General features: G+C 72.6%; 103 protein-coding genes and 3 tRNA genes (1 of these 106 only partly in view). 53 read left to right on the top strand and 53 right to left on the bottom strand.

The features are described from left to right. From AC0693_RS07715 to AC0693_RS07705, 3 genes are all read left to right on the top strand, one after another. Positions 1 to 736: the 3' portion of a hypothetical protein gene (locus tag AC0693_RS07715; protein WP_478801219.1), read on the top strand. It extends 560 nt beyond the left edge of the window; only the last 736 of its 1,296 coding nucleotides appear in the window; its start codon lies beyond the left edge, outside the window; its stop codon occupies positions 734 to 736. 322 nt (positions 737 to 1,058) lie between these two features. Beyond that, complete coding sequence (locus tag AC0693_RS07710) at positions 1,059 to 1,577, top strand: DUF4383 domain-containing protein (protein WP_469319477.1); 519 nt, start codon at positions 1,059 to 1,061, stop codon at positions 1,575 to 1,577. 56 nt (positions 1,578 to 1,633) lie between these two features. Further along, the gene (locus tag AC0693_RS07705) at positions 1,634 to 1,855 is read left to right on the top strand and encodes an FmdB family zinc ribbon protein (RefSeq protein WP_356410230.1); all 222 of its coding nucleotides are present in this window, start codon (positions 1,634 to 1,636) and stop codon (positions 1,853 to 1,855) included. Between the two features lie 73 nt (positions 1,856 to 1,928). On the opposite strand, the gene AC0693_RS07700 is transcribed toward AC0693_RS07705, so the two are convergent. The 4 genes from AC0693_RS07700 to AC0693_RS07685 are packed head-to-tail and all read right to left on the bottom strand — an operon-like array spanning position 1,929 to position 7,278. Further along, the gene (locus tag AC0693_RS07700; RefSeq protein ID WP_468463350.1) at positions 1,929 to 2,591 is read right to left on the bottom strand and encodes an O-methyltransferase; all 663 of its coding nucleotides are present in this window, start codon (positions 2,589 to 2,591) and stop codon (positions 1,929 to 1,931) included. Beyond that, positions 2,588 to 3,409 carry an HAD family hydrolase gene (locus tag AC0693_RS07695; RefSeq protein WP_356410224.1) on the bottom strand — a complete coding sequence of 274 codons (822 nt, stop codon included), beginning with the start codon at positions 3,407 to 3,409 and terminating at the stop codon, positions 2,588 to 2,590. The genes AC0693_RS07700 and AC0693_RS07695 overlap by 4 nt, the downstream gene beginning before the upstream one ends. After that, entirely contained in the window at positions 3,406 to 6,057 is a 2,652-nt protein-coding gene (locus AC0693_RS07690) for a phosphoribosyltransferase (RefSeq protein ID WP_478801218.1), read from the bottom strand. The genes AC0693_RS07695 and AC0693_RS07690 overlap by 4 nt, the downstream gene beginning before the upstream one ends. 57 nt (positions 6,058 to 6,114) lie before the next feature. Then, entirely contained in the window at positions 6,115 to 7,278 is a 1,164-nt protein-coding gene (locus AC0693_RS07685; RefSeq protein WP_356410218.1) for an HpcH/HpaI aldolase/citrate lyase family protein, read from the bottom strand. Positions 7,279 to 7,484: 206 nt separating this feature from the next. Between AC0693_RS07685 and AC0693_RS07680 the strand changes: the two genes are divergently transcribed. Further along, a complete protein-coding gene (locus tag AC0693_RS07680) occupies positions 7,485 to 8,252 on the top strand; it encodes a TerD family protein (RefSeq protein WP_356410301.1) in 768 nt (255 codons plus the stop codon). 16 nt (positions 8,253 to 8,268) lie between these two features. Here AC0693_RS07680 and AC0693_RS07675 read toward each other — a convergent pair whose 3' ends face one another. The 6 genes from AC0693_RS07675 to AC0693_RS07650 all read right to left on the bottom strand — a co-directional run bounded on the left by AC0693_RS07675 (position 8,269) and on the right by AC0693_RS07650 (position 12,727). Next, positions 8,269 to 9,006 carry a TerD family protein gene (locus tag AC0693_RS07675; RefSeq protein ID WP_468463562.1) on the bottom strand — a complete coding sequence of 246 codons (738 nt, stop codon included), beginning with the start codon at positions 9,004 to 9,006 and terminating at the stop codon, positions 8,269 to 8,271. Positions 9,007 to 9,107: 101 nt separating this feature from the next. Beyond that, a complete protein-coding gene (locus AC0693_RS07670; RefSeq protein ID WP_478801217.1) occupies positions 9,108 to 10,238 on the bottom strand; it encodes a DUF475 domain-containing protein in 1,131 nt (376 codons plus the stop codon). A gap of 25 nt (positions 10,239 to 10,263) precedes the next feature. Continuing rightward, on the bottom strand, positions 10,264 to 10,839 hold the full coding sequence (locus AC0693_RS07665; RefSeq protein WP_356410212.1) for a TerD family protein: 576 nt from the start codon (positions 10,837 to 10,839) through the stop codon (positions 10,264 to 10,266). Between the two features lie 140 nt (positions 10,840 to 10,979). Beyond that, positions 10,980 to 11,555 carry a TerD family protein gene (locus AC0693_RS07660; protein WP_356410209.1) on the bottom strand — a complete coding sequence of 192 codons (576 nt, stop codon included), beginning with the start codon at positions 11,553 to 11,555 and terminating at the stop codon, positions 10,980 to 10,982. A 141-nt stretch (positions 11,556 to 11,696) separates the two neighbouring features. After that, positions 11,697 to 12,155, bottom strand: coding sequence for a peroxiredoxin (locus AC0693_RS07655; RefSeq protein ID WP_356410206.1), 459 nt, complete (start codon positions 12,153 to 12,155; stop codon positions 11,697 to 11,699). A 140-nt stretch (positions 12,156 to 12,295) separates the two neighbouring features. Further along, a complete protein-coding gene (locus AC0693_RS07650; RefSeq protein ID WP_356410295.1) occupies positions 12,296 to 12,727 on the bottom strand; it encodes a DUF3052 domain-containing protein in 432 nt (143 codons plus the stop codon). A gap of 432 nt (positions 12,728 to 13,159) precedes the next feature. On the opposite strand from AC0693_RS07650, the gene aceE reads away from it, so the two are divergent. Next, entirely contained in the window at positions 13,160 to 15,892 is a 2,733-nt protein-coding gene (gene aceE / locus AC0693_RS07645; protein ID WP_356410203.1) for a pyruvate dehydrogenase (acetyl-transferring), homodimeric type, read from the top strand. Between the two features lie 80 nt (positions 15,893 to 15,972). Further along, complete coding sequence (locus AC0693_RS07640) at positions 15,973 to 16,788, top strand: potassium channel family protein (protein WP_356410200.1); 816 nt, start codon at positions 15,973 to 15,975, stop codon at positions 16,786 to 16,788. Here the strand turns inward: AC0693_RS07640 and AC0693_RS07635 are convergent. Then, positions 16,769 to 17,149, bottom strand: coding sequence for a peptidase inhibitor family I36 protein (locus tag AC0693_RS07635; protein ID WP_478801216.1), 381 nt, complete (start codon positions 17,147 to 17,149; stop codon positions 16,769 to 16,771). The two genes, AC0693_RS07640 and AC0693_RS07635, sit on opposite strands and share 20 nt — an antisense overlap. A gap of 239 nt (positions 17,150 to 17,388) precedes the next feature. Further along, entirely contained in the window at positions 17,389 to 18,993 is a 1,605-nt protein-coding gene (locus tag AC0693_RS07630) for an MFS transporter (RefSeq protein ID WP_478741208.1), read from the bottom strand. Positions 18,994 to 19,120: 127 nt separating this feature from the next. Here AC0693_RS07630 and AC0693_RS07625 point away from each other — a divergent pair, with 127 nt between their 5' ends. The 3 genes from AC0693_RS07625 to AC0693_RS07615 all read left to right on the top strand — a co-directional run bounded on the left by AC0693_RS07625 (position 19,121) and on the right by AC0693_RS07615 (position 22,113). Then, positions 19,121 to 19,807: a TetR family transcriptional regulator gene (locus AC0693_RS07625; protein WP_478801215.1), complete on the top strand. Its 687-nt coding sequence runs from the start codon at positions 19,121 to 19,123 to the stop codon at positions 19,805 to 19,807. Between the two features lie 225 nt (positions 19,808 to 20,032). After that, positions 20,033 to 21,172 carry an alpha/beta hydrolase gene (locus tag AC0693_RS07620; RefSeq protein ID WP_469319475.1) on the top strand — a complete coding sequence of 380 codons (1,140 nt, stop codon included), beginning with the start codon at positions 20,033 to 20,035 and terminating at the stop codon, positions 21,170 to 21,172. A gap of 74 nt (positions 21,173 to 21,246) precedes the next feature. Continuing rightward, positions 21,247 to 22,113 (top strand): DUF4429 domain-containing protein, encoded by an 867-nt coding sequence (locus AC0693_RS07615; RefSeq protein WP_469319460.1) that lies wholly within the window; start codon positions 21,247 to 21,249, stop codon positions 22,111 to 22,113. Between the two features lie 203 nt (positions 22,114 to 22,316). On the opposite strand, the gene AC0693_RS07610 is transcribed toward AC0693_RS07615, so the two are convergent. Then, on the bottom strand, positions 22,317 to 23,342 hold the full coding sequence (locus tag AC0693_RS07610) for an aldo/keto reductase (protein WP_356410185.1): 1,026 nt from the start codon (positions 23,340 to 23,342) through the stop codon (positions 22,317 to 22,319). Then, positions 23,339 to 23,779 (bottom strand): MerR family transcriptional regulator, encoded by a 441-nt coding sequence (locus AC0693_RS07605; RefSeq protein ID WP_469319458.1) that lies wholly within the window; start codon positions 23,777 to 23,779, stop codon positions 23,339 to 23,341. Before AC0693_RS07605 ends, AC0693_RS07610 begins: the two co-directional genes overlap by 4 nt. A 69-nt stretch (positions 23,780 to 23,848) precedes the next feature. Between AC0693_RS07605 and AC0693_RS07600 the strand changes: the two genes are divergently transcribed. Both AC0693_RS07600 and AC0693_RS07595 read left to right on the top strand, forming a co-directional pair. Further along, on the top strand, positions 23,849 to 24,670 hold the full coding sequence (locus AC0693_RS07600) for a serine hydrolase domain-containing protein (protein WP_478801361.1): 822 nt from the start codon (positions 23,849 to 23,851) through the stop codon (positions 24,668 to 24,670). A 179-nt stretch (positions 24,671 to 24,849) separates the two neighbouring features. Then, positions 24,850 to 25,989, top strand: a complete 1,140-nt coding sequence (locus AC0693_RS07595) for a peptidoglycan recognition protein family protein (RefSeq protein ID WP_478801214.1) — start codon at positions 24,850 to 24,852, stop codon at positions 25,987 to 25,989. Positions 25,990 to 26,023: 34 nt separating this feature from the next. Here AC0693_RS07595 and AC0693_RS07590 read toward each other — a convergent pair whose 3' ends face one another. Then, positions 26,024 to 26,752: a pirin family protein gene (locus AC0693_RS07590; RefSeq protein ID WP_478801213.1), complete on the bottom strand. Its 729-nt coding sequence runs from the start codon at positions 26,750 to 26,752 to the stop codon at positions 26,024 to 26,026. A gap of 95 nt (positions 26,753 to 26,847) precedes the next feature. On the opposite strand from AC0693_RS07590, the gene AC0693_RS07585 reads away from it, so the two are divergent. The 5 genes from AC0693_RS07585 to fabF all read left to right on the top strand — a co-directional run bounded on the left by AC0693_RS07585 (position 26,848) and on the right by fabF (position 31,758). Beyond that, on the top strand, positions 26,848 to 28,074 hold the full coding sequence (locus AC0693_RS07585) for a PucR family transcriptional regulator (protein ID WP_478801212.1): 1,227 nt from the start codon (positions 26,848 to 26,850) through the stop codon (positions 28,072 to 28,074). An 89-nt stretch (positions 28,075 to 28,163) separates the two neighbouring features. Beyond that, complete coding sequence (locus tag AC0693_RS07580) at positions 28,164 to 29,081, top strand: ACP S-malonyltransferase (RefSeq protein WP_356410174.1); 918 nt, start codon at positions 28,164 to 28,166, stop codon at positions 29,079 to 29,081. 19 nt (positions 29,082 to 29,100) lie between these two features. After that, positions 29,101 to 30,105, top strand: a complete 1,005-nt coding sequence (locus tag AC0693_RS07575; protein ID WP_356410171.1) for a ketoacyl-ACP synthase III — start codon at positions 29,101 to 29,103, stop codon at positions 30,103 to 30,105. 59 nt (positions 30,106 to 30,164) lie between these two features. Further along, entirely contained in the window at positions 30,165 to 30,413 is a 249-nt protein-coding gene (locus AC0693_RS07570; RefSeq protein ID WP_150519766.1) for an acyl carrier protein, read from the top strand. Between the two features lie 79 nt (positions 30,414 to 30,492). Then, entirely contained in the window at positions 30,493 to 31,758 is a 1,266-nt protein-coding gene (gene fabF, locus AC0693_RS07565) for a beta-ketoacyl-ACP synthase II (protein ID WP_356410168.1), read from the top strand. Positions 31,759 to 31,818: 60 nt separating this feature from the next. On the opposite strand, the gene AC0693_RS07560 is transcribed toward fabF, so the two are convergent. Beyond that, complete coding sequence (locus AC0693_RS07560; protein ID WP_356410165.1) at positions 31,819 to 32,313, bottom strand: DUF3145 domain-containing protein; 495 nt, start codon at positions 32,311 to 32,313, stop codon at positions 31,819 to 31,821. A gap of 250 nt (positions 32,314 to 32,563) precedes the next feature. On the opposite strand from AC0693_RS07560, the gene AC0693_RS07555 reads away from it, so the two are divergent. Continuing rightward, a complete protein-coding gene (locus tag AC0693_RS07555; RefSeq protein WP_356410162.1) occupies positions 32,564 to 33,460 on the top strand; it encodes an SGNH/GDSL hydrolase family protein in 897 nt (298 codons plus the stop codon). Positions 33,461 to 33,593: 133 nt separating this feature from the next. Here AC0693_RS07555 and AC0693_RS07550 read toward each other — a convergent pair whose 3' ends face one another. Continuing rightward, positions 33,594 to 36,008 carry a beta-glucosidase gene (locus AC0693_RS07550; RefSeq protein ID WP_478801360.1) on the bottom strand — a complete coding sequence of 805 codons (2,415 nt, stop codon included), beginning with the start codon at positions 36,006 to 36,008 and terminating at the stop codon, positions 33,594 to 33,596. A 249-nt stretch (positions 36,009 to 36,257) separates the two neighbouring features. On the opposite strand from AC0693_RS07550, the gene AC0693_RS07545 reads away from it, so the two are divergent. Then, a complete protein-coding gene (locus AC0693_RS07545) occupies positions 36,258 to 36,839 on the top strand; it encodes a TetR/AcrR family transcriptional regulator (RefSeq protein ID WP_468463343.1) in 582 nt (193 codons plus the stop codon). Positions 36,840 to 36,868: 29 nt separating this feature from the next. Here the strand turns inward: AC0693_RS07545 and AC0693_RS07540 are convergent, their stop codons facing one another. The 3 genes from AC0693_RS07540 to AC0693_RS07530 all read right to left on the bottom strand — a co-directional run bounded on the left by AC0693_RS07540 (position 36,869) and on the right by AC0693_RS07530 (position 39,311). Next, positions 36,869 to 37,723 carry an EI24 domain-containing protein gene (locus AC0693_RS07540; RefSeq protein WP_469319453.1) on the bottom strand — a complete coding sequence of 285 codons (855 nt, stop codon included), beginning with the start codon at positions 37,721 to 37,723 and terminating at the stop codon, positions 36,869 to 36,871. A gap of 77 nt (positions 37,724 to 37,800) precedes the next feature. Continuing rightward, complete coding sequence (locus AC0693_RS07535; RefSeq protein WP_356410155.1) at positions 37,801 to 38,223, bottom strand: organic hydroperoxide resistance protein; 423 nt, start codon at positions 38,221 to 38,223, stop codon at positions 37,801 to 37,803. A 65-nt stretch (positions 38,224 to 38,288) separates the two neighbouring features. After that, positions 38,289 to 39,311 (bottom strand): NADP-dependent oxidoreductase, encoded by a 1,023-nt coding sequence (locus AC0693_RS07530; RefSeq protein ID WP_356410152.1) that lies wholly within the window; start codon positions 39,309 to 39,311, stop codon positions 38,289 to 38,291. A 92-nt stretch (positions 39,312 to 39,403) separates the two neighbouring features. On the opposite strand from AC0693_RS07530, the gene AC0693_RS07525 reads away from it, so the two are divergent. Further along, on the top strand, positions 39,404 to 39,826 hold the full coding sequence (locus AC0693_RS07525; RefSeq protein ID WP_356410149.1) for a MarR family winged helix-turn-helix transcriptional regulator: 423 nt from the start codon (positions 39,404 to 39,406) through the stop codon (positions 39,824 to 39,826). A gap of 24 nt (positions 39,827 to 39,850) precedes the next feature. Here AC0693_RS07525 and AC0693_RS07520 read toward each other — a convergent pair whose 3' ends face one another. Next, on the bottom strand, positions 39,851 to 40,645 hold the full coding sequence (locus AC0693_RS07520; protein WP_478801211.1) for an SCO2400 family protein: 795 nt from the start codon (positions 40,643 to 40,645) through the stop codon (positions 39,851 to 39,853). Positions 40,646 to 40,723: 78 nt separating this feature from the next. Between AC0693_RS07520 and AC0693_RS07515 the strand changes: the two genes are divergently transcribed. Further along, positions 40,724 to 41,353, top strand: a complete 630-nt coding sequence (locus AC0693_RS07515) for a hypothetical protein (RefSeq protein ID WP_478801210.1) — start codon at positions 40,724 to 40,726, stop codon at positions 41,351 to 41,353. Here AC0693_RS07515 and AC0693_RS07510 read toward each other — a convergent pair. Then, positions 41,346 to 42,068, bottom strand: coding sequence for an esterase/lipase family protein (locus tag AC0693_RS07510; RefSeq protein ID WP_478801209.1), 723 nt, complete (start codon positions 42,066 to 42,068; stop codon positions 41,346 to 41,348). The two genes, AC0693_RS07515 and AC0693_RS07510, sit on opposite strands and share 8 nt — an antisense overlap. A 223-nt stretch (positions 42,069 to 42,291) precedes the next feature. Between AC0693_RS07510 and AC0693_RS07505 the strand changes: the two genes are divergently transcribed. Further along, on the top strand, positions 42,292 to 43,329 hold the full coding sequence (locus AC0693_RS07505; protein WP_356410138.1) for a rod shape-determining protein: 1,038 nt from the start codon (positions 42,292 to 42,294) through the stop codon (positions 43,327 to 43,329). Continuing rightward, complete coding sequence (locus tag AC0693_RS07500) at positions 43,326 to 44,954, top strand: GAF domain-containing protein (RefSeq protein ID WP_478801208.1); 1,629 nt, start codon at positions 43,326 to 43,328, stop codon at positions 44,952 to 44,954. The genes AC0693_RS07505 and AC0693_RS07500 overlap by 4 nt, the downstream gene beginning before the upstream one ends. A gap of 11 nt (positions 44,955 to 44,965) precedes the next feature. Here AC0693_RS07500 and AC0693_RS07495 read toward each other — a convergent pair whose 3' ends face one another. After that, on the bottom strand, positions 44,966 to 45,397 hold the full coding sequence (locus AC0693_RS07495; protein ID WP_468463339.1) for an Lrp/AsnC family transcriptional regulator: 432 nt from the start codon (positions 45,395 to 45,397) through the stop codon (positions 44,966 to 44,968). A gap of 69 nt (positions 45,398 to 45,466) precedes the next feature. Here AC0693_RS07495 and AC0693_RS07490 point away from each other — a divergent pair, with 69 nt between their 5' ends. From AC0693_RS07490 to AC0693_RS07480, 3 genes are read left to right on the top strand one after another with little or no spacing between them, the layout of a single operon-like run. Beyond that, positions 45,467 to 46,300: a LysE family transporter gene (locus AC0693_RS07490; protein WP_478801207.1), complete on the top strand. Its 834-nt coding sequence runs from the start codon at positions 45,467 to 45,469 to the stop codon at positions 46,298 to 46,300. 37 nt (positions 46,301 to 46,337) lie between these two features. Continuing rightward, positions 46,338 to 47,678 carry a carboxyl transferase domain-containing protein gene (locus AC0693_RS07485; RefSeq protein ID WP_478801206.1) on the top strand — a complete coding sequence of 447 codons (1,341 nt, stop codon included), beginning with the start codon at positions 46,338 to 46,340 and terminating at the stop codon, positions 47,676 to 47,678. A gap of 56 nt (positions 47,679 to 47,734) precedes the next feature. After that, positions 47,735 to 48,082 (top strand): hypothetical protein, encoded by a 348-nt coding sequence (locus AC0693_RS07480; RefSeq protein ID WP_478801205.1) that lies wholly within the window; start codon positions 47,735 to 47,737, stop codon positions 48,080 to 48,082. 37 nt (positions 48,083 to 48,119) lie between these two features. On the opposite strand, the gene AC0693_RS07475 is transcribed toward AC0693_RS07480, so the two are convergent. Then, positions 48,120 to 49,343 carry an MFS transporter gene (locus AC0693_RS07475; RefSeq protein ID WP_478801359.1) on the bottom strand — a complete coding sequence of 408 codons (1,224 nt, stop codon included), beginning with the start codon at positions 49,341 to 49,343 and terminating at the stop codon, positions 48,120 to 48,122. Positions 49,344 to 49,666: 323 nt separating this feature from the next. On the opposite strand from AC0693_RS07475, the gene AC0693_RS07470 reads away from it, so the two are divergent. The 3 genes from AC0693_RS07470 (at position 49,667) to AC0693_RS07460 (ending at position 52,000) form a co-directional block, all read left to right on the top strand. Then, entirely contained in the window at positions 49,667 to 50,851 is a 1,185-nt protein-coding gene (locus AC0693_RS07470; protein ID WP_469335872.1) for a carboxylate-amine ligase, read from the top strand. Between the two features lie 169 nt (positions 50,852 to 51,020). Further along, positions 51,021 to 51,488: a CBS domain-containing protein gene (locus AC0693_RS07465; RefSeq protein WP_468463334.1), complete on the top strand. Its 468-nt coding sequence runs from the start codon at positions 51,021 to 51,023 to the stop codon at positions 51,486 to 51,488. A 95-nt stretch (positions 51,489 to 51,583) separates the two neighbouring features. After that, positions 51,584 to 52,000 carry a GNAT family N-acetyltransferase gene (locus tag AC0693_RS07460; RefSeq protein WP_478801204.1) on the top strand — a complete coding sequence of 139 codons (417 nt, stop codon included), beginning with the start codon at positions 51,584 to 51,586 and terminating at the stop codon, positions 51,998 to 52,000. A gap of 59 nt (positions 52,001 to 52,059) precedes the next feature. Here AC0693_RS07460 and AC0693_RS07455 read toward each other — a convergent pair. The 3 genes from AC0693_RS07455 to AC0693_RS07445 all read right to left on the bottom strand — a co-directional run bounded on the left by AC0693_RS07455 (position 52,060) and on the right by AC0693_RS07445 (position 52,464). Then, a tRNA-Ile gene (locus AC0693_RS07455) sits at positions 52,060 to 52,133 on the bottom strand. A 180-nt stretch (positions 52,134 to 52,313) separates the two neighbouring features. Then, positions 52,314 to 52,386: transfer RNA gene (locus AC0693_RS07450), tRNA-Asn, on the bottom strand. Positions 52,387 to 52,391: 5 nt separating this feature from the next. Then, positions 52,392 to 52,464, bottom strand: a tRNA-Asn gene (locus AC0693_RS07445). Between the two features lie 154 nt (positions 52,465 to 52,618). Between AC0693_RS07445 and AC0693_RS07440 the strand changes: the two genes are divergently transcribed. The 4 genes from AC0693_RS07440 (at position 52,619) to AC0693_RS07425 (ending at position 58,302) form a co-directional block, all read left to right on the top strand. Then, positions 52,619 to 52,915 carry a YtxH domain-containing protein gene (locus AC0693_RS07440; RefSeq protein WP_356410115.1) on the top strand — a complete coding sequence of 99 codons (297 nt, stop codon included), beginning with the start codon at positions 52,619 to 52,621 and terminating at the stop codon, positions 52,913 to 52,915. Between the two features lie 100 nt (positions 52,916 to 53,015). Then, positions 53,016 to 54,488: an FGGY family carbohydrate kinase gene (locus tag AC0693_RS07435; protein ID WP_356410112.1), complete on the top strand. Its 1,473-nt coding sequence runs from the start codon at positions 53,016 to 53,018 to the stop codon at positions 54,486 to 54,488. A gap of 152 nt (positions 54,489 to 54,640) precedes the next feature. Then, positions 54,641 to 56,374: an ABC transporter ATP-binding protein gene (locus AC0693_RS07430; RefSeq protein ID WP_478741193.1), complete on the top strand. Its 1,734-nt coding sequence runs from the start codon at positions 54,641 to 54,643 to the stop codon at positions 56,372 to 56,374. Beyond that, positions 56,371 to 58,302: an ABC transporter ATP-binding protein gene (locus tag AC0693_RS07425; RefSeq protein WP_478801203.1), complete on the top strand. Its 1,932-nt coding sequence runs from the start codon at positions 56,371 to 56,373 to the stop codon at positions 58,300 to 58,302. The genes AC0693_RS07430 and AC0693_RS07425 overlap by 4 nt, the downstream gene beginning before the upstream one ends. 125 nt (positions 58,303 to 58,427) lie before the next feature. Here the strand turns inward: AC0693_RS07425 and AC0693_RS07420 are convergent, their stop codons facing one another. The 3 genes from AC0693_RS07420 to AC0693_RS07410 form a co-directional block, all read right to left on the bottom strand. Next, positions 58,428 to 59,480 carry an RNA polymerase sigma factor gene (locus tag AC0693_RS07420; protein WP_469319471.1) on the bottom strand — a complete coding sequence of 351 codons (1,053 nt, stop codon included), beginning with the start codon at positions 59,478 to 59,480 and terminating at the stop codon, positions 58,428 to 58,430. A 242-nt stretch (positions 59,481 to 59,722) separates the two neighbouring features. Then, positions 59,723 to 61,972: a molybdopterin oxidoreductase family protein gene (locus AC0693_RS07415; protein ID WP_478801358.1), complete on the bottom strand. Its 2,250-nt coding sequence runs from the start codon at positions 61,970 to 61,972 to the stop codon at positions 59,723 to 59,725. A gap of 346 nt (positions 61,973 to 62,318) precedes the next feature. Then, positions 62,319 to 62,933: a SanA/YdcF family protein gene (locus tag AC0693_RS07410; protein WP_478801357.1), complete on the bottom strand. Its 615-nt coding sequence runs from the start codon at positions 62,931 to 62,933 to the stop codon at positions 62,319 to 62,321. 421 nt (positions 62,934 to 63,354) lie between these two features. On the opposite strand from AC0693_RS07410, the gene AC0693_RS07405 reads away from it, so the two are divergent. The 4 genes from AC0693_RS07405 to dnaG all read left to right on the top strand — a co-directional run bounded on the left by AC0693_RS07405 (position 63,355) and on the right by dnaG (position 68,941). Then, positions 63,355 to 64,116: a sirohydrochlorin chelatase gene (locus tag AC0693_RS07405; protein ID WP_478801202.1), complete on the top strand. Its 762-nt coding sequence runs from the start codon at positions 63,355 to 63,357 to the stop codon at positions 64,114 to 64,116. A 113-nt stretch (positions 64,117 to 64,229) separates the two neighbouring features. Further along, positions 64,230 to 65,555: a deoxyguanosinetriphosphate triphosphohydrolase gene (locus tag AC0693_RS07400; protein ID WP_468463330.1), complete on the top strand. Its 1,326-nt coding sequence runs from the start codon at positions 64,230 to 64,232 to the stop codon at positions 65,553 to 65,555. A gap of 93 nt (positions 65,556 to 65,648) precedes the next feature. Beyond that, positions 65,649 to 66,929 carry an NAD(P)/FAD-dependent oxidoreductase gene (locus tag AC0693_RS07395; RefSeq protein WP_469319439.1) on the top strand — a complete coding sequence of 427 codons (1,281 nt, stop codon included), beginning with the start codon at positions 65,649 to 65,651 and terminating at the stop codon, positions 66,927 to 66,929. 83 nt (positions 66,930 to 67,012) lie between these two features. Continuing rightward, complete coding sequence (gene dnaG / locus AC0693_RS07390) at positions 67,013 to 68,941, top strand: DNA primase (RefSeq protein WP_478801201.1); 1,929 nt, start codon at positions 67,013 to 67,015, stop codon at positions 68,939 to 68,941. Positions 68,942 to 68,956: 15 nt separating this feature from the next. Here dnaG and AC0693_RS07385 read toward each other — a convergent pair whose 3' ends face one another. Continuing rightward, positions 68,957 to 69,460: a gamma-glutamylcyclotransferase family protein gene (locus AC0693_RS07385; RefSeq protein WP_478741190.1), complete on the bottom strand. Its 504-nt coding sequence runs from the start codon at positions 69,458 to 69,460 to the stop codon at positions 68,957 to 68,959. A 332-nt stretch (positions 69,461 to 69,792) separates the two neighbouring features. Here AC0693_RS07385 and AC0693_RS07380 point away from each other — a divergent pair, with 332 nt between their 5' ends. Together AC0693_RS07380 and AC0693_RS07375 are read left to right on the top strand one after the other, a co-directional pair. Continuing rightward, positions 69,793 to 70,335: a hypothetical protein gene (locus AC0693_RS07380; RefSeq protein ID WP_469335890.1), complete on the top strand. Its 543-nt coding sequence runs from the start codon at positions 69,793 to 69,795 to the stop codon at positions 70,333 to 70,335. A 392-nt stretch (positions 70,336 to 70,727) separates the two neighbouring features. Then, positions 70,728 to 71,333 (top strand): class F sortase, encoded by a 606-nt coding sequence (locus AC0693_RS07375; RefSeq protein ID WP_478801356.1) that lies wholly within the window; start codon positions 70,728 to 70,730, stop codon positions 71,331 to 71,333. On the opposite strand, the gene AC0693_RS07370 is transcribed toward AC0693_RS07375, so the two are convergent. After that, positions 71,305 to 72,084, bottom strand: a complete 780-nt coding sequence (locus AC0693_RS07370) for a sulfite exporter TauE/SafE family protein (protein ID WP_469335894.1) — start codon at positions 72,082 to 72,084, stop codon at positions 71,305 to 71,307. The genes AC0693_RS07375 and AC0693_RS07370 overlap by 29 nt on opposite strands. A gap of 238 nt (positions 72,085 to 72,322) precedes the next feature. Between AC0693_RS07370 and AC0693_RS07365 the strand changes: the two genes are divergently transcribed. Genes AC0693_RS07365 through nirD form a run of 3 tightly spaced genes read left to right on the top strand, consistent with a single transcriptional unit; the run spans position 72,323 to position 76,466 of the window. Next, a complete protein-coding gene (locus tag AC0693_RS07365; RefSeq protein WP_469319433.1) occupies positions 72,323 to 73,576 on the top strand; it encodes an NAD(P)/FAD-dependent oxidoreductase in 1,254 nt (417 codons plus the stop codon). A 2-nt stretch (positions 73,577 to 73,578) separates the two neighbouring features. After that, the gene (gene nirB, locus AC0693_RS07360; protein WP_478801200.1) at positions 73,579 to 76,119 is read left to right on the top strand and encodes a nitrite reductase large subunit NirB; all 2,541 of its coding nucleotides are present in this window, start codon (positions 73,579 to 73,581) and stop codon (positions 76,117 to 76,119) included. Further along, entirely contained in the window at positions 76,116 to 76,466 is a 351-nt protein-coding gene (nirD, locus tag AC0693_RS07355; RefSeq protein WP_478801199.1) for a nitrite reductase small subunit NirD, read from the top strand. The genes nirB and nirD overlap by 4 nt, the downstream gene beginning before the upstream one ends. Here nirD and AC0693_RS07350 read toward each other — a convergent pair. From AC0693_RS07350 to dusB, 4 genes are all read right to left on the bottom strand, one after another. Then, on the bottom strand, positions 76,463 to 76,879 hold the full coding sequence (locus tag AC0693_RS07350; protein WP_469319431.1) for a VOC family protein: 417 nt from the start codon (positions 76,877 to 76,879) through the stop codon (positions 76,463 to 76,465). The genes nirD and AC0693_RS07350 overlap by 4 nt on opposite strands. 169 nt (positions 76,880 to 77,048) lie before the next feature. Then, the gene (locus AC0693_RS07345) at positions 77,049 to 78,047 is read right to left on the bottom strand and encodes an ArsR/SmtB family transcription factor (RefSeq protein WP_469335896.1); all 999 of its coding nucleotides are present in this window, start codon (positions 78,045 to 78,047) and stop codon (positions 77,049 to 77,051) included. 464 nt (positions 78,048 to 78,511) lie between these two features. Further along, positions 78,512 to 81,223, bottom strand: coding sequence for a pyruvate, phosphate dikinase (ppdK, locus tag AC0693_RS07340; RefSeq protein WP_356410067.1), 2,712 nt, complete (start codon positions 81,221 to 81,223; stop codon positions 78,512 to 78,514). 376 nt (positions 81,224 to 81,599) lie between these two features. Next, positions 81,600 to 82,742: a tRNA dihydrouridine synthase DusB gene (dusB, locus tag AC0693_RS07335; RefSeq protein WP_468463323.1), complete on the bottom strand. Its 1,143-nt coding sequence runs from the start codon at positions 82,740 to 82,742 to the stop codon at positions 81,600 to 81,602. Positions 82,743 to 82,806: 64 nt separating this feature from the next. Here dusB and AC0693_RS07330 point away from each other — a divergent pair, with 64 nt between their 5' ends. The 4 genes from AC0693_RS07330 (at position 82,807) to AC0693_RS07315 (ending at position 86,908) form a co-directional block, all read left to right on the top strand. Beyond that, on the top strand, positions 82,807 to 84,240 hold the full coding sequence (locus AC0693_RS07330; protein ID WP_469319428.1) for an MFS transporter: 1,434 nt from the start codon (positions 82,807 to 82,809) through the stop codon (positions 84,238 to 84,240). Between the two features lie 146 nt (positions 84,241 to 84,386). Then, entirely contained in the window at positions 84,387 to 85,415 is a 1,029-nt protein-coding gene (locus tag AC0693_RS07325; RefSeq protein WP_478801198.1) for an aldo/keto reductase, read from the top strand. 21 nt (positions 85,416 to 85,436) lie between these two features. Next, positions 85,437 to 86,030 (top strand): TetR/AcrR family transcriptional regulator, encoded by a 594-nt coding sequence (locus AC0693_RS07320; RefSeq protein ID WP_356410055.1) that lies wholly within the window; start codon positions 85,437 to 85,439, stop codon positions 86,028 to 86,030. Between the two features lie 245 nt (positions 86,031 to 86,275). Continuing rightward, positions 86,276 to 86,908 carry a VC0807 family protein gene (locus AC0693_RS07315; RefSeq protein WP_478801197.1) on the top strand — a complete coding sequence of 211 codons (633 nt, stop codon included), beginning with the start codon at positions 86,276 to 86,278 and terminating at the stop codon, positions 86,906 to 86,908. Positions 86,909 to 86,987: 79 nt separating this feature from the next. Here AC0693_RS07315 and AC0693_RS07310 read toward each other — a convergent pair whose 3' ends face one another. Further along, a complete protein-coding gene (locus AC0693_RS07310) occupies positions 86,988 to 88,370 on the bottom strand; it encodes a glycine--tRNA ligase (protein WP_356410049.1) in 1,383 nt (460 codons plus the stop codon). Positions 88,371 to 88,524: 154 nt separating this feature from the next. On the opposite strand from AC0693_RS07310, the gene AC0693_RS07305 reads away from it, so the two are divergent. The 4 genes from AC0693_RS07305 (at position 88,525) to AC0693_RS07290 (ending at position 91,683) form a co-directional block, all read left to right on the top strand. Next, positions 88,525 to 89,487, top strand: coding sequence for a metal ABC transporter substrate-binding protein (locus AC0693_RS07305; protein ID WP_469320939.1), 963 nt, complete (start codon positions 88,525 to 88,527; stop codon positions 89,485 to 89,487). Between the two features lie 32 nt (positions 89,488 to 89,519). Further along, on the top strand, positions 89,520 to 90,314 hold the full coding sequence (locus tag AC0693_RS07300; RefSeq protein ID WP_356410043.1) for a metal ABC transporter ATP-binding protein: 795 nt from the start codon (positions 89,520 to 89,522) through the stop codon (positions 90,312 to 90,314). After that, positions 90,314 to 91,183 carry a metal ABC transporter permease gene (locus AC0693_RS07295; protein WP_478741185.1) on the top strand — a complete coding sequence of 290 codons (870 nt, stop codon included), beginning with the start codon at positions 90,314 to 90,316 and terminating at the stop codon, positions 91,181 to 91,183. Before AC0693_RS07300 ends, AC0693_RS07295 begins: the two co-directional genes overlap by 1 nt. A gap of 71 nt (positions 91,184 to 91,254) precedes the next feature. Then, positions 91,255 to 91,683, top strand: coding sequence for a Fur family transcriptional regulator (locus AC0693_RS07290; RefSeq protein ID WP_323183433.1), 429 nt, complete (start codon positions 91,255 to 91,257; stop codon positions 91,681 to 91,683). Positions 91,684 to 91,714: 31 nt separating this feature from the next. Here AC0693_RS07290 and AC0693_RS07285 read toward each other — a convergent pair whose 3' ends face one another. The 5 genes from AC0693_RS07285 to leuA all read right to left on the bottom strand — a co-directional run bounded on the left by AC0693_RS07285 (position 91,715) and on the right by leuA (position 99,065). After that, positions 91,715 to 92,542 carry an isoprenyl transferase gene (locus AC0693_RS07285; RefSeq protein ID WP_356410037.1) on the bottom strand — a complete coding sequence of 276 codons (828 nt, stop codon included), beginning with the start codon at positions 92,540 to 92,542 and terminating at the stop codon, positions 91,715 to 91,717. 11 nt (positions 92,543 to 92,553) lie between these two features. After that, positions 92,554 to 93,300, bottom strand: coding sequence for a DNA repair protein RecO (recO, locus tag AC0693_RS07280; RefSeq protein ID WP_356410034.1), 747 nt, complete (start codon positions 93,298 to 93,300; stop codon positions 92,554 to 92,556). A gap of 92 nt (positions 93,301 to 93,392) precedes the next feature. Beyond that, positions 93,393 to 94,814, bottom strand: coding sequence for a nucleobase:cation symporter-2 family protein (locus AC0693_RS07275; RefSeq protein ID WP_478801196.1), 1,422 nt, complete (start codon positions 94,812 to 94,814; stop codon positions 93,393 to 93,395). Between the two features lie 1,435 nt (positions 94,815 to 96,249). Continuing rightward, on the bottom strand, positions 96,250 to 96,954 hold the full coding sequence (locus AC0693_RS07270) for a TerB family tellurite resistance protein (RefSeq protein WP_356410749.1): 705 nt from the start codon (positions 96,952 to 96,954) through the stop codon (positions 96,250 to 96,252). A 338-nt stretch (positions 96,955 to 97,292) separates the two neighbouring features. Continuing rightward, on the bottom strand, positions 97,293 to 99,065 hold the full coding sequence (leuA, locus tag AC0693_RS07265; protein ID WP_356410746.1) for a 2-isopropylmalate synthase: 1,773 nt from the start codon (positions 99,063 to 99,065) through the stop codon (positions 97,293 to 97,295). A 363-nt stretch (positions 99,066 to 99,428) separates the two neighbouring features. On the opposite strand from leuA, the gene AC0693_RS07260 reads away from it, so the two are divergent. The 3 genes from AC0693_RS07260 (at position 99,429) to AC0693_RS07250 (ending at position 101,686) form a co-directional block, all read left to right on the top strand. Beyond that, positions 99,429 to 100,505, top strand: a complete 1,077-nt coding sequence (locus AC0693_RS07260; protein WP_469335904.1) for a M4 family metallopeptidase — start codon at positions 99,429 to 99,431, stop codon at positions 100,503 to 100,505. An 18-nt stretch (positions 100,506 to 100,523) separates the two neighbouring features. After that, entirely contained in the window at positions 100,524 to 100,793 is a 270-nt protein-coding gene (locus AC0693_RS07255) for a protealysin inhibitor emfourin (protein ID WP_478801195.1), read from the top strand. Positions 100,794 to 101,005: 212 nt separating this feature from the next. Beyond that, complete coding sequence (locus tag AC0693_RS07250; protein ID WP_356410737.1) at positions 101,006 to 101,686, top strand: class I SAM-dependent methyltransferase; 681 nt, start codon at positions 101,006 to 101,008, stop codon at positions 101,684 to 101,686. A 58-nt stretch (positions 101,687 to 101,744) separates the two neighbouring features. Here the strand turns inward: AC0693_RS07250 and era are convergent, their stop codons facing one another. From era to AC0693_RS07235, 3 genes are all read right to left on the bottom strand, one after another. Next, on the bottom strand, positions 101,745 to 102,695 hold the full coding sequence (gene era, locus AC0693_RS07245; RefSeq protein ID WP_468463316.1) for a GTPase Era: 951 nt from the start codon (positions 102,693 to 102,695) through the stop codon (positions 101,745 to 101,747). Between the two features lie 112 nt (positions 102,696 to 102,807). Further along, positions 102,808 to 103,935 carry a beta-xylosidase gene (locus AC0693_RS07240; RefSeq protein ID WP_478801194.1) on the bottom strand — a complete coding sequence of 376 codons (1,128 nt, stop codon included), beginning with the start codon at positions 103,933 to 103,935 and terminating at the stop codon, positions 102,808 to 102,810. Positions 103,936 to 103,995: 60 nt separating this feature from the next. Then, on the bottom strand, positions 103,996 to 105,042 hold the full coding sequence (locus AC0693_RS07235) for a GlxA family transcriptional regulator (RefSeq protein ID WP_478801193.1): 1,047 nt from the start codon (positions 105,040 to 105,042) through the stop codon (positions 103,996 to 103,998). A 70-nt stretch (positions 105,043 to 105,112) separates the two neighbouring features. On the opposite strand from AC0693_RS07235, the gene AC0693_RS07230 reads away from it, so the two are divergent. Then, positions 105,113 to 106,444, top strand: coding sequence for an MFS transporter (locus AC0693_RS07230; protein ID WP_478801192.1), 1,332 nt, complete (start codon positions 105,113 to 105,115; stop codon positions 106,442 to 106,444). A 22-nt stretch (positions 106,445 to 106,466) separates the two neighbouring features. Here the strand turns inward: AC0693_RS07230 and AC0693_RS07225 are convergent, their stop codons facing one another. The 8 genes from AC0693_RS07225 to AC0693_RS07190 all read right to left on the bottom strand — a co-directional run bounded on the left by AC0693_RS07225 (position 106,467) and on the right by AC0693_RS07190 (position 112,981). Further along, positions 106,467 to 106,838 (bottom strand): cytidine deaminase, encoded by a 372-nt coding sequence (locus tag AC0693_RS07225; protein WP_356410722.1) that lies wholly within the window; start codon positions 106,836 to 106,838, stop codon positions 106,467 to 106,469. A gap of 210 nt (positions 106,839 to 107,048) precedes the next feature. Continuing rightward, a complete protein-coding gene (locus AC0693_RS07220; protein ID WP_469318561.1) occupies positions 107,049 to 107,402 on the bottom strand; it encodes an MmcQ/YjbR family DNA-binding protein in 354 nt (117 codons plus the stop codon). Then, entirely contained in the window at positions 107,399 to 108,703 is a 1,305-nt protein-coding gene (locus AC0693_RS07215) for a hemolysin family protein (RefSeq protein WP_468463310.1), read from the bottom strand. The genes AC0693_RS07220 and AC0693_RS07215 overlap by 4 nt, the downstream gene beginning before the upstream one ends. Continuing rightward, positions 108,700 to 109,197, bottom strand: a complete 498-nt coding sequence (gene ybeY, locus AC0693_RS07210; protein WP_356410713.1) for an rRNA maturation RNase YbeY — start codon at positions 109,195 to 109,197, stop codon at positions 108,700 to 108,702. Before ybeY ends, AC0693_RS07215 begins: the two co-directional genes overlap by 4 nt. 12 nt (positions 109,198 to 109,209) lie before the next feature. Next, positions 109,210 to 110,238, bottom strand: a complete 1,029-nt coding sequence (locus AC0693_RS07205) for a PhoH family protein (RefSeq protein ID WP_356410710.1) — start codon at positions 110,236 to 110,238, stop codon at positions 109,210 to 109,212. Between the two features lie 149 nt (positions 110,239 to 110,387). Beyond that, positions 110,388 to 111,539 carry a carbohydrate kinase family protein gene (locus AC0693_RS07200; RefSeq protein WP_469318560.1) on the bottom strand — a complete coding sequence of 384 codons (1,152 nt, stop codon included), beginning with the start codon at positions 111,537 to 111,539 and terminating at the stop codon, positions 110,388 to 110,390. A 174-nt stretch (positions 111,540 to 111,713) separates the two neighbouring features. Next, positions 111,714 to 112,619 carry a ribonuclease Z gene (locus AC0693_RS07195; protein ID WP_469318559.1) on the bottom strand — a complete coding sequence of 302 codons (906 nt, stop codon included), beginning with the start codon at positions 112,617 to 112,619 and terminating at the stop codon, positions 111,714 to 111,716. Positions 112,620 to 112,621: 2 nt separating this feature from the next. Then, positions 112,622 to 112,981: a histidine triad nucleotide-binding protein gene (locus AC0693_RS07190; protein ID WP_478801191.1), complete on the bottom strand. Its 360-nt coding sequence runs from the start codon at positions 112,979 to 112,981 to the stop codon at positions 112,622 to 112,624. Positions 112,982 to 113,200 lie beyond the last annotated feature (219 nt).

Genomic DNA, 113,200 nt, shown 5'->3' with positions numbered 1-113,200 from the left:
GGCCGCGCGGCTCGCGGCGCTCGGCCCGGAGCTGACCATGCTCAACCAGGGCGCCGCGCAGCACGGGGTGCCCGCGACGGTGCAGCGCGCCGACCGGATCCTGCGGGACGCGGAGGCGGTGCGGGCGGAGGCGGACCGGCTGCCGGAGCGCGCGGCCGAGATGGACCGCCGCCTGGCGAGCCTGCGGACGCGGGCGCAGGCGCTGCGCAACCGGGCGGACCGGGTGGACCCGGTCCTCAGCGAGCTGCGGCGCCGCTTCAGTGCCGACTGCTGGCAGGACCTGCAGCACGTACCGGAGCAGGCGCTGGCCTCCGTACGACAGGCGGAGGAGCGGCTGGCGGAGGCCGCCGTGGCGCGGCAGGAGCAGCGGTGGGGGGACGCCACCGCGCTGATCACGGTCGTCCGCGAGCTGTTCGATACGGTCGACGGGGCCGTGTCGACCGCCCAGGACCGGCTGACCCGGCTGGAAGCGGTGGCCAAGGATCCGGAGGCCGAGGTCCAGCGGACGCGGTTCGCGATCCGGGACGCGCAACGCCTCGCGATGGAGGGGCGCAGCGTCCCCGATCCGCGGCACGCGCGGCCGCTGGACGAGGCGGTGGCCCGGGTGGAGCGGGCGCTGGCCGGCCTGGAGGGGCGTCATCCGGATTACTGGCACTTCCTCCGGGAGATGGAGGGCATTCGGGCATCGGTGGCCGGGGTCGTCAACGACATGCGGGGGCGGCGCGGCGGCGGCTGAGGGCAAGGGCCCCGTTCGTCCGGGTTGTCCGGTGGTGGGCGCCGGTGGATGCTTGAGGGGCCACGCCGGAACAGAGGAGGGCGCCATGGCTGCCCACGCTTTCCACAGGCCCCGCAGGTCCCGTGTGCCCCATGAGCCTCTCGTCCCCCACGAACCGCCCACATCACCCTCACCGTCCCTCCCCCACGAGCACCATGCGGCCCACGCGGCCTACGGGTGCCACGAGGCCCATGAGTCCTACGCGCCCTACGTCGCCCACGAAGCCGGTGCGGCCCGGGCCACGCAGCCGGCCCTCGTCTCCCTCGATCCGCTGCGGCGCCTCATGCGCCCCGTCAACGCGCGGCTCGACGAGCACCTGCCCACCGACCACAAGCTCAGCAAGGTCTACCGGGTGGGCGCCGGGCTGACCGGGCTGCTGCTCGTCGTCTTCGGGGTCCTCGGCCTCATCGACCGGATCGGGTTCTTCGACACCCGCGGGGACACCGTGCTCGCCCTGAACACCAACGGCACGCTGAGCGTCCTGTCGATCTGCATCGGCGCGCTGCTGCTCCTCGGGATGGTGATCGGCGGCGGTTTCGCCTCGACGCTCAACATCGCGCTGGGGCTGCTCTTCATCGCGAGCGGGTTCGTCAACCTCGCCCTGCTGGACACGGGCCTGAACTTCCTGGCGTTCCGGATCCAGAACGTCCTGTTCAGCTTCGTCGTCGGCGTGATGCTGATGTGGTTCGGGATGTACGGGCGGGTGGGCAGCGCGCTGCCGCACGACAACCCGTACTGGCGCGCACGGCACCCCGAGGCGGCGGCCCGCGAGCAGCGGGCCCTCGTCCGCAGCGGCGGGTAGGCGGCCCAGGGCCCACCAGGCCGACCGGACGGCCCCCGACCGTCTAGCCTGTGCGCATGCCACGTTACGAGTACCGCTGCCGGACCTGCGAGGACGTCTTCGAGGTCAGTCGGCCCATGGCCGAGTCCGCCGCGCCCGCGAGTTGCCCCGCCGGGCACGGCGACACCGTCAAGCTGCTGTCCGCCGTCGCCGTCGGCGGCACCAGCTCCGCCCCCGCGCCCGCCCGAGCGGGCGGCGGGGGCGGAGGCGGCTGCTGCGGCGGCGGAGGCTGCGGCTGACGACGCCGCTGACCGACGCCGCTGACCGACGCCTCCGGGTCCGGCCTCCGCCGGACCCGCCCCGTCAGGCCCGTCAGGCCCGCTTGCGCGACAGCGTCAGGCCGTCCGAGATGGCCAGCATCACGGATTCCATCCGCTTGTCCTGCACCACGTGCTCGTTGAAGGCGCGGACCCCGGCCGCCGAGCCGGTCGCCGACTCGTCCAGCACCGTGCCGTGGAAGAGGGTGTTGTCCGTGACGATCAGAGCGCCCGGCCGCATGCGCGGGACCAGCTCCTCCCAGTAGGCGACCTGGTTCTGCTTGTCGGCGTCGAGGTAGGCCATGTCGATGTGCTCCTCGAAGGGCATCGCGCGCAGCGTGTCCAGGGCGGGCCCGATCCGCAGTTCGACGCGGTCCGCGACACCCGCAGCGGCCCACGCCTCGCGCCCGTACGCCGTCCACTCCTCGGAGACGTCGCAGGCGATCAGCCGTCCGTCCGCGGGCAGTGCCTGCGCCATCGACAACGACGAGAAGCCGGTGAAGGTGCCCACCTCCACGATGTGGCGGGCGCCGGTCAGCCGGACGAGGAAGGCCAGCAGCGGGCCCTGCTCCTCGGCCGACTGCATGCCGGCGGCGTCCGGGAACTTCTCGGCGGTCGTCGCGATCAGTGCGCGCTGGACCTCGTCGAGCGGCGGGTTGTGGGCGAGCATGTACGCGTACAACTCGGCCGTGATCTTGGTGCTGTTGCCTTTGCTCATGCGCTCAGTCTGCCCACCGCGGCGCCCATCCGGCGGAGGATTTCCTCACCCGCCACGACTCCCTTGGCGCCGAGGGCCTGCACGTGGGGTGCGTGCCACTGCGCGTCGGCCAGTTCGCCGTGGCCGGGCCGCCAGCCCTCGTCCGCCGCCTCCAGCAGGTCCGCGTCCAGCAGCGAGTCGCCGGCGGCCAGCGTGTGCGCGGCGCCGGTGCGCCGGGCCACCTCCCGCATCGCCGCGCTCTTGGTCAGCGGGCGCGGGACGGCGTAGATCTTGCGGCCCTGGAGCGAGACGGTCCAGCCGCGCGCCTCGGCCCACTCGGCCAGCGCCTTCAGCCAGGCGTCGGGCACCAGGTCCCGTTCCACCACCAGGTAGGCGAAGAGGTCCTCGGCGACGCGCGCCTTGCGCAGCCACAGCGGGTCGGCGGTGTCCAGCAGGTGCCCGTGCACCTCCTCCAGCGAGGCGCACTCCTGCGCGAGCCGCTTGGCCACCTGGCGCCGCCAGTCCCGGTCGGGCGCGCCGTCGACCAGGAGCTGGCCGCCGTTGGCGCAGATCGCGTAGGGGGCGGGGCGGCCGGGGAAGCGGATCCGCTGGTACTGCTTGCGCGTGCGCGTGGTGGTCGGGACGAACACCACGCGGGAGTCGGCGGTGAGCGCGGCGAGCAACGCGGCCGCCGTCTCCGTCATGAAGGAGAGCGGGCGGCTCTCGTGCACCTCGACGCACAGCAGCCGGGGGGCCACCGGGTCCGGCATGGTCAGCCCGAGGGCCGCCGCCGAGTAGATGAGCGTACGGTCGAGATCACTGGCTACCAGAACGGTCACTTGGCGGACACAGCCTTTCCGTCGGCGCCCGTGGCGCCGCGTGTGAAGCGGGGATGGATGAGTCCTACGCAGGTGTACGGCAGCCCGTCTGCCTCCTCGACCGGCACGCCGCGCTGCTCGGCGAGCAGGCGTACGTGGTCCAGGTCCGCCCCGGCGCCGCGCCGGGCCAGGATCTTCCACGGCACGCGGCGCAGCAGTACGCGGGTGGTCTCGCCGACGCCCGGCTTGACCAGGTTCACGTCGTGGATGCCGTACTCCTCGCTGATCCGTTCCACCGCCGCCCAGCCCTCCCAGGTCGGCGCGCGGTCGGCCGCGAGCAGCTCCTTGACCTCCGCGTCGACGGCTTCCGCCACCTCGTCGAAGCGGGCGGCGACGGTGTCGACGAACTCGACGGAGACGTCGGCGCCGGCCAGCTCGCGGTAGAACTTGGCGCCGTGGAAGTCGTCCGGGCCGACCAGGTCGGCGCGCAGCACGGTCCGCGATATCAGCCCGGAGACGGTGGAGTTGAGGCAGGCCGAGGGGATCAGGAAGTCCTCGCGGGTGCCGTACGTCGACACGCAGCCGCCCGGGTCGGCGAGGACCACGATCTCGGGGTCGAAGCCCGGGCCCCCCGTCTCCTCGCGGTGGGCGTCGAGCGCGGCCTTCAGTTCGCGGGTGATGGCGCCCTTGCCGGTCCAGCCGTCGACGAAGACGACGTCGGCCGGGTCGTGGTGGGCGGCCAGCCAGCGCAGCGCGTTGGCGTCGATGCCCCGGCCGCGCACGATGGACACGGCGTAGTGCGGCAGGTCCAGGCCGTGCCGCAGCTGCGCCCAGCGGCGCATCAGGACCCCGACGGGGGTGCCCGCGCGGGCCAGCGAGACCAGCACGGGACGCGGGGACCGCTCGGCGAGGACGGTCTCGGTGACGGTGCCGACGGCGCGCGCGATCCGGGCGGCGGAGGCGGTCAGGGCGCTGCGGTACAGCTCCTGGTAGTGCGCGCTGGGCTGGTACTCGACGGGCAGGGACTCGGCGTAGTGCGCGCCCCCGGCCTGGATGGCCTCCTCGCGCTCCTCGGTGGGCGCTTCCAGCGCGCGGTCGGAGAGGTCCTGGAGCAGCCAGCCGACGTCCTCGGCCGGGTAGGAGGAGAACGCGGGTCCGCGCAGGGGCTCGGGCATGATCGGCTCCCGCCGGTCGTCGGATACGGGGACGGCTACGGGCGCGGGCACGTAGGACGGTACGACGGCCAGCGCGATCCGCCCGGTGTGCGGGGCGAGCCGGGCGAGCAGGCCGTCGGCGGCGTGCAGGGCCGGGGTGTCGCCGGCCGAGTCCACCACCACGACCACGGTGTCGAAACGGGCACCCTCGCCGCCCGCGCCGACGCGGGCCGAGGGCGCGACGTTGTAGGCGTAGCGCTCGCCGGGCCCGTCGGCGGGGTCGTCGTGGGCGGGGAAGACGAGCCGGGTGCGGATCGCGTAGCCGGGGTCGTCGACCGCCAGGACGGGCGAGCGGGTGGTGGTGGAGAAGCGCACCTCGGCGGCGGCTCCGCTCTCCTCCAGCGCCAGGGCGAGCCGCAGCGGGGCGTACATCAGCTCTTCGTTGCCGAGGACGAGGACCCGCCCGGGGCGCTCGCCCAGGGCGCGGGCGAGCTGCGCCCCGAGGGCGGGCAGGGCCGCCTCCAGCCGGGCGCGGTGGGCGGGCGTGAACCCGTGCCGGCCCCCGTCGGGGACTCCGGCGGGCCAGTCGAGGGGTATGCGTACGGGGGGCGCGGCGGGGGCGGACGCGGGGTGCCTACGGTCCTCCGCGCGCGGGGGCTCGTACGCCCCCGGGGCACCCTCGGCCCCCGCGGCGGCCCGCGCCTCGTACTCCTCCACGAGCCGCGTGCCCCGCTCCAGGACGCCCTCCGGGAGCCGGACGGTGCCGCTCGCCAGGGCGATCAGGTCGACGCGGGCGCCGAGGCCGTCGGCGAAGGCGGTCAGGCGGGCGCGGTCGGCCGGCGAGCGCATGTCCACCAGGGCCACCACGACGTAGTGCTCGCGCGGGTGGCGTGCGTGCAGGTCGCGGATGGTGTTCAGGACGGTGTTGCCCGTGGAGAACTCGTCGTCGACCAGGACCAGCGGGCCGGTCCCCGCCAGCAGCGCCGGGTCCTCCGGCAGCAGCAGGTGCGAGGTGGCGTGCGAGTGGGCCTCCTCGAAGCCCCCGGCGGGCGCGACGCCGGGCACCGGGCGGCGGGTGGAGTGCAGGTAGGGGGCCGCTCCGAGGCCGTCGGCGACGCTGTGGCCGAGCCCGGTCGCGGTCTCGGCGTACCCGAGCACCACGGCGGAGGCGGCCGCCGCCTCGCCGAGCAGCTCGCGCACCCGCAGCCCCAGCCCGTACCCGGCGCCGTGGACCACCGCCGGCGACTGCGGCACGTGCTTGCCGAGCACCCGGGACACCAGCAGGTGCGCCCGCTTGGGGTTGCGGCGCAGGGCCAGCCCGAGCAGCTCGGTCAGCCGCGGCCCGGCAGCCGGGGCATCCGGGCCCGGAGCGTCCGGAGCCGGGCCGTCCGGCCCCGCCGCGGCACCCGCGCCCGCCACGGGGCCCGGCCCCGCCCGGCCCGGCGCCTCCTCCAGGGCGACGCCCAGCCGCTCCGCGACCCACGTTCCCGACCACACCGCTGTTCCCGACCGCACCGCTTCGATCTCCTTGCCCTTCCTCGTCGACGACACCCGGCCCGGACGCACCGGGTGTCAGACCCGGAGTCCGGCGGTGAGGAGGTCGACGAAGCCGACCTCCTCCTTGGCCACACCGAAGACCTCCGCGCGCAGCATGGTGCGCTCGGCCCAGGCCCGGTGGGGCTTCACCTCGTTCATCTTGTTCGTATAAGCCGATCTCATCACTCCACCACCGCCGCGCTCCGGGCGCAGGATGTCCTGGGCGTCGCTGAACTCCTCGTGCGACACCACCGACAGCGCGTGCACGGGGGTGACGTGTGCGGGGTGGATGCAGGTTTTGCCGAGCAGACCGTTCGCCCGGTCGAGTTCGATCTCGCGGAGCAGGCCGTCCAGGTCGTGCTCGATGAGCGCCGTGCGCAGTTCCTCGACCCCCTCCTCCAGGAAGGGGCTGCGGCGCAGCTGGGGCTTGAAGAGGCGCTGCTGGCTGCGGAAGTACTCCCAGACGGGCCCGGTGACGGTGAAGCCGGTGCCGTCGGCCCGGCTGAGGACGTTGACCACGTCGGCGATCACACCGGCGACGATCTGGACGTCGTAGGCCGTCATGTCGGGGGTGCGGCGCAGGCCGTAGGCCGAGCAGAAGTCCGTCACGCCCAGGCGCAGCGCAAGGACGCGGTCGCGGTAGGCGTTGACGGTGCGCGAGATGCCCGCGAGGGCCTCCACGCGGGTTTCGAGGTGGAGCAGGTCGGGGGTTTCCAGGACGGGCATCGCGTAGAAGCGGCGCCCGCCGGCCTCCTCGGCCTGTCCGACGGCGTCGAGGAAGGCGGTTCCGCGACTCTCCGTGAATTTCGGCAGTACGAATCCGGCCAAGCGGCGGGCCGAGGCCCCGAGGCGCCGGACGATGTCGGGGATCTGTTCGGGCTCGCGGATCCGGATGAAGAGCAGCGGGGCTTCCGCGTCGCTCGCGTCGATCTCGGCGAACTGCCGGACGAGGTTCTCCTCGCCGCCCGCGACATCGGCGTCGCTGATGGAATCCTCCAGGCAGAGGACCATGGAGACGACGCCGCGGCCCGCCTGCTTGGCCACGTCGGCCGCGAGGTGGGGGCGGGTGGCGGGGCTGTAGAGGGTCGCGCCGAGCGCCGCCGCGAGCGTACGGGCGGGCGAAGCGGAGGAGAACTCGACGGGCTCCTGGTGGAAGAGGTCCTTGCGGACAGTGGGTGATATGTGCCCGAAATGACGCATGTGCTTCCCCCGTACTGCCTCGGCGGCCCAACTGGCATGGCCGGTAATAGTACGTACGAATGCGTTCCCGGAGTTCCTCGGGCACATGAAGTTCGGGTAACCCTCTTGCACCCTGCACGGGTCCCGCGCGGCCGACAAGGCCCGCGCACGACACTCCGGGGGGCCCGCATTGTCCCGGCCCGCCCCGGGAGGGCAGGATGACCGCCATGACGCACGCGATGCAGAAGGGCTCCAACATCCCGGTGACCGCCGCCGCGGTCCGGGCGGTGCTGCGCTGGACCGGTGGGACCGAGGTGCCGGACGTGGACGCCTCCGCGCTGCTCGTGGGGACGGACGGCCGTGTGCGTTCCGATGAGGACTTCGTCTTCTACAACCAGCCCCGGCACCCCTCCGGGGCGGTCTGGCGCCTGGGCAAGAAGCGGGTCGGCGACGCGGTCACCGACGCCGTCCAGATGGACCTGGTCTCGGTGCCCGGCTGGGTCGACCGGGTGCTGGTGGTCGTCTCGGCCGAGGACGTGCCCTTCGAGCGGGTCGGCGACCTGCGGATCCTGCTCTACGACGCCACGGTCAGCGGCGGCACCGAGCCCCTGGCCTACTTCGACGTGCGGCCCGAGACGGGAGCGGAGACGGCCCTGATGTGCGGGGAGGTCTACCGCCGGGGCGAGGGGTGGAAGTTCCGCGCGCTGGGCGAGGGGTACTCCAACGGGCTCGTCGGGCTGGCCACCGACCACGGGATCTCGGTGGACGACGGCGCCGGCGACGCGGAGGCCGCGGCGGCCGGGCAGGCCGACCGGACGGCGGCGATGCGGCCGCCGGCGCCGGTCACCGCGCCCCCGGCGCCCGTGGTGGCGCCCACCCAGGCCCCGCCCGCCGCGCCGCCCGCCTACGGCTACCCGCAGCACGTGTCCCCCGCACCGGGCGGGGACCCGTCCTTCCGGCTGCCGGTGCAGGGGCCGCAGTTCCTGCGCCGCTGAGCGGCGCCGGGCGCGCTCACGCCTTGGTCTTGTAGCCCCGGCCCCACTGGAGCCCCCAGCCGTACAGCCGGTCCAGCTCGGCCTGGAACCCGTAGACGAACTTGACCTCGCGCCGCACGACGAGTTCGCCCTTGACCTTCTCCAGGGTGACCACCGCGCAGGAGCGCGCCTGCGGGTGGCGCTCCTCCAGCGGGATCTCTATCCGCGGTCCGGTGACCGGGAAGAGGGTCACCATGGCGTGCGTGCGGTCGAAGGCGGGGGTCTGGTCGTAGATGTAGACGAAGAGCAGCAGCCGCTTGATCTCGTCGGCGTGGTCGAGGTTGACGTAGAGCGTCTCGCCGGAGGCCGAACCGAACCGGTCGTCGCCGCTGAGCTTGACGTACGGCGGGTCGTTGATGTCCCCGAGCAGGTTGCCCAGGGGCTGTACGGCCCCCCGCGTACCGTCGGTCAGCTCGTACAGGCAGCCGAGGTCGAGGTCCACGTTGACCACGCCCTGCGTGTGCGCCTGCACCATGTCCGGTTTGAAGAGCTTGAACGGGTGGCGCAGCAGCCCGCCGCCCGTGCCGGAGCGGCCGCCGAAGTCGGAGGTCCGCATCCGCCAGGACAGGTTGACGCGGAGGTTGCCGTGGACCGCCCCCTGTTTGGTGAGCGACACCGTGGGGTGCCGTTTCGTCAGCTCGATCGCGTTGGACGACGCGCTGCCCGACTGGAACTGCGAGGCGCGGGCGCCCCTGAGACCGTCGAAGAAATCGATGAAGCCCATGTCCATCCCCCCTGGGTTCGCACGCGCGGGACGGGGCGGCGTGGGAAACCCCGCGCCGCCCCGCAGTTGAGCGTTCCGCATTACCGCCGCGATCATGCCTGGACGGCGGACTCCTCCAGTGCGGACTCCTGGAGCGCCAGGCGCTTGTTGCGGCGGACCGAGGACCAGAAGGACCAGGCGATCAGCAGCACGCCGACGAGGCCGGTGATGACCTCGTGGATCTCGTACTGGATGGTGACGAGCAGGATGACGGCGAGCGCGCCGATGGCGTAGTGCGCGCCGTGCTCCAGGTAGACGTAGTCGTCGAGGGTGCCCTGGCGGACCAGGTAGACCGTCAGCGAACGCACGTACATGGCACCGATGCCGAGGCCGAGGGCCATGAGCACGATGTCGTTGGTGATCGCGAAGGCGCCGATGACCCCGTCGAAGGAGAACGACGCGTCCAGGACCTCCAGGTAGAGGAACATGAAGAACGCGGCCTTGCCGGCCATGACGACCGCCGAGACGGGGCTGCCGCTCTTCTTGGCGGCTTCCTCCGCCTCGTGCTCGGCCTCTTCCTCCTCTTCGAGCTTGTTCTCGAAGTAGCCGGAGAGACCGCCGACGATCATGTACGTGATCAGGCCGGCGATGCCGGAGATGAGCACGGTCTGCGCCTTGTCCACGTGCGCGCCGCCGTGCTGGTGGGCGCGGGCGGCGAAGGTGAACGACGTGATCAGCAGGGCGATCAGTGCGAGGCAGGCGGACAGCATGTCGATCTTGCCGAGCTTGGCGAGGGGACGCTCGAGCCAGGCGAGCCACTTGATGTCCCGGTCCTCGAAGATGAAGTCGAGGAAGATCATCAGCAGGAACATGCCGCCGAAGGCCGCGATGGCCGGGTGGGCGTCGGTGACCAGCTGCTGGTACTGGTTCTTGTCGGTCATCGCGAGATCGACGGCCTCGATGGGCCCGATCTTGGCAGTGATCGCCACGATCACGACGGGGAAGACCAGACGCATGCCGAACACGGCGATGAGGACGCCGACCGTGAGGAAGATCTTCTGCCAGAAGGCATTCATCTTCTTCAGGATTCCGGCGTTGACCACCGCATTGTCGAAGGACAGCGAGATCTCCAGGATGGACAGGATCGCGACGATCCCGAACGCGGTCCACCCCCCGTAGAGAACCGCCGCGGCCAGGCCGAGCGCGGTAATCGCGAACGACCAGCCGAAGGTTTTCAGAACCACGGGCACCCCATCGTCTTGTACGGCTTTACGAAACGTTGACCCCGAAGTCTAGAGCGATGCCCCGCAGTCCCGACGCGTACCCCTGCCCCACGGCCCTGAACTTCCATTCGGCGCCGTAGCGGTAGACCTCGCCGAAGATCATCGCGGTTTCGCTGGAGGCGTCCTCGGAGAGGTCGTAGCGCGCCAGCTCCTGGCCGTCCGCCTGGTTCACGACGCGGATGAAGGCGTTGGTGACCTGGCCGAAGGACTGGCCGCGGGCGTCGGCGTCGTGGATGGACACCGGGAAGACGATCTTGTCGCAGGACGCCGGGACCTTGGTGAGGTCGATCAGGACCGACTCGTCGTCGCCCTCACCCTCACCGGTGAGGTTGTCCCCCGTGTGTTCGACGGATCCCTCGGGGCTCTTCAGGTTGTTGTAGAAGACGAAGTACTCGTCGCCGAGCACCCGGCCGCCCGCGCACAGCAGCGCGCTGGCGTCGAGGTCGAAGTCCGCGCCGGTGGTCGAGCGCGCGTCCCAGCCCAGACCGATCAGCAGCCGGGTCAGGTTCGGTGCGGCCTTGGAGAGGGAGACATTGCCCCCCTTGGCGAGTGTGACGCCCATGATGTGGTCCTCCCCGGAGATGTGCCGGCGACGGTGCGCCGATGAAGAACATCCGGCGCCGTACACGACTGTGCACGGCGCCGGACGGTGAACTGCTCTCGGCGCCCGGGCGCGGCCCGGGCCGAGGTCGGACGCTCGCGTCAGACGTTGACGCCGAAGTCCTGCGCGATACCGCGCAGGCCCGAGGCGTAGCCCTGGCCGATGGCACGGAACTTCCACTCCGCGCCGTTGCGGTAGAGCTCGCCGAAGACCATGGCGGTCTCGGTCGAGGCGTCCTCGGAGAGGTCGTAGCGGGCCAGCTCGCTGTTGTCGGCCTGGTTCACGACGCGGATGTACGCGTTGCGGACCTGGCCGAAGCTCTGCTGGCGGGCCTCGGCCTCGTAGATCGAGACGGGGAAGACGATCTTCGCGACATCGGCCGGGACGCCGGCGAGGTTGACCTTGATGGCCTCGTCGTCGCCCTCGCCCTCACCGGTGGTGTTGTCACCGGTGTGCTCGACCGAGCCGTCGGGGCTCTTCAGGTTGTTGAAGAACACGAAGTTGGCGTCGCTGGCGACCTTGCCCTGGTCGTTGGTCAGGATCGCGCTGGCGTCGAGGTCGAAGTCGACCCCGGTGGTGGTGCGAGCGTCCCAGCCCAGACCGACGATGACCGCCGTCAGGTTCGGTGCGGCCTTGGTCAGCGAGACGTTGCCGCCCTTGCTGAGGCTGACTCCCACGGGTCCTCCATTGGTTTCGTGTGGGGCGGAGCCCCGTACGTGCGGTTGCTACCGGATCAACGTTTCGATCCTAGTGACGGGTTCCCGCCCGGAACGGGGTTTTCGTACGGAAACGTGCGGTGGGCGCGTGTCGGGCGGCCCTCAGATGCTGTCGAGCGCCTTGATGTACTCGTTCAGGTCACGCGCGTCGGGCAGCCCGTTGACGACGCTCCAGCGCACGATGCCGTCCTTGTCGATGATGAAGGTGCCGCGGACCGCGCAGCCCTTCTCCTCGTCGAAGACGCCGTAGGCGCGGGAGGTCTCGCCGTGCGGCCAGAAGTCGGAGAGCAGCGGGTACTCCAGCCCCTCCTGCTCCCCGAAGACGCGCAGGGTCGGGACGGAGTCGTTGGAGACCGCCAGCAGCTGCACGTCGTCGTTCTGGAAGCGCGGCAGCTGGTCGCGCAGCTCGCACAGCTCGCCCGTGCAGACGCCGGTGAAGGCGAAGGGGTAGAAGAGCAGGACCACGGCCTTCTCGCCGCGGAAATCGGCGAGCCGCACGGTGGCGCCGTGATTGTCCTTCAGTACGAAGTCCGGGGCCTTGGTGCCGACCTCGATCGCCATCTCTCGTATCCCTTCGTTGAGCCGTTCGGGTGGGCCCAGCCTAGGGGAGGGCCCGGCAGGACCGTATGCGCCGGGCCGTGGACGGCAGAAACCCCGCCGGCTGGGGCCGGCGGGGTTCCTCCACTTGTCTGGGCGCGTGGCTAGCGCTTGGACTTGGCGGCCTTGGGGGTCACCAGCTTGCTGGCGGCCCACTCCTTGCCGACGCTGACGCTCTTGGTCTGCGCCAGGCCCGCCGTCTGGGCGGCCTCGCTGATGTCGCTGGCCTCGACGTAACCGGGACGACCGGTCTTGGGGGTCAGCAGCAGGATCAGTGCGCCGTCCTCCACCAAGTTGATGGAGTCGACCAGCGTGTCCGTCAGATCGCCGTCTTCGTCCCGGAACCAGAGCAGCACCGCATCGGCGACGTCGTCGTACTCCTCGTCAACGAGGTCGCTGCCGATGTGATCCTCTACGGCCTCACGGAATTCCTGATCGACGTCGTCGTCGTAGCCGATCTCCTGGACCACCTGTTCGGACTCGAAACCCAGCCTGGAAACCAGACTGGTCTCCGCGTGGTCCGCGGTCGCGCTCACGGGGTGCCTCCTGCTCATGTATCGGTGAATGTCTTCGGCGGCGCGCGTACGCGCAGCATTGGGCGTAGTCCACACGGACGCGGCGGATCGCGCAAGTACCCGGTGGCCGAGACCGTCGAAACGGTGACGATTGCGGCCGTCTCGCCGCAACTTTAAGCCTGCCCGCGCGAACCCCTCGTGATTCATCCCACACCACGGGGCCGCATTCGGCGCGCGAGAGGACTTTCGCACGCGTGCGGGGACGAACGCGCTTACGAACCCGTTGAACGGGGTGGGCGTAAGGTTGCGATTTGGCCGGACCCGCTCCCCGCTCCTTGAGTGTGGCCTGATATTCCAGCGGTTACCCAGCGGTACAGATGACGATTTCGGCCCGGCGGTAGACGATGGGAGCCGGCGACCCAGGCACGACTCCCCCGACAGCGAAGGAACAGCGTGGCTTCCGCATCCGATCGCAACCCGATCATCATTGGCGGCCTGCCGAGTCAGGTCCCGGACTTCGATCCGGAGGAGACTCAGGAGTGGCTCGACTCCCTCGACTCAGCCGTCGACGAGCGGGGCCGCGAGCGTGCCCGCTACCTGATGCTGCGGCTGATCGAGCGGGCCCGCGAGAAGCGCGTGGCCGTGCCCGAGATGCGCAGCTCGGACTACGTCAACACCATCGCGACCAAGGACGAGCCCTTCTTCCCCGGCAACGAGGAGATCGAGCGCAAGGTCCTGAACGCCACCCGCTGGAACGCGGCCGTGATGGTCTCCCGCGCCCAGCGCCCGGGCATCGGGGTCGGCGGCCACATCGCGACCTTCGCCTCCTCCGCCTCCCTCTACGACGTGGGCTTCAACCACTTCTTCCGGGGCAAGGACGAGGGTGACGGCGGCGACCAGATCTTCTTCCAGGGCCACGCCTCCCCGGGCATCTACGCCCGCGCCTACCTCCTGGACCGGCTCTCCGAGCAGCAGCTCGACGCGTTCCGCCAAGAGAAGTCGAAGGCCCCCCACGGTCTCTCCAGCTACCCGCACCCGCGGCTGATGCCGGACTTCTGGGAGTTCCCGACCGTCTCGATGGGCCTCGGCCCCCTCGGCGCGATCTACCAGGCCCGGATGAACCGGTACATGGAGGCGCGCGGGATCGCGGACACCTCCAAGTCCCACGTTTGGGCGTATCTCGGCGACGGCGAGATGGACGAGCCGGAGTCGCTGGGCCAGCTGTCCATCGCCGCCCGCGAGGGCCTGGACAACCTGACCTTCGTCGTGAACTGCAACCTCCAGCGCCTCGACGGCCCGGTCCGCGGCAACGGCAAGATCATCCAGGAGCTGGAGTCGCAGTTCCGGGGCGCCGGGTGGAACGTCATCAAGCTGATCTGGGACCGCTCCTGGGACCCGCTGCTGGCCCAGGACCGCGACGGCATCCTGGTCAACAAGATGAACTCCACGCCGGACGGGCAGTTCCAGACGTACGCGACCGAGTCCGGCGCCTACGTCCGCGAGCACTTCTTCGGCGGGGACCAGCGGCTGCGCGCGATGGTCGAGAACATGTCCGACCAGCAGATCCAGCACCTGGGCCGCGGCGGCCACGACCACAAGAAGGTCTACGCGGCCTACGCGGCGGCCAAGGCGCACAAGGGCCAGCCGACGGTGATCCTCGCCCAAACGGTCAAGGGCTGGACCCTCGGCCCGAACTTCGAGGGCCGCAACGCGACGCACCAGATGAAGAAGCTGACGGTCGACGACCTCAAGCGCTTCCGCGACCGGCTGCACATCCCGATCACGGACGCCCAGCTGGAGGGCGGCGCCCCGCCGTACTACCACCCGGGCCGCAACTCCCCCGAGATCCAGTACATGCACGACCGCCGCAGCGCGCTCGGCGGCTACGTGCCGACCCGCGTGGTGCGCGCCAAGCCGCTGGAGCTGCCGGGCGACGCGGCGTACGCGGCCGCCAAGAAGGGCTCGGGCCAGCAGTCGATCGCCACCACCATGGCCTTCGTCCGCATCCTGAAGGACCTGATGCGGGACAAGGAGATCGGCCGGCGGTTCGTGCTGATCGCGCCCGACGAGTACCGCACCTTCGGCATGGACGCGTTCTTCCCCAGCGCCAAGATCTACAACCCGCTGGGCCAGCAGTACGAGGCGGTCGACCGCGACCTGCTGCTCGCGTACAAGGAGTCCCCGACCGGCCAGATGCTGCACGACGGCATCTCGGAGGCGGGCTGCACGGCCTCGCTGATCGCCGCGGGTTCGGCGTACGCGACGCACGGCGAGCCGTTGATCCCGGTCTACGTCTTCTACTCGATGTTCGGTTTCCAGCGCACCGGCGACCAGTTCTGGCAGATGGCCGACCAGCTCGCGCGCGGTTTCGTGCTCGGCGCGACGGCCGGCCGGACCACCCTCACGGGTGAGGGCCTCCAGCACGCCGACGGTCACTCCCAGCTGCTGGCCTCGACCAACCCGGGCTGCGTCGCCTACGACCCGGCCTACGGGTACGAGATCGCGCACATCGTCCGGGACGGCCTGCGGCGCATGTACGGGCCCGAGGCCGAGGACGTCTTCTACTACCTGACCGTCTACAACGAGCCGATCCAGCACCCGGCCGAACCGGCGGACGTCGACGTGGACGGCATCCTCAAGGGCATCCACCGGGTCTCCCGGGGCACGGACGGCGCCGTCGCGGCGCAGCTCATGGCCTCGGGCGTGGCGGTGCCGTGGGCGCTGGAGGCGCAGCGGATCCTGGCCGCCGAGTGGAACGTCCGGGCGGACGTCTGGTCGGCGACCTCCTGGAACGAGCTGCGCCGCGACGCGGTCGAGGTGGAGACGCACAACCTGCTCCACCCGGAGGAGGAGCAGCGCGTCCCGTACGTGACGCGCAAGCTGTCCGGCGCCGAGGGGCCGTTCGTGGCGGTCTCGGACTGGATGCGGGCGGTCCCGGACCAGATCGCGCGCTGGGTGCCCGGCGCGTACACCTCGCTGGGCGCGGACGGCTTCGGCTTCGCCGACACGCGCGGCGCGGCCCGGCGCTTCTTCCACATCGACGCCCAGTCGGTGGTCCTGGCGACGCTGACCGAGCTGGCCAAGGCGGGGAAGATCGACCGTTCGGTGCTCAAGCAGGCCATCGACCGGTACCAGCTGCTGGACGTCACGGCGGCCGATCCGGGCGCCGCGGGCGGCGACGCGTAGGCGTCGGGCGCTCTTCTTCCGGCGGGGCGCCGGGGACCTCGGTTCCCGGCGCCCCGCCGTCTTTCCCTACGATGCCGGGCATGAAGGTTCAGTCCGCGCAGTCCCGCTGGGAGCGGCGCACCCAGCTCCCCCTGCTCGTGTGCGCCATGGCCTTCGGCGTCGCGTACGCCGTTCCGATCATCGCTCCGGACGCGGACCGGTCGGTGCACGAGGCGTGCCTGCTGACCGAATGGGTGGTCTGGGGCGTCTTCGCCGGGGACTACGCGGTGCGCCTGGCCCTGGCGGCCGACCGGCGGCTGTTCGTGCGGACGCACTGGCTGGACCTGGCGGCGGTGCTGCTGCCGATGATCCAGCCGCTGCGGCTGCTGCGGCTGGTGTCCACGCTGCTGCTGGTGGGGCGGCGGGCCCGGATGGCTCCGCAGGTCCGGCTGACCACCTATGTCGCGGGGGCGGTGGTGGGGCTGCTGATGTTCGGCTCGCTGGCCGTGCTGAGCGTGGAGCGCGACGCCCCGAAGGGGAACATCAAGAACCTCGGGGACGCGGTGTGGTGGTCCTTCACCACGATGACCACCGTGGGCTACGGCGACCACTCCCCCACCACGGGCCTCGGCCGGCTGGTCGCGGTGGGTCTGATGCTGTCCGGGATCGCGCTGCTGGGTGTGGTGACGGCGAACATCGCGGCCTGGTTCATCTCCCGGTTCGACCGCGACGACCAGGCGGACCGGCTCCAGGCCGCGGCGCTGACGGAACTGGCCGAGGAGGTACGGGCCCTGCGCGCCGAGGTCGCCCGGCTCGGCGGGGCGGGGCCGGGCGCGGGGGCCGGCGTACCGGCGGGCGCGGGGGCCGACGTACCGGCGGCCGCGCCCGCCACTGCGGCTATCGCTCCCACACCTTGAACGCCCTCACCTGGTAGGGGGACTGGGGCAGCCAGGTGCCGTCACCGGGGTAGGTCTGGAACTCCCCGGTCTCGGCGCACTCGGCGGACTGGTAGGTGGTCACCGGCCGGCCGGTGCGGTTGGCGAGGGCCTGCGCGGCCTTGCCCGGCGGCAGGGAGACGCAGTCGTTGGTGGTGATCTCGGTCAGTTCGTGGATCTGCTTCGTGCCCTTGAAGTCGGGCTTCGCCCAGAAGCACAGCTGCCCGGTGGCGCAGGCTCCGAGCGGCGGCGGCCCCGCGGCGTGGACGGCGGAGGCGGCGCCGGGCAGCAGGGTGGTGGCGGCCAGGAACACGGCGGCGAGCACGGTGGAACTCGTACGCATGACGGGTCAACTCCTTGTGGTCACAGGGCACTCGTACGGGTGGCCCGGTGGGCCGGCGGTCCGTTGCGAGTGCCGCTGACACCACGCTGACCTGCGAAGACGGTCGGGCGGAAGACCCGGCGGGGCGGTCCATCCGGATAGGCGACAGCCCCGCCGGACGGGTCCGGCGGGGCTGTGGCGCCCCGGAGTTGACGCCTCCGCGGCGGGGCGGCCGAGGGGGCCTGGGCGGTCGGCACGGGTCAGATGTGGGCCGCGCCCGCGCCCGCGGCGGCGTTCTCCCCGCGCCGGGTGAAGCCCGCGACCACCGCGGCGAGCACGGCGACCACGCCGGCGACGACGAAGGCGGTGCTCATGCCTGACACGAAGGTGTCATGGGCGACGGCGCTGATGGCCTTCGCGAGGGGCGCCGGGGCGCCGTCGGGGACGGGGGCGACGCCGACCGTGGCGGCGCTCGTGGCCAGTTCCGCCTGCTCGGGGGTCATCGGCGGCAGCTGCGCCGCGGTCCAGTTGTCCATGAAGGAGGAGGACACCTTGTTGGCCATGACGGCGCCGAGGACGGCGGTGCCGAGGCTGCCGCCGACCTGCATGGCGGCCTGCTGGAGGCCGCCGGCCACGCCGGAGAGTTCCAGCGGGGCGTTGCCGACGATGACCTCGGTGGCGCCGACCATGACGGGCGCGAGGCCCAGGCCCATGAGGGCGAACCAGACGGACATGGTGAGGGTGCCGGTGTGCGGGGTCAGCTGCGACATCCCGAAGCAGGCGGCGGCGGTGGCGACCATGCCCGCGACGAGCGGGAGGCGCGGGCCGACCTTGGTGATGGCGAGACCCGCGAGCGGCGAGCCGACGATCATCATGCCGGTGAGAGGCAGCAGGTGCAGACCGCTGTCGACGGGGCTCATGCCGTGCACGTTCTGCAGGTAGAAGGTGACGAAGAAGAGGCCGCCCATGAAGGCGAAGGCCATCAGGACCATGAGGACGGTGCCCGCGGACAGCGGCACCGAGCGGAACATCCCGAGCGGAATCAGCGGCTCGGCGACCCGGGTCTCCCAGAAGGCGAAGAGCGCGAAGCAGAGCACGGACCCGGCGAGGAAGAGCAGGGTCTTGCTGTCGCCCCAGCCCCATTCGGAGGCCTTGATCAGCGACCAGATCAGGGAGAACATCGCGGCGGACAGCAGCAGGATGCCCAGGACGTCGAAGGAGCGCGGGGCGTTCTCGGCGCGGTGGTCGAGCAGGATGAACAGGCCGAAGCCGAGCGCGACGATGCCGACGGGCACGTTGATGAAGAAGACGGACTGCCAGTTGACGTGCTCGACGAGCAGACCGCCGACGATGGGTCCGGCGGCGGTCGAGGCGCCGATGACCATGCCCCAGATGCCGATGGCCATGTTCAGCTTCTCGGCGGGGAAGGTGGCCCGCAGCAGGCCGAGGGCGGCGGGCATCAGCAGCGCGCCGAAGACGCCCTGCGCGACGCGGAAGCCGATGACCAGCTCGACGCTGGAGGAGAGGCCGATCGCGGCGGAGGACGCGGCGAAGCCGGCGATGCCTATGAGGAAGGTCTGGCGGTGGCCGAAGCGGTCGCCGAGCTTGCCCGCGGTGATCAGGGAGACCGCGAGGGCCAGCAGATAGCCGTTGGTGATCCACTGCACCTCGGCGAGGGTGGCGTGGAGGTCGTCGGTGATGGCGGGGTTGGCGACCGCGACGATCGTGCCGTCGAGGGTGACCATCATGACGCCGATCGCGACGGCGAAGAGGGTCAGCCAGGGATGCCCGCGCAGCCGGGAGGCCGGTCCCGGCGCGCCGTCCTGGTCGGACAGCTGCTTGTCGAGGCTGATCTGACTAGTCATGCGGACAGGCTAGTGACAGCGACTGACACTTCACAAACGGCTTAACACGACGGCAACTGTCAGGTCGGTCACAGGTAGCCTGACCGCCCACCCCGCCCCCGCAGCCCGAAAGAGGACCCCCTCGGTGATGACCGACCAGCGGCCCGGCGCACCGGCGGCACCGCCCGCGCCGCCCGCGCCCCTGCCGGGGGCCCCCGCCGGGCTGCGCGAACGCAAGAAGCGCCGCACCCGGGACGCCCTGTTGCGCTCCTCCCTCGTGCTCTTCACCACGCACGGGTACGAGGAGACGACCGTCGACGAGATCACCGACGCCGTCGAGGTCTCCCAGCGCACCTTCTTCCGCTACTTCGCCAACAAGGAAGAGGTCGCCTTCGCCGTCCAGGACCTGGTGGAGTCCCACTTCGTGGCCGCGCTGGAGGCCCGCCCGGCCGCCGAGGGTCCGCTGGCGGCCATGCGCAACGCCGTGCTCGGCGCCTGGGACACCATCGAGGAGGCGATCGGCGAGGTGGTCCCGGTCGAGCTGCACATGCGGTCCTACCGGCTGATCGAGTCCACGCCCGCGCTGCTCGCCGTCCACCTGCGCCGCTCCACCGAGCTGGAGGAGCGGATCGCCCGGCTGATCGCGGCGCGCGAAGGGCTCGACGTGGACACCGACCCGCGGCCCCGGATCGCGGTGGCGGCGTTCTCCGGGGTGATGCGGGTGACCGGGCGGCTGTGGGGCCGGGGCGAGGACACCAGCGTGGCCGCGATCCGCCGGATGACCGAGGACTACCTCGACCAGATCGGCCCGTCGCTGGCCGCCGACTGGCACTGACCCGCGACCGCCCTGTTCGTACCGGAACGGAACGGTTCGGCGCCTGTAGGTGACGGCCGCGGGGACGGGCCCGTGACGCCCGTCACCCGGCGTGCCGCGGCCGGAAAAGGTCTCCTACGCTATCCCTCAGTGAACCTGTCCGGCCTGCACGGCCCTGCCTCCCCCGCCACCTCCCCCAGCCCCGGCGCGCTGCACGCCGTGCTCGCGCTCCTGGTGGTCTTCGTCATGCTGGCGACCACCGGCTGGACGGCCGTGCACCGGCCGGAGGAAGCCGTCTCGGCCCGCCGGGCGGCCCTCGCCTCCTGGTCCGCGGCCCGGATCGGCGGCCGCCCCGTCCCGTCCGCCGAAGCCCCCATACGCACCGTTGCGCGCTTCTTCTCCGAACTCGACGGACCCGAACGCGACCGGCTGGCCGACAGCTATCCGCTGGTCGTCGGCAACCTCGACGGGGTACCCGCCCGGACGCGCTTCCGGGCCAACCGCCGCGCCCTGGGCCAGGCGGCCCGCACCGAGGCGGTCCGGGCCCAGGACGTGGCGCTCACCCCGGCCGACCGGGACCAGGCCGGCCGGCGGCTGCACCGGCTGGAGTCCCTGGCCGACCCGGCGCGGCAGATCCTCGTCTTCGACCCGACCGGCGACGGCCTGGTCGCCGAGGTCTTCGGCGACCTGGACCGGGCGCGGCGCGTCTCGGTGATCGTCCCCGGCGTCGACACGGACCTGCTCACCTTCGAGCGGTCGCAGCGCCGCTACAGCGCCCCGGTCGGCATGGCCGAATCCCTCTACGAGGCCGAGCGCGCGGCGGCTCCCGACACCAGGACCGCCGTCATCGCCTGGGCCGGCTACGTCTCCCCCACCGGGCTCGGCGTGGACGCGGCCACCGGGCGGCTGGCCGCGCAGGGCGCCGTACGGCTGGCGGCCCTGGCCTCGGCGCTGCCCGGGGACGCGTCCGTGACGCTGTTCTGCCACAGCTACGGGTCGGTGGTGTGCGGGGTCGCCGCCCACGGCCTGCCGCGCCGGGTGACCGACGTGGTGGTCTCGGGCAGTCCCGGCATGCGCGTGGAGAACGCCGCCCAGCTGAACACCTCGGCCCGGGTGTGGGCGATGCGGGACTCAGGGGACTGGATCGCGGACGTACCGCACCTGGAGCTGGGCGGGCTCGGGCACGGGGCCGATCCGGTGTCCCCGGAGTTCGGGGCGCGCCGTCTCTCGGCGGCCGGGGCGAAGAGCCACACCGGCTACTTCGAGCCGGGGACCGGCTCGCTGGAGAACTTCGCGCGCATCGCAACCGGTGCCTACGCTTCCGCTGTCTGCGCGGACGGGGACGACTCCTGCCGACGGGGAATTTCCGGCCCGGAAGAGGACTGACGCACGGAGAGGGCCGGAAAACGACCCTCGCGGTCAGGGGACGCGCAGGCCTGCCGCCCTTTACGATGAGCCGCATGGGTGACGTACTGGCCGGAAACCATGCCGTCTGGGAGTTCGACTCGGACTCGGTGCTCATCCGCTTCGAACGGGGGATGTCCGCACTGCGCATGCCGCGCCTTTGGCATGCGCTGGGGCAGAGACGCATTCCCCACGAGGCGTTGTCCGAGGTGAGCGTGACCGTGACCGCGGGGAAGCGGGAGACGGTGGTGCTGCGTGCCGTGCCGCGGCCCGGGGCCGATCCGCTGATGGAGGCCGCCGCGGGACAGCTGAAGGACATCTGCGATCCGTACCGGCTGGTGCTGCCGGCCGACCGGGCGCCGCTGGCCCTCGCGCTGGCCGACGCGCTGCGCGCCCGGCTCGGGCCGGACCCGGCCGAACCGGCTCCGCGCTTCCTGGTCGAGGCGCCGAAGCCGCCGCTGCACCTCAAGGCGTACGACGGCCGGGCGACCCTCGACGAGAGCGGGGTGGGCCTGCGCTGGTCGCGCACCGGGGCCTCCAGCGCCAAGTGGAAGGCCGGCGACCGGCATTACCCGCTGGCGGAGCTGACCGGGGTCGAATGGCATTCCCCCGAGCGGCCCGGCGGCCACCTGCGGCTCCGCTCGCGCGACGACGGCGAGGAGGTCCCGGCTCCGGAGCACGATCCGGCGGCGGTGGTGTTCGCCACGGGGTACGGCGGGGTGCACGAGTCCCTGCCCTTCGCCGCCGCGGTGCTGGCGGCGGTACGGGGGCGGACTCCGGTGGCCGTGGGGGCGATGGCCGGCGGGGCGGGCGGGGCGCGTGAGCCCGACCGGATGCGGCACCTGGGGGAGCTGCACGGGGCCGGGCTGCTGACCGATGCGGAGTACGCGGCGCTGCGGGATCGTTTCGCCGCCGGGTCGTAGCGGGGCCCCGGCCACCGGGGGCCGTGCCGGACCGCTGCGCGGGGCCCCCGCGCCTGCGGCGCGCACGTCCTCAAAACGCCGGACGGGCTGAAGATGCCCCCGGCCCGGGAGCCGAATGGCGCCCGGGTCGGGGGGTGTCCTCAAACGCCGGACGGGCGGGAGATGCCCCCGGGGCTGGGTGGTGTCACGGCCGGGGGCCGGTGTCAGGCCTCGCGGGCCTTCGACGTGGAGCTCATGTCCGGGTAGCGGTCGCCCGCGACGTGGGCGGCGATCGGGTCCAGGAGGGCGAGGTCGGCCGGGGTCAGGGTGATGCGGGTCGCCGCCGCGTTCTCCGCGAGGCGGCTGCGCTTGCGGGTGCCCGGGATCGGGACGACCGCGAGGCCGTGGACCGCCGAGCGCTGCTGGACCCAGGCCAGCGCGATCTGCGCCGGGGTGGCCCCGTGCGCCGCCGCGACCGCGCGCACCGGCTCCAGCAGCGCGGCGTTGGCCTTCGCGTTGGCGCCGTTGAACCGCGGCTGGTGGCGCCGGAAGTCGCCCTCCGACAGCTCCGCGCCCGCGTCCGCGAACGCCCCGGTCAGGAAGCCGCGCCCGAGCGGGGAGTACGGCACGAAGGCCACGCCCAGCTCAGCCGCCGCGCCCACCGCGCTCTGCTCCACGTCCCGGCTGAACAGGGACCACTCCGACTGGAGCGCGGCGATCGGGTGCACCGCGTACGCCTCGCGCAGCTCGGCGCCCGTGACCTCGCTCAGGCCCAGGTGGCGGACCTTGCCCTCGGCGACCAGTTCCGCCATCGCGCCGACGGACTCCGCGAACGGCACCTGCGGGTCGCGCCGGTGCATGTAGTAGAGGTCGATGACGTCCACCCCGAGCCGCCGCAGGCTGGCCTCGACGGCCTGGCGGACGTACGGCGCGTCGTTGCGCACGCCCCGGTACTGCGGGTCGTCGGTGCGCTCGAAGGCGAACTTCGTGGCCAGCGTGACCTCGTCCCGGTGCGCCGCGAGGAACGGCGCGAGGAACTCCTCGTTGCGCCCCCGCCCGTACGCGTCGGCCGTGTCGAAGAGGGTGACCCCGGCCTCCAGGGCCGCGTCCAGGGTGTCGCGGGCCGCCGCCTCGTCCGTGTCGCCGTAGAACTCGCTGATGCCCATGCAGCCGAGGCCCTGTATGCCGACCAGCGGGCCGCCCTTGCCCAGCTCGACCTGGTCGATCCTGTCCGTGATGGTGTGCGTCATGAGTGTGCCTTCCCCTGTTCCCCGTGCGTGGCCGCGGTGTCCGCGCCGTCCGCGCCGCGCGCGGTCCGCTTCGTCTCCGCGTAAAAACCGATCTTGAAGTCCAGTACCGCCAGCGCGTCCGTCAGTTCGTCGATCCGTGCCCGGACCTCGCGCCGCGTGCGTTCCAGCAGCTCCCGCCGCTCCTCGACGGTGTGCCGGCCCTCGCGCACCAGCTCCGCGTACCGGACCATGTCCGCCACCGACATCCCGGTGGCGCGCAGCTTGCCCACGAAGGCCAGCCAGTCGAGGTCCTTGTCGCTGAAGCGGCGCTGGCCCGAGTGCGAGCGGTCCACGTGCGGCATCAGGCCGATCCGTTCGTACCAGCGCAAGGTGTGCTGGGTCAGACCGGTCCGGGCCTCGACCTCGCTGATCGTGTACCGCGTCTGCGTCAGGCTCATGCCCCCACGCTAAAACCCTTGAGTGCACTCCAAGCAAGTAGGCTCGACCGCATGGAGAGCACGGAGATCATGGAGAGCCTGCGGATCATCGACACCTGGCCGGTACCGACCGCCGCGGCGGCCGTCGTACGCGCCGACGGGACCCTCGCGGGAACCCACGGCCCGGTCGGCCACCGCTTCCCGCTGGCCTCCGTCACCAAGCCCCTCGCCGCGTACGCCGCGCTCGTCGCGTACGAGGAGGGGGCGATCGAGCTGGACGAGCCGGCCGGACCCGAGGGTTCCACCGTGCGCCACCTGCTCGCGCACACCAGCGGACTCGCCTTCGACGAGCACCGCGCGATGGCCCCGCCCGGGGAGCGGCGCCTGTACTCCAACGCCGGTTTCGAGGTGCTCGGCGACCACATCACCAAGGCCACCGGCATCGCCTTCGCCGAGTACCTGCACCAGGCGGTGCTGGAGCCGCTCGGCATGGACGCGACCACCCTGGACGGCTCCCCCGCCAAGGACGGCGTCTCCACGGTCGCCGACCTCTCCCGCTTCGCCGCCGAGCTGATGGCCCCCCGGCTGCTGGACGTCCGCACGGTCGCCGAGGCCACCTCGGTGGCACACCCCGGCCTCAAGGGCGTACTGCCCGGTTACGGTCACCAGTCCCCCAACGACTGGGGCCTGGGCCTGGAGATCCGCGACGGGAAGTCCCCGCACTGGACGGGCGCCACCTCCTCCCCGCGCACCTTCGGGCACTTCGGGCAGGCCGGCACCTTCCTGTGGGTGGACCCGGACGCGCGCGCGGCCTGCGTGGCGCTGACCGACCGGCCCTTCGGGCCGTGGGCGGTGCAGGCGTGGCCGCCCTTCACCGACGGCGTCCTCGCCGCGCTGGCCGGCGGGAAGTGACCGGCAGCGGCCGGAAGCAGCGAGAAACGAAAGCGCGTTCGACCGTGGTGCCGGGCGGGTGACACCGGCGGGGGCTATGCACCCATCCGACCCGATTGCCGGGGCGCACGTCCCGGTCCGGGCCCCCTCACCTCGGTAGATTCCGGTTCCCATCACCGTTGATCATCGGGGAGAACCGGGTGCGCACCCGCAGCATCGTGGTGTCGGCCGCCACCGCCGCCCTCACCACCGGCATCGTCGCCCTGCTCGCCGTCCGGGGGGCGCCGGGCGCGGCGCTGCGCACCCAACCCCTGCGGGTGAACGGTTCCGGTGCCTCCTTCGAGGAGGCGGACACCGCCGGGTTCAGCATGCTCGCCGTCTCCTGGGACGAGCCGGACCGGTCCCTCGACGGGGTGATCCGGGTCCGCACCAGATCCGCGGGGACCGGAGTCTGGTCGCCCTGGACGGTCCTGGGCACGGAGCGGGGCGAGGGCGCGCGCGGGGTCTCCGAGCCGCTGTGGGCCGGGCCCTCCGACGGGGTCGAGGTCCGGGTCGCGGGGCGCGGCGGGCCGCTGCCCGCCGGGCTGCGGCTGGAGCTGGTCGACCCCGGCGCGGACCCGCCGGAGGGGGCGGACCCGGCGGCGGCCGGCGCCGTACCGGCCGCCTACGCGGCGGCCCCCGTCGCCCGCCGCGAGCACGCCGACCGGCCCGAGGTCGTCTCCCGCTCCGCGTGGGGCGCGCGGGAGCAGCCGGGAAACGACCCGGTGTACGGCAAGGACGTCAAGGCCGTCTTCGTGCACCACACCGCGCAGACCAACGCCTACGACTGCACCGACTCGGCGGCCCTGATGCGCGGCCTGCAGACGCTGCACGTGCGCACCAACGGCTGGAAGGACCTCGGCTACAACTTCGTCGTCGACAAGTGTGGCACCGTCTTCGAGGGCCGCCGCGGCGGCGCCGACCGGCCGGTCACCGGCGCCCACACCCTCGGCTTCAACACGGACACGATGGGCGTCGCGGTCATCGGCGAGTACTCCTCCCAGGAGCCCTCCGACGCCGCGATGAGCGCGGTGGCGCGGCTCGCGGCCTGGAAGCTGGGCCGGTACGGGTACGACCCCCGGGGCAGCGTCACCCTGACCTCCGGCCTCGACAACGGGAAGTTCCGCTCCGGGCACCGGGCACGCTTCGAGCGGATCTCCGGGCACCGCGACGCGTTCTCCACGGAGTGCCCGGGCACCGCCCTCTACCGCCGGCTGCCGGAGATCCGCGACCGGGCCGCCGATCCGGGCGGCGGCCCGCTCGACGGGCTGGTCGGCTCCCTCGCCGGCCGCCACGGCTGAGCGGGGCCCCTCAGCGGGATCCGCCCCGCACGCGCTACGGCAGCTCCCACAGGAGCAGTTCCCCCGGGGAGCCGGCGACGATCTCCAGGCCGTGCGCGCCGCTGATCCGCACCGAGTCCCCCGGACCCAGCTCGACCCCGGGCGCGTCCCCGGGCGCCTCCTCCGGCCCGTCCGCCCCGGCCGCCCCGTCGAGCCGCAGGTCCCCGCGCACGACGTGCAGGTACACGCGCGGCGCGGCCGGTACGGGGACCCGCTCGCCCGCGCCGGGCCTGCGCACCCGCAGCACCGCACCGGCCGCGGGGACCTCGTAGGGCGCGTCGTCCGCCACCGCCCGCACGACCTCGTAGGAGGCCTCCGCCGTGGCGGCGGGATGGTCCGACCCGTCGAGTGCGTGCCGCGGGGCCAGCCACATCTGGACGAAACGGAGCGGGACCGGCCCGTCGTTGCGCTCGACGTGACGGACGCCGTCGCCCGCGCTGAGCCGCTGGACGTCCCCGGGCCGCACGACGGTGGAGCGGCCGGTGCTGTCGCGGTGGGTCAGCTCGCCCTCGGTCACCCAGGTGACGATCTCGGTGTGCCGGTGCGCGTGCTCCTCGAAGCCCGCTCCGGGGGCGAGGGATTCCTCGTTGCAGGCCCGGACGGGGCCGAACCCGACGTTGTCCGGATCGTAGGAACTCCCGAAGGAGAAGGCGTGCCGGGTGCTGATCCCGGCCGCTCCGTCCCCGCCCGGGTACCGGTCCGTGGCACGACGTACTTCCATCATGCAGGCCACCGTAGCCGCCCGGCCGGGCACCGCCGGCGGACCTGGCCGCCGACCCGGGACGCCGCGCCGGGGTCGGCATAGGGCAGTCTTGTCACGTGCCCCCACCCGAACGTGAGCAGCTCCCCGCGCATCCTCCGCACCCCGCCCACCAGGTCCACCCGGCCCATCCGCATGCCGCGACCCTGCGCCGGCTGGAGAAGTCCTCCGGACGTCTCGCCGCCAACGCGATCGCCCGCATGGACGAGACGCTGTCCTGGTACCGGGCGATGCCCCCGGAGAACCGCTCCTGGATCGGCCTGGTCGCGCAGGCGGGCATCGCCGCCTTCACCGAGTGGTTCCGCCACCCGGAGACCCCGCAGGCGATCTCCACGGACGTCTTCGGGACGGCTCCGCGCGAGCTGACCCGGGCGATCACCCTGCGCCAGACCGTCGAGATGGTGCGTACGACGATCGAGGTGATGGAGACGGCCATCGAGGAGGTGGCCGCTCCCGGCGACGAGTCGATCCTGCGCGAGGCGCTGCTCGTCTACGCGCGGGAGATCGCGTTCGCGACCGCCCAGGTGTACGCGCAGGCCGCGGAGGCGCGCGGCGCGTGGGACGCCCGGCTGGAGTCCCTCGTGGTCAACGCGGTGCTGTCCGGCGAGGCGGACGAGGGCGCGCTGTCCCGGGCCGCGGCGCTCGGCTGGAGCTCCCCCGACCACGTGTGCGTGGTTCTGGGCACCGCCCCCGACGGCGACAGCGAGCTGACGGTCGAGGCGATCCGGCGGGCCGCCCGGCACCACAAGCTCCAGGTGCTCACCGGGGTGCTCGGTGACCGGCTCGTCGTGATCGCGGGCGGCAGCGACAACCCGATGCAGGTCGCGAAGTCCCTGATCGGGCCGTTCGCGGCGGGCCCGGTGGTGGCCGGTCCGGTGGTCTCGGACCTGCTGAACGCGACGAAGTCGGCGCAGGCGGCGGCGGCCGGGCTGAAAGCGTGCACGGCGTGGCAGGACGCGCCGCGGCCGGTCCTCGCGGATGATCTCCTCCCGGAGCGCGCGATCGCCTCCGACCCCTCCGCGCGCGAGCAGTTGGTGGAGGAGATCTACAGACCGCTCGAGGAGGCCGGTTCGGCTCTGCTGGAGACGCTGAGCGTCTACCTGGAGCAGGCGAGCAGTCTCGAAGGCGCGGCCCGGATGCTGTTCGTGCACCCGAATACGGTGCGGTACCGGCTGCGACGTGTGACCGACGTCACCGGTTGGTTGCCCTCGGACGTGCGCTCCGCGTTCACGCTGCGCATCGCCCTGATCCTGGGGCGTCTGGCCGAGGGCGAACAGCCGTCCTAGACTTTTGTCGGACATCAACAATTACCCCGACGGTTCTTCGTCCCTGTCCCCACGGGCGGCGCAGGCCCGAATCAAGAGAGAGTGTGAGGGTGCTCGTACTCGTCGCTCCCGGCCAAGGCGCTCAGACGCCCGGCTTCCTGACTTCCTGGCTCGACCTCCCCGGCGCCGCTGACCGCGTCGCCGCCTGGTCGGACGCCATCGAGCTCGACCTTGCCCACTACGGCACCAAGGCCGACGCGGACGAGATCCGCGACACCGCCGTGGCCCAGCCGCTGCTGGTGGCGGCGGGTCTGCTGTCGGCCACCGCGCTGGGTTCCCCGGCCGCGTTCGGTGCGGTCGCCGGTCACAGCGTCGGCGAGATCACCGCCGCCGCGTTCGCCGGCGTGCTGAGCGAGGCCGAGGCGCTGTCCTTCGTCCGCACCCGCGGGCTGGGCATGGCGGAGGCCGCCGCGGTCACCGAGACCGGCATGGCCGCCGTGCTCGGCGGCGACCCGGACGTGGTCGTCGCGCACCTGGCCTCGCTGGGCCTGACCCCGGCCAACATCAACGGGGCGGGCCAGATCGTGGCCGCGGGCACCATGGAGCAGATCGACGCCCTGGTGGCCGACAAGCCCGAAGGCACCATGAAGGTCGTCGCCCTCAAGGTCGCGGGCGCCTTCCACACGCACCACATGGCTCCCGCGGTCGTCACCCTGGAGAAGGCCGCGCAGGCCCTCACCCCGGCCGACCCGGCGCTGACGTACGTGTCCAACAAGGACGGACAGATCGTCACCACGGGCGCCGACGTCGTCGCCCGCCTGGTCGGACAGGTCGCCAACCCGGTCCGCTGGGACCTGTGCATGGAGACGTTCGCCGGCCTCGGCGTCACCGGGATCATCGAGCTGTGCCCGGGCGGCACCCTGACGGGGCTGGCCAAGCGCGCCCTCAAGGGCGTACCGACCGTGGCACTGAAGACGCCCGACGATCTCGAAAAGGCCGCCGCGCTCATCGCTGAGCACGCGGCCTGAGAGAAGGAGCCCACACAGCATGTCGAAGATCAAACCTGCACAGGGTTCCCCGTACGCGCGCATCCTCGGTGTCGGCGGCTACCGCCCGACCCGGGTCGTCTCCAACGAGGTGATCCTGGAGACGATCGACTCGTCCGACGAGTGGATCCGCTCGCGCTCCGGCATCGCGACCCGGCACTGGGCCTCGCCGCAGGAGACCGTCGCCGCCATGTCGGTGGAGGCCTCGGGCAAGGCGCTGGCCGACGCCGGCGTCTCGCCGGAGCAGATCGGCGCCGTGATCGTCTCGACGGTTTCGCACTTCAAGCAGACTCCGGCCGTGGCGACCGAGATCGCGCACCGGATCGGCGCGGGCAAGCCCGCCGCGTTCGACATCTCCGCGGGCTGCGCCGGCTTCGGCTACGGCCTGACCCTGGCCAAGGGCCTGGTCGTCGAGGGCTCGGCGCAGTACGTCCTGGTCATCGGTGTCGAGCGGCTCTCCGATCTGACCGACCTGGAGGACCGCGCGACGGCCTTCCTGTTCGGTGACGGAGCGGGCGCCGTGGTCATCGGCCCCTCCGACGAGCCGGCCATCGGCCCCACCGTGTGGGGTTCGGAGGGCGACAAGTCCGACACGATCAAGCAGACCGTGCCGTGGGACGAGTGGCTCGGCAAGGACGGCGGAGAGAAGTTCCCGGCCATTACGCAGGAGGGTCAGGCGGTCTTCCGCTGGGCCGTCTTCGAGATGGCCAAGGTGGCCCAGCAGGCGCTCGACGCGGCCGGGATCACCGCGGAGGACCTGGACGTCTTCATCCCGCACCAGGCGAACATGCGGATCATCGACTCGATGGTGAAGACTCTGAAGCTGCCGGAACACGTCACGGTCGCCCGTGACATCGAGACCACCGGCAACACCTCGGCCGCCTCGATCCCGCTCGCGATGGAGCGGCTCCTGGCGACCGGGGCGGCGAAGAGCGGCGACACCGCGCTCGTCATCGGCTTCGGGGCGGGACTCGTCTACGCAGCAACGGTCGTTACCCTCCCCTAGGGCGCGGGATCGTTCCCGTCCCTCACCACCAGAGTTAGCTACCCAAGAAGGAGCGCCACATGGCCGCCACGCAGGAAGAAATCCTCGAAGGTCTCGCGGAGATCGTCAACGAGATCGCCGGGATCCCGCAGGAGGACGTTCAGCTCGACAAGTCCTTCACCGACGACCTGGACGTCGACTCCCTGTCCATGGTCGAGGTCGTCGTCGCCGCCGAAGAGCGCTTCGAGGTCAAGATCCCGGACGAGGACGTCAAGAACCTCAAGACGGTCGGCGACGCCGCCGACTACATCCTGAAGCACCAGGCCTGAGCCTGACGAGCGTTTGTCGCCACCTGGCGGTGGCGCCGTGACAATTCAGCACCCTCTTACACGTGGAGAAAGAATTCCTGTGAGCCCGACCAATCGCACCGTGGTCGTCACCGGTATCGGCGCAACCACTCCGCTGGGTGGCGACAGCGCTTCGACCTGGGAAGGTCTGCTTGCCGGTCGTTCCGGGGTCAAGCCCCTGGAAGGCGACCGTTTCGCCGAACTCCCGGTCCGCATCGCCGCCACCGCCGCCGTGGACCCGAGCGAGGTCCTGCCCCGCCCGCTCGCCCGCAAGCTGGACCGCTCGGCGCAGTTCGCGCTGATCGCCGGCCGTGAGGCCTGGGCCGACGCGGGCTACACCGGCCCCGCCGGCGAGGACCCCTCCGTCGCCCCCGAGCGCCTCGGCACGGTGATCGCCTCCGGCATCGGCGGCGTCACCACCCTGCTCGACCAGTACGACGTGCTCAAGGAGAAGGGCGTGCGCCGGGTCTCCCCGCACACCGTTCCCATGCTCATGCCGAACGGCCCGGCGGCCAACGTCGGCCTGGAGGTCAACGCCCAGGCGGGTGTGCACACCCCGGTCAGCGCGTGCGCGTCCGGCGCCGAGGCCATCGGCTACGCCGTCGAGATGATCCGTACCGGCCGCGCCGACGTGGTCATCGCGGGCGGCACCGAGGCGGCGATCCACCCGCTGCCGATCGCCGCGTTCGCCAACATGATGGCGATGTCCAAGAACAACGAGAACCCCACGACGGCCTCCCGCCCCTACGACAAGGCCCGCGACGGCTTCGTCCTCGGCGAGGGCGCGGGCGTGGTGGTCCTGGAGTCCGCCGAGCACGCCGCCGCGCGCGGTGCCCGGGTGTACTGCGAGGTGCTGGGCCAGGGTCTGTCCGCGGACAGCCACCACATCGCGCAGCCGGAGCCCACCGGCCGCGGTGTCGCGGCCGCGCTGCGCAACCTGCTGGACAACACCGGCCTGGACCCGGCCGAGCTGGTCCACCTGAACGCGCACGCCACGTCCACCCCGCAGGGTGACACGGCCGAGCTGAAGGCCCTGCGCAAGGTGCTGGGCGACGACCTCGACCACATCGCCATCTCGGCGACCAAGTCGATGACGGGCCACCTGCTGGGCGGCGCGGGCGGGGTCGAGACCGTCGCGACGGTCCTGGCGCTGTACCACCGCATCGCCCCGCCGACGATCAACGTCGACGAGCTGGACGACGACATCACGGCGGACATCGTCCGCGGCGAGCCGCGCAAGCTGCCGGTCGAGGGCCCGATCTCCGCGATCAACAACTCGTTCGGCTTCGGCGGTCACAACGTCTCGCTGGCCTTCCGTTCCGTTTAGTGCCTCACGCCGCAGAAGGCCCACCCGGAGTTCCGGGTGGGCCTTCTGCGTGGGCGGGGCTCAGACGACCTGGTGGAGCCAGCGCACCGGGGCGCCCTCCCCCGCGTAGCGGAAGGGTTCCAGTTCGTCGTCCCAGGGCTTTCCGAGCAGCTTGGCGATCTCCGCCTCCAGGTCGCTCTCGCCGAGGACCGACCGGGCGAGGGCGGCGCGCAGCCGGTCCTCCGGGATGAGGATGTCGCCGTGCATGCCGGTGACGGCATGGAAGATGCCGAGTTCGGGCGTGGAGCTGTAGCGCTCCCCCTCGGCGGTGGCACAGGGCTCGGCCGTCACCTCGAAGCGCAGCAGGTGCCAGCCGCGCAGCGCGGACGCGAGCTTGGCGGCCGTGCCCGGTTCGGCCTGCCAGGAGAACTCGGCTCTCCAGGTGCCCGGCGAGGCGGGCTGCCTGATCCAGTCGAGGTTCACCCGTACTCCGAGTACGCCCGCGACCGCCCATTCCACGTGCGGGCAGAGCGCGCGCGGTGCGGAATGCACGTACAGAACTCCACGTGTCGTCACCGGGACCTCCAGTGTGGGACGAGGTCGGGAATAAACTTCAGAAAACGGACAGTATGTGACGTGATGTAATTTAGCGGAAATGATCTGACATTGTGCCCAGGGACGTGCGGCCGAAACGCCACGGGAAAAAGCTACCGTGCGCCGGGGGTCGCAGGGTGACGTACGGTCGCTCAGAACCCGCTGCACACACAGCTTTCACTCAGCAGGGCGGCCTCCGGGGACGCCGGACGACGAGGGAGGGACCTCACCCATGCGGACCACCACCTCCGCGCACCGACGCGGGCGGAATTCCGCTCTGCGCGCGGGCGCGGCGGCCGTCGTGCTGGCCCTGGCCGGTACGGGCTGCCAGGGCGGCGGTTCGACGGGCGGCGAGCGCGGGGCGCCGGCCGCGCCGCGCTGGAACACCGCTCCCGCCTCGGTCGCGGCCGTCGGGGACTCCATCACCCGCGGGTTCGACGCCTGTTCGGTGCTGGCGGACTGCCCCGAGGTCTCCTGGGCCACCGGGAACGACCCGGAGGTGCGTTCGCTGGCGACCCGGCTGCTGGGCGAGGCGCTGGCCCCGCAGCGCAGCTGGAACTACGCGGTGACCGGCGCCCGGATGGCGGACCTGGGCGCGCAGCTGACGGCGGCCGCCGCGCAGCGCCCCGACCTGGTCACGGTGATGGTGGGCTCGAACGACGCCTGCCGCCCCACCACTTCGTCGATGACCTCGGTCGACGATTTCCGGGAGGGCTTCGAGAAGGCCCTGGCGGGGCTGCGCGAGGCCGCGCCCAGGACCCAGGTGTACGTGTCGAGCGTGCCGGACCTCCAGCGCCTGTGGGAGCAGGGCAAGGGCAGCGCGATGGGCCGGCAGATCTGGAAGCTCGGCATCTGCCAGTCGATGCTGGCGGACGCCGAGTCCGTGACGGCCGGGGCGACGGCGCGGCGCGAGAAGGTGCGGGCGCGCGTGGTGGAGTACAACGAGGTGCTGCGGCAGGTCTGCGCGAAGGACGAGCTGTGCCGCTACGACGGCGGCGCGGTGTTCCAGTACCCCTTCACGACGGCGCAGTTGAGCCGCTGGGACTGGTTCCACCCGGGCAGGGACGGGCAGGCCCGGCTGGCGGAGCTGGCGCACCGGCAGGTGACCTCGCCGCGTCCTCCCCTCTGAGCGCTGCGGCCACCGCGGGGCCGGGCGCCGATGGCGCCGCGGAGGGACCGGGGGCGGGTGTCAGGGCCCGCCCCCGGTCCGGTTCAGGGGTGATTTCCGGCCAGTCGCCGCCGGGCGGCTTCCGGAGCGTGCCTCAGGGGCGGATCTCCAGGGTGGCGGTGAGCCGGGTCGCCGCGTGCGAGCGGCTCGCGCGCACCTCGTACGCCCCGCCCACGCGCCGCCAGGCGCCGGCCTCCTCGTCCCAGATCTCGAAGGCCCGCGGGGGCAGCGCGATCTCGGCCTCCACGCTCTCGCCGGGTCCCGCCTCCAGGCTCGCGAAGCCCGCCAGCCAGCTCGCCGGGCGCTCCACCGGGTCGGCCACGGGGGCCAGGTAGACCTGGACGACCTCGCGGCCGGGGCGGGAGCCGGTGTTGCGGACCCGGACGCGGGCCACCTCGGCGGTGACCTCCAGGGACTCGTAGCTCCAGTCGGTGTAGCCGAGGCCGTGCCCGAAGCAGTACGCGGGGCTCACCCCGGCCTTCTCGTAGGCCCGGTAGCCGATGTGGAGGCCCTCGCGGTACTCCAGCCGCCCGTCGGCCGGGGTCACGTCGGTGACCGGCGCGTCGGCGAACGCGGCGGGCCAGGTGGTGGGCAGCCGACCGCCGGGCTCCCGTTCGCCGAGGAGCACCTCGGCCAGCGCGGCGCCGCCCTCCTGGCCGGGGAACCAGGTCAGCAGGACCGCCGCGACCTCGTCCCGCCAGGGCAGTTCGACCGGGGAGCCGGTGTTGACGACGACCACGGTGTTCGGGTTGACGGCGGCGACGGCGCGCACGAGGTCGTTCTGCCGCCCGGGCAGTTCCAGGTCCTTGCGGTCGAAGCCCTCGGACTCGACGCGCTCGGTGGTGGCGACGACCACGACGGCGGTGTCCGCGGCCCGCGCCGCGGCCACGGCTTCGGCGATCAGCTCGTCGGCGTCGCGCCGCGGCGCGAGGTGGAGCAGCGAGAACATGATCGCCTTGAGCGGCAGCGCGCTGGTGTCGGGGACCTGGTAGGTCAGCGACACCTCGACGGGCTCGCCCGCCGTCAGCACGGCGCGGGCCCGCTCGCTGGGCGCGCCGAAGAAGGCCTCGAAGGGGTCGGCCTCGTCGCCCATGTGCTGGACGCCCTCCCAGACCGTCTCGCCGCCGACCGCGAGGGTGAAGGCACCCAGCCCCCGGGTGCCGAAGGCGTGCTCGCCGCTCTCGCGGGGGACGAAGGTGCCGGTGACCTCGATGGAGGCCATCGTCGCGTAGGTCGCCCCGGCGGGGAGGTCGTCGCCGATCCACTGGACCTGGCCCGTCGGCAGGCTGCCCTCGCCGAGGACCGCCCCGCCGGCGTCGCGGCAGACGGCGCGCAGCTCGAAGCCGGTCTCGGCGGGGGCCAGTTCGTCGCTGGGGTCCGCGCCCACGTGGAAGGTCAGCGCCCCGGGCGGGAGGGCGGCGGTGAGGCCGTCGAGCGGGGAGACGACCCGCTCGGGGAAGACGGTCGCGCTGCCGCCGCCGAGGACCCGGGCGTCGCGGGCGGCGGCGCCGCAGAGGGCGACGGTGGCGCCGCGGCGGGCGTCGAGCGGCAGCGCGGCGTTCTCGTTGCGGACGAGGACGAAGCCGCGGGCGGCCAGCTCGCGGGCCAGCGCCTGGCCGTCGACGGCGGCCGGGACCTCACCGACGGCCGGCGGGGCGCCTTCGAGCAGTCCGACGCGGGCGGCCAGGCGCAGGACGTTGCGCACGGCGTCGTCGACCGCGGCTTCGGGGACCTCCCCGGCGCGTACGGCGTCGGCGAGCGGGGGCCCGTAGACGGTCTGCGGTCCGGGCATGGCCACATCCAGGCCGCCGAGGATGTCCCCGGTGGTGGAGCGGGCGGCCATCCAGTCGGAGACGTTGTAGCCGTCGAAGCCCCACTCCCCGCGCAGGACCTCCTTCACCAGGTGGCGGTGCTCGGTCATGGTCGTGCCGTTGACCTGGTTGTACGCCGTCATGATGCCCCAGGGGCGGGCGTTCTTGACGATGGTCTCGAAGGGCGCCAGGTACAGCTCGCGCAGCGGGCGCGGGGCGATGACGTTGTCGACGGTGAAGCGGTCGGTCTCGGCGTCGTTGCCCACGAAGTGCTTGACGGTGACGGCGACCCCGCCGTCCTGGACGCCCCGGACGTAGCCGGTGCCGATGGCGCCGGTGAGGTACGGGTCCTCGGAGTAGCACTCGAAGTGGCGGCCGCCCAGCGGGGAGCGGTGCAGGTTCACGGTGGGCGCGAGCAGGACGTGGACGCCCTTGCGGCGGGCCTCCTGGGCGAGCAGCCGGCCGGCCCGGCGGGCGAGGGCCGGGTCCCAGGAGGCGGCGAGCGCGGTCGGCGAGGGGAGCGCGATCGACGGGTCGTCGGCGGTCCAGCGGACGCCGCGGACGCCGATCGGGCCGTCGGACATGACCACGGAGCCCAGACCGATCCCGGGGAGGGCGGGCAGCGTCCACATGTCCTGGCCGGCGAGCAGCCGGGCCTTGGTGTCGAGGTCGAGCTTGCCGAGCGCGGCTTCCACCACGTCGTCGCGCGTCCGGTCGGCCTGGGCGTCCCGGGACTGCTCGGACTTCTGGGGCTGCTGGGAATGCTGGGGCTGGGGGCTGAGGGCGTCGCCTGCCACGGCCTGCCTCCTCGTCGGGTGGTGCGGGGTGCGGGTGCCCCCATCGTGGACCCGTTCCCTGGTGAGCGGTAGGGTTCGTGATGTTTTCGTTACTTCGAGGGAATGGCGTACGGTCCTGCTGGCGCAACGGACACGGAGGAAGGCGGCCGGATGGTCAGGGCCAGGAGCGAGGAGCGGCGCGGGGACATCCTGCGCGCCGCGGTCGAGGTGATCGCGGAACGGGGCTACCGGGGCGCGTCCCTGGGCTCGGTCGCTGAACGCGTGGGCCTGACCCAGCAGGGCCTGCTGCACTACTTCCCGACCAAGGAGTCCCTACTGGTCGCCGTGCTGGAGGAACGCGACCGCTGGGACACCGGCGGCGGTTCCCGCGCCTCGGCCGAGCACTGGCGGCTGGACCTGCTGGCCTCGCTGGTGGAGTACAACGCGATGCGCCCCGGGATCGTGCAGACCTTCTCGGCGCTGCTGGGCGAGAGCGTCACCGACGGGCATCCGGCCCGGGAGTTCTTCACCGAGCGCTACGCGCAGGTACGGGCCGAGATGGCGGCGGCGCTGCGCGCCGAGTTCGGCGCGCGCCTGCCGTCGGGGCTGACCCCCGAGGAGGCGGCCCCGCTGCTCACCGCGGTGATGGACGGGCTCCAGTACCAGTGGCTGCTGGCCCCGGACGCGGTGGACATGCCCGCCGCCTTCCGCTCCTTCCTGACGCTGCTGCGGGGGCCCGGCGCGGCGGAGTGAGGCTCAGGGGGCGGGCGCGGGAGGTCCGATCAGCCGTCGGTCCCGCCGGTGGGGCGGCCGTAACCCGCGGGCGGCGGTCCGAAGCCCTGCGTGGGCGCGGGCCACGCAGCGTCGTCGCCCCCGGGAGAGGGAGCGGGAGCGGGCTCCGGGTCCGCGGTGAGGTCCCGGACCATCAGGGTCGCTCCGGCGACCGCGCCGGGCATCAGGAACACCGCCACCAGCGGCACCAGGAAGGACAGCACCAGCGGCACGCCGAAGCCGAGCGCCAGCATCCGCCGCGAGCGCAGCAGGGCGAGCTGTCCGGGCAGCTCCACGCGGCGGCGCATCAGGGCCACGCCGGTCAGCTCCAGGGTGAGGAAGTAGCCGGAGACGCAGAACCCGACGGCGGGGACGACGGTCTGACCGACGACCGGGATGAAGCCGCAGGCGAAGAGCAGGATGCCGTAGAGCAGCACCCGGCCGAGCACCCGCACGCTGTCGCGGGCCGAGATCCACAGCTCCCGCCACAGGGTGAGGCCGGAGTCGGGCAGCTCGCCGCCCTCGCTGCGGTCGACCTGCTCGGAGAGCGACTCGTAGAACGGCTGGCCGATCAGCAGGGTCACCGCGGTGAAGGTGATCACCGCGAGGAACAGGCCGAGGCCGAAGAGCAGGAAGGTCAGGAAGCCGCGGAAGGCGGCCAGCCACGGGGAGGACCAGTCGTCGGCGAAGGGTGTCAGCCAGCCGACGAGGTCGTCGGCGCCGTAGCCGAGCCCGGTCAGCGCGGCGGCGTACAGGACCAGGGACAGCAGTCCCGGCAGCAGGCCGAGGCCGAGCCAGCGTCCGTGCGCCAGTACCCAGCGCTGCCCGGCCAGCAGATAGCGGAATCCCCCCGCGAGATCACTCATCGGGCCAGCTTACGGCGCGGGCCGCACCCCCTCGGAGGGGGTGCGGCCCGCGCTGTGTGCGTCCGTGCGTGCGGAGATCAGACCGCCAGCTCGACGGTGATGTTGCCGCGGGTCGCCTTGGAGTACGGGCAGACCTGGTGGGCCTTCTCGATGAGGTCCTTGGCGGTGGCGGCGTCCACGTTCGGGATGGAGGCCGAGATCTTGACGATGATGCCGAAGCCCTCGTCGTTCTTGCCGATGCCGACCTCGGCGGTGACGGTGGAGCCGGAGATGTCGGCCTTCTCGGTGCGGGCGACGACGCCGAGCGCACCCTGGAAGCAGGCGCTGTAACCGGCGGCGAAGAGCGCCTCCGGGTTGGTGCCGGCGCCGCTGCCGCCCATCTCCTTCGGCGGGTTCACGACGACGTCGAGCTGACCGTCGGTGGTGGCGACGCGGCCGTCACGGCCGTTCTCGGCGGTGGCGACAGCGGTGTAGACGACGTCGGACTGCTGGATCGACATGTAAGGGAATCCTCCTGGTATTTCGCCGCGACTCGCGCCCACGATCGCGGCGGTCTGGGGTGAGCCTAGCGGGTGAAAGAAACGATCATCTTTCCGGTGTTGTCGCCGCGCAGCAGGCCGAGGAACGCGTCGGTGGCGTTCTCGACGCCCTCGATGACGGTCTCGTCGTAGGTCAGCTCGCCGGAGCGCAGCCAGCCGGCCACGTCCTGGACGAACTGCTGCTGCAGGCCGGCGTGGTCGCCGACGAGGATGCCCTGCAGGCGCAGGCGCTTGCCGATGACCAGCGCGAGGTTGCGCGGTCCGGGGGTCGGCTCGGTGGCGTTGTACTGCGCGATCGCGCCGCACAGGGTGGCCCGGCCGTGCACCTTGAGGGAGCTGATGGCGGCTTCGAGGTGGTCGCCGCCGACGTTGTCGAAGTAGACGTCGATGCCCTCGGGGGCGGCCTCCTTCAGCTGCTCGGCGACGGGGCCGTTCTTGTAGTTGAAGGCGGCGTCGAAGCCGTACTTCTCCGTGAGGGTGGTGACCTTCTCGTCCGAACCGGCCGAGCCGATGACCCGGGACGCGCCCTTGATCTTCGCGAACTGGCCGACCAGGCTGCCCACCGCACCGGCGGCGCCGGAGACGAAGACGGAGTCGCCCTCCTTGAAGGAGGCGACCTCGAAGAGGCCCGCGTAGGCGGTCATGCCGGGCATGCCGAGCACGCCCAGGTAGGCGGAGAGCGGGGCGAGCGAGGCGTCCACCTTGACGGCGTGCTTCGCGTCGAACTCCGCGTACTCGCGCCAGCCCAGCCCGTGCAGGACGTGGTCCCCGACCTCGAAGCCCTCGGCGGCGGAGGCGACGACCTCGCCGACCGCGCCGCCGTCCATCGGGGCGTCGAGCTGGAACGGCGGGATGTACGACTTCACGTCGTTCATCCGGCCGCGCATGTACGGGTCCACCGACATGTGGAGGTTGCGGACGAGGATCCGGCCGGGCCCGGGGGTCGCCGACAGCGGTACCTCGCGCAGGGCGAAGTCGGTGGCGACGGGCCAGCCCTGCGGACGGGCGACCAGATGCCACTCGCGGCTGACTGCAGGAATCTCAGACATGAAGCGCTCCCGGGAGAGAAATTACTTAACGACCTGAAACAACCATGCTCCTGGATATTTCATGTTGTCAAGTAAATGGGTACGCTGGTTCCATGCCCAGTCGTCGCACGGACCCCCTGACCCTCGAGGTCGTCGAGCTCATCGGCACCGTCGTGGCCCGCTACCACGAGGAGTACGAGCACGCCGCCGCCAGCCACCAGCTGACCGGCGCCCAAGCGCGCGTCCTCGGTCTCCTGTCCCTCGAACCGATGCCGATGCGCCGGATCGCCCAGAAACTCAAGTGCGAGCCCTCGAACGTGACCGGGATCGTCGACCGGCTGGAGAGCCGCGGCCTGGTGGAACGCCGCCCCGACCCCGCCGACCGGCGGGTCAAGCTCGCCGCCGCCACCGAGGAGGGCCGGCAGACCGCCGACCGCCTGCGCGAGTCGCTCGACTTCGCGCGGGAGCCGCTGGCCGGACTCTCCACGACCGAGCGGACCGCCCTGCGGGACCTGCTCAAGCGGATGCTGGGCTGACCCGGGGGCCCGCCCGGCATCAGCTCAGCACCACCACCAGGGCCAGCACTCGTCCGACGGCGACGGCGACGGGCTCGCCGAGGGCCGCGGCTTCTTGGTGGGCTTCGGCGAATCCGGCCGGCTCTCCGTGGGCTGCGCGGGCCCGGACGGGGCGACGGTCCGGGGCGTGCCGGAGGCGCTCGCCGACGCCCTGACCGAGGCGCTCGCCGAGGGGGACGGGCTCGCGGACCGCGAGGCGCCGGCCGAGGGACTCGCCGAAGCGGATCCGCTGGGCTTCGCCGACGCGCTGGCGGACGGCCGGAGCGCGGCCGCGGTGGACGGGGCCGCGCTCGACAGCGGCTGCTGCGCGCCCGCGCCGTCCTTGAGCATCACGTCGGAGGAGCCCTGCCGGCCGTCGGTGGTGATCCGGGCGATAGCGAAGGTGACGCCGACCGCGAGCACCAGGCCGATGCCCATGGTCAGCGCGGTCCGGCGGCGCCGCCGGTGCACGCGGCGAGCGGCCCCGGGGCGGCGGCTCCCCCGTGCGCCCTCGCCGTGCGGGCCGGAGGGGGCGGGCTCTTCGGCGTGGACGGGACCGTCCGCGTACCCGGGACCTTCCGCGTAGACGGGACCGTCCGCGTAGGGCGGTGCGGCGGGGTGGACGGGCGCGGTCGGGTAGGGATACCCGGGCGCGGCGTCGTACGCCGGCACCCCGGGCGGGGCACCGGGCGGCGGCGCGGCGGGCGCGGGCGCGGTGGTCAGGTACTCGGCCGGGGTTCCGCACCCGGCGCACGCCAGTGCGCCGTTGAGGTGCCTCCGGCAGGCGTGGCAATAGTCCATGGCGCCCGCAGGCTACGTGGTGATCCGCAACATCCGTATCGCGGGGGTGTAAGGATCCTGTGTGCAATTCTGAGGCGCATGGCTGCCGCCCCCGACTCCCGCCCGGCCTCCCGCTTCGGCCCGGAGGCCTTCCAGCTGGTGCTGCTCCGCCGGATGTCCGACTTCCAGCCGGACCTCGCCGACCGGGCACGGATCCGGCTCGGCGCCTCCCTCGCGGAGCAGCGCGAGGCGAACAAGCGGTGGCAGGCGATGGTCCGCTCACCCCGGGCGCGCGGGGCGCTGGCCCGCTACCGCTCGGTGCTGGGCCCGGCCGAGTCGGTGACCCGGCGCACCATCGGCGACCTGGAGTGCGAGGCGCTGCTGTGGCCCGTACCGCTCTGGCCGGACCTGCGCTTCGAGGTGCTGGCCGCGCCGGACGGGGCGGTGTGGAACGAGTGGCTGGTCCGGGCACCCGGGGCGCGGGGGCCCGTACTGGAGACCCTGGACGACCTGCTGCCGTGGTCGGCGACGGTGGACGAGGTGGCGCGGGCCTTCGCGCCGGCCCGCCCGATGGAGGGCACGGCGCCCACCCGGTGGCGGCTGGCGTTCACCGGGCGGGACGGCGCCGGAGCGGCCCGGCCGTGCGTGGCGGAGTTCACCTACGGCCTGCTCCAGCGCACGGAGTACGGGCCGCCCGCAGCTGAGCGCGCGGAGGGGCGCCTCACGTAGCGAGGAAGGCGCGGACCCCGGCCGAGACCCCGTCGTCGCCGAGGAAGTCGTTGTGCTTGAGGCAGCCCGCGTGGGTGTTGAGGGCGCCGGTCAGGGCCACGCTGCCGTCCGGGTTGATGACCTCGTCGCAGGAGGACCAGAAGGTGGCGTACTTCACCGCGCCGGGCGTCTCGTCGCCCTCGGCGAGCTTCTTCTGCACGTAGGAACCGGGGCTCATGTCCCGGCAGGCCTGGTCCCAGATGACGCAGCCCCAGCTGATGTAGGTGCCGTGGTTGGGTCCGGCGAGCGAGATCCAGTGGTCCACGGCGGAGCCGCCGCCGCCGAACTTCACGTACCAGCGGGTGACGAGCGAGCCGAACGAATGGGCCACCACGTCGACCCGGGCGGCGCCGGTCTGGCGGCGGACCTGCTCGACGTACTCCGCGAGGCGGCCCGAGAGCACCTCGTTGACCGACTGGTGGGTGTCGTAGCCCCACGAGAACAGCTCCGCGTCGGCGTACCCGGCGGCGCGCAGGTCCTCGCGCAGGGCGCCCCACACGCCGGGGTCCGCGTTGTACCCGTGGACGAACACCACCGGAGCGTGCGGCTGGGCCCGGACGGCGCCCTGCGCGCCGGCCGGCTCGGCGGCGCGGGCCGGGAGCGGCGCGAGGAGCGCGGGGAAGCAGGCCAGGCAGAGTGTCAGGACGGTCAGGATTCCCTGGCGGGCCGTCAGCATCGGGTGCCCCTTACCTTGTTACGCGCGGGTAGCGCGGAATGTGGGGGCATCGTGTCGCCTGTCGGTACAGAAAACCACCCCCGTGCAGCACCTCCGCGCCCCCTCAGCCCCACCCCGACCGGACCAGCACAACGGGCGATATGCCCGAATTGTCCCGGAAGATACTGATTGAGACCGGTAATCCATCGGTCCCCTTGCATCAGCGCTCTCGGGAGGACCTGCCGTGACCGTCAGTCTTGAGCAGTTGCGCCGCTGCCACGTCGCCGTCGACCTCGGGGCCGCCAGGACCCGCGTCTACGTCAAGGGCGCCGGCCTGGTCGTCGACGAGCCCAGCGTCGCCGCCGTGAACACGCGGACCGGCGCCCTCATCGCCGTCGGCACCTTCGCCGAACGGATGACCGGCCGCACGCCGGACTACATCCGCGTCGTGCGCCCCGTCTCCGGCGGCACCGTCGTCGACATCGAGATGGCCCAGCGGATGCTGCGCCACCTCCTCGGCGAGAAGCTGCGGCGCGCCCTGCGCCGCAAGCCCCGGCTGCGCGCCGCCGCCTGCACCCCGCACGACGCGGACCCGCTGGCCCAGCGCGCGACCGTCGAGACCCTGGTCGGGCTCGGTGCCCGGCGGGTCGAGCTCGTGGACACCCTGATCGCGGCGGCCGTCGGCTGCGGCCTCCCCGTGGAGCAGCCGACCGCGACGATGATCATGGTGTGCGGGGCCGCGGCCACGCAGGTCGCGGTGCTCTCGCTCGGCTCGATCGTCACCGCCCAGCGCATCCCGGTCGGCGGCGAGGCCATCGACCACGCGATCGTCCAGCACCTGCGCCACGCCCACGAACTGATGCTGCCGAGCCAGGCGGTCCGGCCGCTCCAGCTGGCCCTGCACGGCAACGGCATCACCCCCGAGGGCCCCGCCTCCACCCTGATCCACGGCCGGGACGTGGCGACCGGTCTCGCGCGGTCCGTGCACGTGGACACGGCGGCCGTCCGCGACGCCATCCACACCCCGCTGACCGCCGTCCTCGACGGCATCGGCAAGGTGCTCCGGGACTGCCCGCCCGACCTGGTCGCGGACCTGACGGACCGGGGGATCATGATGGTGGGTGGCAGCGCCCGGCTGCCCGGCCTGGACCAGATGCTGCGCGACTCCACCGGAATGCCCGTGCAGATCGCGGAGCGGCCGGACGTGTGCGCCGTACTCGGACTCGGCGCGATGCTCGAAGGGAAGATCACCCCCATGGTTCTGAACCCCTTGGCCGAATGAGCCGGACGAGTCCTGCGGGCCCGGCGGACCGGCCCTCGGCAGACCGGTCCCCGGGCACCGGGGCCGCCGGGGCACCGGAGGAACCCGGGCTGCCGATGCTGCTGGAGGCCGTGCTCAGCGTCGGCTCCGAACTGGAGCTGCACGCCACCCTCCAGCACATCGTCGACTCGGCGTCCGACCTGTGCGCCGCCCGCTACGCGGCGCTCGGCGTCGTCGACCCCGAGCACGGCCGGCTCACCGAGCTGTTCACCGCCGGGATGACCGAGGCGGAACGGAGCGCCATCCCCCGGCTGCCCGACGGCCGCTCGGGCCTGCTGGGCACGCTCATCAGCGATCCCCGCCCGCTCCTGGTCACCGACCTCACCAAGGATCCGCGCGCGGCCGGATTCCCGCCGGGGCACCCGCCGATGCACACCTTCCTCGGCGTCCCCATCCGGGTGCACACCGAGGTCTTCGGCAACCTCTACCTCACCGAGAAGCGCGGCGGCGGCTCCTTCTCGGAGGAGGACCTCGCACTCGTCCGGGTCCTGGCCGCGCAGGCGGGCATAGCGATCGGCAACGCCCGGCTGTACGAGACCGCCCGCCGCCGGGAGCGCTGGATCGAGGGCGCGGCCGCCGTCACCACCACCCTGCTCGCGGGCCGCCCGGCCTCCGACGCCCTGCGGTGCGTGGCCGAACGGGCCCGGATCCTCGCGGACGCGGCGGCCGGAGTGGTGCTCCAGCCGACCCCCGAGGGCGGCATGGAGATCGTGGCCGCCTCCACCGAGGGCGATCCCGGGGACCTGGTCGGCACCGCCATCGCGCCCGGTTCGGCCGTACTGGAGCAGCTGCTGGGCGGCGAGCCCGTCTTCATAGACGATTCGGCGACCGACCCCCGGATGACCACGCACGTCCGGGTGCGGTTCGGGCCGAGCATGATGCTGCCGCTGCAGAGCGGCGGGCAGCTGATCGGCACGCTCGCCCTGCCCCGGCACCGGGGCGGCAAGCCGTACGACGCCGTGGACCGGCTGCTGGCCTCGCAGTTCGCGTCCCAGGCCGCGCTGGCCCTCGTCCTGGCCGACGCGCAGTACGACCGCGAGCAGCTGGCCGTCTACGAGGACCGCGACCGGATCGCCCGGGACCTGCACGACCTGGTGGTCCAGCGGCTGTTCGCGACGGAGATGATGCTGGAGAGCACGCGGCGCCGCTCCTCCACCGCGCCTTCCGGCGACACGGTCGGCGAGGAGCTGAGCCGTGCGGTGGACGAGCTGGACTCGACCATCCAGGAGGTGCGGACCGCCATCTTCGCCCTCCAGCAGCCGCCCACCGACGCGCCGACCACCTTCCGGGGCCGGGTGCTGCGCGAGACCGGCGGCGCGGCGGTCCTCTTCGGCTTCCAGCCGTCGGTGCACTTCACGGGGGCGGTGGACGCGCTGCTCCCGGACCCGGTGGCGGGCGCGCTGCTGGCGGCCCTGCGCGGAGCGCTGGCGGCGGCGCACCGGCGCAGCGAGGTCACGTCGATCGCGGTCGACGTGACGGTGGAGGCGGACGCGGGGCCGGGCACGGTCCGCCTGACGGTGTCGGACGACGGCGTGACGGAGGCGGGCACCCGCGGCACGAACGTGCACTGGGAATCACCGCTCTAGAGGGCCCCACCTCATGGGCGAGTGGCGGCGCGCAACGCGATCCGGGTACTGGACTGGGCGACCCCGGCCTCCCGTTTGAGCCGGCGCAGCAGCGTGTCCAGGGCCGCCGGATCGGCCGCCCTGGCCCGGACGACGTAGTCGTGCGCGCCGGTCACGTGCACCACCTCGGTGATCCCGGGCAGCCGCAGGACCCGCTGCTCGAACTCCTCGTTCGTGGTGTCGGGGCGCAGCGTGACGTCGATGAACACGACGAGGCCGCCCCGGGTGTCGGCCGCCGGGTCCACGACGGTGGTGAAGGCGAGGATCACCCCGTCGCGGCGCATCCGGCGCACCCGGTCGGCGGCGGCGTTGGCACTGAGCCCGACGCGCGCGCCGAGGTCGCGGTACGAGATCCGCGCATCCTGCTGGAGGATGCCGAGGATGTCCCTGTCGAGGCGGTCCATACCGCGATTCTCGCAGCGGGAGCCGATATCGCCGCCCGTCCCGCACCCGGCCCCGCCCATGCTCCCCGCATGAACCCGATGACTCCCGTGCACCACCTCCTGTCCCCCGCCCTCTCCGGAGCGGCGGCCGGCCTGGGCGTGGCGGTGCCGATGGGCGCGATGAGCGTGCTGCTGCTCCAGGAGGCGGTGCGCTCGCGCCGCGCGGCCGTGGCGGGCGCCGCGGGAATCGCGCTGGTCGACTTCGCCTACGCCGCCCTGGCCACCGCCCTCGGCCCCCGCCTCACCGCGTCCCTCGCCCCGGCGGCCCCCTGGATCCGCCTCACCTCCGCCACGATCCTCCTGACCCTCGCCACCCACGGCCTACGCCACCACCCCCGCCCCCCGAAACCCGGCCACCCCGAAGCGGGGGCCACGGGGCCGGGCGCAGCCCGTGCGACCGGCGTAGCCGGGGCGGGGTTCCGGGGCGCAGCGCCCGGTTTCGGGAAGGGGGGCCCCGCAGGGCCCAGCTCCGGCTCCGGATCCGGCACCGCATGCCCGGACCCCGCAGGGCCCGCCGGCGCCACCGCCCCCGGCACCGGCACCGCCACTGCCACTGCCAGCGCCCCCGGCACGGCCCGCAAGGCGTTCATCCGCTACGTCGGGCTCACCGCCGTGAACCCCACCACCGCCCTCTACTTCGTCGCCCTCACCACCGCCCAGGGCACCGCCATCCGCACCGCCCCCGCCGGAGCCGCCTTCGCGGGTGGCGTGCTCCTCGCCTCGCTCCTCTGGCAGCAACTGCTCGCCGCCGTCGGCGCGTTCGCCGGAAGCCGGATCTCCCCCGCCGTCCGGACCTGGACCTTCCGGCTCGGCTACGGCCTGATCGCCGTCTACGCCGTCAAGATCGCCCTCCCCCTCCCCTGACGCCCCCCGACCGCCTACCACCCAGTACGCTGACGCGGTGACGACCCGCCTCTCGGCCCGCGCCGCCATCGCCTCCGTCGCCGACCCCGGCAGTTTCACCGAACTCCCGTCCCCCGAGCGGGAGTCCCGCCCGGACGGCCCGCTCGGCTGGGACGGCTACGACGACTCCCGCGCCCGCGCGGCCACCCGTACCGGCGAGCGGGAGTCCGTCGTCACCGGCACCGCCCGCGTCGGCGGGCGCGAAACCGCCCTGATCTCCTTCGAGTTCGGCTTCCTCGGCGGCTCCCTAGGCGAACGCACCGGCGACCGTCTCGAAGCCGCCTACACCCATGCCCGGACCCACCGCCTCCCCCTCCTCTCCCTGATCGCCACCGGCGGCTCCCGGATGCAGGAGGGCATGCTCGCCCTCACCCAACTCCAGCGCGTGGCGCGCCAGTCCGTCCTGAACCGGGCCGCGGGGCTCCCGCAGATCGCCGTGCTCCGCGACCCGACCACCGGCGGCGGCTGGGCCACCCTCGGCGCGGGCGCGGACGTCGTGCTGGCCCTGCCCGGCGCGCAGGTCGGTTTCGCCGGGTCCCGGGTGCGCCCCGCCGACGCGGACCCGGCGGCCTACACCGCCGAGGGGCAGTTCGCCGCCGGGCACGTGGACGCCGTCGTGCCCGCCGGGGACCTGGCCCGGACCGTCGGCGACTGGCTGCGCCTGCTGGGTGCGCCGCCCCCCGGTCCCGTCGCGCCCCCGGCCGCGCTGGCCGACGTACCGCCTCCGGCGACCGGTTGGGAGGCCGTGCGCCAGGCCCGGCATCCGGACCGGCCGCGCGCCGCCGCGTACCTGGACGCGTACTTCGACCTGCGCCTGCCGCTGTCCGGGGACCGCGCGGGCGGCACCGATCCGGGGATGTTGTGCGGTTTCGGGCTGCGCGCGGGCGGGGCCGTCGCCTACGCCGCCCAGTGCGGCACCGCCACCCGCCCCGCCGGGTACCGCACGGCCGCCCGCGTCATCCGCCTCGCGGACCGGCTCGGCGTGCCGGTGCTGACCCTGATCGACACCCCGGGCGCCGCCAACGACGCGGCGGCCGAACACGCCGGGGCGGGTGCGGCCATCGCGGACACCTTCGCCGCACTGGCGGCGGCCACGGTCCCGGTGACCACCCTGCTGATCGGCGAGGGCGGCTCGGGCGGCGCGCTGGCCCTGGCGGCGCCCGGCAACACCTGGGTCACGCCCGACAGTTACTTCTCCGTCATCGCCCCGGAACTGGCTGCCGCCATCCTCAAGCGCCCCGCCGACCAGGCCGCGGCCACCGCGGACCAGCTCCGCCTGCGCCCCCAGGACCTGGTCGACCTGGGCGTGGCCCGCGGCATCGTCACCCCGAAGCGTTGACGCACCGGCCGCAGCCACCGCCGGAACCGCCCGGCAGCGCCGCCCCAGGAGGCCGCGTGTCACGCACCGCCCACCACGCCGTTTCCCCGGCCGCGCGCCTCCGGCAGGGCTGCCCGCTCACCCTCACCGTCCACGATCTGCGCTTCAGCGCCCGGGCACGCGCCGAGGCCGAGCGGGCGGGCCGCCGCGTCCGGCCGCTGCCCGTCCGCCGCCGGGCCGTGATCCGCCGCCTGCCGCGGCTGATGGGCGACCCCTCGGTCGCCCGCTGGGCCGCCCAGGAGGAACGGCGCGCCCGCGCCCGGCTGCGTACGGCCGTGCGCGCCGCGGTGCGCACACCGGCCGGCGCGGACCACCCCGACGTCCTGCCCGCCCGCCACCGCCGCGCCGCCCTCTGGCTCGCCTGACCGGGCGGGACGGGACACTGCCCGGCGGCTTGCCCCGTCAGGCCTGCGGCGACCTGGCGTCGTAATGGGCGAAGCCGCGCCAGCGCAGGCCCAGCAGCACGAGCACGAGCACGCACGCGAGCCCGCCGCCCGTGATCGCGACCCCCGGCGAGGTGAGCTGGGCGACGGAACCGGTGAGGAAGTCGCCGAGCCGGGGGCCGCCCGCGACGACCACGATGAAGACGCCCTGGAGGCGGCCGCGCATGTCGTCGGGGGTGGCGGCCTGGAGCATCGTCGTCCGGAACACCATCGAGATGGTGTCGGCCCAGCCCGCGAGGCCGAGGAAGAGCAGGCCCAGCCAGAGGTTGCGGGTCAGCCCGAAGACGGCGATGGCCAGGCCCCACGCGGCCACGGAGAGCAGGATGGCCAGCCCGTGCCGCCGGATCCGGCCCTGCCAGCCGGAGAAGAGCCCGCCGAGCAGCGAGCCGACGGCGGGCGCGGCGACGAGCAGTCCGACGGTCTTGGCGTCGCCGCCGTACCAGAGCAGGGCGATGGCCGGGAAGAGCGCCTTGGGCTGGGCGAGCACCATCGCGGCCAGGTCGGAGAAGAAGGTCATCCGGACGTTGGGCCGGGTGCCGAGGAAGCGCAGCCCGTCCAGCACGGAGGCCCGCCCGCCGCCGTCGTCCGTCCGCTCGGGGCGCATGGCGGGCAGCCGCCACATCGCGTAGAGCGCGGCGGAGAAGGCGACGGCGTCGATGAGGTACGCCGCCTGGTAGCCCCACCAGCCGACGATCAGGCCGCCGAGCATCGGGCCCGCCGTGAAGCCGAAGGTGGTGGTCAGCGAGGTGAGCGCGTTGGCGGCCGGCAGCTGCTCCGGGGGCAGCAGCTTGGGGATCATGGCGGAGCGGGCGGGCGAAGTGAGCGCCCCGCAGACCGCCTGCAGGGCGACCACCAGGAAGAGGAACCAGACCCGGTGGAAATCGAGCAGCGCGGCGGTGGCCAGCGCGGCCGACAGGACGGCGGCGGCCGAGGAGCTGTAGAGGCCCAGCTTGCGCCGGTCGAGGGTGTCCGCGATGGCGCCGCCGTAGAGGCCGAAGACGACGAGGGGCACGAGGGAGAAGAGCCCGACGAGCCCGACGTAGAAGCTGGAGCGGGTGATGTCGTAGACCTGGAGCGAGATGGCCAGGGCGGTCATCGCCTGGCCCATCCAGGAGATGGTGCTGCCCGCCCACAGCCGCCGGTAGGGGGCGGAGGTCCGCAAGGGGGTGAGGTCGGCGAATATCCGCCGTCTCGGGCCGCCGGTGGGGCCGTCGGCCGTGCCGTCGGGGGCCGCGTCTTCGGACTGGGTCCGTGGGGTCGTACGAGTCACATCGGATGCTAACCGTCCGCCGCGCCCGGGCTCGATCGAATTCCCGGCCGCGCACCGGCCCGGTGGGCACGCGCCGACCCTCCCGCCCCACCGTCACCCCCCGGCTCCGGGCCCCCGCGCCGAGCCCGCTCCGGCCGCTAACTCGCCACCATCCATGGACAATTGACCGAATCGACGTGCGCTCACCCCTCTCGTTCAGCTCATGATGAAACGACTCGAATGTCCAGGGAGGCGCAGTGATCGAACCTGGCAAGAGCACGAGCACGAGCACGAACGAGAGCACGAGTCCGAGGCCGAGCCCGACCTCGGGCACCCCCGCCCCCACCGTCCCCCTCACGCTCGGTGTCGAGGAGGAGTTCCTCCTCGTCGACGCCCGCACGTTCCGGCTCGTCCCGGCCGCACCTCAGGTCCTCGCCACGGCCGCCGGCGATCCGAACCTGATCCACGCCGAGGGAACCCGCTACCAGGTGGAGATCTCCACCCCGGTCGAGGACTCGGCCGCCGCGCTCCGCGAGGACCTCACCACGCTGCGGCGCAGCCTCGCGAAGGCGGCGCGCGCGCACGGCTGCCGGTTGCTGGCCGGCCCCTCGCCCGTGGTGGCCGTGCCCGGGCCGCTGCACCTGAGCGACGACGATCCGCGCCAGCGCGAGCAGGCCCGCCGCTTCGGCTCGCTCACGCAGACCCTGGTCAGCTGCGGCCGCCACGTCCACGTCGGCACCCTGGACGTCGACACGGCGGTGGCGGTCGCCAACCGGGTCCGGCCCTGGCTGCCCACCCTGATCGCCCTGTCCGCCAACTCGCCCTTCTGGGACGGCCGGGACACCGGGCACGCCAGCTGGCGGGCGATGGCCTGGTCGACCTGGCCCTCGGCCGGGCTGCCCCCGCACTTCGGTTCCACCGCGCACTACCGGCGCTCGGTCCAGGCCCTGCTCAGCTCGGGGGCCGCCCTCGACACCAAGATGGTCTACTGGGACCTCCGGCCGTCCGCGCACTGGCCGACCCTGGAGATCCGGGCCCTCGACATGTCCCCGGACGTCGACGGCGCCGTGCTCCAGGCCGAGCTGGCCCGCGCCCTGGTCGCCACCGCCCTGCGCGAGCTGGCCGAACACCGTCCCGACCCGGTCGTACGGGAGGACGTACTGCGCCTCGCGCGCTGGCGGGCGGCCCACGACGGGCTGGAGGGCTTCGGGCTGGACCCCTATACCGGGGCCGAGGTGCCGGCGGCGGACCTGGCGGAGGCGATGCTGGACCTGATCGCCCCGGAACTGGCGGCGGCGGGCGATCTCGACCACGCGGCCAAGGCCCTGGCCGGACTCCTGCGCGACGGCTCGGGCGCCCAGCGCCAGCGCGCGGCGTACGCCCGCCGGGGCAGCCTGGACGACGTACTGCGGCAGCTGGCCGACGAGACGGAGGACCTCTGACCCCTGTCCCGGGGCCCGGCGCGACCAGCGGGGCCCGGGGCTGGTCCCGGCCCTGGGCGGAGGCCCTGACCAGGGCCGGGACCAGGGGCCTTCGCCACGGCCGGCTTACCCGGCCCGAGGGCGGGTAGGCGCCACCCGCAGGTGCGGCTTTCAGCCAGCGGGAGGACCGATGACCCGGCGAGTGCACGAGGTGATGACCCGGAACCCGGTGACCGTGGAGCAGCTGACCTCCCTGGCGGAGGCGGCGCGCGTGATGCGGGACGCGGGCATCGGGGACGTACTGGTCGTCGGGGACGGGCGGCTGCGCGGGATCCTCACGGACCGCGACATCGTCGTCCGCGCGCTGGCGGAGGGCAGGGATCCCAAGGACACGACCGTGCGGGCGGTGTGCAGCACCGACCCGGTCGTCGTCGGGCCCGACGAGGGCGTGGACCACGCCCTCGACCTCATGCGCCGGCACGCGCTGCGGCGCCTCCCCGTGCAGACCGGCGAGGGCGAACTCGTCGGCATCGTCGCCCTCGGGGACCTGGAGGTCGAACGGGACCCGGGCTCGACCCTGGCCTCCATCTCTGCGGCGGCGCCGGGCACCTGGCGCGGCGAGGCCGGTGCGACGGACACACCCCCCGGCACGCCGTAGCCGTCACGGCGGCAACACTGGTGCGCAACGCACAGGACCACCGGGGCGCCCGCAGGGGTCCTCGGGGGCAGAGACCGGCAAGGAGCCGCACCAGCATGTGGACGTGTGAACAGGTCATCGGCGCCACCCTCGACACCGAGGAGGCGGCCGCCCTCTACCGGGCCTCGACCCTGGCCGAACGACGGCCCGTGGAGGACACCCGGCGCTTCACCCGGATGCTCGCGGGCGCCAACCTCGTCATCGTCGCGCGCGCCGAGGACGGCCGTCTCATCGGCATCTCCCGCTCGATCACGGACGGCGTGTACGCCACCTACCTGAGCGACCTCGCCGTCGACGCGGCGTACCAGGGCCGGGGCGTGGGCCGGGACCTCATCGAGGCCACCCGCCAGGCCGCGCCCGAGGCCGACCTGATCCTGCTCGCGGCCCCGGCGGCCGTGGACTACTACCCGCACGTCGGCTTCACCGCGCACAACTCCGCCTGGACCATGGCCGCTCCGGGCGCCCCTGCCTGACTGCGCCCCGAACACGCCAAAGCCGCAGGTGAGATCGTTTCTTCACCTGCGGCTCGCAGTGGGGCGGGTGGGACTCGAACCCACGGCCGACGGATTATGAGTCCGCTGCTCTAACCGGCTGAGCTACCGCCCCTCGCGGCGCGTCGCGCACATGTGTACGCGCCGTCTGCCGCAGCATAGCCGCTCATACGATCTCCTGCCTCGGATGCCTCGCATGATCGGCTTCGCCTGCCCGCAGAGACCGCGCCGAGGGCTGCCCGGTTCCCGAGCGGGACAAAAAAGAAGAGGACCCACCGGGTCCTCTTCTTCACCGCTCCCCCGACTGGACTCGAACCAGTAACCTGCCGATTAACAGTCGGCTGCTCTGCCAATTGAGCTACAGGGGATCGCGCTCCCCCGACTGGACTCGAACCAGTAACCTGCCGATTAACAGTCGGCTGCTCTGCCAATTGAGCTACAGGGGATTGCTGCGTGCGCCAAACAGCCGACCACCGGTGGTGCCGAGGGGCGCTCGTTCGTTGCGAGACATAGATTAGCGCAAGCAGGGGGGTGCTCCGCCAATCGGTATCGGCAGTGGGCCGGGCGGGCCGGGCACCGACACTTCGAAGGGCGGCAGGTATGCGGTACAAGGTCACGTTCGTGGTGGGACTGGCCCTCGGGTACGTGCTCGGCACCCGCGCGGGGCGCGAGCGCTACGAACAGCTCAGGAAGTCCGCGCGGGAGATCTCGCGGAACCCCGCCGTGCGCAACGCGGCGGAGACGGCCGGGCAGAGCGGACGGCAGTTCGCGGGCAAGGCGTTCGCCGTCGTCAGCGACAAGGTCGGGGACGCGGTCCCGGGCTCGCTGGCCGACCGGGTGCGGTCACTGCGCGGGCGGGGCTCCGCCGAAGACGAGTGGGGCACCACCAACACCTGACCCGCACCACGTGACCGCCGGCACCTGACCGCCGAGACCTGACCCGGCGGCAGGTACCGCGGCGGACGGGGCGGCCCGCCGGTGCGGCAGAATTCACTCCATGGGGATAGTCGCCGGGCTGGACAGCTCTTCCACCTTCACTCGCATCGTCGTCTGCGACACCGACACGGGCGCCGTGCTGCGCCAGGGGTACGCACCCCATCCACAGCACGGCGCCGCCGAACCCGACGGTGCGCATCCCCACGAGACCGACCCGCAGACCTGGCTGCTCTCCCTCGGGGAGGCCGCCGGCGGCGGGCTGCTCGAAGGCGTGCAGGCCATCGGCGTCTCCGCGCAGCAGCACGGGGTGCTCGCGCTGGATGCCCAGGGGGCGCTCGTGCGCCCGGCGCTGGTCGGCAACGACAAGCGCGGCCAGGTCGCCGCCGCCGAGCTGATCGAGGCGCTCGCCGCCGACGGCCGGGGCGGGCGCCAGGCCTGGGCGGAAGCCGTCGGGTCCGTCCCCCAGTCGGCGCAGCCGATCGCCAAGCTGGCCTGGCTCGCGCGCACCGAGCCCGAAGCGGCGCGGCGCGTGGCGGTCCTGATGTCCCCGCACGACTGGCTGGTGTGGCAGTTGTTGGGCCGCCCGGTCCGGCGCACCACCGACCGCGGCGGTGCCTCCGGCACCGGCTGGTGGTCGGCGGCCACCGGTTCCTACCGCCCCGACCTCGTCGAGCTGGCGCTCGGCCACCGCGCGGTGCTGCCCGAGGTGCTCGGCCCGGCCGACGCCGCGGGCACCACCCCGGAGGGGCTGCTGATCTCCGCCGGTACCGGCGAGACCATGGCCGCGGCCCTGGGCCTCGGGCTCGGTCCCGGCGACGCGGTGGTCTCGCTGGGCGCGTCCGGTTCCGTGATGGCCGTGCACCACGAGGCGCTGTCCGAACCGAACGGGCTGATCACCTCGCTGGCCGACGCCGCCGGGATGCACCTGCCGGTGGTGAACACCTCCAACGCGGTACGGGCCCTGCGCGGCACCGCCGACATGCTGGGCACGGACCTGGAGGGCCTCTCCGACCTGGCCCTGAAGTCGACGCCGGGGGCGCACGGGCTGGTCCTCCTCCCCTACCTGGAGGGCGAGCGGACCCCGAACCTGCCGCACGCGGCCGGCACGCTGTCGGGGCTGCGGCGCGACTCGATGAAGCCGGAGCACCTGGCGCGGGCGGCCTTCGAGGGCATGCTGTGCGGGCTGGTGGACGCGCTGGACGTACTGCGCACCCGCGGCGTGGAGATCCGCCGGGTCTTCCTGCTGGGCGCGGCGGCCGGGCTGCCCGCGGTGCAGGCGGCCGCGCCGGGACTGTTCGGTACGCAGATCGTCGTACCGCAGCCCGCGGACTACGCGGCGCTGGGCGCGGCGCGCCAGGCGGCGTGGGCGCTCGGCGTGGCGCAGGGCACGCTCGCCCCGCACACCCCGCCGGTGTGGCCGGCCCCCGCGGCGCAGGTCTTCGAGGCGGGCGAAGACCTGGCGGTGTGGCAGGCGGTGCGCCAGCAGTACGTGGCGACGCGCGAGCAGATCCACCCGGGGGCGTTCCAGGGCTGAGGCGCGGCACGGCCCGCACCGGCCGGGCCCTAGGCCTCGGCGGGGTGCGGGCTACTCCTTTTGAACCGGCTTTGCGAAAAAGAGTGGGGATCACGCCCCCGGTTGGCCGAAGATGGGGTGCCCCCCTCGATCTTGCCGACCGGAGCCTGCGCGTGCTCATACGACTTCTGCGGACCCATCTGGGTCCGTACCGCAAACCCATTGCCCTGCTGGTGCTGCTGCAACTGCTGCAGACCAGCGCGAGCCTGTACCTGCCCACGCTCAACGCCGACATCATCGACAACGGTGTCGTCAACGGCGACACCGGCTACATCCTGTCCTTCGGCGCGCTGATGCTGGGCGTGTCGCTCGTCCAGCTGGTGTGCAACGTCGGCGCCGTCTACTTCGGCGCCCGGACGGCGGCCGCCGTCGGCCGTGACATCCGCGGCGCGGTGTTCGACCGGGTCCAGAGCTTCTCCGCGCGGGAGCTGGGCCACTTCGGCGCGCCCTCGCTGATCACCCGCACGACGAACGACGTCCAGCAGATCCAGATGCTGGTCCTGATGTCCTTCACCCTGATGGTGTCGGCGCCGATCATGTGCGTCGGCGGCATCGCGATGGCGCTGTCCCTCGACGTGAAGCTGTCCGGCGTGCTGGCGGCGGTGGTGCCGGTGCTCGGCGTCGCGGTCGGCGCGATCGTGTGGCGCACGCGTCCCCTGTTCCGCCTGATGCAGACGCGGCTGGACACGGTGAACCGGGTGCTGCGCGAGCAGATCACCGGCAACCGGGTGATCCGCGCCTTCGTCCGCGACCAGTACGAGAAGGACCGCTTCCGGCAGGCCAACACGGACCTGACCGCGGTCTCGCTGGCCTCCGGCAAGCTGCTGGCCCTGATGTTCCCGACGGTCATCCTCGTCGTGAACATCTCCAGCGTCGCCGTCATCTGGTTCGGGGCGATGCGCATCGACAGCGGCCAGATGGAGATCGGTCAGCTGACCGCCTTCCTCGCCTACCTGATGCAGATCGTCATGTCCGTGATGATGGCCACCTTCATGTTCATGATGGTGCCGCGCGCCGAGGTGTGCGCGGAGCGCGTCCAGGAGGTCCTGGACACCGAGACCAGCGTGACGCCGCCCACCGACCCGGTGCGCGAGCTGGCCCGGCACGGGCAGCTGGAGCTGCGCGGGGCCGACTTCCGCTACCCGGGCGCCGAGGCGTCCGTCCTGCGCGGGGTCGACCTGGTGGCCCGGCCCGGCGAGACGACCGCGGTGATCGGCTCCACGGGCAGCGGCAAGTCCACGCTGCTGGGGCTCGTACCGCGGTTGTTCGACGCGACGGGCGGTGAGGTGCTCGTCGACGGCGAGGACGTGCGGCGCCTGGATCCGGCGCTGCTGGCCAAGACGGTCGGCCTGGTGCCGCAGAAGCCGTACCTGTTCTCCGGAACCGTCGCCTCCAACCTGCGCTACGGGCGCCCCGACGCGACCGACGAAGAACTGTGGCAGGCGCTGGAAGTGGCCCAGGCCAAGGGCTTCGTGTCCGAGCTGGAGGGCGGTCTGGAGGCCCCCATCTCCCAGGGCGGAACGAACGTCTCCGGCGGCCAGCGCCAGCGCCTCGCCATCGCCCGCACGCTGGTGCAGCGTCCCGAGATCTACCTCTTCGACGATTCCTTCTCCGCCCTGGACTACGCGACGGACGCGGCGCTGCGCGCGGCGCTCGCCCGCGAGACCGAGGACGCGACCGTGGTCATCGTCGCCCAGCGGGTGTCCACGATCCGCGACGCGGACCGGATCATCGTGCTGGACGAGGGCCAGGTGGTGGGCGAGGGGCGCCACCACGAACTGATGGCCGGCAATGAGACCTACCGGGAGATCGTGCTCTCCCAGCTGACGGAGGCGGAGGCCGCATGAGCGGGCCCGGAGGACGGATGATGATGGGACCGCCGACGACGCGGTCCCTGGACTTCAAGAATTCCGGCAAGCGGCTGCTGGCGCAGCTGACGACGGACCGGGCCCCGCTCTGGGGCATGATCGTCGCGGTCGTCGGCAGCGTCGCCTGCTCGGTGGTCGGTCCGAAGATCCTCGGCCAGGCTACCGACCTGGTGTTCGCCGGGATCGTGGGCCGCAGCATGCCGCGCGGGATCACCAAGGAGCAGGCCCTGGCCGGGCTGCGCGCCAAGGGTGAGGACGGCATGGCCGACATGCTGTCCGGGACCGACTTCACGCCCGGTCACGGCATCGACTTCGGCGGTGTCGGCGTGGTCGCGCTCTGGGCGCTGGCCACCTTCACCGCGGCCGGACTGCTGATGCTGGTGGCGACCCGGCTGGCGAACCGCGTGATGAACGGGACCCTGTACCGGCTGCGCGAGGAGCTGCAGGACAAGCTCTCGCGGCTGCCGCTGTCGTACTTCGACCGGCAGAAGCGCGGCGAGGTGCTCAGCCGGGCGACCAACGACATCGACAACATCGGGCAGACGCTCCAGCAGACGATGGGGCAGCTGCTCAACTCGCTGCTGACGATCATCGGCGTGCTGGCGATGATGTTCTGGATCTCCCCGCTGCTGGCGCTGGTCGCGCTGGTGACGGTACCGATGGCGATCTTCATCGCGGCGCGGATCGGCAAGAAGTCGCAGCCGCAGTTCGTGGCCCAGTGGAAGGTCACCGGCACGCTCAACGCGCACATCGAGGAGATGTACTCGGGGCACACGCTGGTCAAGGTCTTCGGGCGCCAGGAGGAGTCCGCGGCGACCTTCGCCGAGCAGAACGAGGCGCTGTACCGGGCCTCGTTCAAGGCGCAGTTCGTCAGCGGGATCATGCAGCCGGTGATGTTCTTCGTCTCGAACATCAACTACGTGCTGGTCGCGGTCGTCGGCGGGCTCCGGGTCGCCTCGGGCACCCTGTCGATCGGCGACGTCCAGGCCTTCATCCAGTACTCGCGCCAGTTCTCGATGCCGCTGACGCAGCTCGCGTCGATGGCGAACCTGGTGCAGTCGGGCGTGGCCTCGGCCGAGCGGGTCTACGAGCTGCTCGACGCCGAGGAGCAGGAAGCGGACGCGCCGGTCCAGGAGTTCGCGGAGCGGGTCCGCGGCGCCGTCTCGCTGGAGAAGGTGTCCTTCCGCTACGAGCCGGACAAGCCGCTGATCGAGAACCTGTCGCTGTCCGTCGAGCCCGGCCAGACGGTCGCGATCGTCGGCCCGACGGGCGCGGGCAAGACCACGCTGGTCAATCTGCTGATGCGGTTCTACGAGGTCACGGGCGGCCGGATCGCCCTCGACGGGGTGGACATCGCCAAGATGAGCCGCGAGCAGCTGCGCTCCGGCATCGGCATGGTGCTCCAGGACACCTGGCTGTTCGGCGGCACCATCGCGGAGAACATCGCCTACGGCGGCGACGCGTCCCGCGAGGTGACGCGCGCCGAGATCGAGGAGGCCGCGCGGGCCGCGCACGCGGACCGCTTCATCCGCACGCTGCCGGACGGGTACGACACCGTGCTGGACGACGAGGGCGCGGGCGTCAGCGCGGGCGAGAAGCAGCTGATCACGATCGCCCGGGCGTTCCTCTCGGATCCGGTGATCCTGGTGCTGGACGAGGCGACGAGCTCGGTCGACACCCGTACGGAGGTGCTGATCCAGAAGGCGATGGCCCGGCTGGCGGCCGGCCGTACGTCCTTCGTGATCGCGCACCGGCTGTCCACGATCCGCGACGCGGACGTCATCCTGGTGATGGAGAACGGCTCGATCGTGGAACAGGGCACGCACGAGGGGCTGCTGGCGGCCGACGGCGCCTACGCGCGGCTGTACGCGGCGCAGTTCGCGCAGGCGGTGGCCGAGGTCGACTGACCGGGGTCGACTGACCGGGACGGCGGGTCCGGTGGGTCCGGTCGGTCCGGTCGGTCCGGTCGGCACTGCGGATCGTGGGTGGGGGCGTCCTTCGGGGCGCCCCCTTCGGCGTCGTCGGGCGGGTCTCAGTCCAGGTAGCCGCGGAGCTGGTCGGCGAAGGCGTGGTCGCGCAGCTTGCTGAGGGTCTTGGACTCGATCTGGCGGATCCGCTCGCGGGTCACGCCGAAGATCCGCCCGATCTCCTCCAGGGTCCGGGGGCGGCCGTCGGCGAGCCCGTACCGGAGCTGGACGACCCTGCGCTCGCGCTCGCCGAGGGTGGAGAGCACGGCCTCCAGGTGTTCGCGCAGCAGGAAGAACGCGGCGGACTCCACGGGCGAGGCGGCGTCCCCGTCCTCGATCAGGTCACCGAGGGCGACGTCGTCCTCCTCGCCCACGGGGGCGTGCAGCGAGACCGGCTCCTGGGCGAGGCGCAGCACCTCCAGGACCCGTTCGGGCGTCAGCTCCAGGTGGGCGGCGACCTCTTCGGCCGTGGGCTCGTACCCGCGCTCCTGGAGCATGCGGCGCTGCACGCGGACGACCCGGTTGATCAGCTCCACCACGTGGACGGGCACGCGGATGGTGCGGGCCTGGTCGGCCAGCGCGCGGGACATGGCCTGCCGGATCCACCAGGTGGCGTAGGTGGAGAACTTGTACCCGCGGGCGTAGTCGAACTTCTCAACGGCCCGGATGAGCCCGAGGTTCCCCTCCTGCACGAGGTCGAGCATCGTGAGTCCGCGGCCGACGTACCGCTTCGCGACGGAGACGACGAGCCGCAGGTTCGCCTCGATCAGGCGGCGCTTGGCCATCCGGCCCAGGACCACCAGCCGGTCGAGGTCCAGGGCGAGGCGGGTGTCGAGGCCGGTCGCGGTGCCGAGCTTCTCCTCGGCGAACAGGCCCGCCTCGACGGCCCGCGCCAGTTCCACCTCTTCCGCCGCCGTGAGCAGCTGGATCCTGCCGATCTCGCGCAGGTACTGCCGGAACAGGTCGGCGGAGGGCCCGCCCGCGGCGCTGCTGTCGCCGCGCCTGCGCTGCGCCGGCACCAGCAGGGTTTCGACCGCCTCCGGCGCCTCGGGCTCTTCGTCCACGGCCACGACCTCGGGCTCGGGCTCTTCCGCGGCGCCTGCGGCTTCCGCCGCCACGACGGGATCGGTCACGGACAGGGTCTGGGTCTGCACGGGGGCGACCTCCAGGGCTCCGAGGACTCAGGCACCGCCACTCAGTGTGGAGTACGACACATCGCTGCCACGAGGGGCGTGCGAGCACTTTCTGAGTCCGGTGCGTGACCGGATGGTTACCCCCCGGCGAGAACCCCGATGCGGACCGGACGCATGTCCGAGAAGGCCGCCCCCGAGTCCGGGGCGGCGTCCGCCGCCGTGGCGCCTCAGGCCTCCTGCGGTCCCGTCGGCGGGGTGAGGGGTTCCAGGCGGACCGCGCACACCTTGAACTCCGGCATGCGGGAGACGGGGTCCAGGGCCGCCTGGGTGAGGGTGTTGGCGCGGCCTTCGCCGGGCCAGTGGAAGGGCATGAAGACCGTGTCCGCGCGGATGGTGTCCGTGATGCGGGCCGGGACGACCACCCGGCCGCGGCGGGAGACCACGGCCAGGGGACGGCCCTCGCGCGCGCCGACGCGGGCCGCGAGCCGGGGGTGCAGTTCGACGAAGGGGCCGGGGGCGGCGGCGTTCAGTTCGTCCACCCGCCGGGTCTGCGCCCCCGACTGGTACTGGGCCACCACCCGCCCGGTGGTGAGCAGGACCGGGTACTCCGCGTCGGGCACCTCGGCGGCCGGGCGGTGCGAGACGGCGACGAACCGGGCCCGCCCGTCCTCGGTGGCGAACCGGTCGAGGAACAGCCGCGGCGTCCCGGGGTGCGGGGCGGGGGCGGTCCCGGGGAGCCCGGGAGCGGGGGCCGTGCCGGGCGCGGCCGTCGGCCCGGGGGTGGGCGTCGGCCCGGGGGCGGTCCCGGGGGCCCCGGGGGTCCCGGGGGCGGGGGCCGGCACCGGCGCGGCGGCCTTCCCCGGCGCGGGTGCCGAGCCGGGCGCGGGTGCCGCCCCCGGCTCGGGCAGGGGCGCCGGGCAGGGCCAGAAGACGCCCTGTTCCGCTTCGATGCGGGCGTAAGAGATGCCCGAGTAGTCGGCCGGGCCGCCGGCCGAGGCGCGGCGGAGTTCCTCGAAGACCTCTTCGGGGTCGGTGGGGAACCCCTTCTCCAGGCCCAGCCGGCGCGCCAGCCCGTGCAGGACGTGCAGGTCGCTGCGCACCCCCGGCGGCGGGGTGAGGGCCTGGCGGCGCAGCAGGACGCGCCCCTCCAGGTTCGTGGTGGTGCCGCTCTCCTCCGCCCACTGGGTGACCGGCAGGACCACGTCCGCCAGGGCAGCCGTCTCCGACAGGACCACGTCGGCGACGGCCAGGAAGTCCAGCGAGCGGATCCGTTCCTCGATGTGGGCGGCGCGCGGGGCGGAGACCACCGGGTTCGAGCCCATGAGGAGCAGGGCCCGGACATCGGTGCCCAGCGCGTCGAGGAGTTCGTACGCACTGCGCCCCGGGCCGGGCAGGCTGTCCGGGTCGACCCCCCACACGCCGGCGACGTGCGCCCGGGCGGCCGGGTCGGTGAGCTTGCGGTAGCCGGGGAGCTGGTCCGCCTTCTGGCCGTGCTCGCGGCCGCCCTGGCCGTTGCCCTGGCCGGTGAGGCAGCCGTAACCGGAGTACGGGCGGCCCGCGCGCCCCGTCGCGAGGCACAGGTTGATCCACGCGCCGACGGTGTCCGTGCCCTTGGACTGCTGCTCGGGCCCGCGGGCGGTGAGCACCATGGCGGATTCCGGGGCGCAGAACATCCGCACCGCCTCGCGCAGCCGGGGCACCGGCACGCCGGTGAGGCTTTCCACCAGTTCCGGCCAGTGCGCCATGGCGGCGGCCCGGGCTTCGGGCCAGCCGGTGGTGCGGGAGGCGATGAACTCCTCGTCGGTGCGCCCTTCCGCGACCACGAGGTGCAGCAGGCCGAGGGCGAGCGCGAGGTCGGTGCCGGGTCGGGGGGCGAGGTGCAGGTCGGCCTGGTCGGCGGTGCGGGTGCGGCGCGGGTCGATGACGATCAGCGTGCCGCCGTTCTCCTTCAGCTCGGTGAGGTAGCGCAGTGCGGGCGGCATGGTCTCGGCGAGGTTGGAGCCGACGAGGATCACGCATCCGGTGCGCGGGATGTCCTCCAGGGGGAAGGGCAGCCCCCGGTCGAGGCCGAAGGCGCGCTGGTGGGCGGCTGCGGCCGAGGACATGCAGAAGCGGCCGTTGTAGTCGATCTGCGAGGTCCGCAGGGCGACCCGGGCGAACTTGCCGAGCGCGTACGCCTTCTCGTTGGTGAGCCCACCGCCCCCGAACACCCCGACCGCGTCCGGCCCGTGGTCGCGGCCCGTGCGGGCCAGACCCTCGGCGACCGCGTCGAGGGCCTCCTCCCAGGTGGCCGGCTCCAGCTGCCCGGCGTGGGTGCGGATGAGCGGCTGGGTCAGGCGCACCCGGGAGGAGAGCACGGCGGGTGCGGTGCGGCCCTTGCCGCACAGCGCGCCCCGGTTCACGGGGAAGTCCGTACGCTCCTCCACCGCCACCGTCATGCCCCCGCCCTCCGGCCCCGGCCCGGGGCGGAGGTTCATGCCGCACTGCAGGGCGCAGTACGGGCAGTGCGTGGCGACGGCGGGGGCGGTGGCCCCGGCGGCGGCCGTGCCGTCGGCCGCGGTGCCGGAACCGGAGCCGGTGCCGGTGCCGGTACCGGCGGTGCTGCCGGTGCCGGCCGAGGTGGCAGTGGTGGTTGGGGCGACGTCCCGAGGGTGCATACGGCCACCCTGCGCCGGGGCTGTTACGCGGGCCGCCGCTCCCCGTTACGCGCCCGGTACGACGACCTCAGCGCCCGGTCCACCACCCGGTGAGGTGGACCCGTGCGTGCCAAGCGTGCCCTGTGCCAAGCGCGCCCCGTGCCGAGTGTGCCCCGTGCCGAGCGCGTCAGTTAGGCAGGGCGGCCAGGGCGCGCGCCACTCCTTCCTCCTTGGGTCCCAGGAAGCGCGGCTGCGGCTTGAACACCGCGTCCAGCGCGGCCTTGCCCGAGGCGAACACCTCGCGGACGCCGCCGTAGTACCAGGTCACGTCGTGCGCCTGGTCGACGCCCACTCCGTACGACTCGACACCCGCCGCCTCGCACAGCGCCACCGCCCGGCGTATGTGGAAGCCCTGGCTGATCAGCACCGCCCGGTGCACCCCGAAGATCTCCCGGGTCCGCACGCAGGAGTCCCACGTGTCGAAGCCGGCGAAATCGCTCACTATGCGCCCGTCCGGCACCCCGTGGCGCGTGAGGTAGGCGCGCATCGCGTCCGGTTCGTCGTACGCCACGCGGCTGTTGTCGCCCGTCACCAGCACCACCTTGACCCGGCCCGCGCGGTACAGCGCGGCGGCCGCGTCCAGCCGGTTCGCCAGAGACGGGGTCGGCTGCCCGTCCCACAGCCCCGCCCCGAAGACCACCGCCACCTCCGCCGCGGGCGTGTCCGCCGTCGTGCGCAGCCGGTCCCCGGCCGCCGCGTGCGTCCACGCCGAGGGCAGCAGCGCGAGCACGCACCCGAGCATCACCACCCGGACCGCCCGGCGCCGCCCCCGCACCGTCCCCCACCCCGGCCCCCGCAGGGACCGCACCCTCGACGTGAGCCCCGAACCGAGCCTCGCCCTGAACCCCATGACCCATCCCCCCTTGCACCCCTGTACCCGCGCCATCCACACCGTTCGCACGGATTGACGAACCGGAGCGGTCCCGCAGTTCCTTCCGCCCCGCCTTTCACTCGTACGAATGAGCGGGTGAGCAGCCGGAAAACGTCCGTCACGCCCGCGCAACGACACGGCAACCTGCGCCCGCCACCATCGGAGCACGGCGGATCCCGCGCCCACCCGAAACGATTCCTCCCGGGCCGCGGACCGGCCCCGCCCTCCCGGCTTCCCCTCCCCCGGCCCTCCCTCCCCTGGTCCTCCCGCACCGGCCCCACGGAGACCCCGCATGCAGCCCACCCTCGTCGCCGTGGCCCACGGCAGCCGCGACCCCCGCGCCCTGGCCACCGTCTCGGCCCTGCTCGACCGCGTCCGCGAGCTGCGCCCCCGGCTGCGGGTCCGGCTCGGCCACATCGAGCTGAACGAACCCCTGCTGGACACCGCGCTCGCCGCGCTGGATCCGGGCGCGGCCGTGCTCGTACCGCTGCTCCTCGGCCGCGGCCACCACGTCAAGCACGACCTGCCGGCAGCCGCCGCGCGCGCTCCCCACCTGCGCGTGCGCGTCGCGGCCCCGCTCGGCCCGCACCCCCTGCTCGTCGAGGTCCTGCGCGAGCGGCTCCTCGAAGCGGGCTGGACCCCGGGCACCGCCGCCGTCCTCGCCTCCGCCGGATCCCGCGACCCGGACTCGGCCGCCGACACCCGCCGCACCGCCGCCCTGCTCTCCGAACGGCTCGGCGGGGTGCCCGTCGTCGCCGCCTACGCCTCGGCCGCGGCGCCGAGCGTGCCCGAGGCCCTGCGCGCCCTCGCCGCCCGGGGCCACCACCGGGCCGCCGTGGCCTCGTACTTCACCGCACCGGGCCGGTTCGCCGCCCAGTGCGCGGCGGCCGCCCCCGGCGCCGCCGCCGATCCGCTCGGCGCCCACCCGGCGCTCGCCCGGCTCGTCCTCCAGCGCTACGACGCCGCCCTGGCCGCGCGGTCCGCGGATCGCGCGCACCCCGCCCCCGGACACCGGTCCGGCCACCCGGACCAGCGGGAACTCGCCCCCGCGTAGGGCGGCGCCGCTCCGGCGAACGAGCGGTGCCGGCCGCTGCGCCCGTCATCGGAGTTCGTCCGGAGCGGGTTCGGATTGCTCCGATTGTCGGTCGCTCCGGTTAACGTCTGAGCATGGAAGGCATGGACAGCACCGCACCCGTCCCGTCACCCGCGTCGTACGATCCGGACGCGACCGAGCGCTGGGCGACCGAGCCCGACAAACGTCCGGGCCGCACCGCCTTCCAGCGCGACCGCGCCCGGGTGCTGCATTCCGCCGCCCTGCGCCGCCTCGCCGGGAAGACCCAGGTGGTCACCCCCGGCTCCCGTTCCTACGACTGGGACGCCAGCCCCCGCACCCGGCTCACGCACTCCCTCGAATGCGCCCAGGTCGGCCGGGAGCTGGGCTGGGCGCTGGGCTGCGACCCCGACCTCGTCGAGGCCGCCTGCCTCTCGCACGACATGGGCCACCCGCCCTTCGGGCACAACGGCGAGGAAGCGCTCAACGAGTTCGCCAAGGACTGCGGCGGCTTCGAGGGCAACGCCCAGTCGCTGCGCCTGCTGACGCGCCTGGAGCCCAAGCGGTTCGCCCCGCATCCGGACACCGGCGAGCTGGTGAGCGTGGGCCTCAACCTCACCCGGGCCTGCCTCGACGCCGCCACCAAGTACCCGTGGGCGCGCGGCGACCACCCCACCGACCCCGGCTCGGTGAAGTTCGGCGCCTACGAGGACGACCTGCCGGTCTTCGAGTGGCTGCGGCGCGGGGCGCCCGCCGACCGCAAGTGCTTCGAGGCCCAGGTGATGGACTGGGCGGACGACGTGGCGTACTCCGTCCACGACTTCGAGGACGGACTGCACGCGGGCCACCTCGACCCCAACATGCTCTTCGCCGAGCCGGAGCGGGACGAGATCTGGCGGGTCGCCATCGGGCGCTACGTCCCGGCGGACACCGACCCCGGGGAACTGCGCGCCGCCCTCGACCGTTTGATGGAACAGGAGTGGTGGCCGCACGGCTACGACGGCTCCGCGGTCGCCCAGGCCCGCCTCAAGGACGCCACGAGCCAGCTGATCGGCCGCTTCTGCCTGGCCGCGGAAGGCGCCACCCGCGCGGCGTACGGCACCGGCCGCCTCACCCGGTACGCCGCCGAGCTGGTGGTCCCCCGCGAGGCCCGCAACGAGTGCGCCGTCCTCAAGGCGGTCGCGGACCTGTACGTGATGCAGCGCGACGAACAGGAGCGCCTGCGGGCCGACCAGCGCATCGTCCTGGCCGAACTCGCCGAGGCGCTGAGCGCCCGCGCCCCGGAAGGGCTGGACCCCCAGTTCCGGGCGATCTTCGACGCCGCGCCGGACGACAAGGCCCGCAAACGCGCGGTCATCGACCAGATCGCCTGCCTCACGGACGCCGCCGCCCGCTCCCTCCACGCGCGCCTCGCGCTGCCCCCGCGACGCGCCGGGAGGTGAGCCGATCGGGCCACTCCCCCTTCACGCGGCAGGCTCAGTGCGGGACGCTCGCATGTGGTCGCATGTGGCGGAGAGGTTATGAGGAGGCATCAGGTGGTCGACGCACACCGGACGTTTGTCATCGTCGGCGGAGGGCTGGCCGGAGCGAAAGCGGCCGAAACGCTGAGGTCGGAAGGGTTCACCGGCCGGGTCATCCTGATCGGCGACGAGCGCGACCATCCCTATGAACGGCCACCCCTGTCCAAGGGGTACCTCGCGGGCAAGGAGGAGCGCGAGAGCGTCTTCGTGCACGAGCCCTCCTGGTACGCGCGTGCGGACGTCGAACTCCACCTCGGGCAGCCCGCGGTCCAGCTGGACCGCGAGGCGAAGAAGGTGACCCTCGGCGACGGCACCGTGGTGCACTACGACCGGCTGCTGCTGGCCACCGGCTCCGAGCCGCGCCGGCTCGACATCCCGGGCACCGATCTCGCCGGGGTCTACCACCTGCGCCGCCTCGCCCACGCGGAGCGGCTGCGCGGGGTGCTGGCCACGCTGGGCCGGGAGAACGGCCACCTGCTGATCGCCGGGGCGGGCTGGATCGGCCTGGAGGTCGCGGCCGCCGCCCGCGGCTACGGCGCCGAGGTCACCATCGTGGAACCGGAGGCCACCCCGCTGCACGCGGTGCTCGGCCCGGAGCTGGGGCGGGTCTTCGCCGACCTGCACAGCGCGCACGGCGTCCGCTTCCACTTCGGCGGCCGCCTGACCGAGATCAGCGGCCGGGACGGCATGGTGCTGGCCGCGCACACCGACGACGGCGAGGAGCACCCGGCGCACGCGGTGCTCGCCGCGATCGGCGCCGCGCCGCGCACCGCGCTCGCCGAGACCTCCGGGCTCGCCCTGATCGACCGGGAGCACGGGGGCGGCATCGCGGTGGACGCCTCGCTGCGCACCTCCGACCCGGACATCTTCGCCGCGGGCGACGTGGCCGCCGCCCACCATCCGCTGATGGGGACCCGGCTGCGGGTGGAGCACTGGGCGAACGCGCTCAACGGCGGGCCGGCGGCGGCGCGGGCCATGCTGGGCCAGGAGGTCTCGTACGACCGGGTCCCCTACTTCTTCTCCGACCAGTACGACGTGGGCCTGGAGTACTCGGGGTACGCCCCGCCCGGCGCCTACGACCAGGTCGTGATCCGCGGGGACCTGGCCAAGCGGGAGTTCATCGCCTTCTGGCTGGCCGGGGGCCGGGTACTGGCCGGCATGAACGTGAACGTGTGGGACGTCACGGAGCCCATCCAGGCCCTGATCCGCGCCGGGGTGGCGGTGGACCGCGACGCCCTGGCGGACCCGAGCGTTCCGCTGGCCTCGCTGGTCCCCTCCGGGGAGGCCGCCGGGTGACCCGCGGGCCCCGGTCGGAGGGGGCCCGCGGGAAGGGGAGGGCGGCGGGCGGGATTGTCCGAGCCCGGCCGTAGACTTCACGCGTGGCAGGCAGGATCAACGACGACGATGTGAAGGCGGTCCGGGACGCGGTCCCGATCGACGCCGTCGTGTCCGAGTACCTCCAGCTCCGCAACGCGGGCGGCGGCAACCTCAAGGGCCTGTGCCCCTTCCACGACGAGAAGTCCCCCTCCTTCCAGGTCAGCCCGAGCAAGGGGCTCTACCACTGCTTCGGCTGCCAGGCGGGCGGGGACACCCTCGACTTCATCATGAAGATCGACCACCTCTCCTTCTCGGAGGCGGTCGAGCGGCTGGCGGGCACCGCCGGCATCACCCTGCGGTACGAAGAGGGCGGCTACACCCCCGGTCAGAGCGGCCGCGGCGAGCGCATCCGGCTGGTCGAGGCGAACAAGGCCGCGGCCCAGTTCTACGTCGACCAGCTGGACGGCCCCGAGGCGGAGATCGGCCGGAAGTTCCTGGCCTCGCGCGGCTTCGACCAGGCGGCGGCCGCGCACTTCGGCGTGGGCTACAGCCCGGCCGGCTGGGACCACCTCACCCGCTTCCTGCGCGGCAAGGGCTTCACCGACAAGGAACTGATCCTCTCCGGCCTGTCCCAGGACAGCCGCAGCGGGAAGCCCATCGACCGCTTCCGCGGCCGCCTCATGTGGCCCATCCGGGACATCACCGGCGAAGTGGTCGGTTTCGGTGCGCGCAAGCTGCGCGACGACGACAACGGGCCCAAGTACCTGAACACGCCCGAGACCCCCATCTACAAGAAGTCCCAGGTCCTCTACGGCATCGACCTCGCCAAGAAGGAGATCGCGAAGACCTCCAGCGCGGTCGTCGTCGAGGGCTACACCGATGTCATGGCCTGCCACCTGGCCGGGGTCACCACCGCGCTCGCGACCTGCGGCACGGCCTTCGGCGCGGACCACATCAAGATCCTGCGCCGCCTGCTGATGGACAACGCCACCGCCGAGGTGATCTTCACCTTCGACGGTGACGCGGCCGGCCAGAAGGCCGCCCTGCGGGCCTTCGAGGACGACCAGAAGTTCGCCGCCGAAACCTCGATCGCGATCACGCCCGGCGGCATGGACCCCTGCGACCTGCGGCTCGCCGAGGGCGACGCGGCCGTGGCCGCGCTGGTGGCCTCCCGCACCCCCCTGTTCGAGTTCGCGCTGCGGCAGATGGTCGCCCGGCACAACCTGGAGAACCCGGCGGGCCGCGCGGCCGCGCTCGACGAGGCGGCCCCGGTGGTCGCCGCCATCAAGAACATCGCCATCCAGCACGAGTCGGCGGTCCAGCTCGCGGGGATGCTCGGCATCCGCGACGAGCAGTTCGTGGTCAAGCGCGTCTCCCAGGTGGCCCGCTGGGCCCGCGACCGGGGCGGCCGCCCCGGTCCGGGACAGGGCCAGGGCGGTCAGCAGCAGGGCGGCCGGACCCGGCCCGCCCACGAGCAGGGCGCCCCGCAGCCGGCCGCGCACGCCCCCGGCCCCGCGCTGAACCTGCGCAGCCCGGCCCACCGCACCGAGCGCGAACTGCTCAAGCTGGCCCTGCAGCGCCCGGCCCTGGTGTCCCCGGCCTTCGACGCCTACGGGCCCGACGAGTTCACCGCCCCGCCGTACGCGGCGGTCCGCCAGGCCATTCAGGACGCGGGCGGCGCCTCCCAGGACACGGACGACTACCTCGCCCGGGTCCGCGCGGCGGCTCCCAACGACACCGTGCGCGCCCTGGTCACCGAGCTGGCCGTCGAGGCCATCCACGCCAAGACGGTGGACGAGATCTACGCCGGGGTCCAGCTGGTGCAGGTCCGGCTGCGCGCGGTCGACCGCCGGATCCACGACATCCAGGGCACCCTGGCCCGGCTGGGCCCGAACGCCCCGGCCGAGCAGCTCGCGGCCGTCCAGGAAGAGCTGTGGGTGCTCCAGCAGTACGGCCAGCGCCTGCGCAACCGTGGCGCCGAGGGCCTGTGACCCGGTCCTGACCGCCTACCGGCGCAGCCAGTCGCCGTCCGGTATCGGCGTGCCCGACCGGGCCAGGGCCGCGGCCAGTGCCGGGGCGGCCAGATAGACCCAGGCCGGGGTGGTGGTGCCGTCGGGGCGCAGGACGGTGCGGCGGACCCGTTCGTAGAGGTTCAGCGGGCTCGCGGGCCCGTGGTACTCCTCCAGCCGGTCCAGCTCCGCCAGCAGCCTCGCGTACTGCCCCGGCGCCGCGGCCACCAGCTCCCCGGCCGTCCGCGCCCCCGGGCACGGGACGGCGTACGGGTAGCCCGGGCCGTCGTAGAGCAGCGCGTCCGGGAGCAGGGCGGGCTCCTCGCAGCGGGTGCGTCCGCGCAGGAAGGCGTCGTGGTTGACCTCGCCGGGGCGCAGCGTGCCGTAGACGAAGAAGGGCAGTTCCTCGTCCTCGCGCGACGGCGGCGCGGCTCCCCGAGCGGCTTCCCCGCACCCGAGCGGCTGCGACTGCGGCTGTGCTGTCCGGTCGGGCGGTGTCATCGGCGGGCCCCCTCGCATTCAACGGTTCGGCACGGGCGCGCGTTCCCAGGACTTCCACGCGCCCGGACCACCGTACGCACGTCCCCCGACCCGGCGGTCCCCTCCCCCGTATCCATGCCGGCGCGCGTGCCCGGCCGGGCATCGGGGCCGGGCGGTCGCTCGTGCATCACCCGGACGGGGCGGGGGTACCCGGATGGCCGCGGACCCGCCCTGACGTGCCCTGATGGCGGGACACGCCCGAGCACGACCGGAATCTGACATTCCATCAGGAGGCGGCCCGCGCGCACCCGGGCTTACCTCGGATCACGACCCCGCTTCCCAGGAGAGCCCCCATGCGCCGACGCACCGCCCACGTGCTCACCGCCACCGCGCTGACCGCCGTCGCCTTCGCCGGTCCGGTCGCGGGAGCGGTGGCCGCCGCGGACTTCGGCGTGGGGAGCTTCGCGCCCGGGGACTTCGCACCGCTGGAGGTCTGGCCCAAGTCGGCCGTCCCGGGCGCCACCGTCACCGTGAACACCCCCGCCTGCGGACGCGGCGGCCGCGCCGAGGGAGACGCGACGACGGTGGGCGGCGGCCGGTTCACGCTGGCGCCGGGCACCCACGAGGAGGTGGTGGTGGGACAGTTCCGCGTCGCGCGCACCACCGCGCCCGGGACCTACGCGATCGGCGCGACCTGCGCGGACGGCAGGTTCGCCACGGGCGACCTGGTCGTCACCGAGCGCGGCCCGCAGGGCCACGTCCGGACGGGGGTGGGCGGCGGTACGACGACGACCGCCGACCCCACCAAGATCGCGGCGGGAGCGGCAGTCCTGGCCGTGACCGCCGTCGGCGGTACCTGGCTCCTGCGTCGCCGGGCGAGCGGCACGCGGAGCTGACGGACGCCCACCGCGGCCCCCCTGCCGCGGTCCGGCCGGTACCGCCACGCCGTCGCCCGCCCCGCGAGGTCCCCCCCGTTCGCGGGGCCGGGCGACGGCCACCCTCCCCCACCCCAGAGGAACCATCCCGGACCAGAGGAACCACCCGCACCACAGGCAGCAAGGGGGCACGCATGCGCACCTCCGGCCACCACCGTCACCCCACCCCGGGCCCCGGCCCGAGCCCGGGCCCGAGCCCGGGCCCGGGCCCCGGCTCCGATCCCGACCACCCCCCGCATCCCCCGCACCCCCCGAACCCGCACCACCGGCGCCTCGCGCCCCCCGGCGCGGCCCGCGGCGGCGGAACCGGAGCCGGTCGCGGCGGCCTCGTCGCGCTCGCCGCCTGCGTCGGCATCTGGCTGGTCACCAGCGGCTCCGCCGAACCGGTCCATCCGCCCCGGCCCTCCGCCGCGGACTCCCTGACCGCCGAGCCCGTCGACCACGGGGGCGCCGACCCCCTCCCCGGCTCCCCGCCCCGGCGGATCCGGATCCCCGCCATCCAGGTGGACGCCCCACTGACCGGGCTCGGCCTGGAGGCCGACGGCAGCCTGGCGGCCCCGCCGGCCGCCCGGCGCGACCTGGCCGGCTGGTACCGCGACGGCACCACCCCCGGCGCCGTCGGCACCGCGGTCATCGCCGGGCACGTCGACACGGCCACCGGCCCGGCGGTCTTCTACCGGCTGGGCGCGCTGCGCCGCGGGGCGCTGATCGAGGTGACCCGCGCGGACGGACGTACCGCCGTCTTCACCGTGCACGCGGTGGAGGTCTACGACGCCGACCGCTTCCCGGACCGGCTGGTCTACGGGCCCGCGCCGCGCGCCGAACTGCGGGTGATCACCTGCGGCGGCGCCTTCTCGCCGCGCACCGGCTACCAGGGCAACGTGGTGGTCTTCGCCCACCTCACCGGCGTGCGCGCAGCGCCCGCCACGCTCAGCCCCACTGCTCCAGACCCAGCTTGACGACCAGCGCGGACACCACCGTCAGCAGCACGACCCGGACGAACCCGCTGCCCTTCTTCAGCGCCATGCGGGCGCCCGCCATCCCGCCGATCAGGTTGAAGGCGGCCATCAGCGCGGCCAGCTGCCACAGCACCTCCCCCTTGGAGGCGAAGACGGCGAGCGCCCCGGCGTTGGTGCCGACGTTCACGATCTTCGCGGTCGCCGAGGCGGTGACCAGGTCGAGGTGGAGCAGCGCGGTCAGCGCGAGGACGAGGAAGGTGCCGGTGCCGGGTCCGATCAGGCCGTCGTAGAAGCCGATGCCGAGACCGGCCAGCCCGATCGCGGCGACGATGCGACGACGGCTGACGGGGCCGGTGGCGGGGGCCGCGCCGAAGCCGGGGCGGAAGATCACGAACGCGGCGACCAGCAGCAGGACCACCATGATCACCGGACGCATCGTGTCCTTGCTGAACGCTCCCGCGAGCAGGGCCCCGCCCGCGGCACCGGCCATCGCGGCCAGGCCGATGCGGACCGCGATGCCCACGTCGACGGGGGCCTTGCGGGCGTACGTCACCGCCGCGCCCGTGGTGCCGACGATGGCCACCGCCTTGTTGGTCCCGAGGGCGTGCGTCAGCGGTACGTTCGCCGGGAGGCCGAGCATCAGCGCGGGCAGGAGCAGCAGGCCGCCGCCACCGACCACCGCGTCGATCCAGCCCGCGGCGGCCGCGGCCGCGCAGAGCACGATGATCATCGTCGTTGATATGTCAGGCACGGCCCGACCTTATGGATCCGGTGGGTGCAAGAGCCATCGATCCCGGGAAACTTGCGCAAGGTTTGAGCTTGGACCAGCGGAAATCCGGTCCGCCGCCCCCGCGCTCAGGCCCGGCCGCCCCCGCGCACCCGCGCCGTCCGCCGCCTCACGCCCGCTCCCTCCCCGTGCTGAGATGCGTGTTCCGTCAGGGAAACAGCGGCGATGCGGCCGGGAAACAGCGGGCGCGCAGGCTGACGCCATGACCTCGCAACAGCGTGTGGTGGTGATCGGCGGCGGCCTCGCGGGCCTGCGGCTCGCAGCCCGGCTCGGCGGGGACGCGGCGGTGACCGTCCTCGGCGAGGAACCGCACGTCCCCTACAACCGGGTGCTGCTGGCCGAGGTCCTCGCGGGCCGCTACGCCCCCGAAGTGACCGCCCTGCCCGCCCCCGGCCCGGTGCTGCGCCGGGGCGTGCGGGCGGTCCGCGTCGACCGCGCCGACCGGACGGTCCACTGCGACGACGGCGGCGCGCACGGCTACGACGTCCTGGTCCTGGCCACCGGATCCAACCCGGTGCTGCCGCCCCTGCGCGGACTCTTCGAGCCCGACGGCAGGGATCTCCCGGACGGGGTGCACGCCTTCCGCACCATGGACGACTGCCTCGCCCTGGACCGCGCCGTCACCGCCCGCCCCGGCCTGAACGCCGTGGTCATCGGCGGCGGCCTGCTCGGGGTCTCCGCCGCCCGCGCGCTGGCCGAACGCGGCGTGCGGGTGGTGCTCGCCCAGCAGGGCACCCGGCTGATGGAGCGCCAGCTCGACGAGGACGCCTCGGCCCTGCTCCACGCCCACCTCGGTGAACTCGGCGTCGAGATCCACACCGAGTGCCGGGTGCGCGGCCTGACCACCCGGGCCGAGGGCGCCGGCCGTCGGGTCACGGGCGTCGACCTCGCCGTCGGCCTCCACCTGGACGCCGACCTCGTCGTCCTGGCCTGCGGGGTGCGCCCGCGCACCGGCCTGGCCCAGGCCGCCGGGCTCGCCGTGCGCAAGGGCGTCGTGGTCGACGACGCGCTGCGCACGAGCGATCCGCGGATCCACGCCATCGGCGACTGCGCGGAGCACGCGGGCCGCGTGTACGGGCTGGCCGGGCCCGCGCTGGAACAGGCCGACGCCCTCGCCGCCCTCCTCACCGGCGGCGCCCCCGCCGGCTCCGGGAAGCCGGACTACACCGGCACCCGCGCCCTCACCCGCCTCACCCTCTCCTCCGGCCCGCGCCCGCTGGACCTCGCCGCCTTCGGCGAGACCACCCCGCTGCCCGGGGACGACGTGCTCCGGCTCTCGGACGCCACCCGGCGCACCTACCGCAAGGTCGTCGTCCGCGGCGACCGGCTGGTCGGCGGGGTCCTGCTCGGCGAACTCTCCACCGTGGGCGCCCTCGCCCGCAGCTGGGAGGGCGACGAACCCCTGCGCGCGCACGACGACCTCTCCCACCTGCTCACCGACGACGGAGGCTCCTGATCATGGCCGCATCCACGACGCCCACCCCCACCATCGTGCTCATCGGGCACGGGATGGTCGGCCAGCGCTACCTCGAAGCGCTCGCCGAGCGCGGCGCGACGGCCACCCACCGGATCACCGTGCTCTGCGAGGAGCCGCGCCCCGCCTACGACCGGGTCCACCTCACCTCGTTCTTCTCCGGCAGCACCGCCGAGGACCTGTCGCTGACCCCCGACGGCTTCATGGCCGAGCACGGGATCGAGCTGCACCTCGACGACCCGGCCGAGCACATCGACCGGGCGGCGCGCACGGTCACCTCCCGCTCCGGGCAGGTCTTCCCGTACGACGTCCTGGTCCTGGCGACCGGCAGCTACCCCTTCGTGCCGCCCGTCCCCGGCAAGGACGCCCCCGGCTGCTTCGTCTACCGCACCATCGAGGACCTCCTCGCGATCGAGGCGTACGCCGAGGGCCGCACCCACGGCGCGGTCATCGGCGGCGGCCTGCTGGGCCTGGAGGCGGCCGGCGCGCTCCAGGGGCTCGGACTGGCCACCCGGATCGTGGAGTTCGCGCCCCGGCTGATGCCGGCGCAGATCGACGAGGGCGGCGGCGCGGCCCTGCTGCGCACCATCGAATCGATGGGCCTGACCGTGCACACCGGTGTCGGCACCCAGGAGGTGCTCACCGGAGCCGACGGCTCCGTCAGCGGCATGGCGCTCTCCGACGGCTCCTCGGTCGACACCGAGCTCGTCGTCTTCTCCGCCGGGGTCCGCCCCCGCGACCAGCTGGCCCGCGCCGCCGGGCTGGAGGTCGGCGAGCGCGGCGGCATCGCCGTCGACGCGCACTGCCGCACCTCCGACCCGCACGTCTACGCGATCGGCGAATGCGCCCTGGCCACCGACGGCCGGGTCTACGGCCTGGTCGCACCCGGCTACGAGATGGCCGAGACCGCCGCCGAGGACCTGCTGGGCCGCGCCAAGGAGTTCACCGGAGCCGACCTCTCCACCAAGCTCAAGCTCCTCGGCGTGGACGTGGCCTCCTTCGGCGACGCGCACGGCGCCACCCCCGGCTGCCTCGACGTCGTGTACTCCGACTCCCGCTCCGGCATCTACAAGAAGCTCGTCGTCTCCCCCGACGGCGTCCTGCTCGGCGGGGTCCTCGTCGGCGACGCCGACTCCTACGGGCTGCTGCGGCCGCTCACCGGCAGCGTGCCGCCCGCCGCGCCCGAGCAGCTGGTGCTGCCCGCCGGCATCGGGTCCGCGGCCCAGCTCGGACCGGCCTCGCTGCCCGACGACGCGGTCATCTGCTCCTGCCACAACGTCACCAAGAAGGCCATCACCGCCTGCGCGACCCTGCCCGAGGTCAAGAAGTGCACCAAGGCGGGCACCGGCTGCGGCAGCTGCGTCAAGGTGATCGGCCAGCTGCTCCCGGCCCCCGCCGAGACGGGGCTCTGCGCCTGCTTCCCGTACACCCGTGCCGAGCTGTACGAGATCGTCCGCACCCTGCGCGTGACCTCCTACGCCGATCTGCTCGACAGCCACGGCCGGGAGGCGGCGCGCGGCGGCGACGGCTGCGAGGTCTGCAAGCCGACCGTCGGATCGATCATCGCCTCGCTCGCCCCGACGGTGGGCGCGCCCGGTTACGTCCTGGCCGGGGAGCAGGCCGCGCTCCAGGACACCAACGACCACTTCCTCGCGAACCTCCAGCGCAACGGCTCGTACTCGGTCGTCCCCCGCATCCCCGGCGGCGAGATCACCCCCGACAAGCTGATCGTGATCGGTGAGGTGGCCCGCGACTTCGGCCTCTACACGAAGATCACCGGGGGCCAGCGCATCGACCTCTTCGGTGCCCGCGTCGACCAGCTCCCGCACATCTGGGCCCGCCTGGTCGAGGCCGGCTTCGAGTCCGGACACGCCTACGGCAAGGCGCTGCGCACGGTGAAGTCCTGCGTGGGGCAGACCTGGTGCCGCTACGGCGTCCAGGACAGCGTGCGCATGGCCATCGACCTGGAGCTGCGCTACCGGGGCCTGCGCGCCCCCCACAAGCTGAAGTCGGCGGTGTCCGGCTGCGCCCGCGAATGCGCGGAGGCGCAGAGCAAGGACTTCGGGGTGATCGCCACCGCGAGCGGCTGGAACCTGTACGTCGGCGGCAACGGCGGGGCCACCCCGCGCCACGCCGACCTGCTGGCCCAGGACCTGTCCGACGCCGAACTGGTCCGCCTCATCGACCGGTTCCTGATGTTCTACATCCGCACCGCCGACCGGCTGGAGCGCACTTCCGCCTGGCTGGAGCGGCTGGAGGGCGGCCTGGAGCACCTGCGGGACGTGGTCGTCCACGACTCGCTCGGGCTGTGCGGGGAGCTGGAATCGCTGATGGCCGACCACGTGGCGCACTACCGGGACGAATGGGCCGAGACGCTGGAGGACCCCGAGCGGCTGCGGCGGTTCGTGTCCTTCGTCAACGCGCCCGGCGCCCCCGACCCGACCGTGAAGTTCGTCGCGGAACGCGACCAGGTCAAGCCCGACCTGACCTTCTTGACCCTCGAACCCCTGGGAGGCACCCGATGACCGTCGAACTGCAGGTGACCGAAGGCTGGCTGACGGTGTGCGAGTTCACCGCGCTCACCCCGGGGCGCGGGGTCGCGGCCCTGCTGCCGGACGGCACCCAGGCCGCGGTGTTCGTCGACCGCGCAGGGCGTACGTACGCCATCGGCAACCAGGACCCCTTCACCGGGGCGCAGGTGCTCTCGCGTGGGCTGGTGGGGTGCGTGGAGGGCCGGGCGTTCGTGGCGTCGCCGCTGCTCAAGCAGCGCTTCGACCTGGCGACGGGGCGGTGCCTGGACGACGAGGAGGTGGCGGTCCGGACGTATCCGGTACGGACCGCCGCGACCTCGGCTCCGGCAGCGGTCGCCTAGGCGGCGTCCGGGCCCTGGACGGCCGCCGGGTCCATCCACATGATCTCCCAGGTGTGGCCGTCGAGGTCCTCGAAGGCCCGGCCGTACATGAAGCCGTGGTCCTGGGCGGCGCGCGGCTCGGTGCCGCCCGCCCCGAGGGCTCCGTCGACCAGCTCGTCGACGGCGGCGCGGCTCTCGGCGCTCAGACACAGCAGCACCTCGGTGCTGGTGGCCGTGTCGGTCACGGCCTTGTGCGTGAAGTCCTTGAACCGGGCCTCGGTCAGCAGCATCGCGGCGATGGTGTCGCTGATGACCATGCAGGCGCCGTTCTCGTCGCTGAACTGGCCGTTGAAGGTGTAGCCGAGCTTCGTCCAGAACGCCTTGCTGGCGTCCAGGTCCTTGACCGGCAGGTTGACGAAAATCATCGTTGACATCTCGGGCTCGCTTCTCTTCGTGCCGCCGTCCCGCCCCCCGTGGAGCGGTGTCCGGTGCTTGCGAGGGGTAGACCGCGGGTCCCGCGGAAACTCATCGCTCGTGCGGAAAAACTTTTCGCCGTGCGCCGGCGCCGGGCTTCCGGGGACCCCGCAGGGTCCCCGGAAGCCGTCACGAGGCCACCGCGCCGCCCTTCAGGAGGGCGGCGCCGAGCGGGGTCACCGTGTGCAGCACGGCGCTCCCCCGGCGCAGGGTCGTCACCAGGCCCGCCTCCCGCATCACGCACGCGTGCTGGCTCGCCGAGGCCAGCGACACCCCGGCCCGGCGGGCCAGTTCGCTGGTCGTCGCCCCGTCGCCGATCGCCCGCAGGACCACCGAGCGGGTGTGCCCGACCAGCTTGCCCAGGGTCCGCTGGCGCTGCTCCTCCACGGGCCGGGCCGCCTCGCCGCCGGTCTGGGCCGAGGCGAGCTGCGCCGCCGCCGGATAGACCAGGACGGGGGGCAGTTCCGGGTCGTGCAGGGTCACCGCGGTGCGCCGGCAGAAGAACGAGGGCTGCAGGAGCAGCCCGCGTCCGCGCAGCCGGACGTCCCGGTCCACCGGGTAGTCGCACTCCAGCACCGGCGCCCGCCACCGCAGCATCGGCGGCAGCGAGGCGAGCAGCTCGTCCGCGCCGCCGTCCAGCAGCGCGCGGCCCCTGGCCGCCCGTTCGGCCTCGATCTGGGCCTGGATGTGCGTCCAGTACGGCTCCACGGCCGCCCGGTGGTACCCGCGCAGCTCGTCCATGAGCCGCGGCAGGTGCCGGGGCGTGTCGTCGGCGAACTCCCGCAGCCGCGGCGAGGGCGGCGCTCCCCGGCCCAGCACGAGCAGCTCCCGGCGCATCCGCTCGGGCCTGATCCCGCGCAGCGCGTCGAGCCCCGTGTCCCACCCGTACTGACCCTCGACCGGGGTCAGGAAATCGGGGAAATAGCCGCGACTCGGTATGAGCGCACCGAGCAAACGTGTTTCACTATTCAACCTGCTCCGCGTTGTTGTACGCCATTCACCGAACAACCGGACATCACGCCGGTCCCTTAAACGGTGAAAACTGAGAATCGTTTCCCACAACGCATCGGGACGCCCTGCCATCCGTACGCGTGCCAGGTCCACTCCAGTGAAATGGATACGAAGCACCGAACCCCCACCTGTGCAACCGCAATCCCCCCGCCCCATGAGTATGCATGCCGTCACACGACGTCACCACGCCCTTTCGGCCACAGTTGAAACCCCTTTCGGCGGGGGTGTGACAACCGAAATCCTGTACTCCGCCGGGCACACTCCGGCGCGACCGAAACGCTCCGCGAAGGCCGTGGGGGGCTTTGCGGGGCCTGGCGGTCGGTCGCACCGGGAAGCGCCGACGTGTCCGGCAGATTGTCAGCAGGCGGTGGACGGGTGGGGATCCGTCCACCGCCTGCTGACGTAAAGAGTCGTTGAACAATGTGCTTCTTCGCCCGGCGCTTCTTCACCGCGCGCTTCTGCACACACAGGCGCGCCCACCCCAGGGCGTCAGGGAACCCGGGGCAGGCGCGGTCTGTGGGGCGGGTGGGCGCGTACCGCGCGCGGGGAGCGCGCGGTACGGCGGACCCGCCGTGGGTGGGTCAGCGGCTGTCGCTGCCCTTCGACTCGGCGGCGGCACGGCCCGCCTCCAGGCGCGCCACCGGGATCCGGAAGGGCGAGCAGGAGACGTAGTCGAGGCCGACCTCGTGGAAGAAGTGCACCGACTCGGGGTCGCCGCCGTGCTCGCCGCAGACGCCGAGCTTGAGGTCGGGGCGGGTCTCGCGGCCCGCCAGGACCGCGCTGCGGACCAGCGCGCCGACGCCGTCCTTGTCGATGGTCTCGAAGGGGGAGACCCCGAAGATGCCCTTCTCCAGGTAGGCGGTGAAGAAGCTGGCCTCGACGTCGTCGCGGGAGAAGCCCCACACCGTCTGGGTCAGGTCGTTCGTGCCGAAGGAGAAGAACTGCGCCGCCTCGGCGATCTGACCGGCGGTCAGCGCGGCGCGCGGCAGCTCGATCATCGTGCCGATGGTCAGCTTCAGGCTGGTGCCGGTGGCGGCCTCGACCTCGGCGATGACCTGGTCGGCCTCCTCGCGGACGATCTCCAGCTCCTGGACCGTGCCCACCAGCGGGACCATGATCTCGGCGCGCGGGTCGCCCTTGGCGTTCTTGCGCTCGGCGGCGGCCTCGGCGATCGCCCGGACCTGCATGGCGAACAGACCGGGGATGACCAGGCCGAGACGGACACCGCGCAGACCCAGCATCGGGTTCTGCTCGTGCAGCTTGTGCACGGCCTGGAGCAGGCGCAGGTCGTTCTCGTTGTGGTCCTTGCGGGACTCGGCGAGGGCGACGCGCACCGACAGCTCGGTGATGTCGGGCAGGAACTCGTGCAGCGGCGGGTCGAGCAGGCGGACCGTCACGGGGAGCCCGTCCATCGCCTCGAACAGCTCGACGAAGTCCTTCTTCTGGAGCGGCAGGAGGGCACTGAGTGCCTCCTCGCGCTCCTTGTCGGTGTCCGCCAGGATCAGGTGCTCGACCAGCTCGCGGCGCTCACCGAGGAACATGTGCTCCGTGCGGCACAGGCCGATGCCCTGGGCGCCGAAGCGGCGGGCGCGCAGCGCGTCCTCCGCGTTGTCGGCGTTCGCCCGCACCCGCAGCCGGCGGACCCGGTCCGCGTACGCCATGATCCGGTGCACGGCGGAGACCAGTTCGTCGGCGTCGTCGGCGCCCGCGTGCATCCGGCCCTCGAAGTACTCGACGACCGGGGACGGTACGACGGGTACCTCGCCCAGGTACACCTTGCCGGTGGAGCCGTCGACGGAGACGACGTCACCCTCCTCGACGACCGCGCCGGAGGAGGTGGTCATCCGGCGGCGCTTGGTGTCGACCTCAAGCTCCTCCGCGCCGCAGACACAGGTCTTGCCCATGCCGCGGGCGACGACGGCCGCGTGTGAGGTCTTGCCGCCGCGCGAGGTCAGGATGCCCTCGGCGGCGATCATGCCGTCCAGGTCGTCCGGGTTGGTCTCGCGGCGGATCAGGATGACCTTCTCGCCGGAGCGGGACCACTTGACGGCCGTGTAGGAGTCGAAGACGGCCTTGCCGACGGCCGCGCCCGGGGAGGCGGCGATGCCGCGGCCGATCAGCTGCGTGGCGGCCGCCTCGTCGAAGCGCGGGAACATGAGCTGCGCGAGCTGGGCGCCGTTGACCCGCTGGAGGGCCTCGGCCTCGTCGATCAGGCCCTGGTCGACGAGCTGCGTGGCGATCCGGAAGGCCGCGCCCGCGGTGCGCTTGCCGACACGGGTCTGGAGCATCCACAGCTGGCCGCGCTCGATGGTGAACTCGATGTCGCACAGGTCCTTGTAGTGCGTTTCGAGGGTCTCCATGATCTGCATGAGCTGGTCGTACGACGTCTTGTCGATCGACTCCAGATCGGCGAGCGGGACCGTGTTGCGGATGCCCGCGACGACGTCCTCGCCCTGCGCGTTCTGCAGGTAGTCGCCGTAGACGCCCTGGTGGCCGCTGGCGGGGTCGCGGGTGAAGGCGACGCCGGTGCCCGAGTCGGGGCCGAGGTTGCCGAAGACCATGGAGCAGATGTTGACCGCGGTGCCCAGGTCGCTCGGGATGCGCTCCTGGCGGCGGTAGAGCTTGGCGCGGTCGGTGTTCCAGGAGTTGAAGACGGCCTCGACGGCGAGGTCCATCTGCTCGCGGGCGTCCTGCGGGAACTCCCGGCCGGCCTCCTCGGCGACGATCTCCTTGAAGCGCGCGACCAGCTTCTGGAGGTCGGCGGCGTCCAGGTCGGTGTCGACGGTGACCTTCTTGGCGGCCTTGGCCGCGTCGAGGGCGTCCTCGAACAGCTCGCCGTCGACGCCGAGGACCGTCTTGCCGAACATCTGGATGAGCCGGCGGTACGAGTCCCAGGCGAAGCGGTCGTTGCCCGCCTGCGCGGCGAGGCCCTGGACCGACGCGTCGGACAGGCCGATGTTGAGGACCGTGTCCATCATGCCGGGCATGGAGAACTTCGCGCCGGACCGGACGGAGACCAGCAGCGGGTCGTCCGACTGACCGAGCTTCTTGCCCATCTTCGCCTCGAGGGCGTCCAGGTGGGCGCTCACCTCGTCGCGCAGGGCCACGGGGGCGTCGCCGCTCTCCAGGTAGACCTTGCAGGCCTCGGTGGTGATGGTGAAGCCGGGCGGGACGGGGAGGCCCAGGTTCGTCATCTCGGCGAGGTTGGCCCCCTTGCCGCCGAGAAGGTCCTTGAGGTCCCGGTTGCCCTCGGTGAAGTCGTAAACGAACTTCTGATCTTTGTTTTCCGACACGGGTCTCGACTCCTCGAGGACTCGGTGGCTGCCCTGACGGCCAGGAACATACCCAGATCGAAGGCTTATAGGTACGTCCACTTGGCGGTCACATGGCCGTAACCACTCGTGCGCCAGGACATCGAAAGTGACTCGCGGGTAGCTGGAACCTACGAAGAGCCTTCACATCCCGAAGCGAAGAGGGCTCCGGGCGGCGTGTTCGTGCTCGGATGAGCGATCATCGATCCATTTGCGTTCACGTCTTGAACGCTCAAAGGGTGGCACCCAGTGCCACCCTTTGAGAATCTTAGCCGTGATGTTGGCGCTCATCTGAGCGCAACCCCACCCATGCGTGGCGTATCTCACGCCGCCCACAGGGCCCCGGAAGGCCTTTTTCTCAGCCTCCGGACGTGTCCGACTCGGCTTCCTCGCTCACCCCGGCGCAGTCGTAGGGATCCTTCAACCAGCCTTCGGGCAGGACAACCCGGTTGTTTCCGGACGTCCGGCCCCGCGGACCGTCCGCACTGTCCGGCCAGGGCTGGTCCAGGTCCAGCTCGCTCAGATGAGCGTCCAGCTCGGCCAGGGACGAGGAGACGGCCAGCTTCTGCCGCATCTCCGATCCCACCGAGAACCCCTTGGTGTACCAGGCCACGTGCTTACGGAAGTCGATCACCCCGCGCGCCTCGTCGCCGATCCACTCCCCCAGCAGCTGCGCGTGCCGGAGCATGGTGGCCGCGACCTCGCGCAGCGTCGGCTTGTGGAAGTCCTCGGGCCGCCCCTCGAAGGCCGCCACCAGGTCGTTGAACAGCCAGGGCCGCCCCAGGCAGCCGCGCCCGACCACCACGCCGTCGCAGCCGGTCTCGCGGACCATCCGCAGCGCGTCCTCGGCGCACCAGATGTCGCCGTTGCCCAGCACCGGGATCTCCGGCACGTGCTCCTTGAGGCGCGCGATGGCGTCCCAGTCGGCGGTGCCGCCGTAGTGCTGGGCGGTCGTGCGCCCGTGCAGCGCGATGGCGGTGATGCCCTCCTCGACGGCGATGCGGCCCGCGTCGAGGTAGGTGAGGTGGTCGTCGTTGATGCCCTTGCGCATCTTCATCGTCACCGGCAGGTCGCCGGCGCCCGCGACCGCCTCGCGCAGGATCGCGCGCAGCAGGTGCCGCTTGTAGGGGAGGGCCGAGCCGCCGCCCTTGCGGGTCACCTTGGGGACGGGGCAGCCGAAGTTCAGGTCGATGTGGTCGGCGCGGTCCTCTTCGACGATCATGCGGACCGCCTTGCCGACCGTGCCGGGGTCGACTCCGTACAGCTGGATCGAGCGGGGCTTCTCGCTCTCGTCGAAGTGGATCAGCTGCATGGTCTTCTCGTTGCGCTCGACCAGCGCGCGCGTCGTGATCATTTCGCTCACGAACAGCCCCTTCCCGCCGGAGAACTCGCGGCAGAGGGTGCGGAACGGAGCATTCGTGATGCCGGCCATCGGCGCGAGCACCACCGGGGGCTGCACGGTGTGCGGGCCGATCGCAAGGGGCGGAGGGAGCGTGGTCATCCCCCCATTGTCGCAAAGCCGCGCCGCGTCCCGCATATGTTTAGTTAGGCGTACTATCGGCGCCATGCACGACTTGAGCCCCAGGCGCCGCCTCCTGATCCTGGCCATCTGCTGCATGAGCCTGCTGATCGTCAGCCTCGACAACACGGTCCTGAACGTCGCCCTCCCCTCCATGCGCCGCGAGCTGGGCGCCACCGTGGCCGGGATGCAGTGGACGATCGACGCGTACACCCTGGTCCTCGCCTCGCTGCTGATGCTGGCGGGGTCGACCGGTGACCGGATCGGCCGCCGCAAGGTCTTCACGGCGGGCCTCGTCCTCTTCACCCTCGGTTCGCTGCTGTGCTCGGTGGCTCCCGGCCTGTCGTGGCTGATCGCCTTCCGGATGATCCAGGCGGTCGGCGGCTCGATGCTCAACCCGGTCGCGATGTCGATCATCACCAACACCTTCACCGACCCGAAGGAACGCGCCCGCGCCATCGGCGTCTGGGGCGGTGTCGTCGGCATCTCCATGGCCGCGGGCCCGCTGATCGGCGGGCTGCTCGTCGACTCGGTCGGCTGGCGGTCGATCTTCTGGGTCAACCTCCCCGTCGGGATCCTCGCGCTGGTCCTGACCCTGCGCTACGTGCCCGAATCGCGCGCCGAGCGGCCGCGCCGGCCCGATCCGGTGGGCCAGCTCCTCGTCATGGCACTGCTGGGCTCGCTGACCTACGGGATCATCGAGGCGCCCGACGCAGGTTGGACCTCGCCGCTGATCCTGGGCTGCGCGGCGCTCGCGATCGCCTCGCTGGCCGGGCTGCTCGTCTACGAGCCCCGGCGGCCCGAACCGCTGATCGACCCCCGGTTCTTCCGGAGCGCGCCCTTCAGCGGAGCGACCGTGATCGCCGTCAGCGCCTTCGCCGCGCTGTCGGGGTTCCTCTTCCTCAACACGCTGTACCTCCAGGAGGTGCGCGGGCTGAACGCCCTGCACGCCGGGCTCTACATGCTCCCCATGGCCGCGCTGACCTTCCTCTTCGCCCCGCTGTCGGGGCGCCTGGTGGCCGCGCGCGGGCCCCGGCTGCCGCTGCTGGTCGCCGGGGTCACGATGGCCGCGAGCGGGCTGCTGTTCGCCGCCTTCGACGCTCCGGCCTCCACCTCCCTGCTCTTCACCGCCTACGTGCTCTTCGGGCTCGGCTTCGGCATGGTCAACGCGCCGATCACCAACACGGCCGTCTCCGGGATGCCGCGCGCGCAGGCGGGGGTGGCGGCCGCGGTCGCCTCGACCAGCCGGCAGACCGGCGGCACCCTGGGGGTCGCGGTGATCGGCGCGGTCCTGGCGGCCGGGCTGGGCGGACACGGCTACAGCGCCACGGGCTTCGCCGACGCCGCGCGCCCCGCCTGGTGGATCATCACGGCCTGCGGGTTCGCCGTCCTGGTCGTGGGCCTGTTGACCAGCGGCTCATGGGCGCGCGCCACGGCCGTGCGGACCGCCCGGACCCTGGAGAAGGTCCCGGCTTCCTGATCCGGCTTCCTGACGAGTGTCGGCGGTGCGGGACGCGTCCCGGGCCCTGGGTTCGCCCCACACCGCGCCCCTTCGGCATGCCCTCGAACGGGTGATGGCGACTGACAGATATTGAAATCTGTCAGCCGTCATGCCATTCTGCTGACATGACGAACCACGAGCACACCTCCCGCGCACCCCGCACCCTCGGCGCCACCGGGCCCTCCGTCCACCCGCTCGGTCTCGGCTGCATGGGCATGTCCGCCCTGTACGGCGAGGCCGACCGCTCCGAGTCGATCGCCACGATCCACGCCGCCCTGGACGCGGGGGTCACCCTGCTGGACACCGGCGACTTCTACGGGATGGGGCACAACGAGCTCCTGATCAACGAAGCCCTGCGGACCGCCCCCGCAGCCGCTCGCGACCAGGCACTGACCAGCGTGAAGTTCGGCGCCCTGCGCACGGTCGAGGGCGGCTTCACCGGATACGACGGGCGCCCCGCCGCCGTGAAGAACTTCCTGGCGTACTCGCTCCAGCGCCTCGGCCGGGACCACATCGACATCTACCGGATCGCCCGCGTGGACCCGGACGTCCCGATCGAGGAGACGGTCGGCGCCATCGCCGAGGCCGTCCAGGCCGGGCACGTCCGGCACATCGGCCTCTCCGAGGTCGGCGCCGACACCCTGCGCCGGGCCGCCGCGGTCGCGCCGATCTCCGACCTCCAGATCGAGTACTCCCTGATCTCCCGGGGCATCGAGGAGGAGATCCTGCCCACCGCCCGCGAGCTGGGCATCGGCATCACGGCGTACGGCGTGCTCTCCCGCGGCCTGATCAGCGGCCACTTCACCCGGGACCGGGCGCTGGCCCCCGGGGACTTCCGCGGGATGAGCCCCCGCTTCCAGGGGGACAACCTGGAGCGCAATCTCGACCTGGTCGACGCCCTGCGCAAGGTGGCCGACGACAAGGGAGTGAGCGTGGCCCAGACCGCCATCGCCTGGGTGCTCTCGCGCGGCGAGGACATCGTCCCACTGGTGGGCGCGCGCCGCCGGGACCGGCTGGAGGAGGCGCTGGGCGCCCTGGACACCGTCCTGACCCCGGCAGACCTGGCGGCCATCGAGGCGGCCGTCCCCGCGGGAGCGGCGGCGGGCGAGCGGTACCCGGCGGCGCAGATGGCCCACCTCGACAGCGAGCACTGAGCTGCCGGTACGGTCGTAGGCATGCCCCCCGCAGCTGCCGAACCCCTGACGCCCGAGCGCATCCTCGAAACCACCGAGGAAGTGCTGCGCCGCTTCGGCCCCACCAAGGCGACCGTGGTGGACGTGGCGCGCGCCCTCGGAGTCAGCCACGGCAGCGTCTACCGGCACTTCCCCTCGAAGGCCGCGCTGCGCGAGGCGGTCACCAACCGCTGGCTTGCGCGGAACGTGGACATGCTGGAGGAGATCGTCTCGGCTCCCGCCGCAACCGCCCCCTCCAAGCTGGAAGCGTGGCTGGAGGCCCTCTTCGAGGCCAAGCGGCACAAGGCGGGCGACGATCCGGAGCTGTTCGCGACCTACACCGTGCTGCTCGCGGAGAACAGCGGCGTGGTGGACGACCACCTGACCCAGCTGATCGCCCAGCTGACCCGGATCATCGACGAGGGCGTCGCCGCCGGATCACTGGCCGCGCCGGACGTACCGGCAGCCGCCCGCGCCGTCTTCGACGCCACCGGCCGGTTCCACGATCCGCAGTACGCGGCGGAGTGGCTCTCGCCGACCATCCTCACGGAGTTCGAAGCGGTCACCGCGCTCGTCGTCCGGGGCCTGCGCGCCTGACCTCCGGGACCTCCGGGGAGGCGCCGCGACCCGGCACCGCGCCCAGCCGGAACGTACCGATCCGGACAGCTTGGTGATCATTTTGGACGCGCTGCCATTGCCCCCTGCGTGGCATCCTCCTTACGTTCCCTTTACCGCACGTCATCAGGCACGCCTCAGGGGGAACGTTGTCCGCTCAGGAAACACCGGCAGCTCAGGCCGCACCACCCGCCCGTTCGGGTTCGGCCACGGCGATCGGCTGGATCATGACCATCGTCTTCAACGTGGTCGCACCGATCGTCACCTACAACATCCTCACCGGACGGGGCTGGACCGAGTTCGCCGCCCTGCTGCTCAGCAGCGCCTGGCCGGTGGTCGACACCGTCGTCTCGCTCGCATGGCGCCGCCACATCGACGAGTTCGCCGTCGTCACCCTGGTGTTCCTGGTGATCACCGCCCTGGTCACCCTGGTCGGCACCCACTCGGCCCGCGCCCTGCTCGTCAAGGACTCGGCGGTGACCGGGCTGTTCGGCGCACTGTGCATCGCCACGCTGCTGGCGCCCCGGCCGCTGATGTTCTACTTCGGCCGCAAGTTCGGCACCGACGGCACCGCCGAGTCCGTCGGCCACTTCAACAGCCTCTGGCAGTACCCGGACTTCCGCCGGGCGATGAGGCGGATGACCACCGTGTGGGGCGTGGCGTACCTGTTCGAGGCCGCGCTGCGCGTGGTGCTGGTGTACGCGCTGAGCACCGGCACGATGGTGACCGTCAGCCCGATCCTGATCTACGGCGTCCTCGTGGCCCTGATCTTCTGGACGATTCGCTTCTCGAACCGGACCAAGGCCGAGGGCAAGGCCCGGGCCGCCGCGGCGCTCGCCGCCGCCAACGCCACCGCCTGACCCGCGGCACGGACGACGGACAGGGGTGGCCCGGTGCGCTGTGCGCACCGGGCCACCCCTGTCGTGGATCCGGGTCCGACTAGCAGCCCAGCAGACGGCTGCCGAGGTAGGTCTGGATCTGGTCCAGGGAGACGCGCTCCTGCTTCATGGTGTCGCGCTCGCGCACGGTCACCGCGTTGTCGTCCAGGGTGTCGAAGTCGACCGTGACGCAGAACGGCGTACCGATCTCGTCCTGGCGGCGGTAGCGGCGGCCGATGGCGCCCGCGTCGTCGAACTCGATGTTCCAGTTCTTGCGCAGGTCGGCGGCGAGGCCCTTGGCCTTCGGCGACAGGTCGGCGTTGCGCGACAGCGGCAGGACCGCGACCTTGATCGGGGCCAGGCGCGGGTCGAGGCGCATCACGGCGCGCTTCTCCATGACGCCCTTGGCGTTCGGGGCCTCGTCCTCGTTGTACGCGTCGAGCATGAAGGCGAGCATGGCGCGGTTGACACCGGCCGCCGGCTCGATGACGTACGGGGTGTAGCGCTCCTTGGTCTCCTGGTCGAAGTACGTGAGGTCCTGACCGGAGGCCGCCGAGTGCGCCTTGAGGTCGAAGTCGGTGCGGTTGGCCACGCCCTCCAGCTCGGAGAACTCATTGCCACCGAAGTTGAAGCGGTACTCGATGTCGGCGGTGCGCTTCGAGTAGTGGGACAGCTTGTCCTTCGGGTGGTCGTACCAGCGGATGTTCTCCTCGCGCAGACCCAGGTCGCGGTACCAGTTCCACCGCTCCTGCATCCAGTACTCCTGCCACTGCTCGTCCTCGCCCGGCTTGACGAAGAACTCCATCTCCATCTGCTCGAACTCGCGCGTGCGGAAGATGAAGTTGCCGGGCGTGATCTCGTTGCGGAAGGACTTGCCCATCTGGGCGATGCCGAACGGGGGCTTCTTGCGCGAAGTCGTCTGCACCTGGGCGAAGTTGGTGAAGATGCCCTGGGCGGTCTCCGGGCGCAGGTACGCGACGGAACCGGCGTCCTGGGTCGGGCCGAGGTGCGTCTGCAGCATGCCCGAGAACTGCTTGGGCTCGGTGAACTGGCCCTTGTTGCCGCAGTTCGGGCAGTTGATGTCGGCCAGGCCGTTCGCGGGGAGGCGGTTGTGCTTGGCCTCGTACGCCTCTTCCAGGTGGTCGGCGCGGTAGCGCTTGTGACAGGAGGTGCACTCGGTCAGCGGGTCCGAGAAGGTCGCGACGTGGCCCGAGGCCTCCCAGACCTCGCGGGCCAGGATCACGGAGGAGTCGATGCCGACGATGTCCTCACGGCCGGTGACCATCGAACGCCACCACTGGCGCTTGATGTTCTCCTTCAGCTCGACACCCAGCGGGCCGTAGTCCCAGGCAGCCCTGGAGCCGCCGTAGATCTCACTGCACGGGTAGACGAAGCCACGGCGCTTGCTCAGGCTGACGATGGTCTCGATCTTGTCGGCGGCCACGGTGCTCTCTTCATTACGAGGACGAACGGCGAATGCCTCAGGTTACCGGCGCCCGTACCCCCTCCTTCAAATCGGATCCCCTTTGAGCGCCCGGGGCGGCCCCTCCCACCTGGCTTGTTGACAACGGTTTCCATCTTTGATGAAAATGGATGTCATGAACGTACGACGCCTCATACCCACCGCCGCCCTCGCCGCAGCCGTCGCCCTCGCCGCCACGGCGCTGACCGCCTGCTCCGGCGCCTCCGCCGCGGGCTCCGGTGAGGACGGCAAGCTCGACGTGACGGCGTCGTTCTACCCGATGCAGTTCCTCGCCGAGCGGATCGGCAAGGACCACGTGAAGGTCTCCACCCTGACCAAGCCGGGCGTCGAACCGCACGACCTGGAGATCACCCCCCAGCAGACCGCCCGGCTGGGCGAGGCCGACCTGGTCCTCTACCTCAAGTCGCTCCAGCCCGCCGTCGACAAGGCCGTCGCCCAGAGCCCCGCCAAGAACGTCGTCGACGCCGCCACCCTCACCAAGCTCGAAGTCCACGCCGCCTCCGGCCACGACCACGCCGAGGGCGAGGCGGACCACGACCACGGCCACGAAGCCGCCGGCCAGGACCCGCACGTGTGGCTCGACCCGGTCAAGTACGCGGAGATCGCCAAGGGCGTCGGCGCCGCCCTGGCGAAGGCCGACCCCGCCAACGCGGCGGACTACCGGAAGAACACCGACGAGCTCGTCGCCGAACTGGGCAAGCTCGACAGCGAGTTCAAGGACGGTTTGAAGAACACGGCCACCCGGACCTTCATCACCACCCACTCCGCCTTCGGCTACCTCTCCGCGCGCTACGGCCTCGACCAGGAGGGCATCTCCGGCGTCGACCCCGAGTCCGAGCCGACCCCCGCCCGGATGAAGGAACTCCAGGCCGTCGCGAAGAAGGACAATGTGACGACCGTCTTCTTCGAGGCGCTGGCCAGCGACAAGACGGCCAAGACCCTCGCCCGCGACACGGGTCTGAAGACCGATGTCCTCGACCCGCTGGAGGGAATCAGCGACACCTCCCAGGGCGCTGACTACTTCGCGATCATGCGGTCCAACCTGAAGAACCTGCAGAAGGCGCTCGGCAACAAGTAATGGCAGCAGTAGCGGCAACGGAGGCGCGAGCCATGGAGTCCACGGCAACCGCGACAGCGGTGGAGCAGCCCGTCATATCCCTGCGCGGGGCCTCGGCCACGCTCGGCTCGCGCCCCGTGCTGCGCGGGATCGACCTCACCGTCCGGCGCGGTGAGGTCGTCGCCCTGCTCGGTGCCAACGGTTCCGGCAAGTCCACGGCCGTCCGCGCCGTCGTCGGCCAGGTCCCGCTGAGCGCCGGCGCGCTCTCCCTCTTCGGAACGGACTTCAAGCGCTTCCGGCAGTGGTCGCGCATCGGGTACGTCCCTCAGCGCACCACCGCCGCCAGCGGCGTCCCCGCCACCGTCCGCGAGGTCGTCTCCGCCGGGCGCCTGGCCCGTACCCGCTTCGGGCTGCTGCGCAAGGCCGACAAGGCGGCCGTGGAGCGCGCCCTGGCCCTCGTCGACATGGATGGGTACGCCGACGCCTCGGTGAACGCCCTCTCCGGCGGCCAGCACCAGCGCGTCCTCATAGCCCGGGCGCTCGCCGCCGAACCGGAACTGCTGATCATGGACGAGCCCATGGCCGGCATCGACCTCGCCAACCAGGAGGTCCTCGCGCGCGCCCTGCGCCTCCAGGTGGAGGCCGGGACCACCGTCCTGCTCGTCCTGCACGAACTGGGCCCCCTGGAGCCGCTCATCGACCGCGCCGTCGTCCTGCGCGACGGCTGCGTCACGCACGACGGACCGCCCCCCGAGGCCGTGGGCCAGCACGCCCTGCCCGGCCACGACCACGTACACCCCCACGCGGCCCACGACGCCGAACCGATCCGGACGGGACTGCTGAGCTGATGGACCTCCTCGACTACGCCTTCATGCAGCGGGCGCTGATCGCGGCCGCCCTCGTCGGCATCACGGCCCCCGCCATCGGCACCTACCTCGTCCAGCGCCGCCAGGCCGTCATGGGCGACGGGCTCGGGCACGTCGCCATGACCGGTGTCGCGCTCGGCTTCCTGTTCCAGACCAGCCCCGTCTGGATGGCCACCCTGGTCGCCGTCCTCGGCGCCGTCACCATGGAGCTGATCCGCTCGCGCGGCAGGACCAGCGGCGACGTCGCGCTCGCGATGCTCTTCTACGGCGGCCTGGCCGGCGGCGTGCTGATCATCAACATGGCTCCGGGCGGCTCCACCGGCAAGCTGCTGGCCCCGATGTTCGGCTCGATCTCCGCGATCGCGCCCGAGGACATCACCGCCATGGCGGTCCTGTCCGCCCTCGTCCTCGCCGTCACGATCGGCCTGCGCCGCCAGCTCTTCGCCGTCTGCCAGGACGAGGAGTTCGCCCGCGTCACCGGCCTGCCGGTGCGCCTGCTGAACCTGATGATCGCGGTCACCGCTGCGGTCACCGTCACCGTCGCCATGCGCATCGTCGGCCTGCTGCTGGTCAGCGCCATGATGGTGATCCCGGTCGCCGCCGCCCAGCGGATCACCCGCGGTTTCGCTGCCACCCTGGGGCTGGCCATCGCGTTCAGCCTCGTCATCTCGCTGTCCGGCACGGCGGCGACGTACTACATCGACGTCCCCTCGGGCGCGATGATCGTGCTCCTCGCCATCGCCCTGTTCCTGGTCCTCTCGCTGGTCTCCGCTCCGCTCGCCGCCCGCCGGGCGCGGGCCGCCCGGGCCGCCGAACAGGTCTGCACCCAGGACGACGTGAAGGTCCCGTAGCGCGACGGACGGGGCACCCGGGACCGGCGGGCTGGCACAATGGCCGCACGGCCCGATATGAGGAGGACCCGGTGGCGACTGCCCCTGGCGAGATGAATACCGCGCCAGTACGAGGGCGCTCGACCCGGCAGCGGGCGGCCGTCGCGGCGGCGCTGGACGAGGTGGACGAGTTCCGCAGCGCCCAGGAGCTGCACGACATGCTCAAGCACCGCGGCGACTCGGTCGGCCTGACCACCGTCTACCGCACCCTGCAGTCCCTCGCCGACGCGGGCGAGGTCGACGTGCTGCGCACCAGCGACGGCGAATCCGTCTACCGGCGCTGCTCCACCGGCGAGCACCACCACCACCTGGTCTGCCGCAAGTGCGGCAAGGCCGTGGAGGTCGAGGGCCCTGCCGTCGAGAAGTGGGCCGAGTCGATCGCGGCCGAGCACGGCTACGTGAACGTCGCCCACACCGTGGAGATCTTCGGCACCTGCGCGGACTGCGCCGCGGCGGGCTGACCCGCCGCGGTCCGCCGTCCTCGCGTCCGCGTCAGCCCGGCTGCCCCGGGATCTCCGGCTGGTTCGGCAGCGCCCCGCCGAAGCGGCGGTCGCGCTGCGCGTACTCCAGGCAGGCCGCCCAGAGGTTGCGGCGGTCGAAGTCCGGCCACAGCACGTCCTGGAAGACCATCTCGGCATAAGCGCTCTGCCAGAGAAGGTAGTTGGAGGTGCGCTGCTCGCCGCTCGGCCGCAGGAACAGGTCCACGTCCGGCATGTCCGGGTAGTACATGTACTTCGCGAAGGTCTTCTCGTTGACCTTCGACGGGTCGAGACGGCCCGCCGCCACGTCGCGGGCGATCGCCTGCGCCGCGTCCGCGATCTCCGCCCGGCCGCCGTAGTTGACACAGAAGTACAGCGTCATCGCATCGTTGTCGACGGTCTGCTCCTGCGCGACCTGGAGCTCCTGGACGACCGACTTCCACATCTTCGGCATGCGGCCGACCCAGCGGATGCGGATGCCCAGCTCGTTCATCTCGTCGCGGCGCCGGCGGATGACGTCCCGGTTGAAGTTCATCAGGAAGCGCACCTCGTCGGGCGACCGCTTCCAGTTCTCCGTCGAGAAGGCGTACAGGGAGAGGTTCTTGACGCCCATCTCCAGGCAGCCCTTGAGGACGTCGAGGACCACGCCCTCGCCGACCTTGTGCCCCTCGGTGCGCGGCAGACCGCGCTCCTTGGCCCAGCGGCCGTTGCCGTCCATGACGACCGCGACGTGGTTCGGAACCAGCTCACCGGGGATCTTCGGCGGGCGCGCACCGGACGGGTGCGGCTCCGGAAGCTTGTAGTCCCTGCGGCTGCGCCCCAGGATCCCGCGTCGTGCCATGTGTCCCGCTCCTATTTCTCGACGTATCGCAGGGAGCGTAGCCCGCGCTCCAGATGCCAGTGCAAGTAGGCGGAGACCAGTCCGCTCCCCTCGCGGACGTGGCGCGCCTCGCAGGCGTCCGCGTGGACCCAGTCGCCGGTGAGCAGCGCGCTCAGCAGTGCGATGGCCTCCGACGAGGGTACGACGCTGCCGGGCACCCGGCAGTCCCCGCAGACGACTCCGCCCGTCGCGACCGAGAAGTGCCGGTTGGGGCCGTGGATGCCGCACTTCGCGCAGTCCGTGAAGCTGGGGGCGTAGCCGTTGACGGCGAGGGAGCGCAGCAGGAAGGCGTCGAGGATCAGGTTCGGCGCGTGCTCGCCGCGCGAGAGGGTGCGCAGGGCGCCGACGAGCAGCAGGTACTGCTGGACGGCGGGCTCGCCCTCCTGGTCGGTGAACCGCTCGGCGGTCTCCAGCATCGCGGTGCCCGCGGTGTAGCGGGCGTAGTCCACGACGATGCCGTTGCCGTAGGGGGCGATGATCTCGGTCTGGGTGCACAGCGGCAGGGTGCGGCTGACGAGATCGCTGCCGCGGGCGAAGAACTGCACGTCGGCGTGGGAGAAGGGTTCCAGCCCGGCGCCGAACTTCGACTTGGTCCGCCGCACGCCGCGGGCCACGGCCCGGACCCGGCCGTGGCCACGGGTCAGGAGCGTGATGATGCGGTCCGCCTCACCCAGCTTCTGGGTGCGCAGCACGATGCCGTCGTCGCGGAACAGACTCATGGTTTCCATTGTCCCGTACGCCACCGACAGCCCGGGGACACCGGCGCCCCGGACCGGTCGGGGGCCCGGTCCGGGGACGTTCCTCAGACGGATCAGACGCTCGGCGCCGGGGCGCTCGCCTCGTCCACGGGCCCGGCGGCGGGGACGGGCGCCGCGGCGTGCGGGTCGCCCTGCGGCAGGCCGTTGAAGAGCAGGTTGAGCAGGATGGCGGCCGTGGCGCCGAGGGTGACGCCGCTGTTGAGGAGCGAGGCGGTGTCCACGCTCATGTGCTTCTCGAAGAACGCCGGGACGGTGGCCGGGAAGAGGGCGAAGGCGAGGGAGACGCCGACGATCAGCGCGTTCTTCTCCTCCTTGAGGTCCACCTTGCCCAGGGTCTGGATGCCCGCCAGGGCGACCATGGCGAACATCACGGTGGCCGCGCCGCCGAGGACGCCCGGCGGGATCGCCGCGACGAGCGCGGCGGCCTTCGGCAGCAGCCCCAGGACGATCATGATCACGCCCGCGGAGACCACCACGAACCGGCTCTTGACCTTGGTGACCCGGACCAGGCCCACGTTCTCGGCGAAGGCGACGTAGGGGAAGGAGTTCAGCAGGCCGCCGATCGCGGTGGCCGCGCCGTCCGCCCGCAGCGCACGGGCCACGGTCTCGCTGTCGATGTCCTTGCCGACGATCTCGCCGATGGCGTAGGTGTCACCGGTCGTCTCGACCATGGTGATCAGCATGAGGAGGATCGGGAACCACTCGAACTTCGGGGCCCCGAAGTGGAAGGGGGTGGTGACCCCGACCCAGTGGGAGGAGGTGACGGCGTCGAACTTCGCGTCGCCGAGGGCGAAGGCGACGAGCGTGCCGCCCACCAGGCCGAGCAGCACGGCGATGCTGGACAGGAAGGCCCCGCCCAGCCGCATCACGACCAGGACGAAGAGCATCGTGCCGGCGGCGTAGGCCAGCTGCGCGGGGTCACCGCCGTCTCCGACGAGCGGCGCGCCGCCGACGACGTCCTTGAGGGCGACCGGCAGCAGGACGATGCCGAGGATCGTGATCACCGTGCCGGTGACGACGGGCGGGAAGAGCGCCATCACGACCTTGAACACCCGGGCGGGCATCCACGCGAAGGCGAAGGTGGCGATGCCCGCGGTGATGACGGCGCCGTAGATCACCAGCAGGGCGGCCGTGCCGCCGCCCGCGCCCAGCCCGATGGCGATCATCGGGGAGACGGCGGTGAAGGTGACGCCCTGGACGATCGGCAGCCGGGCGCCGATCCGGCCGATGCCCCAGGCCTGGATGATCGAGGCGATGCCGCAGGTGAAGAGATCCGCGTTGATCAGGTAGACGAGCTGCTCGGGGGTGAGTCCCAGCGCGCTGCCGACGAGGATCGGGACGATCACCGCGCCGGCGTAGAAGGCGAGTACGTGCTGGAAGCCGTACAGCGCGAGCTTGGGAAGGGGGAGCACCTCGTCGACCGGGTGCGTGTTCTGCTCTCCGTCGACGGAGAGCCGGACGGCGACACGTGCCATCTCTGCCTTGCCCTTCAAGAGGTAGGTAAGCGAGAGGAGATCTGCTGGTCCCTGGTCGAAGTGGGTCGTGAGCCCGTTGATCCGCCAGGGTGGTCCGTACGTTCACGTGAATCGAAGCCGCGCCGTGTTACAGGCAGCGCCTCGCCGTGTGACCGGAATTGAACGCCCGCGAGGGGCTGCGCAGATATCGTCGACTACCACAAATTGTTGACGCTTCGCGGACCCATCTGTAGAGCTTTCTCCAGTAGCGGGCACACGCGGAGTCGGAGTATGCGAAGCGGGGCCCGGGACGCGGGATCCACGGGACGCGGCAGTCGACCGACGGGCCGGCTTCGGCCTCCCACCTGCAAGAAGATGCTGTACGTCGCCTCCTCACCGCAGATCACGACCTGACCGCACACCAGTCCACCTGGTGGATGCCCCGACCCGGAGCGATCACTCCACCCGGGCCCGACGCCCCATTTGGGCCGCGCGGGTGGCCGGATCGTTACCGGGGAAAGGTCCGGTGCGCCCTGCTATGAGAGCCGGCTGCGCCGGTCGCGGCTCCGCCGCTCATGGCCGGGTTTCGCGCTTCGGGGTCGGGGTGGTTCCGGGGGCTGCCCGTCAGTTCCACTGTCTTCCCGTGCCGGGGCGCCCCGTCAAGAGCGCTCCCTGCGGTCGCGTCGCTGCGCGATGGCCTGCGGCCACCCTTGACATGCCACCCCGTCCCGAAAAGCCAAGAACTGGCGGGCCGCCCCCGGGGGGAGGCAGGGGGGAGGCTGCCCCTTGCCTGGGGCCCGGCGCCCGGCCGCAGGCCGAGTGGGCCCTAGGTGCCGCCCTTTGGGCGGAAAGAGCGCCCCTAATCGCTACGCGCTCCTCCGAGAGAAGCGTCAGCGGGCTGCGTGGGGCTGAGACTTCGGTCAGATGGGTGTTGGTCCGGGTCTGACGCCCGGCCGCCCCAAGAGTGGAGAATAAAGCGCCACAAAAGGGGCGTTTTGAGCGGCTGTTGAGTCTCGACGGCTCCTTGACCCGAATGGACTCTCGTCTAGCCGAGCTTTGAGCCCCGCCGCGCCCCTCACCAGCCCAAAACAACCCGCAGACGCCTCTCTCGGCGAAGCGCGTAGCGATTGAGTGCGTTCTTGCCGCCCGCAGGGCGGGGCATCGGCCTCACTCGGCCTTCGGCCGGGCGCCGGGCCTCATGCGAGGGGCAGCCTCCCCCCTGCCTCCCCCCGGGGGCGGCCCGACAGTTCTTGGCTTTCCGGGACGGGGTGGCATGTCAAGAGTGGCCGCAGGCCATCGCGAAGCGACGCGACGAAGGAGCGCTCTTGACAGGACGCCCCGGCACGGGAAGACAGTGGAACTGACGGGCAGCCCCCGGAGCATCACCGACCCCGGACGCACGAAGCGCAACCCACGAGCGGCGAAGCCGCTCCCCGGCGCAGCCGGGCCCCCCACCTCACCAGGACCCCGCCGCCCCCACCCCCGCCAGCAGGCTCGACACCTCGTCCGCGTCCAGGCGCAGGGTGGCGCCGATCGTGGTCAGGACCTCGCGTTCGGCCGGGATGTACGGGCCGTCCGCGAGGGCTACGCGCGCGGCCTGGAGCAGCAGCGAGGCGCGGCCCGGGCCGGCCAGGTGCGGGGCCAGGGGGTCCAGTACCTCGTGGAGCTCGATGGACAGGGCGGCCCCGCAGCACTCCGGGCCGTCGTAGAGGCCCAGGCGGCCCTCGTCGGTGGCCAGGGCCTCCACGAGGGACTCCAGCTGCTCCTCCGTGCAGTCCTGGAAGCCCGCGGCCCGTACGGCCGACACGGCGGCCTCCAGGGCGCTGCGCGAGGACGTGCCGCCCGCCGCCAGGACCGCGAGGGTGACCGTGTGGACGGCGTCCCGCAGCATCGCCGTGAAGCGGGTGGTGGTGGGGTGGTCGAGCACGTCGGTGTCGTAGCGGTCGCGGCAGGCGGCGCACTCGACCACCGGGCCGACGCTTCCGCGCGGCAGCAGCGGTACGCCGAGCACGGTGAGCCGCCGACGGCCCGTCCGCCGACGGTAGTTGCGGTCACCACCGCAGCCCGGGCAGAAGAAGTCCCCGTCGCCCACGGTGTTCCAGGTGGTACGGATGCCCCACGCCGACAGCTTCCGGCCGGTCCCGCCCCGAACTGGCAGCACGTTCGCACCTCCGTAACGGTCCGGCAACATCGCCGGGTTGGCGTGATGTTAGCCACATCGGTGAGCATGCGTCAGTCGTGTGACAAGACAACATCGGTCGAGTCTGCGAGTTGGCCGAAGTGCGCCCCCGCCACCGCGCCCGGAATACCCGTCGTTTTCCGCCCGAACCATCCCTCGTACGGGGGACGCGGCCATCCTGACGCAGCCGCGCCGGACCGCGCAGGGGCGCGCGTGTCGGCGTACGCCGCGGCCCCGCCCTCGCGAACGAGGAGCGGGGCCGTGGCGCCGGGTCTACGGCGGTGTTGCCGGACCGTGTACGGAAGCCGGAGCCGGCGCCGTCAGCGCCCCGCCCTGTTGACGGCCGAGATGACGGCCTTCAGGGAGGCGCGGGTGGTGTTCGCGTCGATGCCGATGCCCCACAGGACGCGGCCGTCGATGGCGCACTCGATGTACGAGGCGGCCTGCGCGGAGGCGCCCTCGCTCATCGTGTGCTCGGTGTAGTCCAGCAGGCGGGCGTCGATGCCGACGTCGGCCAGTGCGGCGAAGAAGGCCGAGATCGGGCCGTTGCCGGTGCCTTCCAGTACGGTCTCGACTCCGTCGACGATCGCCTCGACGGTCAGCTTGTCGACGCCGTCCTTGTCGGTGGTCGTCTGGCCGGAGCGCAGCTGGATGCGGCCCCAGCGGGCGTCCGCGTTCTCCCGGTTGGGCAGGTACTCGTCCTCGAAGATGGACCAGATCGCCTTCGGCGTGACCTCGCCGCCCTCGGCGTCGGTCTTGGCCTGGATGATCCGCGAGAACTCGATCTGCATCCGGCGCGGCAGGTCCAGCTTGTGCTCGTTCTTCAGGACGTACGCGATCCCGCCCTTGCCGGACTGCGAGTTGACCCGGATGACCGCCTCGTAGGAGCGGCCGACGTCCTTCGGGTCGATCGGCAGGTAGGGCACCGCCCACTCGATGTCGTCGACGGTCTTGCCCCGGGCGGCCGCGTCGGCCTCCATGGCGTCGAAGCCCTTCTTGATGGCGTCCTGGTGGGAGCCGGAGAAGGAGGTGTAGACCAGGTCGCCCGCGTAGGGGTGGCGCGGGTGGACCTCCATCTGGTTGCAGTACTCGGAGGTGCGGCGGATCTCGTCGATCTGGGAGAAGTCGAGTTCCGGGTCCACGCCCTGGGAGAACAGGTTCATGCCCAGCGTGACCAGGTCGACGTTGCCGGTGCGCTCGCCCTGGCCGAACAGGCAGCCCTCGACGCGGTCGGCGCCGGCCATGACGGCCAGTTCGGCGGCGGCGACGGCGGTGCCGCGGTCGTTGTGGGGGTGGACGGAGATGCAGACGAAGGGGCGGCGGGTCAGGTTGCGGGCCATCCACTCGAAGCGGTCCGCGTGGGTCGAGGGCGTGGAGCGCTCGATCGTCGCGGGCAGGTTCAGGATGATCTCGCGGCCCTCGCCCGGCTGCCACACGTCGCAGACGGCCTCGCAGACCTCCAGGGCGAAGTCCAGCTCCGTGTCCGTGAAGATCTCCGGGCTGTACTGGTAGCCGAAGACGGTCTCGTCGCCCAGGATCTTGTCGGCGTAGTCCATGACCAGGCGGGTGCCGTCGACGGCGATCTGCTTGATCTGCTCCTTGGAGCCGCGGAAGACGACCCGGCGGAAGGTCGGCGCGGTGGCGTTGTACAGGTGCACGGTGGCGCGCTTGGCGCCGACCAGCGATTCGACGGTCCGCTCGATCAGGTCCTCGCGGGCCTGGGTCAGTACGGAAATGGTCACGTCGTCCGGGATCGCGCCCTCTTCGATGATGGAGCGCACGAAGTTGAAGTCGGTGTCGCCGGAGGAGGGGAAGCCGACCTCGATCTCCTTGAAGCCCATGCGCACCAGCAGGTCGAACATCTCGCGCTTGCGGGCGGGGCTCATCGGGTCGATCAGGGCCTGGTTGCCGTCGCGCAGGTCGGTGGACAGCCAGCGGGGCGCCTTGGTGATGCGGGCGTCCGGCCACGTGCGGTCGGGGATGTCCACCTGCTCGTACGCGCCGTACTTGTGGATCGGCATGCCGGAGGGGCGCTGCGTGTGCGTGGCGTTGGTGAGGGGGGTGGGTCGTCCCGCAAAAGTGTGCTGAGTCATGGCGTAGGGCTCCTCGCGTGTCCACGTGATGTTCGCTGGGACGGCCGACAGGCAGTAAAACCGCAACACCGGACTCCGCGGGGAGGGGGTCGGCCTACGACTACAGGCCCTCGCCGCGGCAGCTAAGGAGAAGCAGCCCAAAACGCATGATGGCCGCACCTTAGCCCAGCCGCGCGGCTGCGCGGGGACCTGTTTCAGTATGCAAGACCATGCAGTCTGTTTTGTACCTCTTGCGAGTTAAGACTCTCTTGTCCGCGCGAGGTCCGGGCGATCCGTCAACCTCGCTCCCGCGGGTTTCAGACAGTCGAATGAATCATGGTTGCAGCTAGTGACACTGGCATGACCCAGTGCCACATTGCCGCCATGGATGCCACGCGTCACCACCCCGCTCACCACCCCGTCTTCTGCACGATCGTGCCGCCCCACGTCCTCGACCGGATCGCCCGCTCCGAGGACACCCGCCGCGCCGACCTCGCGCAGCGCACCCTCGAACACGACGCGCTCCAGCGCACCCGGCGCCGCCTCAACACCGTCCGCGGCATCGCCCCGGCGCTCGACGTCCCGGTCTCCGACACCCCGGCGCGCACGATCTACGACGCCCAGCACCACACCCGGCTGCCCGGCAGGAAGGTCCGCGCCGAAGGCGGGCCGCTGCACAAGGACGCCTCCGTCAACCGCGCCTACGCCGGGCTCGGCTCCACCTTCGAGCTGTACCTGAAGGCGTTCGGACGCCACTCGATCGACGGTTCGGGCCTGCCCCTGCACGCGAGCGTCCACTACGGCGAGGCCTACAACAACGCCTTCTGGGACGGCACCCAGATGGTCTTCGGGGACGGCGACGGCGACCTCTTCCTCGACTTCACCGTGTCGGTGGACGTCATCGGGCACGAGCTGACCCACGGCGTCACCCAGTACACGGCCAACCTGGAGTACTACGGCCAGTCCGGCGCCCTCAACGAGTCGATGTCGGACGTCTTCGGCTCGCTCATCAAGCAGTACTCCCTGGACCAGACGGCGCAGGACGCCGACTGGCTGATCGGCGCGGGGCTGCTCGGGCCGAACGTCAGCGGGGTCGCCCTGCGCTCCATGAAGGCTCCCGGCACCGCCTACGACGACGACGAGCTGGGCCGGGACCCGCAGCCCGCGACGATGGACGGCTACGTGAAGACGAGCGGGGACAACGGCGGCGTGCACATCAACTCCGGCATCCCGAACCACGCCTTCTACCTGGCCGCCACCGAACTCGGCGGCAAGGCCTGGGAGCGGGCCGGCCAGGTCTGGTACGACACCCTGACCGGCGGCGAACTGGCCAAGGACGCGAGTTTCGCGGACTTCGCGCGGCTGTCGGTGGCCGCGGCGGCCACCCGCTTCGGGTCCGGCGGCGCCGAGCACGAGGCGCTCGTGAAGGCGTGGTCCCAGGTGGGTGTGCCGACCTCCTAGAGCCGGTAGACAGGTCCCATGCGGATTCTTGTGGTGCGGACCGGCGGCTTCGCGGGCATCGAGCGCCGGGTGGAGATCGACACGTCGGGCCTGCCCGACGAGGCGGAATGGCAGGCCCTGGCCCAGCTCGCGCTGCGGCCGGGGCCGCCGCGGCCGTCCAGCGACGGGGTGCGGGACGGATTCTCGTACCGGATCACGGTCGACGGGCGGACGGTGCAGTGCCGGGACCCGCACCTGTCCGACGCGCAGCGCCAGTTGATCGTGCGGGTCCTCAAGGAAGGCGCCTGACCATGGCCGAAAACAGCCCCTCGCCACGGGCCGTCGGCGAAGCCCGCGGACTGCATGCCCATGCGGCGGAAGGGGCCGCGTAGGGCGGCTCCGGGGGCGCTTTTGCCGAAGCGGCAACAAACGTTGGCCCGGACGCGGGAGCGGGCGCAGCATCGGGAGGGCAGGCAGTCACCCCCGGGCGCCCGGCGCCCGTACGGCAGGAAGAGGTCCCCATGCCCGAGCAGACGCACGCGCACGCCCCGGCACGGCCGCAGGACGGCCCGGCTCCCGGGACCGCCACGGGCGCGGAGTTCTGGGACGCCCGCTACCGGGAGAGCGAGCGGATCTGGTCCGGGAACGCGAACGCGGTCCTGGTCCGGGAGATCGAGGGCGTCACGCCGGGCCGCGCCCTGGACCTCGGCAGCGGCGAGGGCGGCGACGCCGTCTGGCTGGCCCGCCGGGGCTGGCGGGTCACCGCCACGGACATCTCCGCCGTCGCCCTGGAGCGGGCCGCCGCGCACGCCGCCGAGGCGGGCGTCGGCGACCGGATCGACTGGCAGCGCCACGACCTGGCCGAGTCGTTCCCGGCCGGGGAGTTCGATCTGGTCACGGCGAGCTTCCTGCACTCCTACGGCGACTTCCCGCGCGAGCGGATCCTGCGCACGGCCGCCGCTTCGGTCGCCCCCGGCGGCATCCTGCTGATCGTGGGCCACGCGGGCTGGGCCGACTGGCAGGAGAACACGCACCCCGAGGTCCGCTTCCCGACGCCGGAGCAGGTCGTGGCGGAACTGGAGCTGCCCGAGGGCGCGTGGGAGGTGCTCCTGGCCGAGGAGCACGAACGGGCCCAGGACCGGCCTGACGGCCGGCCCGGGACCCGGACGGACAACGCGGTGAAGGTGCGGCGGCTGCGGTAGTCACCGGCGGACCGGAGCACGGCGGCCACGGCGCGGCGCCGTGGCGGCCGCGCCCGGCTCAGAAGCCGAGCTTGCGCAGCTGCTTCGGGTCGCGCTGCCAGTCCTTCGCGACCTTCACGTGCAGGTCGAGGAAGACCGGGGTGCCGAGCAGCGCCTCGATGTGCTTGCGCGACTTCATCCCGACCTCCTTCAGGCGGGAGCCCTTCGGGCCGATGATGATGCCCTTCTGGCTCGGCCGCTCGATGTAGACGTTCGCGTGGATGTCCAGCAGCGGGCGGTCGGCCGGACGGTTCTCGCGCGGGATCATCTCCTCGACGACCACGGCGATGGAGTGCGGCAGCTCGTCGCGCACGCCCTCCAGCGCGGCCTCGCGGATCAGCTCGGCCACCATGACCATCTCGGGCTCGTCGGTGAGGTCGCCCTCCGGGTACAGCGGCGGGCTCTCCGGGAGCAGCGGGGCGATCAGGTCGGCCAGCAGCTGGACCTGGCTGTCGCCCACCGCGGAGACGGGGACGATCTCGGCCCACTCGAAGCCCAGCTCGGCGCCGAGCTGGTGGAGGGCGAGCAGCTGCTCGGCGAGCGCCTTGGACTCGACCAGGTCGGTCTTCGTCACGATGGCGATCTTGGGGGTCTTCTTGATCCCCGCGAGTTCCTTGGCGATGAACTTGTCGCCGGGGCCGAGCTTCTGGTCGGCCGGGACGCAGAAGCCGATGACGTCGACCTCGGACCAGGTGGCCCGTACGACGTCGTTCAGCCGCTCGCCCAGCAGGGTGCGCGGCTTGTGCAGGCCGGGGGTGTCGACCAGGACGAGCTGCGCGTCCGGGCGGTGCACGATGCCCCGGACCGTGTGGCGGGTGGTCTGCGGCCGGTTGGAGGTGATCGCGACCTTGGTACCCACGAGTGCGTTGGTCAGGGTCGACTTGCCCGCGTTGGGACGGCCGACGAAGCATGCGAAGCCCGCGCGGTGCGGGGCGGTGGGCTCGGGGGAACGATCGCTCATACGGGCCATTCTCCCCGATGCGGCTCCCAGCGCCGACCAGGCCACGGCGAGCAGGGCGAGCGCACCCGCCGAGGGGGCCCCGAGCCGGGGGTGCGCGGCGTACCCGGGGCGCGCCCGCCCCTCACGACAGGGTCAGGGTCAGGACGGCCGTGTAGCCGCCCGGCCGGGTGTACGGCGGCACCCGGAGGGAGACGGTCGCGTCCGCGGTGAACGTCCCGCTCGCCGCCGCGGCAGGGGCCCGGGCGAGGACCGCCCCCTCCGGCCCCACCACCCCGGCACTCCCCGCGACGCACGTGCCCCGGCTCCCGGGCGCCGTCACGCACACCGGCGTCCAGCTCAGCTCGGCCCCGGGGATCCGGACCCCGCCGGGTCCGGTGAAGTCGGTGACCTTGCCGGTCAGAGTCCAGCCCGCCGGGCCGCCCCGCAGGTCCGTGACGGTGACCGTGCCGATCCGGCCGGGGGCCGCGCCCCCGCCGAACGGGATCGCGCCGAGCGTGATCGACGCGCCCGCCTGCGTCATCGACAGCGCCCCGGGCTGCATCGTCGCCGTCACCTTCCGCACCCCGGCCGCCGGCGGGGCGGGCTCGACGGCCGGGTACGCGCCCGGGGCCCCGGACGAGCCGCCGGGGGCGCCGGCGCGCGGGTGCGCGGCCGGGAGCGAGCTCGCTGTGAGCCGTCCGGCGACCGTCGGGGGCTCCCCCGCGGCGGGCGCGCAGCGGGTGTCGAGGTCGAGCAGGTGCCGGGTGTGCAGGGTGTAGGCGCCGGGGGCGAAGGAGGTCTCGCCCGGAGCGGTGACGGTGAAGGTGCCGGTCATGGTGACGTCCGGGAGGGCGGCGCCCGCCGGGACGGGGTCGTTGCGCGCGGTTCCGGCCACGGTGACCGCGCCCTGCTGCGCCCCGGCCAGCAGGATCACGGCGGTGGGGGTGAGCACGTCGGCGGGCAGCTCGGTGGTCAGCGGGTTCGGGGCCGGGGTCGCGGCCACCCGGTAGGTGACGGTGACGGTGTCGCCGACCCGGGGCGCCGGGTCGTCCACGGTGAGCTCCGCGGTGGTGGGGCCGTCGGCGGGCGGCAGCCCGCTCTGTGGCGGCGGCACGCAGTGGGTGGGGAAGGCGACCCGGCCCGCCGGGGCCGGTTCCCCGTCCTCGGCGGCGGCGGGTGCGCCGGACGTGCCGCCCGCCGCGGCGGCGAGGACGGCCAGGCCGACGGCGGCCGACCGGCCCCGGTACCTGCTCCGCGTCCCTCTGCGCACCGCGACACCCCCGCTGTCCACCTCGGCAGGGGGCCATTCACGAGCGGGCGGCGGCAGATGTCAAGGTCGGGGCCCCACCTCATCTGATGGCCCATCAGATCGCGGCAGCGTCGCGCGGAAGGTCCGCCGGTACGCCGTCGGGCTCACCCCGAGCGCCGCCCGTACGTGCTTGCGCAGTGACTGGGCATGGCCGAACCCCGCCTCCCGGGCCACCTGTTCCATCGGCATCTCCGTGCGCTCCAGCAGCTGGCGGGCCCGTTCCACCCGCTGCATGAGGATCCACTGCCCGGGGCTGACCCCGGATTCCTCGCGGAAGCGGCGGGTGAAGGTCCGTACCGACACGGCCTCTTGGCGGGCCAGTTCGGTCAGCCGCACCGGCTCGTGCAGCCGGTCCATGACCCAGGCGCGGGCCGCCGCCGTGCTGGCGAGGTGCGGTCGCGGCACCGGCCGCTCGATGAACTGCGCCTGACCGCCCTCCCGGTGGGGCGGCACGACCGTGCGCCGGGCCACGTCGTTGGCCACCGCCGCGCCGTGGTCGCAGCGCACGATGTGCAGGCACAGGTCGATCCCGGCGGCCACCCCGGCGGAGGTCAGGACGTCCCCGTCGTCCGTGTACAGCACCTCGGGGTCGACCAGGACGGCGGGGAAGAGCCGCTGGAAGTGCTCGGCGGAGGCCCAGTGCGTGGTGGCGCGGCGGCCGTCGAGGAATCCGGCCGCCGCCAGGACGTACCCGCCCGTGCAGATGGCGACGAGCCGGGTGCCGGGCCGCAGATGGGCGAGTGCCGCGCGGAGTTCGGGGGTGAGGCGCCCCTCGTCGTAGACCGGGCCCAGCTCGTAGGAGGCGGGCACGACCACCGTGTCGGCGGTGGCCAGCAGCTCCGGCCCGTGCGCGACGTCGATCGCGAAGTCGGCGTCGGTCTGGACCGGGCCGGGCGCGAGGGCGCAGGTGAGGATCTCGTACAGCGGCCGGCCCGCCGGGTCCTTGGCGCGGCCGAAGATCCGGTGCGGAATGCCCAGCTCGAAGGGCAGCAGCCCGGTCAGGGCGAGGACGACCACGCGGTGGGGCCGCGCCGGCGGCGGGGCGGAGGTACGGGCCCGATCGGTCATGGCCCGATCGTAGCGACACATGTCGTTCAGGCCACTGGATCACCGGTCCCCGGCGCCGGAGGCTGTCCCTGTGACCCAGACAGCACCCCTCCCCGGCGCCACCCCCGACGCCCCCTCTCCCGCTCCGGCCCCGCGCCCCGTCGGGCGCGTCCACCGCGCCTGGTCCGTCGCCGCCGTCACCTTCGTGACGATCATCGGCGCGGCCGCCTTCGCCTCCCTGCCCGGCCTGCTCCTCGACCCGCTGCACAAGGAGTTCGACTGGTCGCGCGGCACGATCGGCTTCGCCGTCTCCGTCAACCTCGCCCTGTACGGACTGACCGCGCCCTTCGCCGCCGCGCTGATGGACCGCTACGGCATCCGCCGGGTCGTCGTCGCCGCGCTCCTGGTGATCTCCGGCGGCACGGCGGCCACGGTGTGGATGACCGCGTCCTGGCAGCTGGTGCTCTTCTGGGGCGTGCTGGTGGGGCTGGGCAGCGGCTCGATGGCGCTGGCCTTCGCGGCGACCGTGACCAACCGCTGGTTCGCCGCCCGGCGCGGCCTGGTCACCGGCATCCTCACCGCGGCGGGCGCCTCGGGCCAGCTGGTCTTCCTGCCGCTGCTCGCCTGGCTGGTGGAGCACCACGGCTGGCGCCCGGCGGCGGTCACCGTCGCGCTGGCCGCGCTGGCCGTCGTACCGTTCGTCTGGCTGCTGCTGCGCGACCACCCGGCGGACGTGGGCCTCGCCCCGTACGGCGGCGAGTACGCCCCCAAGCCCGCCCCCGTGCCGGGCGCCGCCCGCCGGACGCTCATCGTGCTCTTCAAGGCTGCCCGCACCGGCCCCTTCTGGCTGCTCGCCGGGACCTTCGCGATCTGCGGCGCCTCCACCAACGGCCTGGTCAAGACGCACTTCGTGCCCGCGGCGCACGATCACGGGATGCCGGTGACGGCGGCGGCCGGACTGCTGGCGGTGATCGGCGTGTTCGACGTGATCGGCACGGTGGCCTCCGGCTGGTTCACCGACCGCTTCGAGCCCCGCCGCCTGCTCGCGGTGTACTACGCGCTGCGCGGGGTCTCGCTGCTCTTCCTGCCGATGCTGCTGGCGCCCTCGGTGCACCCGCCGATGGTCTTCTTCATCGTCTTCTACGGCCTGGACTGGGTCGCGACCGTCCCGCCGACGATCGCGCTGTGCCGGGAGCGGTACGGCGAGGACAGCGCGATCGTCTTCGGCTGGGTGCTGGCCTCGCACCAGGTGGGCGCGGCGCTGGTGGCGTTCCTGGCCGGCCTCTCCCGGGACGCCTTCGGCTCGTACGACCCCGTCTGGTACGCGTCGGGCGCGCTGTGCGCGGTGGCCGCGCTGATGGCGATGGTCATCCGGCGCCGCCGCGAACCGGCCGGCCCGGTCACGGCCGCGACCACCGTCTGACCGGCCCGGCGCGCAGCCCCGCTCAGCCCGCCGTGGTGGTGGACCGCAGGGTGCCGTCGGGGGCGGCGAGCAGGACCGGCGTGGCGGGCCCGCCGAGGTCGCGGACGGCGGCGCGGTCGGCCTCGCTCACGCTGTCGGCCGCGCTGACCACGGCGGCGGCCTCCAGCGAGCCGGCCCCGCTGGCCACGGCCATCGCGACGGCGGTCCGCAGCGCGCTGAGCTTCAGCGACTCCAGCTCGACGGTCCCGGCGACGTAGGTGCGGCCCGTCTCGTCCCGCACCGCCGCGCCCTCGGACACCCCGTTGCGGGCCCGGGCGCTGCGCGCCAGCGTGATGATCTTGGTGTCCTCGGGGCCGAGCGCGGCGCCGGCGGTGTCGTGATCGCTGTCCGTCATGCCGGAAAGCATAGGAGCGCCTCGGCGGGGCCGTACAACGGCCGCGCCGAGGCGCTCTCCCCTCCATGCCCACCCCCGGCCCCCGGCACGGGGTCCCGGCCAGCAGGAACGGATCTTGCTTGGCGGATGCAAACCTAAACGTAAAGCGGGGAATCGCACCCGCCCGGAGACCGGGAGAATATGTGACCTTGATCCCAGGCCGCCCCGGCCTCAGGACCGGTCGAGCCGCAGCCGCTCCGCCCGCGGCAGCCCCGCCACCACCAGGTCGTACGAGTCCTCGATCAGCTCCTTGACCATCGCGTCCGGGAGCCCGCCCACGGTCACCGTGTTCCAGTGCCGCTTGTTCATGTGCCAGCCCGGCTCGATCGCCCCGTACTCGGCACGCAACCGGACCGCGGCCTCCGGTTCGCACTTGAGATTCACCTTCAGCGGGTCCCCGTCGAGCGCCGAGAGCGCGAAGACCTTGCCCAGCACCTTGAAGACCGAGGTCTCCGGGTTGAAGGGGAACTCCTCCGCCACCGCGTTGAATTGAAGGCAGAAGGCGCGCAGCTCGGCGGGCGTCATACGGTCTCCCCCTCGGCGGCCGGCGCCGGCCGGACCGGCTCGACCAGTACGGTGACGATCTTGTTCCGGCGGCCCGCCGGGGATTCGGCGGTCAGCCGCAGCGAGCGGCCGTCGGGCAGGTCCTGGAGCGCGGACGCGCCCGCGATGGGCACCCGGCCCAGCGCCTTGGCGAGCAGTCCGCCGACCGTTTCCACGTCCTCGTCGTCGAAGTCCTCCACCCCGAACAGCTCGCCGAGGTCGGTGATGTCGAGACGGGCCGTCACCCGGTAACGGTCGTCGCCGAGTTCCTCGACGGGCGGCAGCTCGCGGTCGTACTCGTCGGTGATCTCGCCGACGATCTCCTCCAGGATGTCCTCGATGGTGACGATCCCGGCCGTGCCGCCGTACTCGTCGATGACGACGGCGACGTGGTTGCGCACCTGCTGCATCTCGCGCAGCAGGTCACCCGCGTTCTTCGTGTCGGGCACGAAGACCGCCGGGCGCATGGCGGTGGTGACGAGTCCGGACTCGGCCTCGCGGCTGATGTGCGTCTTGCGGACCAGGTCCTTGAGGTAGACGATGCCGACGATGTCGTCCTCGTTCTCCCCCGTCACCGGGATCCGCGAGAACCCCGACCGCAGCGCGAGCGTGGTCGCCTGACGGATCGTCTTGTACCGCTCGATGCAGATCAGGTCGGTGCGCGGCACCATCACCTCGCGCACCAGGGTGTCGCCGAGTTCGAAGACCTGGTGCACCATCCGGCGCTCGTCGTCCTCGATCAGCGACTCCTTCTCCGCCAGGTCCACCATCGCGCGCAGCTCGGCCTCGGAGGCGAACGGCCCCTTGCGGAAGCCCTTCCCGGGGGTCAGCGCGTTGCCGATGAGGATGAGCAGCTGCGGAATGGGGCCCATCACCCGGGCCAGCGGCACCAGGACGTACGCCGCCGCGGTCGCGGTGTTCAGCGGGTGCTGGCGGCCGATCGTGCGGGGGGAGACGCCCACCGCGACGAAGGAGACCAGCACCATGACGGCGATGGCGGTGCCCAGCGCCCGCCAGTTGTCGCCGAGGGAGTCGAGGCACACGTAGGTGACCATGACGCCCGCCGCCATCTCGCAGGTGACCCGCACCAGCAGCGCCACGTTGAGGTAGCGGGTCGGGTCGCCGGCGACCTGGGCGAGCTTGGCGCTGCCGCGCCGTCCCGCCCGTACGGCCTGTTCGGCGCGGAAGCTGGACATGCGGGCGATCCCGGACTCGGCGCAGGCCGCGAACCAGGCCACCACGACCAGCAGGACCGCCCCGGTGATCAGCTGAGGGGCGGTCACGAGACGGTGGGGGCGGGAGAGGCGCCGGTCATCCCGCGCTCGCCCCGCCAGCCGTCCACGATGGCCGCCTGGAGGCCGAACATCTCGGCCTTCTCGTCGGGCTCCTCGTGGTCGTAGCCGAGCAGGTGCAGCACCCCGTGGACGGTGAGGAGCTGGAGCTCCTCGTCCATGGAGTGCTGCGTCGGGGCTTCCTCGCCCTGCTTCTTGGCGACCTCAGGGCACAGCACGATGTCACCGAGGAGTCCCTGCGGGGGCTCCTCGTCGTCCTTCGACGGCGGACGCAGCTCGTCCATCGGGAAGGACATGACGTCGGTGGGTCCGGGCAGGTCCATCCACTGGATGTGCAACTGCTCCATCGCGGCCTCGTCGACCACGATGACGGACAGCTCGGACAGCGGGTGGATCCTCATCCGGGCGAGCGCGTAGCGGGCGATGTCGAGGATCGCCTGCTCGTCGACATCGGTTCCGGACTCGTTGTTGACGTCGATCGACATGGTGCTTCTGGGCTACTTCCCGTTGTGGCTGTCGTACTGCTCGTACGCGTCGACGATACGGCCGACGAGCTTGTGCCGGACGACATCCTCGGAGGTGAGCCGCGAGAAGTGGATGTCCGGGACCCCTTCGAGGATGTCCTGGACCTGACGCAGCCCGCTCTTGCTCCCGCCCGGGAGGTCGACCTGGGTCACGTCACCGGTGACGACGATCTTCGAATCGAACCCGAGCCGGGTCAGGAACATCTTCATCTGCTCGGGGGTGGTGTTCTGCGCCTCGTCGAGCACGACAAAAGCCTCGTTGAGGGTGCGACCCCTCATGTAGGCCAGCGGTGCGACCTCGATCGTGCCCGCCGCCATCAGGCGCGGGATCGAGTCGGGGTCGATCATGTCGTGCAGCGCGTCGTAGAGCGGGCGCAGGTAGGGGTCGATCTTGTCGAAGAGGGTGCCCGGCAGGAAACCGAGGCGTTCGCCCGCCTCGACGGCGGGGCGGGTCAGGATGATCCGGCTGACCTGCTTGGACTGAAGGGCCTGGACCGCCTTGGCCATCGCCAGGTAGGTCTTGCCGGTACCGGCGGGGCCGATGCCGAAGACGATCGTGTTCTTGTCGATCGCGTCGACGTACCGCTTCTGGTTGAGGGTCTTGGGACGGATGGTGCGGCCACGGCTGGAGAGGATGTTCTGGGTCAGCACCTCGGCCGGGGTCTCCTCGCCGCCCTGGCCCTCGGGGCCCGCGCCATTGGCGCGGAGCATCGCGATCGACCGTTCCACTGCGTCCTCCGTCATCGGCAGTCCGGTGCGGAGCACCAGCATCATCTCGTCGAAAAGGCGCTGGACGAGGGCGACCTCCGCCGCGTCGCCGACCGCGCTTACCTGGTTGCCGCGGACGTGGATGTCCGTGGCGGGGAACGCCCGCTCGATCACGCGCAAGAGGGCGTCTCCCGATCCGAGCACCGTCACCATCGGGTGCGTGGCCGGAACGGTGAAGTGGGCTCGTGCCTGCCCCGGCAGTGCGGGGGTGCGGGCTGTCGGTGTCTGAGTCATGGGCCGGCTCTGAGGCCTGCACATACCTCCCGTCGAGGGGTCTCGCCGATCGACGACCCTCTGGATTACCAAGCGTACGACTTGCCGCCCGGTTGCCCGAAGGGATTTCCCCGCTCCGCCGCCCGCCGTGGCAGGTCACGGCCCGGCCGCTACGCGGAGTGGCGGAAGCCGATCGTGGGCACCGCGCGCCGCCGGACCCCGGCCCGCCGCGCTTCCGCGGCGGCCTCGGCGGCGTCCGCGGGCAGCAGGTCGTCCAGGAACCCGTAGTGCCGCAGCCCCTCGGGGACCCCGCCCGGGCGCGCCCGCAGCCCGTGCCACCAGTGGGCCACCTCCGGCCAGCCGGGCGCGGACAGGGAGCCGCCGAACTCCTGCACCGACAGGGCCGCGGTCAGGCCCGCGAAGGCCAGCCGGTCCGCGAGCGGCCACCCGGCGAGGGTGCCGGTGACGAACCCCGCCACGTACACGTCGCCGGCGCCCGTGGGATCCAGGGCCTCCACCTCGATCGCCGGGACCTCGGCGCTCTCCCCGGTCCGCCCGTCCACCGCGTACGAGCCCTGCGCGCCCATGGTCACCACTGCGATCGGCACCCGCTCGGCCAGCGCCCGGGCCGCCACCCGGGGGCAGTCCGTACCGGTGTAGCGCACCGCCTCGGCGGCGTTCGGCAGGAAGGCCTCGCAGTGCTCCAGGTCGGCCAGGGCGGCCAGGTCCCAGCGCCCGCTCTCGTCCCAGCCGACGTCCGCGAAGACCCGGGCCCCGCGGCGGGCGGCCGCCGCGATCCACTCCTCGCGGCGCCCCGGGGCCAGCGAGGCGACCGCGGCCCTGGCCCGGGGCGGGCAGTCCGGGATGGGGTCGGAACCGGCTCCGGGGGGCGCCTCGTGGCCGTGCGAGACCATGGTCCGCTCGCCCTCGTAGGCCATCGAGACGGTGACCGGCGAATGCCAGCCGGGAATCCGGCGCGACATCGCCAGGTCGATGCCCTCGCCCTGCTCCAGCGCGTCCCAGCAGTACTCGCCGTAGTGGTCGTCGCCGAAGGCCGCGGCCAGCGAGGTGTGCAGCCCCAGCCGGGCCAGCGCGGTCGCCATGTTGGCGACTCCCCCGGGGCTCGAACCCATGCCGCGCGCCCAGGACTCCGTACCGCGCACGGGGGCCGAGTCGAGGCCGGTGAAGATGATGTCGAGGAAGACCGTGCCGGTCAGGAAGACGTCGCAGTCCGGGTCGCGGGGCGAGCGGAGCCCGCCGAGCGGGTCGATCTGTTCGCCGTCGGCTCTGTTCCGGCTCGGACGGCTGTTCCGACTGGTCACGGCGTGTTCCCCGTTTCGTGCGCGGCGTGGAGGATCCGGAAAGCCGCCGGCCCTGCCCGGGCCGGACCGGCGCACCACACAGTGTGTCCCAGATCACCGGAGGAACGCTCTTCTCCTCCCCGCCGTGCGGTTGCCGACGGTCGGCGGGGGCGGGTGCCGGTCTCCGGCGGCCTCCTATCCGCGCTTGGGCAGCGGGACCCGCACGAGGTCGGCGGCGATGGTCAGCTCGCCGTCGAAACCGGCGGCGCGGGCCTCGCGCTCGAAGTCGGCCGGGTCGGTGTAGCGCTGCGAGAAGTGCGTCAGGACGAGGTGACGGACCCCGGCCGCGCGGGCGACGCGGGCGGCCTGGGCGGCCGTCAGGTGTCCGTGGTCCGTGGCGAGGCGTTCGTCGGCGTCCAGGAAGGTGGACTCGATGACCAGCATGTCGCAGCCCTCGGCGAGGGCCTCGACGCCGGGGCAGAGCCGGGTGTCCATGACGAAGGCGAAGCGCTGGCCCGGCTTGTGCTCGCTGACCTCGTCGAGGGTGACGCCGTTCAGCTCGCCGTCGCGGCGGAGCCGGCCGACGTCGGGGCCCTTGATGCCGTGGCGGGCCAGCAGCTCGGGAACCATGCGGCGTCCGTCGGGCTCGGCGATCCGGTACCCGAAGGACTCCACCGGGTGCGAGAGCAGCCGGGCCTCCAGGGTGTACGCCGGCCCGCTCGCCAGCACCCCGTCCGCGGCCACCGGGGCCTCGGTCAGCGCGACCGTCTCGCGGTAGGCGGTGGCGTACCGCAGGCGGTCGAAGAACTTCTGCCCGGAGGCCGGGTAGTGGGCGGTGACGGGGTGCGGGACCTGGTCGAGGTTGATCCGCTGGATCACGCCCGCGAGGCCGAGGCTGTGGTCGCCGTGGAAGTGGGTGACGCAGATCCGGTTGATGTCGTGCGCGGCGACCCCGGCACGCAGCATCTGGCGCTGGGTGCCCTCGCCCGGGTCGAAGAGGATGCCCTCGCCGTCCCAGCGCAGGAGGTAGCCGTTGTGGTTGCGGTGGCGCGTGGGCACCTGACTGGCGGTGCCCAGCACCACGAACTCCCGTACGGACACGGCTATCCCGGGGGCCATTCGAGACCGCGGCCACCGAGCACGTGCACGTGCGCGTGGAAGACGGTCTGGCCGGCGCCCGCGCCGGTGTTGAAGATGAGCCGGTAGCCGGAGTCGGCGACCTTTTCCTGCGCGGCGACCTCACCGGCGGCGCGCAGCACGTCCGCGGCGACGGCGGGCTCGGCGGCGGCGAGGGAGGCGGCGTCGGGGTGGTGGACCTTGGGGATGACGAGGACGTGCGTCGGGGCCTGGGGGTTTATGTCCCGGAACGCGAGGGTCGTCTCGGTCTCGTGAACGACGGTCGCGGGGATCTCCCCCTTGACGATCTTGCAGAACAGGCAGTCAGCCTGCGGTTCCCCGCCCATAGCGGCGCCTCCATACCGTTGATCGACTCCCCGCATCGTAACGTTCCCCCGGCGGGGCGGACGCGCCCCGGCCAACTCCAGCCCGCCCGGCAGACGCAGCCCGGCCACGATCACCCTGCCCGGCAGACGCAGCCCAGCCGACTCCAGCCCGCCCGGCGTTTGAGGCCCCGCCGGAGGCACCGCAAGACGCGCACCCGGCACCTGCCTACGGCAGCGCCT

Source organism: Streptomyces sp. NPDC043876 (assembly GCF_056435825.1).
This window is presented reverse-complemented; position numbering and strand designations above follow the sequence as displayed.

Coding starts and splice junctions, on each gene's coding strand:
- AC0693_RS07530 (WP_356410152.1), bottom strand. CDS start 39,311: ATGTCTGAGATTCCTGCAGTCAGCCGCGAGTGGCATCTGGTCGCCCGT.
- AC0693_RS07320 (WP_356410055.1), top strand. CDS start 85,437: ATGCCCCCCGCAGCTGCCGAACCCCTGACGCCCGAGCGCATCCTCGAA.
- recO (WP_356410034.1), bottom strand. CDS start 93,300: ATGAGTCTGTTCCGCGACGACGGCATCGTGCTGCGCACCCAGAAGCTG.
- AC0693_RS07415 (WP_478801358.1), bottom strand. CDS start 61,972: ATGAACCTCCGCCCCGGGCCGGGGCCGGAGGGCGGGGGCATGACGGTG.
- AC0693_RS07520 (WP_478801211.1), bottom strand. CDS start 40,645: ATGGACTATTGCCACGCCTGCCGGAGGCACCTCAACGGCGCACTGGCG.
- AC0693_RS07250 (WP_356410737.1), top strand. CDS start 101,006: ATGCCCGAGCAGACGCACGCGCACGCCCCGGCACGGCCGCAGGACGGC.
- AC0693_RS07570 (WP_150519766.1), top strand. CDS start 30,165: ATGGCCGCCACGCAGGAAGAAATCCTCGAAGGTCTCGCGGAGATCGTC.
- AC0693_RS07620 (WP_469319475.1), top strand. CDS start 20,033: ATGCTGGCGACCACCGGCTGGACGGCCGTGCACCGGCCGGAGGAAGCC.
- AC0693_RS07510 (WP_478801209.1), bottom strand. CDS start 42,068: ATGCTGACGGCCCGCCAGGGAATCCTGACCGTCCTGACACTCTGCCTG.
- AC0693_RS07465 (WP_468463334.1), top strand. CDS start 51,021: ATGACCCGGCGAGTGCACGAGGTGATGACCCGGAACCCGGTGACCGTG.
- AC0693_RS07710 (WP_469319477.1), top strand. CDS start 1,059: ATGCGCCCCGTCAACGCGCGGCTCGACGAGCACCTGCCCACCGACCAC.
- AC0693_RS07495 (WP_468463339.1), bottom strand. CDS start 45,397: ATGGACCGCCTCGACAGGGACATCCTCGGCATCCTCCAGCAGGATGCG.
- AC0693_RS07605 (WP_469319458.1), bottom strand. CDS start 23,779: ATGAGCCTGACGCAGACGCGGTACACGATCAGCGAGGTCGAGGCCCGG.
- AC0693_RS07365 (WP_469319433.1), top strand. CDS start 72,323: ATGACCTCGCAACAGCGTGTGGTGGTGATCGGCGGCGGCCTCGCGGGC.
- AC0693_RS07435 (WP_356410112.1), top strand. CDS start 53,016: ATGGGGATAGTCGCCGGGCTGGACAGCTCTTCCACCTTCACTCGCATC.
- AC0693_RS07515 (WP_478801210.1), top strand. CDS start 40,724: ATGGCTGCCGCCCCCGACTCCCGCCCGGCCTCCCGCTTCGGCCCGGAG.
- nirB (WP_478801200.1), top strand. CDS start 73,579: ATGGCCGCATCCACGACGCCCACCCCCACCATCGTGCTCATCGGGCAC.
- AC0693_RS07380 (WP_469335890.1), top strand. CDS start 69,793: ATGCGCCGACGCACCGCCCACGTGCTCACCGCCACCGCGCTGACCGCC.
- AC0693_RS07640 (WP_356410200.1), top strand. CDS start 15,973: ATGAAGGTTCAGTCCGCGCAGTCCCGCTGGGAGCGGCGCACCCAGCTC.
- AC0693_RS07300 (WP_356410043.1), top strand. CDS start 89,520: ATGGAGTCCACGGCAACCGCGACAGCGGTGGAGCAGCCCGTCATATCC.
- AC0693_RS07410 (WP_478801357.1), bottom strand. CDS start 62,933: ATGCTCGGGTGCGTGCTCGCGCTGCTGCCCTCGGCGTGGACGCACGCG.
- AC0693_RS07540 (WP_469319453.1), bottom strand. CDS start 37,723: ATGAGTGATCTCGCGGGGGGATTCCGCTATCTGCTGGCCGGGCAGCGC.
- AC0693_RS07440 (WP_356410115.1), top strand. CDS start 52,619: ATGCGGTACAAGGTCACGTTCGTGGTGGGACTGGCCCTCGGGTACGTG.
- leuA (WP_356410746.1), bottom strand. CDS start 99,065: ATGACTCAGCACACTTTTGCGGGACGACCCACCCCCCTCACCAACGCC.
- AC0693_RS07350 (WP_469319431.1), bottom strand. CDS start 76,879: ATGTCAACGATGATTTTCGTCAACCTGCCGGTCAAGGACCTGGACGCC.
- AC0693_RS07330 (WP_469319428.1), top strand. CDS start 82,807: ATGCACGACTTGAGCCCCAGGCGCCGCCTCCTGATCCTGGCCATCTGC.
- AC0693_RS07705 (WP_356410230.1), top strand. CDS start 1,634: ATGCCACGTTACGAGTACCGCTGCCGGACCTGCGAGGACGTCTTCGAG.
- AC0693_RS07285 (WP_356410037.1), bottom strand. CDS start 92,542: ATGGCACGACGCGGGATCCTGGGGCGCAGCCGCAGGGACTACAAGCTT.
- era (WP_468463316.1), bottom strand. CDS start 102,695: ATGGCCCGTATGAGCGATCGTTCCCCCGAGCCCACCGCCCCGCACCGC.
- nirD (WP_478801199.1), top strand. CDS start 76,116: ATGACCGTCGAACTGCAGGTGACCGAAGGCTGGCTGACGGTGTGCGAG.
- AC0693_RS07590 (WP_478801213.1), bottom strand. CDS start 26,752: ATGATGGAAGTACGTCGTGCCACGGACCGGTACCCGGGCGGGGACGGA.
- AC0693_RS07655 (WP_356410206.1), bottom strand. CDS start 12,155: ATGGCGATCGAGGTCGGCACCAAGGCCCCGGACTTCGTACTGAAGGAC.
- AC0693_RS07315 (WP_478801197.1), top strand. CDS start 86,276: ATGACCATCGTCTTCAACGTGGTCGCACCGATCGTCACCTACAACATC.
- AC0693_RS07665 (WP_356410212.1), bottom strand. CDS start 10,839: ATGGGCGTCACACTCGCCAAGGGGGGCAATGTCTCCCTCTCCAAGGCC.
- AC0693_RS07260 (WP_469335904.1), top strand. CDS start 99,429: ATGGATGCCACGCGTCACCACCCCGCTCACCACCCCGTCTTCTGCACG.
- AC0693_RS07460 (WP_478801204.1), top strand. CDS start 51,584: ATGTGGACGTGTGAACAGGTCATCGGCGCCACCCTCGACACCGAGGAG.
- AC0693_RS07295 (WP_478741185.1), top strand. CDS start 90,314: ATGGACCTCCTCGACTACGCCTTCATGCAGCGGGCGCTGATCGCGGCC.
- AC0693_RS07685 (WP_356410218.1), bottom strand. CDS start 7,278: ATGCGTCATTTCGGGCACATATCACCCACTGTCCGCAAGGACCTCTTC.
- AC0693_RS07235 (WP_478801193.1), bottom strand. CDS start 105,042: ATGACCGATCGGGCCCGTACCTCCGCCCCGCCGCCGGCGCGGCCCCAC.
- AC0693_RS07680 (WP_356410301.1), top strand. CDS start 7,485: ATGACGCACGCGATGCAGAAGGGCTCCAACATCCCGGTGACCGCCGCC.
- AC0693_RS07225 (WP_356410722.1), bottom strand. CDS start 106,838: ATGACGGACAGCGATCACGACACCGCCGGCGCCGCGCTCGGCCCCGAG.
- AC0693_RS07625 (WP_478801215.1), top strand. CDS start 19,121: ATGACCGACCAGCGGCCCGGCGCACCGGCGGCACCGCCCGCGCCGCCC.
- ybeY (WP_356410713.1), bottom strand. CDS start 109,197: ATGTCGATCGACGTCAACAACGAGTCCGGAACCGATGTCGACGAGCAG.
- AC0693_RS07610 (WP_356410185.1), bottom strand. CDS start 23,342: ATGACGCACACCATCACGGACAGGATCGACCAGGTCGAGCTGGGCAAG.
- AC0693_RS07255 (WP_478801195.1), top strand. CDS start 100,524: ATGCGGATTCTTGTGGTGCGGACCGGCGGCTTCGCGGGCATCGAGCGC.
- AC0693_RS07525 (WP_356410149.1), top strand. CDS start 39,404: ATGCCCAGTCGTCGCACGGACCCCCTGACCCTCGAGGTCGTCGAGCTC.
- AC0693_RS07425 (WP_478801203.1), top strand. CDS start 56,371: ATGAGCGGGCCCGGAGGACGGATGATGATGGGACCGCCGACGACGCGG.
- AC0693_RS07385 (WP_478741190.1), bottom strand. CDS start 69,460: ATGACACCGCCCGACCGGACAGCACAGCCGCAGTCGCAGCCGCTCGGG.
- AC0693_RS07545 (WP_468463343.1), top strand. CDS start 36,258: ATGGTCAGGGCCAGGAGCGAGGAGCGGCGCGGGGACATCCTGCGCGCC.
- AC0693_RS07220 (WP_469318561.1), bottom strand. CDS start 107,402: ATGACGCCCGCCGAGCTGCGCGCCTTCTGCCTTCAATTCAACGCGGTG.
- AC0693_RS07190 (WP_478801191.1), bottom strand. CDS start 112,981: ATGGGCGGGGAACCGCAGGCTGACTGCCTGTTCTGCAAGATCGTCAAG.
- AC0693_RS07575 (WP_356410171.1), top strand. CDS start 29,101: ATGTCGAAGATCAAACCTGCACAGGGTTCCCCGTACGCGCGCATCCTC.
- AC0693_RS07400 (WP_468463330.1), top strand. CDS start 64,230: ATGGAAGGCATGGACAGCACCGCACCCGTCCCGTCACCCGCGTCGTAC.
- AC0693_RS07500 (WP_478801208.1), top strand. CDS start 43,326: ATGAGCCGGACGAGTCCTGCGGGCCCGGCGGACCGGCCCTCGGCAGAC.
- AC0693_RS07205 (WP_356410710.1), bottom strand. CDS start 110,238: ATGACTCAGACACCGACAGCCCGCACCCCCGCACTGCCGGGGCAGGCA.
- AC0693_RS07630 (WP_478741208.1), bottom strand. CDS start 18,993: ATGACTAGTCAGATCAGCCTCGACAAGCAGCTGTCCGACCAGGACGGC.
- dusB (WP_468463323.1), bottom strand. CDS start 82,742: ATGACCACGCTCCCTCCGCCCCTTGCGATCGGCCCGCACACCGTGCAG.
- AC0693_RS07405 (WP_478801202.1), top strand. CDS start 63,355: ATGCAGCCCACCCTCGTCGCCGTGGCCCACGGCAGCCGCGACCCCCGC.
- AC0693_RS07700 (WP_468463350.1), bottom strand. CDS start 2,591: ATGAGCAAAGGCAACAGCACCAAGATCACGGCCGAGTTGTACGCGTAC.
- AC0693_RS07615 (WP_469319460.1), top strand. CDS start 21,247: ATGGGTGACGTACTGGCCGGAAACCATGCCGTCTGGGAGTTCGACTCG.
- AC0693_RS07635 (WP_478801216.1), bottom strand. CDS start 17,149: ATGCGTACGAGTTCCACCGTGCTCGCCGCCGTGTTCCTGGCCGCCACC.
- AC0693_RS07535 (WP_356410155.1), bottom strand. CDS start 38,223: ATGTCGATCCAGCAGTCCGACGTCGTCTACACCGCTGTCGCCACCGCC.
- AC0693_RS07325 (WP_478801198.1), top strand. CDS start 84,387: ATGACGAACCACGAGCACACCTCCCGCGCACCCCGCACCCTCGGCGCC.
- AC0693_RS07305 (WP_469320939.1), top strand. CDS start 88,525: ATGAACGTACGACGCCTCATACCCACCGCCGCCCTCGCCGCAGCCGTC.
- AC0693_RS07490 (WP_478801207.1), top strand. CDS start 45,467: ATGAACCCGATGACTCCCGTGCACCACCTCCTGTCCCCCGCCCTCTCC.
- AC0693_RS07555 (WP_356410162.1), top strand. CDS start 32,564: ATGCGGACCACCACCTCCGCGCACCGACGCGGGCGGAATTCCGCTCTG.
- AC0693_RS07600 (WP_478801361.1), top strand. CDS start 23,849: ATGGAGAGCCTGCGGATCATCGACACCTGGCCGGTACCGACCGCCGCG.
- AC0693_RS07275 (WP_478801196.1), bottom strand. CDS start 94,814: ATGGCACGTGTCGCCGTCCGGCTCTCCGTCGACGGAGAGCAGAACACG.